This is a genomic window from Streptomyces sp. NPDC046465 (assembly GCF_040646035.1).
GTDB lineage: Bacteria > Actinomycetota > Actinomycetes > Streptomycetales > Streptomycetaceae > Streptomyces.
Map to the genome: position 1 here is coordinate 394,584 of NZ_JBEYZK010000001.1, position 113,149 is coordinate 507,732.

Genomic DNA, 113,149 nt, shown 5'->3' on the forward strand with positions numbered 1-113,149 from the left:
ACAGCGCCCCGAGATCTACCTCTTCGACGACTCGTTCTCCGCGCTCGACTACGCGACCGACGCGGCGCTGCGGGCCGCGCTCGGCCGTGAGACCGCCGAGTCGACCGTCGTCATCGTCGCCCAGCGGGTGTCCACCATCCGGGACGCCGACCGCATCGTGGTCCTCGACGAGGGCCGGGTCGTGGGCACGGGCCGCCATCACGAGCTGATGGAGAGCAATGAGACCTACCGGGAGATCGTCCTCTCCCAGCTGACGGAAGCGGAGGCCGCGTAATGCCCCCTGGCATGGGTGGACCGATGATGGGCCCCGACTCCCGGTCGATGGACTTCAAGGGCTCCGGCAAGCGGCTCCTGGCGCAGTTCAAGCCCGAGCGCAGCACCATCTACGCGCTGCTCCTGGCCACCGTCCTGAGCGTCGCGCTCTCCGTGCTCGGCCCGAAGATCCTCGGCCGCGCCACCGACCTGCTCTTCGCGGGCATCGTCGGCCGCGACATGCCCGAGGGCACGACGAAGGAGCAGGCGCTCGACGGCCTGCGCGCCAGGGGCGAGGGCGGCATGGCCGACATGCTCTCCGGCGTCGACTTCACCCCCGGCAAGGGCATCGACTTCGGTGCGGTGGGTGAGGTCCTGCTGCTCGCGCTCGGCACGTTCCTGGTGGCGGGCCTGCTGATGGCCGTGGCGACGCGCCTTTCGAACCGCGCCATCAACAAGACCGTCTTCCGGATGCGCGGCGACGTGCAGGCGAAGCTGTCGCGGCTCCCGCTGTCGTACTTCGACAAGCGGCAGCGCGGCGAGGTGCTCAGCCGCGCCACCAACGACCTCGACAACATCAACCAAACGCTGACGCAGACGATGGGCCAGCTCATCAACTCGCTGCTGACGATCATCGGCGTGCTCGTGATGATGTTCTGGGTGTCGCCGCTGCTCGCGCTCGTGGCGCTGATCACCGTGCCGCTGTCGTTCTTCGTGGCGACGAAGGTCGGCAAGCGGTCGCAGCCGCAGTTCGTGCAGCAGTGGAAGACCACCGGCGCGCTCAACGCCCACGTCGAGGAGATGTACACCGGGCACACCCTGGTGAAGGTGTTCGGCCGGCAGGAGGAGTCGGCCAAGGCGTTCGCCGAGCAGAACGACCAGCTCTACGAAGCCGGGTTCAAGGCGCAGTTCAACAGCGGTGTCATGCAGCCGCTGATGTTCTTCATCTCGAACCTGAACTACGTCCTTGTCGCCGTGGTGGGCGGCCTGCGGGTGGCCTCCGGGTCGCTGTCCATCGGTGACGTGCAGGCCTTCATCCAGTACTCGCGGCAGTTCTCGATGCCGCTGACGCAGGTCGCCTCGATGGCGAACCTCGTGCAGTCGGGCGTGGCGTCGGCCGAGCGGGTCTTCGAGATCCTCGACGCCGACGAGCAGGAGGCCGACCCGGTCCCCGGCGAGCGGCCCGACCGGCTGCGCGGGCGGGTCGGGATGCAGCACGTCTCCTTCCGCTACGAGGAGGACAAGCCGCTCATCGAGGACCTGTCGCTCGTGGTGGAGCCCGGCCACACGGTCGCCATCGTCGGGCCGACCGGCGCGGGCAAGACGACGCTGGTCAACCTGCTGATGCGGTTCTACGAGGTCACCGGCGGGCGCATCACTCTGGACGGCGTCGACATCGCCGGGATGTCGCGGGACGAGCTGCGCTCCGGGATCGGCATGGTGCTCCAGGACACCTGGCTGTTCGGCGGCACCATCGCGGAGAACATCGCGTACGGCGCGTCGAAGGACGTCACGCGCGAGGAGATCGAGGAGGCGGCGCGCGCCGCCCACGCGGACCGCTTCGTGCGCACGCTCCCGGACGGGTACGACACCGTGATCGACGACGACGGTACGGGGGTGAGCGCGGGCGAGAAGCAGCTCATCACCATCGCGCGGGCGTTCCTCTCCGACCCGGTGATCCTGGTGCTCGACGAGGCGACGAGCTCCGTCGACACGCGTACGGAGGTCCTCATCCAGAAGGCGATGGCCCGCCTGGCGCACGGGCGGACGTCGTTCGTGATCGCGCACCGGCTGTCCACGATCCGGGACGCGGACACGATTCTGGTGATGGAGAACGGAGCGATCGTCGAGCAGGGCACGCATGACGTGCTGCTGGCCGCGGACGGGGCGTACGCGCGGTTGTACGCGGCTCAGTTCGCGCAGGCGGTGGCCGAGGTCGACTAGGACGTTGTCGCGCGGCGGGGGCCTCCCTCAGGGGCGCCCCTCAGTCCAGATAGCCCCGCAGTTGGTCCGCGAAGGCGTGGTCCCGGAGTTTGTTGAGGGTCTTGGACTCGATCTGGCGGATGCGCTCGCGGGTCACCCCGAAGATCCGGCCGATCTCCTCCAGGGTGCGGGGCCTGCCGTCCGCCAGGCCGTAGCGGAGCTGGACGACCTTGCGCTCGCGCTCGCCGAGCGTGGAGAGGACGGCCTCCAGGTGCTCGCGGAGCAGCAGGAACGCCGCCGATTCCACGGGGCTTGTGGCGTCGCCGTCCTCGATGAGGTCGCCGAGCGCGACGTCGTCCTCCTCGCCGACGGGGGCGTGCAGTGAGACGGGCTCCTGCGCCAGGCGCAGCACCTCGCTGACGCGCTCGGGCGGCAGGTCCAGGTGGTCGGCGACCTCCTCGGGCGTGGGCTCGTAACCGCGCTCCTGGAGCATGCGGCGCTGGACGCGTACGACGCGGTTGATGAGCTCCACGACATGCACGGGGACGCGGATCGTGCGGGCCTGGTCCGCGAGGGCGCGGGACATGGCCTGGCGGATCCACCAGGTGGCGTACGTCGAGAACTTGTAGCCGCGGGCGTAGTCGAACTTCTCAACGGCCCGGATCAGCCCGAGGTTCCCCTCCTGGACCAGGTCGAGCATGGTGAGCCCGCGGCCCACGTACCGCTTGGCGACGGAGACGACCAGGCGGAGGTTGGCCTCGATGAGGCGGCGCTTGGCCATCCGGCCCATGACGACCAGCTTGTCGAGGTCCAGGGCGAGTTGGGAGTCCAGGTCGGGGGTGTTGCTCAGCTTCTCCTCGGCGAAGAGGCCCGCCTCGACGGCACGGGCCAGCTCCACCTCCTCCGCCGCGGTGAGCAGCGGGATCCGCCCGATCTCGCGCAGGTACTGGCGGAACAGGTCGGACGAGGGGCCGGCGGCTTCGGTACGGCTGCGGGGGGTGGGCAGGTCGAGGATCTCGGGCTCCAGCGCCTCGACGGCCTCAGGGGTTTCGGTGGCCTCGGGGGCCTTGTGGGTCTCGGGGGCCTTGTGGGTCTTGTGGGTCTCGGGCGCCTTCTGTACGTCCTGTGCCACCTGCGCTTCGGACGCGTCCGGTATGCCCGGTGCGCTCTGCGCCTCGGGGTGCCGGCTGGCCCGGCTCTGCGGCGGAACCGACTCCAGGACGTCCGTTTCCGCGTCCGCGCGATCCGCGCGCGCGGCGGCGTCGGTCTGGGTGAGGGTCTGGGTCTGCACGGGGGCGACCTCCAGGGTGATCGCAGCTGAGGCGTGCGGCAACGGGAGAGGGACGACGGCCTCGCCGCTGTCCGTCCCGGACACGATGTGTGGAACCGCGGGGGTGTCGGACCCGCTGTCTGCGGGTCGGCCGCGCTCCGAGGACTCAGGCACCGGAACCAGTGTGGGGTACGACACATGGCCGCCACGAGGGGCGTGCGGTGACTTTTTGAGTCCGGTCCGTGACCGCGTGGTTACCCGTCGGGTAACCCTTGGGCCCGGGTCGAATCCCGGAGAACCTCAGGGGCTGTCTCAGGGGCTGTCCCAGGGGCTGTCCCAAGGACTGCCCTCAGAGCGCGTCCGCGCCCCGCTCGCGCAGCGCCTGGCCGTACTGCTGGAGGACCCACAACTCGCTCTGCACGGCGGACAGATGCTGTGGGTCGCCGCCCGCGCCGAGCCGGGCGAGGCTGCCCTGGACGTCGCGGATGCGGCGGTCGACGGCGCGCAGCCGGACCTGCACGAGCTGGATGCCCGCGTACATCTCGTCGACGGTCTTGCGCAGGATCGCCTCGACGGCGAGCTCGGTGACCATCGAGCGGACCGCGTCGTCGGGCGCGGCGTCGCGGACCCGTACGAGGTACTCCTGCGGGTCCTGCGCGCCGTACTCCGCGCCGCCCGCCTCCTCGATGGCGCGGCGCACCGCCGCGTAGGGCGGGGCGGTGAACTCGTCGAGGCCGTACGCGTCGAAGGCCGGGGAGACCAGGTGCGGGTACTGCAGGGCGAGTTTGATCAGTTCGCGCTCGGTGCGGTGCGCGGGGCTGCGGAGGTTGAGGGCGGGGCCGCTGAAGCCCTGGGGAGCGTTCTCGTACGCCTGGGAGGAGCGCTGGGGGGCGGGGGCGGGGCCCCGGCCGCCGCGGTCGCGGGCCCAGCGCGCCAGTTGGGCGACGCGCTTGACGACGAACTGCGTGTCGAGGATGCCGAGCATGCCGGCGAGCTGGACGGCGACCTCGTGCTGCGCGCCGCTGTTCTTGATGCGGGCGACCACGGGGGCGGCCTCGTCCAGGGCGGCGGCGCGGCCCGCGGGGGTCTCCAGGTCGTACCGCGAGACGATCTGGCGCAGGGCGAACTCGAAGAGCGGCGTGCGCGGTTCGACCAGGTCGGCGACGGCCGTGTCGCCCTTGGCGAGGCGCAGGTCGCAGGGGTCCATGCCGTCGGGGGCGATGGCGATGTACGTCTCGGCGGCGAACTTCTGGTCGTCCTCGAAGGCGCGCAGGGCGGCCTTCTGACCGGCCGCGTCACCGTCGAAGGTGAAGATCACCCGGGCCGAGCCATTGTCCATCAGGAGGCGCCGGAGGATCTTGATGTGGTCACTGCCGAAGGCGGTGCCGCAGGTCGCGATGGCGGTGGTGATGCCCGCGAGGTGGCAGGCCATCACGTCGGTGTAGCCCTCGACGACGACGGCGCGGCTGGACTTGGCGATGTCCTTCTTGGCGAGGTCGATGCCGTACAGGACCTGGGACTTCTTGTAGATCGCCGTCTCCGGCGTGTTCAGGTACTTCGGGCCGTTGTCGTCGTCGCGGAGCTTGCGGGCGCCAAAGCCGACCACGTCGCCGCCGATGTCGCGGATCGGCCACATCAGGCGGCCGCGGAAGCGGTCGATGGGGCCGCGGCGGCCCTCCTGGGAGATGCCGGAGAGGGTCAGCTCCTTGTCGGTGAAGCCCTTGCCGCGCAGATAGCGGGTGAGGTGGTCCCAGCCCGCGGGGCTGTAGCCCACGCCGAAGTGCGCGGCCGCGGCCTGGTCGAAGCCGCGCTCGGCGAGGAACTTCCGGCCGATCTCGGCCTCGGGGCTCTCCAGCTGGTCCACGTAGAACTGCGCGGCGACCTTGTGGGCCTCGACGAGGCGGATGCGCTCACCGCGCTGGTGCGCGGGGTTGTACCCACCCTCTTCGTAGCGCAGCGTGATGCCCGCCTGGGCGGCGAGGCGCTCGACCACCTCCGAGAACGTGAGGTGGTCGATCTTCATCACGAAGGCGATCGTGTCGCCGCCTTCCTGGCAGCCGAAGCAGTGGAAGAGACCCTTGCTCGGGCTGACCTGGAAGGACGGGGACTTCTCGTCGTGGAAGGGGCACAGGCCCTTGAGGTTTCCGCCCCCCGCGTTGCGCAGCTGGAGATAGTCGGAGACCACGGCGTCGATCGGGACCGCGTCCCGAACCGCCTTCACGTCTTCGTCATTGATCCTGCCTGCCACGTAGGAATACTACGGCTCGCCTGTGACACTCCTGCCCGGCCGGTCACGTCAGGAGCGACGCCAAGGGGGTCGACGGGTCCGCGAGGGCGTCGGGGTCGGGGCGTGTGCCCCGCTGGATCAGCTGCTGAATGGGCTCCGTGACGTCCCACACATTCACGTTCATGCCCGCGAGGACCTGCCCCTCACGCAGCCAGAAGGCGATGAATTCGCGCTTGCCCGTGTCGCCGCGGACCACCACTTGGTCGTACGTGCCCGGAGGCGCCCAGCCCGAGTACTCCAGGCCCACGTCGTACTGGTCGGAGAAGAAGTAGGGCACGCGGTCGAACGTGACGTCCTGGCCGAGCATCGCGCGGGCGGCCGCGGGTCCGCCGTTGAGGGCGTTGGCCCAGTGCTCCACGCGGAGCCTGGTGTCGTAGAGCGCGTGGCGGACGGCGGCCACGTCGCCCGCCGCGTAGATGTCGGGGTCGGAGGTGCGCAGGGACGCGTCGACGGCGATGCCGCCGCCGTCCGCGCGGTCGGCGAGCTCCAGGCCCGCGGACTCGGCCAGGGCCGAACGGGGGGCCGCGCCGATCGCCGCGAGCACGTCGTGCGCCGGGTGCTCCTCGCCGTCGTCCGTGCGGGCGGCGAGGACCATGCCGTCCTGGCCGGTGATCTCGGTGAGCCGCGCGCCGAAGTGGAAGCGGACGCCGTGCTCGGCGTGCAGGTCGGCGAACATCTGGCCGACCTCGGGGCCGAGGACGGCGTGCAGCGGGGTCGGCTCGGGCTCGACGACGGTGACCTCCGCGCCGTACTCCCGGGCGGCCGCCGCGATCTCCAGGCCGATCCAGCCGGCGCCCGCGATCACCAGGTGGCCGTTGTCCCTGCCGAGCGAGGCCAGGACGTGGCGCAGCCGGTCGGCGTGCGCGAGACGGCGCAGGTGGTGGACGCCCGCGAGGTCGGTGCCGGGGACGTCGAGGCGGCGGGGCTCGGCGCCGGTGACGAGCAGGAGCTTGTCGTAGCGGATGGCGGCGCCGTCGCCCAGGCGCACGGCCTTGGCGGCGCGGTCGATGGCGACGACGGTCTGGCCCAGGTGCAGTTCGACGTCGGCCTGCGCGTACCACCCCGGTTCGTGGACGAAGACGCTGTCCCGCTCCTCCTTGCCCAGCAGATAGCCCTTGGACAGCGGCGGGCGCTCGTAGGGGTGGTCGCGCTCGTCGCTGATGAGGATCACCCGGCCGGTGAATCCTTCGGAGCGGAGCGTTTCGGCCGCCTTGGCGCCGGCCAGCCCTCCTCCGACAATGACGAACGTCTGATCCGCGTCGACCACTTGATGCCTCCTTGCCCGGGGTACCGGGGATGTCCCCCGGAAGAACACAGACTTGCCGATCGGCCTTGCCGCCACAGGGAGCGTCCCGCACGGAGCGTGAGGGGGGAAGGGGGCGTGGCCCCAACTGGCCACATTCCGTCACACCCTGTGGTCACTTCATGGTCATTTACCGTCGTTTCACTGGGGTCTCGCCGTCATCCGCGTGTGCAGGGCGCGGGCCGCCGCGTCCGTGAGCGACGCGATCTGGTCCACGACGACGCGCTGGGCGGCCCGGTCGTCCTGCGCCGCGTCGTACAGGGCGCGGAACTGCGGGTCGAGTCCGTCGGGGGCACGGGCGGTGAGCGCCTCCGCGAGCTCGGCGACGATGATGCGCTGGTCCGCGCGGAGCCGCTCCTGGCTGGGGCGCTGCATCACATAGCGGTCGGCGACGGCCTTGAGCACCGCGCATTCGTGGCGTGCCGCGCGCGGGACGACGAGTTCGGCCGCGTACCGCGTGAGGGGCCCCGAGCCGTACTGCGCGCGCGTGGCGGTCTCCGCGGCCTGACAGAAGCGGCCGATGAGCTGGCTGGTGGCGTCCTTCAACCGGGCCTGGCTGACGGCCGATCCGTCGTACCCGTGCGGCCACCACTCCTGGTCGAGGAGGCGGTCGAGCGCCCGGGCGAGCTCTTCGGAGTCGGTGTCCGAAGGGACGTAGCGCCCGATCGCCACGGCGCAGATGTCCTGCCGCTCGGGCTCGGCGTGCAGCGCGTTCGGATCGATGTGACCGGCGTGCAGGCCGTCTTCGAAGTCGTGCACCGAGTACGCGACGTCGTCGGACCAGTCCATGACCTGCGCCTCGAAGCAGGTGCGCTGCCCCGGGGCCTCCTTGCGGACCCAGTCGAAGACGGGCCGGTCGTCTTCGTAGACACCGAATTTGGGAGACGCCGGGTCGGTGGGGTGCCCGCCGCGCGGCCAGGGGTACTTGGTGGCGGCGTCCAGGGCGGCCCGGGTCAGGTTCAGACCGACGCTGACCAGTTCGCCGGTGGCCTCGGAGCGGATGAAGCGCTTCGGTTCGATGCGGGCGAGCAGCCGCAGCGACTGGGCGTTGCCCTCGAAGCCGCCGCAGTCCGCGGCCACTTCGTTGAGCGCCTGCTCGCCGTTGTGCCCGAAGGGCGGGTGGCCCAGGTCGTGGGAGAGGCAGGCCGTCTCCACGAGGTCGGGGTCGCAGCCCAGGGCGGCGCCCAGCTCACGGCCCACCTGGGCGCACTCCAGAGAGTGCGTCAGGCGGGTGCGGGCGCTGGCGTCCCAGGCCTGGCTACGGGTGCCGGGCGTGACGACCTGGGTCTTACCGGCGAGGCGGCGCAGCGCCGAGGAGTGCAGGACGCGCGCGCGGTCGCGCTGGAAGGCCGTGCGCCCCGGCCTCTTGTCGGGCTCGGTGGCCCACCGCTCGACGGCTGCCTCGTCATAGGCGTCGTAGGCGTCGTAGGCCTCGTATCGCGCGTTCGGTGCTGTGCCTTCCATGCACCGACAGTAGACGCAAGCAGTGACAAACAGGGATCTGGCCCCGCCTGATCCGGCCTCCGTCAGACGCTGGTGAGGCGGCGCCGCGGGGCGGGCGCCGGTGCGGTGTGCGCCGGGGCGGTGCGTGCCTGGTCGTAACGGTGCAGGACGAGTCGGGCGAGGGCCGCGTGCGGGCCGAGGGGCGCCGCGGCGAGCCAGGGGGCGGCGGCCGCGCACTGGCTCGCGAAGCGGCCCGGCGCGGTGAAGTACGCGGCGACGGCGGTGCGCGTCCGCCCGGCCCCGGCCAGGGCTTCAAGCGCTTCCGGCACCGTACGGGGGCAGGCCTCGGTGGGCGCGGCGTAGGCGGGCACCACGGGGACGCCGAGGCGTTCGGCGAGCAGTGCGGCGGCGGTCTCCGTGTCGGCGGCCGCCTCCGGGTCGCGGGAGCCCGCGGCGGCGAGGACCACCGCGCGCCGTCGTCGCGCGCTCGCGCCCGGCGCCCGCGCGGGCCAGCCCGCCTCGACGAGCCGGGCGTGCAGCGCCTCGGCGAGCAGCGGGTGCGGGCCGAGCGGGGCGGCGACGCGGGTGCCGAGGGCGGGGACGCGGGCGGCGGCCGCCGGTATGTCGCGCTTGACGTGCTGGCCGCGGCTGAGGAGCAGCGGCACGAGGACGGCCCGGCCGCCGCCGTCGTGCGCGGCGAGCGTGCCGAGGTCGCCGAGGGTGTCGGTGAGCAGCGGTTCGTTCAGCTCGATGTGACCCAGTCGGACGGCGAGGCCGGGCCGTTGCTCGCGGACCCGCTCGGCGAGGGCCGTGACGGTGGCGAGGGCGCGCGGGTCGCGGCTGCCGTGGGCGACGAGAACGAGAGTGGGGCGGAGGTCGGGGCGGGGGTCGGGGCGGGTCGCCGGGCGGCGCCTGCCGTCGGGCGAGACGAGACCGAGCTGGGTGCCGAGCTGGCTGGTGATGCGGTCCATCAGCTGCGCCGTGCTGTCGAGGTGAGTGCTGCCGGACACTGGGTGAAGAGAGTGCGACGGCGTCATGGACCGAGGATGGCGGGGGCGTGTTGCGGGCGCGTTGCGTGGCGGTGACGGCTGTTTTCCCCGTGCTCACGGCGGGCGGTGGGCGGCTGTCAGGGAGGCCCCGGAACCGGGGTTCGGGATGTTTCGGGGTGGTTCTCCGGGTTGTTTAGGGGGCAGGAGTCGCCGACGCTGCCGGCCGGGGCGCTTACGGTTGTGGCAGAGATCGGATCGGGGAGATCCGGCGGGTACGGGGGCTCGGGGGCGGAACGCGTATGGAACGACGTGGAGAAGGGCCGGAGGAAGGGCCGGAGGAAGGGCCGGAGGAAGGGCCGGAGGAAGGGCCGGGGGAACGGTCGGGGTGGGCGCGGCGTTTGCGGCGGCCGGGCTGGCTCCGTCTGCCGCGCACGCGAAAGGAGCAGCGGCGGACCCTGCAGGCGGTGATGGCGCTGTGCGTGCTCGCACTGCTGCCCGCGGCCTGGCTGTTCGTGTCGACGGACGGCAAGGTCGGCACAGTCGCGGACGCGCCGCGCGCCGAGGTCGCCGTCGTCTTCGGTGCCGGCCTGTGGAAGGGCGAACCGTCGCCGTACCTGGCGCACCGGCTCGACGCGGCGGCCGAGTTGTACCGCAAGGGGCGAATAGAGGTCGTGCTCGTCACGGGCGACAACAGCCGCGAGGAGTACGACGAGCCGGACGCGATGCGCGCCTACCTGAAGAAGCACGGCGTGCCGGAGCGGCGGATAGTGAGTGACTACGCCGGCTTCGACACATGGGACTCCTGCGTCCGCGCCAAGGAGATATTCGGCGTGGACCGGGCGGTACTGATCAGCCAGGGCTTCCACATACGCAGGGCGGTCGCGCTGTGCGACGCGGCGGGCGTCTCGTCGTACGGGGTCGGGGTGGACGCCGTGCACGACACGACCTGGTACTACGGCGGCGCCCGCGAGGTCTTCGCGGCAGGCAAGGCAGCCCTCGACGCAACACTCGAACCGAACCCCCACTTCCTGGGCCGACGGGAACCGGGCATAGAGCGAGCACTGTCCGCACCCCGCTGAGGACGGGGGCGCCCGCAGGGGCGCGGGGCCGTGACAGCTGCGGCTCCACCGCAGGGCGCGACCAGCCACGACCAACGGGCGCCGTGAGCGCCCCAAAGGGGCGCGGGCCTATGACATCTGCGGCTCCGCCGCGGGGCGCACCAGGCGCCCCCAAGGGGCGCGGGGAACTGCGCGACCAGCCACGAACAACCCGCACCCGGCATCCACACCAACCAGGCAAACGAACAGCCGCGGCCCAGGGCAACCAACCACCGCCTCACAGCCGGTCACGGCATCCGCTGAGGTCGGCTTACCGCGTGCGTAACGCGACCACGTCGAAGCACGTAACAAGCCCGGCGGACCCTGGACGACATGCACTCCTCGGTAACACCGGCGACACCGACGCCCCCCTCGGCCGCGGCCCCGGCCTCCACAGCCCCGGCCTCCGCAGCCCCGGCCGAGGTGACGGCGACCCACTGCCCGTACTGCGCGCTGCAGTGCGGGATGGGCCTGACGACGCCCCCCGGCGGCGGCGTGGAGGTCGTGGAGCGTGCCGGGTTCCCCGTCAACAGGGGAGCCCTGTGCGGCAAGGGCCGCACGGCGCCCGCGGTGCTCTCCTCGCGGGTGCGTCTGACGGAGCCACTCGTCCGGTCCCGCGCCACCGGCACACTCACACCGGCCACCTGGGAGGAGGCACTGGACCGGATAGCCGAGGAACTGTCCCGTACCCGTAAGGAGCACGGCGCGGACGCGTGCGGTGTGTTCGGCGGGGGCGGCCTGACCAACGAGAAGGCGTACGCGCTGGGCAAGTTCGCGAGGGTGGCGCTCGGCACGTCGCAGATCGACTACAACGGGCGGTTCTGCATGTCGTCGGCCGCGGCCGCCGGGCAGCGGGCGTTCGGCCTTGACCGGGGGCTGCCGTTCCCGCTGGAGGACATCCCGCGCACCGGGTGCGTGATCCTCGTCGGGTCGAACCTCGCCGAGACGATGCCGCCCGCCCTGCGCTACCTCACGGAGCTGCGGGCGAACGGCGGCACGCTGATCGTCATCGACCCCCGCAGGACCCGCACCGCCGAACAGGCCGACCTGCACCTGGCCCCCCGGCCCGGTACGGACCTCGCCCTGGCACTCGGTCTGCTGCACCTGGTCGTGGCGGAGGGCCGGACGGACGACGCGTACATCGAGGAGCGGACGAGCGGATGGGAGGAGGCGCGAGCGGCGGCGATGGCGCACTGGCCCGAGCACGTCGAGCGGATCACCGGCGTGGCCGTGCCCCAACTGCGCGAGGCGGTACGTCTCTTCTGCGACGTCGACGACGCGATGGTGCTCACCGCGCGCGGGCCCGAGCAGCAGGCCAAGGGGACGGACACCGTGGGGGCGTGGATCAACCTGTGCCTCGCCACGGGGCGCGCGGGGCGGCCGTTGTCCGGCTACGGCTGCCTGACGGGTCAGGGCAACGGCCAGGGAGGGCGCGAACACGGCCAGAAGGCCGACCAGTTGCCCGGGTACCGCAAGCTGACCGATCCGGCGGCGCGGGCGCACGTCGCGGGCGTGTGGGGCGTGGACCCCGACTCGCTGCCGGGCCCCGGCAGGTCGGCGTACGAGCTGCTCGACGCGCTGGGCGGGGACATCAAGACGCTGCTCCTGATGGGCTCCAACCCGGTGGTATCGGCGCCGCGGGCCGCGCATGTGGAGGAGCGGCTGCGGTCGTTGGACTTTCTCGCGGTGGCGGACGTGGTGCTGTCCGAGACGGCTCAACTGGCGGACGTGGTGCTGCCGGTGACGCAGTGGGCCGAGGAGACGGGGACGGTGACGAACCTGGAGGGGCGGGTGCTGCTGCGGCGACGGGCCGTGTCCGCGCCGGTGGGGGTGCGCAGCGACCTTGATGTGCTGCACGGGATCGCGGCACGGCTCGGTCACGGGACGGGTTTTCCCACTGAACCGGAGGAGGTCTTCGAGGAGTTGCGCCGGGCGAGCGCGGGCGGCCCCGCGGATTATTCGGGGATCAGCTACGAACGGCTGCGGGAGAACGACGGGGAGGGGGTGTTCTGGCCGTGCCCCGCCGGACCGGCGGCCGAAGGCACGCCGCGCCTGTTCCTGGACCGGTTCGCCACGGAGGACGGGCGGGCTCGGTTCGTGCCCGTGGTGCACCGGGCCGCGGCGGAGGAGCCGGACGCGGAGTATCCCGTACTGCTGACCACGGGGCGGGTGCTCGCGCAGTACCAGTCCGGGGCCCAGACGCGTCGCGTCGACGAGCTCAACTCGGCGGCTCCGGGGCCCTTCGTGGAGCTGCATCCGCGGCTCGCCGCGCGTCTGGGGGTCGGGGAGGACGATCCGGTCGCCGTCGTCTCGCGGCGGGGCCGCGCCGTGGCTCCGGCGAGGGTCACGTCGGCGATCCGCGCCGACACCGTCTTCATGCCGTTCCACTGGCCGGGCGAGGGCCGCGCCAACACCCTGACGCATCCGGCGCTGGACCCCGTGTCGCGCATGCCGGAGTTCAAGGTGTGCGCGGTGCGACTGGAGCGGGTGTAGGCGCGGGGGCGGCGGGCCCGGGCCGGGTGGCCGGGCCCGCCGGTCGGGCGAAGGGGGTGGAGATCAGCAGAGGCGGCCGGTGTACCAGGCGCCGTCCACACCCGAGGCCGAGCCGATCCAGGTCACGCCCGGGCCCACGCACTGCTCGCTGTTGGGGCCCCAGTCGTCGATCTCGATCACGATGTGCGAACCGTCGCTCGTGCAGTGGTTGTAATACGCGTCGCTGGCGGTCTCGAAGAATCCGCAGGGGTCCTTGACGGCCGCCGACTCGGCGGCGGCCGAGGACGCCAGGGACATGCCGAAGCCGAGGGTCAGGGCGCCGATGAGGGCCGGCAGGGAACGGCGAACTCGCATAGGGCGACTCCTCCATGGGACAGGGTGCTCACGCACCGCCTCGCGCACCGACGGGTGCACACGGAGAGCTTTGCGTTGCTCACTGTCGGTAGTGCCGGTAGTCGCGTGAAGTCGCCCGCACGAGTGGTTCGGATCATCAGATCGAGTGCGTAGGTGTTTGAGCTGCGGATCCGCACTTCTGGGGCGGCCGTCGGCCGGTGGGGCGGGAGTCATCTCCCGAGCCGGTGGGGCGGGAGTCATCTCCCGAGCCGGTGGGGCGGGAGTCATCTCCCGAGCCGGTGTGACGCCCAGTCCCCTCCCCCGATGACCGTTCCCGAGGACCGCAGTCCGGCCGCGAGACGCGGGGCCGCGAGGTACACCCAGGCGCGCACCGCCGTCCCGTCCGGGCGGACCACGTCGCGCTCGATCCGCTCGTACAGGCTGCGCGGGTCGCCGGGGACGTACTCCTCCAGAAGGTCAAGGGCGATGAGGAGCCGGTCGTAGGCGGCGGGCAGGGCCGTCACCAGTTCTCCGCGCACCGGGCCCGCGCCGGGGGCGTCGACGGCGTACGGGTAGCCGGGGCCGTCGTAAAGGACCGCGCCCGGGAGCGCGGCCGGTTCCTCCGCCGCGGTCCGGCCGTGCAGGTACGCGGCGTGGTTGTGCCCGCCCGGTCGCAGCGTGCCGTACACGAAGAACGGCAGCGGGGCCGCGCCGCGTTCGTACCCGCGTCGTCGGTCGTCCATACGCCGATTGTGCATGGGCCGAGCGGGTGCACCGGCGGGGGCACCCGCACGCACACCAAGCCCGCACGCACCCGCACGCACACCAAGCCCGCATGCGCCGAGCACGTACACCGCGCCCCGCGGCCCGCGGCCTCGGACACAGCGGCCCCAGAGGCGTGCGCCCATGCCGAAGGTCCCGAATGCTGGGCTTTTGTCGCGGTTTGGCGCAGTTGTTACACAACCTCCCGTTTTCCGTGATGGAGGGTTCCTACCTTCGAGAGCGGTGGCCGGTCCCTCTGCCGAATCCCCGTTGCAGTCCCAGGACCGGCCACCACCAGCGCCCCCACGCCCCACCCCACCCACGTGACGGTCAGCCACTCCATGAAGCCGATTCTCCGCCGCCCGGTCCTCCTGGGCGCCGCCCCCATCGCCGCCCTGGCGGCCCTCGCGCTGACCGGATGCGCGGGGCCGACCGGTCTCGGGCCGGGCGAGAGCGCGCCGTCCGTATCCGTGCAGCCCCACCCCGAGGCGGTCTGGCCCGCCTGGGCGGGCTCGTCCCCGCAGGCGCCCGGCGCCGAGGCCTCCACCAAGCAGCCGCCGCCGCGGCCGCTGAAGGGCCTGCCGAAGGTCGGTTCAAAAGGGCTGGCCTCGCTGGACGTCCACGCGATCCTGCGGGCCGACCCGCGCACGAAGCCGCTGGCAGGACGCGGCATGATCGACCGGCCAGGACAGGCCGGTCTGCGGCCGCCGATGTTCGTCGACCTGACCGGCGACAAGAAGCCCGAGATGCTCGTGGCCGCCGACACGGAGAGCGGCCGGTCCCTCCTGGCCGTCTACACCGAGCACGACGGCAAGGTCTATCCGATCCTGTTCACCTCCGGCAGGAACCTCGGCGTGGAGACGATCGGCCCCGACCTGCTGGTGCGCACGCCGTGTTCGGAGGGCGGCGAGCAGGCCGTGCGCTTCCACTGGGACGGCGCACGGATGTCCACGGTCAGCGACATCAAGAACTACAAGAGGCCGCCCCAGCCGACCTCCACCTCCACCTCCACCTCCACTGATACCGCCACCGATACCGCCTCGTCCGAGCCCTCCGAGGCGACGGGACAGCCCCCCGCGTCGCCCGTCTCCCCGCACCCCTCCCACCCCTCCCACGGAGGCCCTTGATGCCGCGCGGCGCCGAGGCCGGGCACGGAGCCCTGGCCCGCGTCCGTGCCGTGCTCAACAGCCTCGGGCTGCGCTGGAAGATCGCCGCGCTGCTCGCCGCGGGCTGCGCCGTGGTCGCCGTGGCCATCGGCCTGCTCGTCCACCATGCCCGGCTCGACCAGGTCACCACGAGCGCCCGGTCCGGGGCCGTGGCGCAACTCGTCCGCATCCGCCAGCTGTACGAGCTGTCGGGCCAGGTCGACCAGGACCAGGACGACGGCACGGACGCCGTCCTCGACGATCCCCGGCTGCCCGCGCCGTTGCGGGAGGCGGCGCTTGCCGGGCAGCGCACCACCTACCTCGACATGGCGTCGGACGATCCGTGCGTCTGGGCGGCCCGGCCGGTCGGCGACCATCCGCGGCACGTCCTGTCCGTCCGTGAGTCCCTGCGTGAACAGGCCGACGAGATGGCCGAGTTCGACCGTAAGGTGATCGTCTCGGGCGCCGTCGTCGTCGGCCTCGCCGCGCTCGGCGGCGCGGGCCTGTCCAGCAGGCTCAGCCGCGAACTGCGCACCGCGGCGGCCATCGCGCGCCGCATCAGCCAGGGCGACCTCGACGCCCGTATCGACCACCCGCGCCCGTCCCGCGGGCAGCACGGCAGGAACGAGGTCGCCGAGCTGGCCACCGCCGTCGACACGATGGCCGCCTCCCTGCAGCAGCGCCTGGAGGCCGAGCAGCGCTTCACCGCGGATGTCGCGCACGAGCTGCGCACCCCGTTGACCGGGCTGCACACGGCGGCCGAGCTGCTGCCGTCGAGCCGTCCGACCGAGCTCGTCCGCGACCGCGTCTGCGCTCTGCGCACCCTCACCGAGGACCTGCTCGAAGTGGCCCGCCTCGACGCGGAGGTGGAGAAGCCGGACCTGTCGGTGCACCCGTTGGGGCAACTCGTCACGGACATCGCGGAGAAGGCGGACGCCGCGTGCGCGCCGGTGGGCACCGTCGGCGAGACGTTCGTACGGACCGACGCGCGGCGTCTTGAGCGGATCCTCACCAACCTTGTCGCCAACGCCCACAGGCACGGCGGCGCACCGGTCGAGGTGCGGGTCGACGGTGCGGAGGTCACGGTCCGCGACCACGGGCCCGGGTTCCCCGAGCACCTGCTCGCGGACGGCCCCCAGCGCTTCCAGACCGGCGCGCGCGGCCAGGGCACCGGTCTGGGCCTGACCATCGCACTCGGCCAGGCTCAAGTGATCGGCGCCCGGGTGGAGCTCGCCAACGCGGGGGACGGCGGGGCGGTGGCGGTGGTGCAGCTGCCGAAGGCGTGACCGGACGCCCGACCTGTCGCCCCTCGTCCCACCGGACCTCCGGCCTGACGCCCCACCGGGCCCCTGACCGGGCCGTACCGTACGGGAGTTGGGCGGGTTGAATCCTGGTTCAGGTCGGCGTTGGCGGTGACGGCGGTGACTACGCTGGCGGCATGACTCCCCGCCTCGCCCCACAAGCCAAGGAAATCACCATCGGCGAGCTCGCCGAGCGCAGCGGAGTCGCTCCCTCCGCCCTGCGGTTCTACGAAAGCGAAGGGCTCGTCAACTCCCGCCGCACCGCGGGCAATCAGCGCCGCTACCGCCGCGACACCTTGCGTCGCGTCGCCTTCATCCGCACCTCGCAGCAGCTCGGCATGCCGCTGGCCGTGATCCGCGAGGTGCTCGCCCTGCTCCCCGAGGACCGCACGCCGAACCGCGCGGACTGGGCCAGGATCTCCGCGTGCTGGCGCGAGGACCTCGACACCCGCATACGCACCTTGCAGCGGCTGCGCGACAACCTCACGGACTGCATCGGCTGCGGCTGCCTCTCGCTCTCCAGATGCTCGCTGTCCAACACGTGGGACGCGCTGGGGGCGCGCGGCCCGGGTCCGCGCCGTCTGGTGGAGCAGCAGATCCCGTGCAGCACGGGAAGCTGCGGATCCGCCCCGGAGAAGGACGCTGAGAAAGCCCCGGAGAAACAGGAAGAAGACGTCTCGTAGCGTGGCCGCATGACAATGTCCGCATGACAATCTCCGCACTGATCGAGCGCATCGAGATCGACGGCAGTCCCGCCACCGCCGAGGCCCTGCTGTGGCCCGCCCTCGTCCAGACGGGTCACTTCACCGCGATGCAGGTAAGAGGCGGCAAGGTGCGTGGCCTCGACCGTCATCTGGCCCGGCTCGACGCGGCCACTCGGGAGCTCTTCGGGCACGCGCTCGACGGGGACCACGTGCGGGGCCTGGTACGGCACATCCTGCGCGACGACATCACGGAGGCGTCCGTACGGGTCTACGTCCACGCCCCCGAAGGGGAGCCGTCCCTCATGGTCACCGTGCGGCCGCCCATGGAGCTGGCCGCCACGATGGAGGGCCGCGCCCAGTCGCTGCGGTCGGTGCCGTACCAGCGGCCCTTCGCCCACATCAAGCACCTGGGCGGCTTCGGGCAGGCCCGCCACGCCGATCTGGCGCGGCGCGCGGGGTTCGACGAGGCGCTGCTCACCGGCCCGGACGGCGCGGTCAGCGAGGGCGCCGTCACGAACATCGCCTTCTTCGACGGCCGGGAGGTGGTGTGGCCGGACGCACCGCAGCTGCACGGCATCACGATGCAGCTGGTCGAGGCGGCCCTGCCCGCCGTCGGCCTGCCGACCCGGCACGCCCCGGTCACCCTCGCCGACCTGCCCTCGTACGCGGCGGCCTTCGTCACCAACGCCTGGGGGATCCGGCCCGTGCGGCGGATCGACGACGTCGCGTACGGGATCGACGAGCGGCTGATGGCGACGGTGGCCGGGGCCTACGAGACGGTCCCTTGGGACACGGTCTGAGCTCCGGCAGAGCTCCGGTGGGGCTCCGGCCGAGCTCCGGCGGGGCTCGTCCGGCGGACGGGGTCACCCATTCACCGGCGCCGTGCGCACCCTTCGAACACTCACTCCTCATACGCCGGTGACCTGCTGGAACGCACTCTTCACGGCGTCAGGAAGGCCCCGATCACGGCCTTTCTGAAGCCTCATCAGGAGGCGTGCGGCGCCGAGTGGCACTTACCTCGGTAGAGCGGGGTTCGACCGACGCAGCGGCACTTGGGGGTGCCGCGGGCCGTGCTCGCGCGAAGGCCCTCGGAGGAACGAGCACATGCGCAAGTCCCGCCTGCTGACCGGTACCGCTCTCGCCGTGGCGGTGGGCGCCCTGGCCCTCCCCGCCGCCTCCGCCGCCCCCGGCCCGCCCGCCGGGGACCTGCAGATCCAGCCCGCCACCGTCACCCCCGGTTCCCCCGTCACCGTGCACACGACCGCCTGCGGCCCCGGCGGGACCGCGACGGGCGACGCGAGCGCGGTGGGCGCGGGCCGGTTCACGCTGGCGCCCGGCGCGCACGCGGAGAGCGGCGAGGCCACGGCCGGCCGGTTCGAGGTGCCGCCGTCCGCGCAGCCCGGCACGTACGAGATCGTCGCGAAGTGCTCCGGGTCCGGCGGCTCCGGAGCCAAGGACAAGCAGGTCGCGGGCGATCTCATGGTCACCATCACCTCCACGGCGGCCGCCGGTGAACTGCCGCAGCGACATCCGAGGGGACATGTGAAGACGGGGGTCGGCGGCGCACTCGGCCCCGACCCCGTGCAGACCGCGGCGGGAGTGGCGGCCCTGGCCGTCGCCGCCGCGGGCGGTACCTGGCTCCTGCACCGCCGGGCGAGAGGCGACAGGATCTGACGGACACCCTCCGCTGTCCACCGGTACCGCCACCCCTTGCTCCCTCCCGGCCCGTGTCCCCTCTCGGGCCGGGAGGGGGACGAGGGACCGGCCCGTCCGACCCCGAGGGGGACGCCGTATGCGCCGTGCACACCGTGCACCCCAGTCCCGTACGGGAACCCGTACGCGATCCCGTACGGGGACCCGCGCCCGCAGGAGGACCGGCAACGCCGTCATAGGCACCGTCACCGCCGTGGCGCTGTGCGCCGGGGCGTGGCTGCTGAGCAACGGCGCCGCGTCGCACCCGCCGCCGCAGCCCTCCGCCGACCAGGCCGCGTCGGCCGGACCCGGCGTCCGCCACCACCCCTCGCCCGCCCGCGACCTCGGCACCGCCCCCCTCCCGCCGTCCCCGCCCGACCGCGTGCGGATCCCCGCGATCGGCGTCGACACGCCCCTGATGGGGCTCGGCCTGACCCGGCAGGGCAGCCTCGACGTGCCGCCCCTGGACCGGAAGAACCTGGCGGGCTGGTACGAGGCGGGCACCACGCCCGGCGAGCGCGGCACCGCCATCGTGGCCGGGCACGTCGACAACAAGGAGGGCCCCGCCGTCTTCTACGAGCTGGGCGCGCTGCGCAAGGGCCGCACGATCGAGGTCGAGCGCAGGGACGGCAGCGTGGCCGTGTTCACCGTCGACGCGAACGAGGTGTACGACGCCGCGGACTTCCCCGACGAGAAGGTGTACGGCGCCGCGTCCCGGCCGGAGCTGCGGGTCATCACCTGCGGCGGGAAGTACTCGAAGCAGACCGGGTATCAGGGCAACGTGGTGGTCTTCGCGCACCTCACCTCGGTGCGCTGAGCGGCCTCCGGAGCACGCCGAGCCCTCCCCCGCCGATGCCGACGCACGTGCCTCACGCCAGCCACTGCTCGTACGCCATCTTCACCACGAGCGCCAGGACCGTGGTCAGCAGGACGACCCGGACGAAGCCGCTGCCCTTCTTCAGCGCCGTGCGCGCGCCGAACATGCCGCCCGCGAGGTTGAAGACGGCCATGAGCCCGGCCAGCTGCCACAGGACCGCGCCCTGCCAGGCGAACATCGCGAGGGCGCCCGCGTTGGTGCAGCAGTTGACGATCTTCGCGGTGGCGGAGGCGGAGACGAGGTCGAGGTGGAGCACGGCGGTCAGGGCGAGCACGAGGAAGGTGCCGGTGCCGGGCCCGATGAGGCCGTCGTAGAAGCCGATGCCGAGGCCCGCGAGGCCGATCGCGGCGAGGATCCGCTTCGGGGACGCGGGCCCCGTGGCGGGCGCGGTGCCGAAGGCGGGCTTGAGGATCACGAAGGCGGCGACGGCGAGCAGCACCACCATGATCACGGGCTTCAGCACCTCGGTGCTCATGCCCGCCGCGAAGAAGGCGCCGCCCATCGAACCGGCGAGCGCGGCGAGGCCGATCCGTACCGCGGTCGGCACGTCGACGGGGGTCTTCCTGACGTACGTCACGGCGGCGCCCGTCGTCCCGACGATCGCGACGGCCTTGTTCGTGCCGAGGGCGTGCGCGGCCGGGGTGCCGCCGGGCAGGCCGAGCAGCAGCGCGGGGAGCAGCAGCAGACCGCCGCCGCCGACCACCGCGTCGATCCAGCCCGCCGCGAGGGCGGCGAGACAGAGGACGACGACCGTGGTCAGGGATATGTCAGGCATGATCGCGACCTTAGGTTCGGGAAGATCGCGCCGTCCACGAAATCGTGGAGAGTTGAGCGTCTTCTGAGGTCACGGCCCGATCAGGGACCGATCAGGGCGCGGCCTGCGGCGCGGGTACGCCCGCCGGAGGGCGGTCGGGGGCCGGGGGCGCCGCCGGGTCGACGGCGAGGGCGAGCGCCGTGGCGACGAGCGCGCTCGCGCCCGCGAGGCCCGCGGCGAGCCTGCGGCGGGCCTGGAGGGTGGGGCCCGGGGCGGGGGCGGCGGGTTTGCGGTGGCGTCCCATGGACCGGGTGACCAGCTTTCTCGGGCTCGGAGGGGCGGAGGTGGGGGTGGGCGCGCGCGGGAGCGCGCCGGGGGCAGAGGGTTCAGAAGGTGAAGCACTCCGCGTGGACGCGTTCCTCGGGGACGCCCGCGCGCACGAGCGCCACCGTGGCCGCCGCGGACATGCCGGGCGGGCCGCAGAGGTAGACGTCGTGCTCGGCGAGGTCGGGGATCAGATTGCGCAGGGCCTGCGGCGCGAGCGGGTCGAACGCGGCGTCGGAACGGCCGAGCAGGAAGTGCAGCCCGGCCTGTCGGCGCGCCGCGATGGCCTCCAGCTCCTCGCGCAGGACGAGTTGCTCGGCGCTCGCCGCCCGGTAGAGCAGGGTGATGTCGCCGGGCCCGCCGGGCAGCGTCTCGAACAGGGCCCGCATCGGGGTGATGCCGACGCCGCCCGCGAGGAGCACCACCTTGCGCCGCGTGCGCCGGTGCGCGGTGAGCGCGCCGAAGGGGCCGGTGGCCAGGACACGCGTGCCGGGCCGCAGGCGCCGCATCCGGCGGGTGTGGTCACCTGCCGCCTTGACGGTGATGCGCAGCGTGTCGTCGCGGACCGGCGCGGAGAGGGAGAAGGGCAGCGCGGTGTGCCAGAGCCTGCGCTGCAGGAAGCGCCACCGGAAGAACTGGCCGGGTTCGGCGCGCAGCCCGTCGACGCCGATGCCCTGCACGACGACGGAGACGACGCCTGGCCCCTCTCCGCGTACCTCGACGACGCGCAGGCTGTGGCGCAGCGCCTGCCGTACGGGGACGACGAGGCGGTACCAGCCGAGCAGGACGGCGACGGTGGCGTGCGGCAGCGACCAGAACCACAGGGTGAGGCCGCTGCCCGCGACGTCCGGCCCCGCGAGCTGGTGGGCGAAGGCGAGGGCGGCGCCGAGATAGGTGAGCAGGTGTACGGCGCGCCAGGTCTCGTGCGGGATGCGGCGGCGCAGGGCGCGGGCGGAGGTGGCGCCGACGACGGCGAGCAGGGCGGTGCCCGCGGTGGCGGCGGCGAGGCCGGGGTAGCCGAGCAGGTCGAGGGTGGTGTGCAGGAGGTCGGTGCCGGCGTGGGCGGCGTAGCCGCAGAGGGCGAGGAGGGCGTGGGCGGCGCACAGGCTCAGTACGTACCGGCCGCCGAGGGCGTGCCGCCGCGCCAGGAGGTCGGCGCCGACGCCGTGCTCGACGGCGGGGACGCGGGCCATCAGGAAGAGCATGACGAGGATCCCGTACCCGGCGAGCAGCCCCGTGAGGTGCGCCCCGGTGGCGAACAGCACGTCGAGCCGTGCGGACGGCTCCATCTGCACGGCCCACAGCACGGTGACGGCGAGGCCGCCCCCGAGGACGCCGGTGCGCAGGGCGCGGGGCGAGAGGCGGGCCGGGGGAACAACGGTCGGCGGCCGGGTGGCCGGAGGTTGGGTGGCCGGAGGTTGGGTGGCCGGAGGTTGGGTGGCCGGAGGTTGGGTGGCCGGAGGTTGGGTGGTCAGCGGCGGGGTGTTCGGCGGTGGCGGCGCGGGGCGCGTCTGGTGGAGGTACGCGGCCAGTGCGGGGTACGCGTCGAGTCGGGGGTCGGCTGCCTCGGTGGTCACGGCCGCACACTAGGCGCAGGGAAGTGCCGGAAGTTCCTGGTCAGCGGCGTTCCCGCGATCTTTAAGGCGGCCTTGAGGATCGCCTCAACGGGGGTTAAGCAACGGGGGTTGGGCAAGAGGGGTTACGCAAGAGGGGTTGTGCAAGGGGGGTGGGCAACCGGGTCGGGCGACCGGTCCTCACAGCTCGCCCCCACCCCCGCTGAGGGCAGCGTTCCCCCGGGGAAACAGGTCCGATCCTGACGGGTAACACCGGCACCGCAGGCTCCTGTACATGACCTCATCAGCGCAGCCGCTACCCGTCGGCACCGCACCGGCCGACGGTGTGGTGGTGATCGGCGCGGGCCTTGCCGGTGCGCGGGTGGCGCAGCGGCTCGGTGCGGGCACCGTACTGATCGGCGAGGAGGAGCACGCCCCGTACAACCGCGTGCTGCTCGCCGAGGTCCTCGCGGGCCGGTACGGGCCGGACGTGATCGCGCTGCCGAGCGTGCCGGGGACGGTGCTCCGTACCCGCGTGGTCCGCGTCGACCGCGCCGGGCGCCGGGTGCACTGCGCGGACGGCAGCGTCGTCCCGTACGGCACGCTCGTCCTCGCGACGGGCTCGAACCCCGTACTCCCGCCGCTGCGCGGCCTGTTCACGCACGCCGAGGGTGACCTCCCGGGCGGTGTGCACGCCTTCCGCACCATGGACGACTGTCTCGCGCTGTCCGCGGCCGTGTCGCCGGGCGTCCGCGTCGTCGTCATCGGCGGTGGTCTGCTCGGGGTCTCCGCGGCCCGCGCCCTCGCCCGGCGGGGCGCCCAGGTCGTCCTGACCCAGCAGGCCGAGCGCCTGATGGAGCGCCAGCTCGACCCGATGTCGTCGCGGCTGGTGCACCGGCACCTCACGGATCTCGGCGTTGAGGTGCACACCGAGTGCCGGGTACGCGGGGTACGCGTCGTCGACGGCGCCGTGCGCCGCGTCGAGCTCGCCGACGGCTACCTCCTCGACACCGATCTGACCGTCCTCGCCTGCGGCGTGCGCCCCCGCACCGGTCTCGCGCAGGCCGCGGGCCTCGACGTACGCCACGGGATCGTCGTGGACGACCTGCTGCGGACGTCCGATCCGCACATCCGGGCCGTCGGCGACTGCGCGGAGCACGACGGCCGGGTCTACGGCCTGGCGACGCCCGCCGTGGAACAGGCGGACGCCCTCGCCGCGGCCCTGGGCCAGGAACTCGGCCAGGAATCCGGTGAGGAACCCGGCCAGGGACCCGCCGGGGCCTCCCCGCGCCCCTATACCGGCACCCGCACCCTCACCCGTCTCACCCTGCCGGGCCCGAGGCCGCTGGACCTCGCGGCCTTCGGGGACCCGGAGCCGCGCCCCGACGACGACGTCGTCCAGCTCACCGACGCCACCCGCGGCACCTACCGCAAGGTCGTCGTCCGCGGGGGCCGGCTGGTCGGCGGCGTCCTGCTCGGCGAGCTCGGGGCGGTCGGGGCCCTCGCCCGCGCCTGGGAGGCCGACGACCCGCTGCCCGACGACGACAGCCCGCTGCTCCACCTGCTCACCGATCCCCACGCTCGCGACCTCGTTCGAGCCGGGGAGACCCCCATCGGAGGCCGCTGACATGCCGACGCCCACCCAGACCACGAACCCCCGCCCGACCCTCGTACTCGTCGGACACGGCATGGTCGGCCAGCGGTTCCTCGAAGCCGCCGCCGAGCAGGGCCTCACGGCGAGCCACCGGATCGTGGTGCTGTGCGAGGAGCCGCGCCCCGCCTACGACCGCGTGCAGCTCACCTCGTACTTCTCGGGCCGCACGCCCGACGAACTCTCGCTCACCGACCGGGAGTTCCTCGACGAGCACGGCATCGAGCTGTACGTCGGCGACGCGGCGCAGAGCTTCGACCGCGAGGCCAGGACGGTCACGGCACGCTCGGGCGCCGTGTTCGCGTACGACGCGCTCGTGCTCGCCACCGGCTCCTACCCCTTCGTGCCGCCGGTGCCCGGCAAGGACGCGGCGGGCTGCTTCGTCTACCGCACCATCGAGGACCTGCTCGCCATCGAGGAGTATGCGAAGCGGCACGCCACGACCGGCGCGGTCGTCGGGGGCGGGCTGCTCGGCCTGGAGGCGGCGGGCGCCCTGAAGGGGCTCGGACTCGCCACGCACGTCGTGGAGTTCGCGCCGCGCCTGATGCCGGTGCAGGTCGACGAGGGCGGCGGCGCCGCGCTGTTCCGGACCATCACCGGCATGGGCCTGACCGTGCACACCGGTACCGGCACGCAGGAGATCGTGACCGGTGAGGACGGCGCCGTGACGGGCATGAAGCTGTCCGACGGGAGTGAACTCGCCACGGACATCGTGGTGTTCTCCGCCGGTGTGCGGCCGCGTGACCAGCTCGCCCGCGAGCACGGCCTGACGGTCGGCGAGCGCGGCGGCATCACGGTCGACGAGCAGTGCCGTACCAGCGACCCGCACGTGTACGCGATCGGCGAGTGCGCGCTGGCGGCGGACGGCCGCGTCTACGGCCTGGTCGCGCCGGGATACGAGATGGCACAGACGGCGGCCGCCACCATCGCCTCCCAGGAGGCGAGCTTCACCGGCGCCGACCCCTCCACCAAGCTGAAGCTGCTCGGTGTCGACGTGGCGTCGTTCGGCGACGCGCACGGCACGGCGGAGGGCTGCCTCGACGTCGTCTACACCGACTCGCGCTCGGGCACGTACAAGAAGCTGGTGATGGCGCCGGGCGGCGAGCTGCTCGGCGGAATCCTCGTCGGCGACGCGGACGCCTACGGGCTGCTGCGCCCGCTCACCGGGTCCGTACCGCCCATCCCCGCCGAGCAGTTGGTGCTGCCCGCGGGCACGGGCGCCCCCGTCGTGCTCGGCCCGGAGGCGCTGCCCGGCTCCGCCGTGATCTGCAACTGCCACAACGTCACCAAGGACCAGATCTGCGCCTGCTCCTCGCTGCCCGAGGTGAAGAAGTGCACCAAAGCCGGTACGGGCTGCGGCAGTTGCCTTAAGGTGATCGGTCAGCTGCTGCCGAAGAGCGGCGACGACGGGCTGTGCGGCTGCTTCGCGCAGACCCGCCAGGAGCTGTACGAGATCGTGCGCGCCCTGCGCGTCACCTCCTTCCGCGAACTCCTCGACGGACACGGCCGCGAGGAGGCGCGCGGCGGCGAGGGCTGTGACGAGTGCAAGCCCGCGGTCGGCTCGATCATCGCGTCGCTCGCGCCGACCATCGGCGCCGGGGGCTACGTCCTCGACGGCGAACAGGCCGCACTGCAAGACACCAACGACCACTTCCTCGCCAACCTCCAGAAAAACGGCTCCTATTCGGTGGTGCCCCGCATCCCCGGCGGCGAGATCACACCGGAGAAGCTGATCGTCATCGGTGAGGTGGCGCGGGACTTCGGGCTCTACACGAAGATCACCGGCGGGCAGCGCATCGATATGTTCGGCGCGCGCGTCGAGCAACTGCCGGTCATCTGGACGCGCCTGGTGGACGCGGGCTTCGAGTCGGGCCACGCGTACGGCAAGGCGCTGCGCACCGTGAAGTCCTGCGTCGGGCAGACCTGGTGCCGCTACGGCGTGCAGGACTCCGTGCGGATGGCCATCGATTTGGAGCTGCGCTACCGGGGCCTGCGCGCCCCGCACAAGCTGAAGTCGGCGGTCTCCGGCTGTGCCCGCGAGTGCGCCGAGGCCCAGTCCAAGGACTTCGGCGTCATCGCCACGGCGAGCGGCTGGAACCTGTACGTCGGCGGCAACGGCGGCGCCACCCCGCGCCACGCCGACCTGCTCGCGCAGGACCTCGACGACGCCGGACTGGTGCGCCTCATCGACCGGTTCCTGATGTTCTACATCCGCACCGCCGACCGCCTTGAGCGCACCGCGGCCTGGCTCGACCGGATCGACGGCGGCCTCGACCACGTGCGGGACGTCGTCGTCCACGACTCGCTGGGCATCTGCGACGAGCTGGAGTCACTGATGGCCGCGCACGTCACGCACTATCGCGACGAGTGGGCCGAGACCCTGGACGACCCGGAGCGGCTCGCGCGCTTCGTCTCCTTCGTGAACGCCCCGGGCGTGCCCGACCCCACGGTCGGCTTCGTTCCGGAGCGTGACCAGATCAAGCCGGACCTCCCCCTGCTGTCCATCAGCCCCCGCCCCCTGGAAGGAGCCGCACGATGAGCGACTCGACCGCCTCGACCGCTTCACACGCCTCGCACCCCGCCCACGCCTCGCACGCCGCCCACGCCGCCCACGCCGCCCACGTCCAACTGCGTCTGGACGACGACTGGTTCGCGATCTGCGACCGTACGCAGCTGATGCCGGGCCGGGGCCTCGCGGCCCTGCTGCCCGACGGCCGCCAGGCGGCGCTCTTCCTCGACCGCGAGGGCCGTGCGTACGCGATCGACAACCGCGACCCGTTCACGGGCGCCTCGGTGCTCTCCCGCGGGCTGCTCGGAACGGAACGGGGTCGGCCGTTCGTCGCCTCGCCGCTCCTGAAGCAGCGGTTCGACCTGGAGACGGGGCGGTGCCTGGACGACGAGGAGGTGTCGGTCACGGTGCACCCGGTCCGGGTTGCCTGACCGGGTTGCCTGACCGGGCACACCGGAGTTTTGCTTGACCGATCGTTCCAGAATCACGTAGCGTCTTCCTCGTGGCCAGGACCAAGGAATTCGATCCGGACGCCGCGCTACAGTCGGCCCTTGAGCTGTTCTGGCGGCGCGGCTACGAGGCGACGTCGATGGCGGACCTCGTCGAGGCGCTCGGCATCGGGCGCGCCAGCATCTACGCGACCTTCGGCAACAAGCACGAGCTGTACCTGAAGGCGCTGGAGCGGTACGCCGCGCTCCAGGACCCGCGCCTGCTCGCCGAGCTCTCGCAGCCGGGCCCTGCGCTGCCCGCCGTCCGCGCGGTGGTGCGCCGGTTCGGAGCCGAGTCCTCCTCGACCGAAGGGCGCCTGAACGGCTGTTTCATCACCAACACCGCGGCCGAACTGGGCCCGCACGACGCGTCGGCCGCCCGCTGCGTCGAGCGCAGCTGGGAGCACATGGAGACGCTGCTGCACTCCGCGCTCGTCCGCGCGCAGGCACAGGGCGAGCTCCCGGAGGACCGCGACCCCCTGGCGCTCGCGCGTCTGCTCCTGACCCTGATGCAGGGGCTACGCGTGATCGGCAAGGCCTCGAAGGACCCGGCGCGCACCCGGGACGCGACGGAGCAGGCGCTGACCCTGCTCGACTGAGCCACCACCCACCCCCCGGCCGCTCCCTTTCCATGCCCTGATACTGAACCGATCGTTCAAGAAAAGAGCACCGTCATGACCGCAGCACCGCGCACCCGCTTCACCGGCCGCACCGCCCTCGTCACCGGCGGCGGCTCCGGCCTCGGCAGGGCCATAGCGCTCGCCTTCGCCGCCGAGGGCGCGAACGTCGTCGTCGCCGGGCGCACCGAGGGCCCCCTCAAGGAGACGGTGGACCTCATCGAGGGCGCGGGCGGCACCGCCCTCGCCGTCGCCGCCGACGTCTCCCGCTCCGCCGACCTGGCCGCTCTCGTCGCCGCGACCGTCGACCGCTTCGGCTCCCTGGACGTGGCCGTGAACAACGCGGGCGTCCTGCGCGCCGGTCAGCCGGTCGCCGACCTGCCCGAGGAGGACTGGCGCCTGATGCTCGACATCAACGTCACCGGCGTACTGCTCGCCCTGCAGGCCGAGGTCCGGCAGATGCGCACGCAGCCCGCGGGCGGGGCCGTCGTCAACATCGGCTCCACGCTGGGCGCGCACTCCAGCGTCCAGGGCCTCGCGGCGTACGGGGCGACCAAGGCCGCCGTCTCCGCGCTGAGCCGCGCGGCCGCCGCCGAGCACATCCGGGACGGCGTCCGCATCAACACCGTCAGCCCCGGCTCCTCCGACACCACCATGTCGTTCCGCCCCGGCGAGACCGAGGCCGAGCGGGCGGCCCGCATGAAGGAGTCGACGCCGCTGGGCCGCGTGTCGACGACCGGGGAGATCGCCGCGGCCGTGCTGTACCTGGCGTCCGACGAATCCGGCTCGGTGGTCGGCGCGGACCTGGTGGTCGACGGCGGCGCCGCGGCCTGAGGGGCCCCCGCCCGGCAGGGCCCCCTGCCGTAGGCTCCCCCTCCGACTTACTGTTGAGTAAGAAATCGACGGAGAGGGAGCCTTGCCATGGCCGCGTGGACCACGAGCGACATCCCCGACCAGAGCGGCCGTACGGCCGTGATCACCGGCGCCAACAGCGGCATCGGCTACGTCACCGCACGTGAACTGGCCCGCCGCGGCGCCCGCACCATCCTGGCCTGCCGCAGCGAGGAACGCGGGAGCGCGGCGGTGGCCCATCTGCTCACCGAAGTGCCGGGCGCGCACGCCGAGTTCGCCCGGCTCGATCTCGGAGACCTGGCATCCGTAAGGAAGTTCGCGGCGGCGCACGAGGACACCCGCCTGGACCTGCTGATCAACAACGCGGGCGTGATGGCGCTCCCCTTCCACCGCACCGCGGACGGGTTCGAGACGCAGTTCGGCGTCAACCACCTCGGGCACTTCGCCCTCACGGGACTGCTGCTCCCGCGCCTCCTGGAGACCCCCGGAGCGCGGGTCATCAGTGTCTCGTCCGGCCTGCACGCGCTCGGCAACATCGACATCGGCGACCTCAACAGCGAGCGGCGCTACCGGCGCTGGATCGCCTACGGCCGCTCCAAGACGGCCAACCTCCTCTTCATCCACGAGCTGGCGCGCCGCCTCGCCGCCACCGGCGCCGACACCGTCGCGGCCGCCGCCCACCCCGGCTACGCCTCGACCAACCTACAGACCGCGGGACCCCGGATGGAGAACCGCAGGGTCGCCGAACGCATCGTGGAGCTCGGCAACCGGATCGTCGCGCAGTCCGCCGAGGCCGGCGCGCTGCCCACGCTGTACGCGGCGACGGCGCCCGGCGTGCGGCCCGACTGGTTCACCGGCCCCGGCATCCTCGGACTCCGCGGGGCGCCCGCGCCGTCCTGGCGGGCGAAGTGGACGCGGAACGACGTGGCGGGCGAACGGCTCTGGGCGGCGTCGGAAGACCTGACGGGCGTACGGTACGACGCCCTCAAGGGCTGAGCACCTGCCCCTGAACGGCGCCTGTCCCTGAACCCCGCCTGTGCGCCGTCCGCCTCACGCGGCCCTGCGCAGCCGCAGCGCCGCCAACGGCATGAAGCCAGGCCCTTCGCCCTCGGTCGAGGCGTCCCTGCCTTCGAGGCGCCGCAGCATGGCGACCGCGATCCGCTCCCCCTGCGCCTTGGCGCGGTCCGCGTTCGGCCCGCGGTGCAGGCCGTCGACGGCGGCCTGCCACAGCTGCACCCAGCGGCCGAAGTGCGCGGCGGTGAGCGGGCGCGCGGCGTGCAGGGCGGCGTGCGGGGCGAAGGCGTCGCGGCGGTAGTCGGCGGTGCGGAAGAGCGCCCGCTCCCAGAAGTCGGCGATGCGCGGCAGATGGGCGTCGAGGTCCGTACCGGCGATCTCCGTGAAGAAGGGGCCGATCAGCGGGTCGGCGAAGGCGGCCGTGTAGAACCGGCGCAGGAGCACGTCGAGGTCGGCGCGGGAGGCGATGTCCACACGTACGACTGTGACACGGGCGAGGGGTGCGGCGGCGGGGGAACACGGGATGTGCGGGGCGTCCATGCCTCCACGGTCCGCCCCGTGCCCGGCCTCTCCCAGGGCCGAAGGTCCCGCTCAGCGCAGGTCCGAGGCCTCGAAGACGGCCCGTGCCGTCGCGTCGTCGGCGCGGGTGGCCAGCCGCCGCAGCTCGGCGCAGCCGGTCCGCAGCAGCCCGTTCTGCCGCGCGGTGCGGGCGCCGGTGTCGAGGCGGTGCAGGAGCAGCGGGTTGTCCACGAGGATCTGCGGGTCGAGCTCGACGCGGTTGCCGAGCGAGTCGCACAGGACCAGGCGGGCGGCGACGCCTTCGCTGCGCCGCACGGCGGTCAGCAGGCAGGTGCAGACGTGCCTGCGGCGCCCGAGCCCCCGTACCGCGAGCCAGCCGGGCCCCGCGGTGACCCGTACGGGGTGCAGCACCAGGTAGAGCAGCGCGGAGAGCCCGGCCCACAGGCCGGTGCGGGCGGGCGTGAGCGTGTCGTCGGCCCGGTCGATGAGGAGGACGAGCCCGAAGAGCGCGCAGGCGCAGAAGACGGCGGACCGCACACCGGCGCCCCAGCCGCGGTCCGAGACGGTCCCGTACGGAGTCCCCCGCCCGTAGGGCGACCCCGCCACGGCTCGCGCGTCGCCCTGCCTCGTCCTGTTGTGTCCCATGTGCGGCACCGTAGAAGGTCTGCGGGACCGCGTCGTCATCCTTGACGTGGTGCATACACATGTTGGGCTCTCCTTGACGACGCGCTGACGGTTCTGTCGCCGGTTCCGCCGGGTCGACACTCGGCCGCAACACCCCTGTCGTAATCCCTCTGCATGGTTGATCGTTGAGCCGGGCACACAACGCCATGCCACCGACGTTCCGACACCACGCAGGCCGACGCAGTCCGACACCACGCAGGGGGACGACCAGCATGACCATCAGCCGCAGGACACTGCTCGGGACGGGCACGACGGGCGCGGCACTCGGGCTGCTCACCGCGTGCGGGTCCAACACCGGCCGCGACGGCGGCGGTTCGGGCGGCAAGGGACCGCGGCTCGCGCAGTGGTACCACCAGTACGGCGAGCCGGGCACCGAGCAGGCGGTGAAGCGGTACGCCGCCGCGTACAAGAAGGCGGACGTCAGCGTCCAGTGGCGGCCCGGCAACTACGACGAGCAGACCGCGGCGTCCCTGCTCACGGACTCCGGGCCCGACGTCTTCGAGGTCAACGGCCCGTCCCTGGACCAGATCCGGGGCGGCCAGGTCGTCGACCTCACCGACCTGTTCGACGGCGTGAAGGACGACTTCAACCCGGCGGTGCTCGCTCCCAAGACGTACGACGGGAAGATCTGGTCGATCCCGCAGGTCGTCGACATGCACCTGCTCTACTACCGCAAGAGTCTGCTCGACGAGGCGGGCGTGCGGCCGCCGCGCAGCCTGGACGAGCTGGTCGACGCGGCGAAGGCGCTCACCACGAAGGACGTGAAAGGCCTCTTTCTCGGCAACGACGGCGGGGCGGGCGCCCTCGGCATCACGCCCCTGTACGCGGCGGGCCTCTCCTCCGTCACCGAGGGCGGCGAGGTCGGCTTCGACGATCCGGCGGCCGCCCGCACCCTCGGCAAACTGCACCAGCTGTACGCCGACAAGTCGCTGCTGCTCGGCGCGCCCGCCGACTGGTCGGATCCGTCCGCGTTCGTGCAGGAGCTGACCGCCATGCAGTGGTGCGGGCTGTGGGCGCTGCCCGCCGTGAAGAAGGAGCTGGGCGACGACTTCGGCGTGCTGGCGCTGCCCGCCGACGGCGCGGGCGGCAGGCCCGCGCTCCCCGTGGGTTCGTACGGCGCGGCGGTGAGCGCCCGCAGCGGCCACAAGAAGGAGGCGAAGGACTTCCTGAAGTGGCTGTGGATCGACCGGACGGAGTACCAGGAGGACTTCGCGCTGTCGTACGGCTTCCACATCCCCGCCAGACTCTCCCTCGCGAAGAAGGCCGCCAAGCTGAAGGAGGGCCCGGCGGCGGACGCCGTGCGCTACTCCACGGAGTACGGCTATGCCGAGCCGCTGCTGTGGACACCGGCGAGCCGCACCGCCTACCAGGACGCGCTGAGCCGGATCATCAAGTCCGGCGCGAACCCCGAGAGCGAGCTCAAGTCCGTCGTGCGCAAGGTGCGGGTGGAGCTGGACCGCGCCAAGAAGAAGTCGTGAGCGGGCAGCAGTCGGCGCCGGACACCCGGGAGCGAGTCGTGGCGAAGGCCCCCCGCTCCCCCCTCCGAAACCGCCTCCTCGGAACCCAGAACCGCACCCTCTGGTTCTGGGTCTTCGTCGGCCCCTTCGCGCTCGGCCTGGTCCTCTTCACGTACGTGCCGCTCGCCTGGAGCGTGTACCTCAGCTTCTTCGACGCCCACAACACGGTCTCGCCGACCGACTTCATCGGCTTCGACAACTACACGTCGATCCTGCGGAACGACGCGTTCACCGACAGCCTCGTGACCTTCGCGGTGTTCTCCGCCTTCATCGTTCCGACGACCTTCGTCCTGTCGCTCGCCCTCGCCCTGATGGTGAACCGCGTGCGCCGCGCGCAGGCGTTCTTCCGGTCGGTCTTCTTCCTTCCCGCTGCGTGCAGTTACGTCGTGGCGGCGCTGATCTGGAAGCTGTCGATCTTCAACGGGGTGCGGTTCGGGCTCGCCAACACCGTCCTCGGCTGGTTCGGCGCCGACCAGACGGCCTGGCTCTCGACCACCGATCCGCCCTGGTACTGGCTGGTCATCGTCACCGTGCGGCTCTGGCTCCAGGCGGGCTTCTACATGATCCTCTTCCTGGCCGGGCTGCAGCGGATCTCCCCCACGCTCTACGAGGCGGCAGCAGTGGACGGGGCGCGGCCGGGCTGGCAGGTGCTGCGCCACATCACGCTCCCGCAGCTGCGGGCCACCTCGGTCGCCGTGACGCTGCTCCTCGTCATCAACGCCTTCCAGGCCTTCGACGAGTTCTACAACCTGCTCTCGGACTCCCAGGGGTATCCGCCCTACGCCCGGCCACCGCTCGTCTACCTCTACTACACGGCGCTCGGCCAGGAGCAGAACCTTGGCTTCGGCAGCGCGGGCGCGGTGATCCTCGCGCTGATCATCGCGGTGGTGACGATCGGCCAGGCCCGCTGGTTCGGCCTCGGCAGGAAGGAGGACTGAGGACCGTGACCACACCGGTGAAAAGGCCGCTGGAGGACGCTCTCGTCCGCGTGGGCCGCGCGCTGCGCGTCGTCCTCCTGATCGCCCTCGCGCTGCTCTTCCTGATCCCCTTCTACCTCCTCGTCCGCAACGGCCTCGCGTCCGAGGACGACATCACCTCGCCCGACTGGACGTTCTTCCCCTCCACGCTGCACTGGTCGAACCTCTCCGAACTGTTCGACGACCCGACGGTGCCGATGGCGCGCGCCCTGTTCAACTCGACGCTGATCGCGGTCGCGACGACGCTCGGCACGCTCGTCCTCGCCTCGCTCGCCGGGTACGGCCTGGCCCGCATCCCCTACCGGTACGCGAACCAGGTCTTCTACGCGATCCTCGGCACGATGATGGTCCCGGCCGCCGTCACCTTCGTACCGAGCTTCGTGCTGGTCTCCTCGCTCGGCTGGGTCTCCACCTTGCGGGGCCTGATCGTCCCCACCCTGTTCTCCGCCTTCGCCTGCTTCATCTTCCGCCAGTACTTCCTGGGCTTTCCACGGGAGTTGGAGGACGCGGCGCGGGTGGACGGCCTCGGCTACTGGCGCACGTACTGGCGGGTCGTGGTGCCGAACTCCCGCCCCGTCTTCGCCGCCGTCGGCACGATCGTCTTCATCGGCGCCTGGAACTCCTTCCTCTGGCCCCTGGTGATCGGGCAGGACCGCGACGCGTGGACGGTCCAGGTGGCGCTCGCCACGTTCACCACGTCCCAAGTCATCCGCCTGCACGAGCTGTTCGTCGCGGCGGCGGTGTCGATCGTGCCGCTGCTTGTGGTCTTCCTGTTCTTCCAGCGGTGGATCGTGGCGGGGGTGGAGCGGTCGGGGATCGACGACTGAGGCTGACCGGAGGCCGAACGGGGGCTGACCGGAGGCCGAACGGGGGCCGACTGGAACAGGCGTGCGATAGCTTGCCCGGCATGACTGAACTCGCGTCCGTCACCTGGCCGCCCGCCCCGATCAGGACCGAGCGGCTCGTGCTCCGCGCGTCCGAACCCCGGGACCGCGCGGCGTTCATCGACCTGTTCGCCTCACCGGAAGTGGGCACGTACCTCGGTGGCGCCCGCCCCCGGGACGAGCTCGAACGCGCGGTGCCCGAGGTCCCCGGGCAGCGCACCGGCCTCTTCGTGGTCGAGCTCGACGGGGCGATGATCGGCACCGTCGAGCTCCGCCACCGCGACACGGAGGACCGCGATACGGCGGACCGCGATACGGCGGGCGACGAGGCCGAGATCGGCTACCTGCTGCTGCCACGGGCCTGGGGGCACGGGCACGCCGCCGAGGCCTGCGCGGCGGCGCTCGACTGGTTCGTCGACGCGCTCCCCGCCGAGCCGGTGCTGCTCCGCACCCAGTCCGCCAACACCCGCTCGATGCGCCTCGCGGCGAAGCTGGGCTTCACCGAGGTACGGCGGTACGAGGCGTGGGGCGCCGCACAGTGGATGGGCGTGCGGTCACCGGGCACGCCACCGTCCGACTGAGGCGCCCCACGCCCGCGTCACACGGGTTCCGTCATGTCCTCCATGAGCTCGGGGAGCTTGCGCAGCCTGGACAGGGTCTGGGTCAGGAGGCGTACGGCCGTGTCGGCCCGGTGGCGGGCGATGGGCTGCGGCGCCGACTCCGTGCGGCTCCGCTCCGCGAGCGCGAACAGGAGCTCGCCGACCTCGACGGAGGCGACGTGCAGCCCTTGGATGCGCTCTTCGACGCGGGTCACCAGGGCGTCCAGGGGCTCTTCGGCGGCGGGTGCGGATGCGGGTGAGGGCGGGGGTGGGGGCAGGATGGCGCTCGGCGGTCCGGAGGGGAACGGCACGGTCGCGAACGGCAGGGGCCCCTGCGATGCCGACGCTGACGCCGACGCCGACACGGGCACCCTCACGTCCGGCGGCACCGGCACCGAAGGACCCGGCAGGACCGGGGTCATGGACTTGCGCGGCCTCGTACCGGTCTCCTTCGGGAACTCCTTGTCGAACCAGACCGGCGTCATCTCGCGGCCCTCGAGTTCCTTCCCCGAACCGCTCACCCGCCACGGCCTGCGGTCCCCCTCGTCCATCGCCGACGCGAGCGCCCTGAGCACCCCGACGGCCATCGTCCGCCGCTGCACGCGCAGGGCCTGGAGGCAGTTCGAGACGGTCCTGCGGGACCGCCTGATCCGCTCCCCCGCGTCGTTGAACGCCTCCTGGCCGTCGAGCGAACCCCGGTCGGCCTCGACGATGCCGAAGGACGCGAGCCAGTGCGCGGCCCGGTAGGCCACCAGCTCCTCGAAGGCGGGCTCGTCGGTGTCCGCCGCGGCGAGCAGGTCCGGCAGCCTGCGCCCGGAGAGCACGACGCCGCCCCGGACCTTGGTGGAGAAGACCTCGCCCACGCGCGGGTTCCACGGTGTGGAGTAGCTCTCGGAGGTCAACGCGGACCACGTACGGGCCCGTTGGTTGATCTCGCCCGCCTTGAGCTGGGACGGCGGGTGTTCGCTGAGCGCCCGCCGCAGCAGGAGCTGACGGCGCGGGTCCACCGGGAACAGCTCCAGGAGCAGCCGCATGGAGCGCAGGTCGCGGAGCTCGGACACCTTCATGTCCGGTGTGGCGTCCGGGAGTTCGCGGATCGGCGCGAGGCCGGAGAGGACCTCCGCCGTCTTCTCGTCCATGACCCGCTGGGCCACGTACATGCCGAGCACGCTCCGCCCCAGGGCGCGCGACCGGTCGAGGGCGTCGAACTCCAGCGGCGGGTGCACGTGGTCCCTGCGGTTGTTCATCTGCACGATGCGGTAGAGCCGTTGCGGGGTCGGGGTGCCGACCACCAGGTGCGCGTCCACCACGGCGATGGCGGCCGCCCGCCGCGCCCGCGAGCTGCTCGTGGGGTCCATCTCGTCCTCCACCGTCTCCGCGTACTCCCTGTTGAGTACGGCGGAGAATTCGGGGAGCCAGACACGAGGGTCGCAGATGACGCCTTCCTCGACCCGTTCCAGCTTTTCCCGTGGGACGCCGGCGAGGACCTCGCCGGAAGTCAAACGGAAAATCGATTGCCTTTTCTGTGTTCGATTATTCCCTCGAACGGCCATCCATCCCCAATAGGCGTCCGGATACAGTGGATTGCCGTCGGAATCCGTCTCGGAATTCTCCTGGAGGCACACCTGCTGTGGAACATACATTCCGGGGTCCTGCTGCCCGTTGAGAACGAGATCCGCTTCGAGGTCGTACGGACGGACGCGGTCGCGCCTCTCCAGCGCGTCGGCGGCGTCCTCGGTGTTCATCATCAGCGCGTGCCGGTTGGCCACGGAGCTCTGCAGGGCCGCGTAGAACGTCTCGCTCCCCTCGTCGTCGACGCCCACCCAGGGCCGGACCGAGGCCAGCGTCCCCTCGGTCGCCGGGCCGACCGTCGGATCGGCGACGGAGCGCCAGATCGAGCTGATGCGTTCGTTGTGCCCCCACTGCACACCGCCGACGCCGTGCATCCTGACGACGGCGACGACCATGTCCCCGGCATCCGTACGGATACGCCGGACCGCCCCTCCCTTGAGCCTGCGCACCCCCTGCGCATCGGGTTCACCCAGCGTCTCCTCGGGGTCCACCACGAAGGGCGCGATGTTCTCCAACGCCCCCCGAGGCAGGTTGACCCCCTCGGTGGCCAACACGGCCTCGATCCACGCCTCTTGCCGCTCCGGGGAGACCGGGCTGGGGAACGGCCCGTCGATGGTCGCCTCACTCATGCTCTGCCTCGCTCATGCCGTGCCTCGCATCACTAGAGACTTGCTTTTCATAAGCGGGATGCTTGCAGCGCGGCAGGCGGGATAGCCATACTTATCGGATTGGTAGACCAGTTCGAGGTTCCCGTTAGCGCCCGTTAGTAAAAACAAGTCGGCGGCACCTCGGTCAGAGATGCCGCCTTAGGCGACTGACTCGCAATGTCGTCGAGTCCGGCCAACTCGCGCACAATGTTGACTAGTTGGGTTCCGCCTGGTAAGGGCCTACGATCCGCCCACCGCCGTCAGCAACGCCAACGGCGCCGCCGCCGAGCGGGATTCCAGTTCGCACGAGTGCGGGTACGGCACCGGATGCGGGTACGCCGACCTGTCGTAGCCCGCGAGGACCTCCGGGAGGCGCCCGCCGGCGGTGGTCGCGGCGGAGACCAGGGCGCGGGCCACCGTGCGGGCCTCGTCGTGCAGGCCGTAGCGCGCCAGGCCGAGGGCGATGAGCGCGTTGTCGTGCGGCCACACCGAACCCCGGTGATAGGAGAGCGGATGGAACGCGGGCTGCCCGGCCGCGAGCGTCCGTACGCCCCAGCCCGAGAAGAAGTCGGGCTCCAGGAGACGGCGGCCCACCGTCTCGCCGTACTCCTTGTCGAGCAGCCCGGACCACAGCAGATGGCCCGCGTCCGAGGCGAGCGCGTCGACCTGGTGGCCCTCGCCGTCCAGGGCGAGCGCGGGGAAACCCCGGTCCGGCATCCAGAAGTCGCGCTGGAAGCGGTCCCGCAGGTCCACCGCCGTCTGCGTGAGCAGATCCGCGTACACCTTGTCGTCCCAGACGGTCCTGGCGAGCCGGGCGGTGCGGCACAGGGCGTCGTACGCGTAGCCCTGCGCGCCCGCCGCCATGACCGGCCCCGTCGCACCGCTGCCGTCCGCGGAGCAGATCGCGCCGGGCGAGTCCTTCCAGTTCTGGTTGGCGAGGCCGCCCTCGTCCGCGCGGTAGACGAGGTAGCCGCGCGAGGTGAGGCCGCCGTGGTCGAGCATCCAGCCGACGGCGGCCCGCGCGTGCGCCTCCAGGCGGCGGGCGGCCGCGGGGTCCCCGGTCTGTTCCGTGTAGGCGCCGAGCAGCACCAGGAAGAGCGGGGTCGCGTCGACCGAACCGTAGTAGCGCCCGAACGGCACCTGCCCGAAGTGCGCGAGCTCGCCCTGCCGCACCTCGTGGACGATCTTGCCGGGCTGGGCGACCACGCTGCGCACGGCCTCCGTGGCCTGCGACGCGGCGAGCGCGGGCAGCGTCGCGGCGGCCAGGCGCGGCAGGTAGGGCAGCGCGAAGAGGGAGGTCAGCAGGGCGTCGCGGCCGAGCAGCGTGAGGAACCACGGCACACCCGCCCCGGGCACGCTCAGCTCCTCGCCGTCCGGGCCCGTGGCGGGCACCCGCAGGACGGCGAGGTCAGCGAGGCCGCGCGCGCAGGCGTCCGCGAGCTCCGGCCACCGGGTGGGCGGCGCCACGGTCGACACGAACTCCGCCTCGACGGCCGCGAGATGGCGCGCCGCCTCGGCCGGTGAGTGCGGCCGGGGCACCGCGGCGGCCCCGTGCGGATGCGCTACGGCACGCAGTGCCACCCCGACCGTGTCGTACGCGGTGAGGTCCAGCGTCCATACGAGGCGACGCGCCCCGGCCCCGGTCTCCTCGACGGCGTCCGGCGCGGGGTCGGCCATGACGGTCGTACGCGAACACCATTCGCCGCGCCGGTAGGTGAACTCGACCCCGCCGTCGTCGAGCGGCCTGCGCGACCTGACGGCGCCCGGTTTGGCGTACGTGCGGTGGTCGGCGCGCAGCTCGAACTGGTCGGTGAAGTCGGCGTCCACGGTCAGCTCGATCCGCACCCGGGTCGGCACCGGCCGGTTGCTCACGACCCGCAGCGACTCCACGAACGCGCCGTCCGCCACGGCCTGTTCGCGGAAGAGCGTGTACGCGGGCGGCTCCTGGCGGCCACCGCGCGGCACCAGGACGCAGCGCGCCGCGCCGGTCGCCGCGGTCGACGTGTCCACGGGCGTGAGAACCTCGGGGACGGCCCCGTCGGCCGTCAGCTGCCAGCGGCTCAGGTGCCGCGCGTCCCGTACGAACAGGCCGTCCGGGCCCGCGCCGCCGCGTGCCCCGCCGACGCCGCTGATGTCACCGCCCGTGCCGACGGCTGCGAACGTCCGTCCCCGCACCAGCAGCCGATGCCGATCACTCATGCCCACACCTCTCCTTCAGAGAGTCCGCCCCGCGCGTCATGTGCGTCATGTGCGTCACGTCCGTCGCGTCCGTCGCGTCCGTCGCGTCCGTCGCGTCCGTCGCGTCCGTCGTGTCCGTCGCGTCCGTCGTGTCCGTCGTGTCCGTCGTGCAGCAGGTCCAGCGTGAGCGCGGCCGTCCAGCCGAAGCCCCGCGCACCGCGACCGCGGCCCGTGCGGGGGTCCACGTATTCGGCGAAGCCGGACGCGCCCGCCACGTCGAGCATCGACGTGCGCAGCCGGTCCGCCGGCGCGTCCTCGCCGTGCTGCCGCAGCCCCTTCCACAGAAGCCAGTTGACGTTGAACCACGCCGGTCCGCGCCAGTAGCGGTGCGGGTCGAAGGCGGGCCCCGTCAGGTCGTAGCTCGGCACGAGCAGGGCCGCGCCGCCGAGCCCGAAGTGCGGGCCGCACGCGGTGCGCACCAGGGCCGCGGCGATGTCACGCGGCAGCGCGGGCAGCAGCAGCGGGACGAGCCCGGTGGCGCCGCGCTCCGCGATGAGCTGTCCCGCCTGTCCGGCCCGCAGGTCACGGCAGAGGAACAGCTCCTCGCCGGGGTCCCACAGCCGCTCCACGAGCGTTCGCGTCAGCGCCTCTGCGCGGGCCCGCCGCGCCTCCGGGGGCGGCACGGCGGGGCCCGCCGTCTCGGCCTCGATCGCGGCGAGCGCGTACTCCGAGGCGATCAGGAGGGCGTTGAAGGCGGGGTCCTCGACGGAGAAGCCCCCGCGGTCCGCGCCGCCCGTGTCCGCCCCGCCCGTGTCCGCGCCGCCCGTGTCCGCGTACCCGGCGTCGCGGTACTCCGCCGCGAGCCGCACGTACCGCCCGTAGTCCAGGTCCGTCGGCCGGTCCTCCGGCGCCCCGTGGGCCAGGTCCGCGCGGCGGAAGTCGTCCGCCCCCGCGGGCTCGACGCGGCTCAACGGGCCGTCCCAGCAAGGGCTGTTGTCCATGCCCTGCTCCCAGGGGTGCAGTACGGCCGCCAGCCCCGCGCCGCCCGCGTTCCTGGCGTCGAGCAGATAGCGGTGCCAGGCGTCGAGGCGCGGCCGGACGCGGTCGAGGAAGGAGCGGGCCCGCGACAGGCCGGGGTCGGCGCGGTGCACCAGCCAGGCGGCGAGCGCGTGCACGGGCGGCTGCACGATCCCGGAGGTCCGCACGGCGGCGGGCGCCCCGGCCCGGCGGCCCGCCGTGGCCGAGCGCCAGAAGCCGGGGCCGGGGAAGTAGGCATCGGGCGGGACGGCGTCGTTGAACACGATGTGCGGGACGCGGCCGTCCCCCCACTGGGCGGCCAGCAGCGTCTCCAGCTCCACCTGGGCGCGCAGCGGCGAGAGATGGCGCAGGCCGATCGCGATGAACGCGGAGTCCCAGGACCACTGGTGCGGATACAGCGCCCGCGACGGCACGGTCGAGGTCCCCGTCCAGTTGGTCCACAGCACCCGGCCCGCCCGCTGCCGCAGCGTCTGCCGCGCCGGATCGCCGCGGCGGGCGACCGGCCGAGTGGTGGCGGCGCTGCGGTCCACGCGATCTCCGCTCTTCCCGGGCCGCTGGACGGCCGCTGGGTTCCGTGTCATCCAGCTTAGGGTTGCGTCTGGACAACAGGCAAAACCCGCTAGATATCGTGCAGTTGGCACACAGAAGGCGGTCACGAACGGAGCGGGAGGGGCGCCAGGTGAACGGATTCGCGGAGGACCCGGGCAGCACCCCAAGACCCGGAAGAACCCCCGGCGACCTGCTCCACCTCGTCCGCAGCGGGCGCGCCACCACGCGCGGAGCCCTGCAGCAGGCCACCGGGCTTTCCCGGGCCACCGTCGGGCAGCGGCTCGACCGGCTGTTCCGGGCGGGGTGGCTGCGGGAGGGGGCCGGGGGCCCGGTGGACTCGCCGCTCGGCGGGCGGCCCGCACTGCGCCTTGAGTTCGACGACGCCCACGCCGTCGTCCTCGCCGCCGACCTGGAGACCCGGCACGCCCGTACCGCCCTGCTGACCCTCGGCGGCGAGATCGTCGCCGAGCAGGCGGCGCCGGTCTCCGTCGAGGACGGGCCCGACGCGGTCCTGGGCGAGCTGGGCGCCCGCTTCGGCGAGCTGCTGCGCACGGCGGGGCGCCCGGCGGGGTCGGTGTGCGGGATCGGACTCGCGGTGCCGGGCCCCGTCGACAGCGGGACGGGACGCGTCGTGCAGCCGCCGATCATGCCGGGCTGGGACGGTTACGACATCAGGGGACGGCTGCGCGACGCGTTCGCGGAGCGGACGGGTGCGGCCACGGAGGTGCCGGTGCTCGTGGACAACGACGCCAACCTCATGGCGTACGGGGAACAGCGCGCCCACTACCCGCACTGCCGGGCATTCGCGCTGGTCAAGGTCTCGACGGGGATCGGGTCCGGCATCGTCGTCGACGGTGACGTGTACCGGGGCGTCGACGGGGGCGCCGGGGACATCGGCCACATCCGGGTGCCCGAGGGGGCGGACGCGCTCTGCCCGTGCGGTTCGTACGGCTGCCTGGCCGCGGTGGCCGGTGGCCGCGCCGTGGCCCGCCGCCTGACGGAGGCGGGCGTCCCCGCGGCCTCCGGGTCGGACGTGCGGGCGCTCCTGACGGCGGGCCACCCCTTGGCGGTGGGGTTCGCGCGCGAGGCCGGGCGGCACGTCGGTGAGGTCCTCGCGACGGTCGTGACGCTCCTGAACCCGGGCGTTCTGATGATCGCCGGAGATCTGGCCGGAACCCCCTTCCTCACCGGCGTCCGCGAACTGCTCTACCAGCGGGCCCTGCCCCGCTCCACGGCCCACCTCGAAGTGGTCACGGCCCGCCTCGGCGGCCGCGCGGCGCTGATCGGGGCGGGAACGCTCGTGGTGGAGCACCTGTACGCGCCCGACCGGGTGGAGGAGCGGCTCGCCGCCCTTGGCGTGTAGTGCGAGCGGCGCAGTCATCCGGTGCCGGTCCGGTCCGTCGCCAGGGGGTCCGGATACTGACATCCGGCCGCTTCAAACAGCGTGATTCTCGCCACGCCTGATAGAGCTTCCGCTCAGATGAGCGGCTTATGGGCGACTGCACTTCTCCAAGGGGTGGCACTCAGTGCCACTGCTCGATCATTCATGAGGTGAACTCACATTTGAGTTCTACTCGCTCATCTGAGCGTTTTAAGGGGTTGGGAGGCGACTCGCCTTCAATACTTGAACTCAAGACCGCCTCCCCGGCTACCGCTCAGTCACTTTCGATCTAGCGGCGGACGGGTGGTTACGGCCGCATGACGCACAAGTGGACGTACCCAGGTGCCTTCGATCTGGGTATGTTCCTCGCCGTCAGGGCAGCCACCGAGTCCTCGAGGAGTCGAGACCCGTGTCGGAAAACAAAGATCCCCATGTAGCTCACACGAGTGAGGCGACCGAGGGCGTGAAGTTCGTCTACGACTTCACCGAGGGCAACAAGGACCTCAAGGACCTTCTCGGCGGGAAGGGCGCGAACCTCGCCGAGATGACCAACCTCGGGCTGCCGGTCCCTCCGGGCTTCACCATCACCACCGAGGCCTGCAAGACGTACCTCGGCAGTGGCGAGGAGCCCGTCGAGCTGCGCGACGAAGTGAGCGCGCACCTCGACGCCCTCGAGAAGAACATGGGCAAGAAGCTCGGCCAGGCCGACGACCCGCTGCTCGTCTCGGTCCGCTCGGGCGCCAAGTTCTCGATGCCCGGCATGATGGACACCGTCCTCAACATCGGGCTCTCCGACAAGTCCGTGACGGGCCTCGCCAAGCAGTCCGGCGACGACCGCTTCGCCTGGGACTCCTACCGCCGGCTCATCCAGATGTTCGGCAAGACCGTCCTCGGCGTCGACGGCGAACTCTTCGAGGACGCCCTGGAGAAGGCCAAGGAGGCGAAGAAGGTCTCGGTCGACACCGACCTGGAGGCCGCCGACCTCAAGAAGCTGGTCACCAGGTTCAAGAAGATCGTCAAGACGGAGGCCGGGCGGGACTTCCCGCAGGAGCCGCGCGAGCAGATGGACCTCGCGATCCGTTCGGTCTTCGAGTCGTGGAACACCGACCGCGCCAAGCTCTACCGCCGCCAGGAGCGCATCCCCGGCGACCTCGGCACGGCCGTCAACGTCTGCTCGATGGTCTTCGGCAACCTCGGCCCGGACTCCGGCACGGGCGTCGCGTTCACCCGCGACCCGGCCTCGGGACACCAGGGCGTGTACGGCGACTACCTGCAGAACGCGCAGGGCGAGGACGTCGTCGCGGGCATCCGCAACACCGTCCCGCTCGCCGATCTGGAGCAGATCGACAAGAAGTCGTACGACCAGCTCATGCAGATCATGGAGACCCTCGAAACGCACTACAAGGACCTGTGCGACATCGAGTTCACCATCGAGCGCGGCCAGCTGTGGATGCTGCAGACCCGCGTCGGCAAGCGCACCGCCGGTGCCGCCTTCCGCATCGCGACGCAGCTCGTGGACCAGGGCCTGATCGACGAGGCCGAGGCGTTGCAGCGCGTCAACGGCGCGCAGCTCGCCCAGCTGATGTTCCCGCGCTTCGACGAGGGTGCGAAGGTTCAGCAGCTCGGCCGGGGCATCGCCGCGTCGCCGGGCGCGGCGGTCGGCAAGGCGGTCTTCGACTCGTACACCGCGATCAAGTGGTCGCGCTCGGGCGAGAAGGTCATCCTGATCCGCCGCGAGACCAACCCCGATGACCTCGACGGCATGATCGCGGCCGAGGGCATCCTGACCTCGCGCGGCGGCAAGACCTCGCACGCCGCCGTCGTGGCGCGCGGCATGGGCAAGACCTGTGTCTGCGGCGCCGAGGACCTGGAGGTCGACACCAAGCGCCGCCGGATGACGGTGGGCGACACCGTCGTCGAGGAAGGCGACGTCGTCTCCATCGACGGCTCGACGGGCAAGGTCTACCTCGGCGAGGTGCCGGTGGTCCCCTCCCCCGTCGTCGAGTACTTCGAGGGCCGCATGCACGCGGGCGCCGACGACGCCGACGAGCTGGTCGCCGCCGTGCACCGGATCATGGCGTACGCGGACCGGGTGCGGCGCCTGCGGGTGCGCGCCAACGCGGACAACGCAGAGGACGCGCTGCGGGCCCGCCGTTTCGGCGCGCAGGGCATCGGCCTGTGCCGCACCGAGCACATGTTCCTCGGCGAGCGCCGCGAGATGGTCGAGCGGCTGATCCTCGCCGACGCGGACGACGCGCGCGAGGACGCCCTGAAGGAGCTCCTGCCGCTCCAGAAGCAGGACTTCATCGAGCTGTTCGAGGCGATGGACGGCCTGCCGGTCACCGTGCGCCTCCTGGACCCGCCGCTGCACGAGTTCCTGCCCGACATCACCGAGCTCTCCGTCCGGGTGGCCCTCGCCGAGTCCCGCAAGGACCACAACGAGAACGACCTGCGCCTCCTCCAGGCCGTGCACCGCCTGCACGAGCAGAACCCGATGCTGGGCCTGCGCGGCGTACGCCTCGGCCTGGTCATCCCCGGCCTGTTCACCATGCAGGTGCGGGCCATCGCGGAGGCCGCGGCCGAGCGGAAGACCGCCAAGGGCGACCCGCGCGTGGAAATCATGATTCCGCTCGTGGGCACGGTCCAGGAGCTGGAGATCGTCCGCGAGGAGGCCGAGCAGGTCATCGCGGAGGTCATCGAGACGACCGGCGTCGAACTGAAGCTGGCGCTCGGCACGATGATCGAGCTGCCGCGCGCCGCGCTCACCGCGGACCAGATCGCGGAGGCCGCCGAGTTCTTCTCCTTCGGCACGAACGACCTCACGCAGACCGTCTGGGGCTTCTCCCGTGACGACGTGGAGGCGAGCTTCTTCACGGCGTACCTGGAGAAGGGCATCTTCGGTGTCTCGCCCTTCGAGACGATCGACAGGGACGGCGTCGGCCGGCTCGTACGGGATGCCGCGAGGCTGGGCCGCGAGACCCGCCCCGACCTGAAGCTCGGCGTCTGCGGCGAGCACGGCGGCGACCCGGAGTCCGTGCACTTCTTCCACGAGGTGGGCCTGGACTACGTCTCCTGCTCGCCGTTCCGCATCCCGGTGGCCCGCCTTGAGGCCGGCCGCGCCGCCTCCCACTCGGCGGGCAGCGACCACCGGTAGAACTCCGGGGCCGACGCCGTGTCCCCGACCCTCAGTACCGATGCGGCGTCGGCTCCGGTTCGCGAAAGGGGGCAGCATCCTGTGCGGGGGTGCTGCCCCTTTCTCATGGATCATGATCCCGCGGAGCCGGAGGTACGTCAGGTGATTTCCGGCATCGTGGCCAGGGCGTGGCTGGAGGCCTCCACCATGTCCCGCACCATGTCGTCCGGGTGCCTGGGGGCGTGCGGGGCGAGGGAGTTGAGGGTCTTGCCGTCCGGGGCCCTGCGGGTGAGCGTGTCGGCGATGAAGTGGCGCAGTTGGGGGAAGGCCGCACCCCGCTCCGGCGCCGCGTGCTTGGCGAGGGCCGCGGCGACCTCGGCCGCGTCCTGGGGTGCGCCCGTCGCCACGAGGACGGCTTGCGCGGAGGCCGCCTCGACCTCGGCGAGGGTGGCGAGCCGACGCTCAAGTGCGGGGTCCGGCAGGGCCTTTCGGGCCTTCTCGGCCTCGCGCAGATAGCGGTGCAGGAGCAGGTGCAGGGTGGCGCCGGGCGGTGGGGGCGTGGGGTCGAGGGCCTGTAGTACGGAGCTCAGCCAGTCGGTCAGGCCCCGTCCCGCCAGGCCCAGTTCGGGCCAGGTGGTCGCGCGGAGTTGCTCGCCGAGGTAGTGGGCCCGTTCGAAGGCCTTGCGGCCCGGGGTCATGGGGTGCGGGGCGTCGACCGGCCCGTAGGCGCTCTCCAGGGCGGGCGCGTGCTGCTCCGCGAGCGTGCAGAAGAGCGACAGGTGGACGTACACGTGGAAGGCCGCGACCGTCCGGTGCGGGTCCCATTGGTTGGTTCCCGTGAGGCCAGGTGAATTCCACAGGGATTTCACCTTACGGACTTCTTCGGGGAGTCCGTGGTCGCTTTCCACGTCGCGCACGAGCAGGGAATGCGCGTGCCGGAAGTCGTAGAGCTTCTGGTGCAGGGATTCGTGCAACAGGTGCTCGGCCACCCACCACGGGTTCGTGAGCAGTCTGCGGTTCAGGAAGACGATTCCGGCCATTCTGAACTGGGACGTGGACGATTTCCTCGCCCAGGCACCGACGCCCGGTGAAATACCGATCACGTGGGTGTGGTGCAGGGCGCTGCGGGAGGTCTCGGGAAGGATTTCCCGGAGCAGCTCCGCCGCCTTGCGCAGTACGGCGACGTCGGACGGTTCGGGCGGGCAGAGCTGGTCGGTGAACTCTCTGGCGACGAGCAGCCGGAAAGCCTGCCCGAAAGCGTCGTCCGGGCGCAGCGGATCCCAGAACCAGGCAGGGCCCGCCGCCGGGTCGAGGCGGTGCGCGCGAGGGGCGCCCGCCTCCGACGGCCCGTCGGCGGTCCCTGCGTCGAGGTGGCGTGCGGTCGCGTCGAGCACCTCCTCGCAGAGCGCGAGGGGGAGCACGACCTCGCAGCCCGCCGTGGCGCGGGCCAGCGACTGCTGGATGACACAGCGGACCACGGGGTCGCCGAGCGCACGGTACTCGCGGTGCCGGTCGGCCCCGGCGAGCGCGTCGAGAAGGCGCCCGGCCGCGGGCAGCCCGTCGGCGACCTTCTTCAGTCGGTGCAGGTGGGCGCTCCGCATCTGCTCGTGCACATAGGAGCTGTCGCCGAACGGTCGACCCTGCGACAAGACGGCGTCGAACATGGACATCTCTGTCATCTCTGTCATGAGAATCGACCTCTGCCCTGATCGGTGTGCCGGCGGTCAGACCTCTGCGGCGTGGTCGTGGTCGTGGTCGTCCGGTAACTGCGGCTGGACGACGGCGCGCAGCGCGTCGTGCTGCGACTGCATTGCCTGGGCCTCTTCTTCGGAGACCTCACGGCTGAACACGAGGGTCACTGCGGTGAGGGCCTGCGGGGATTCCGAACTCTGCCCCTGGGGGGATTGCGATTCACTCATGACGACGACTCCGTTCATACGGAAAGGTGCTGCGGAGACCGCTCTCCGGGTCTCCTCGTGGGCAACGTACGAGCGGAATTGCGGGAGGTCAACGAGGATCGGCGGCGGGAAATGCGGGCGGCCATCGGAATCAGCCACGGGGCAGTATTGGCCAAAGCTCGTGTTTCCTGCGCCACGAGAGGCCGGTGTGCAGCGTGGTGCCGCTCCGGCGCGCCACCCAACTCTGCACTATGCCGTGAAATCGACACAAAGCGTGCCGCCGCAAGATTCTTTGGGACCGTTCCTCTTCCGTCTGCGGTCGACGATTTACGGCACGTTTGTGAAAGGCGGTCCGCCCGACCGCTGAACTACGGTCCCCATGACCGCGCGGGCACAGGGAACGCGGGCACAGGAAAAGGGGAAAGCGACATCATGACTCAATTCGATTTTCCGCGGAGCCGGGACGAAGGGGCGCACGAAGAGGGGAGCGGACATCCGCGAAAAGCCGTCCGCCCGAGCCGGGTCACCCTGACCTTCGACCACCCCCTCACCCCGGCCGACATGGAGCGGTTGCAGCGGAGCACCGATGCCCGGGCCGCCGTAGGGGTACCGCTCGGCGTGGCCCTGGCCCTCGACCGCGAACACCGCCTCGGGTTCACCAAGTCGTCGGATCCCGAGGTCGGCGCGCTCCTCGCCGCGCTCGCCGCGTCGGTGCCCGCGGGCGGGCGGATCCTGGAGACGGGGACCGGGGCGGGGGTGGGCCTCGCCTGGATCGTGCACGGGCTCGGGAGCCGTACGGACGCCGAGGTCCTGAGCGTGGAGCTCGACGCCGCACGGGCCGCCTCGGTGCGCGCGTCGGGGCTGCCGCCCTGGGCGTCCGTCCTCGCGGGCGACGCGGTCGAACTCATCGGCGCGCAGGGCACGTTCGACCTCGTCTTCGCCGACACTCCCGCCGCCAAGGACGTGGGCCTCGCCGATGTCGTCGCCGCGCTGCGGCCCGGCGGCATGCTGCTCATCGACGACATCGCCGACGCCACGCACCCCGCGACCTACACGCGGATCACCACGCTGCGCGAGCGCCTCCTGGGCGATCCCCGGCTCGTCGTCGCCGAACTCGCCTGCGCGACGGGGATGTTCCTCGCCACGCGGCGCCGAACCGACTGACCGGCGCCTCAGCCGCCCGACGTGTCCAGTTCCGCTTCCTCGCTGATGCCCGCGCAGTCGTAGGGGTCCTTGAGCCAGCCGTCCGGCAGGACGACGCGGTTGTTGCCCGACGTACGGCCGCGCGGGCCGTCGGCGCCCGTCGGCCACGCCTGGTCGAGGTCCAACTCGCCGAGTCCGTCCTCCAGTTCGGCGAGCGAGGAGGTGATCGCGAGGCGCTTGCGCATCTCCGAGCCGACCGCGAAGCCCTTCAGGTACCACGCGACGTGCTTGCGGAAGTCGATGACGCCGCGCGCCTCGTCGCCGATCCACTCGCCGAGGAGGGTCGCGTGGCGGAGCATCACGGCCGAGACCTCGCGCAGGGTCGGCGCCTGCGGGGCGCCCGTGCCCTCGAAGGCGGCCACCAGGTCGCCGAAGAGCCAGGGGCGGCCGAGGCAGCCGCGGCCCACGACGACGCCGTCGCAGCCGGTCTCGTCCATCATGCGGACCGCGTCGGCCGCCGACCAGATGTCGCCGTTGCCGAGCACGGGGATCTCGGGGACGTGCTCCTTCAGGCGGGCGATGGCGTCCCAGTCGGCGGTGCCGCCGTAGTGCTGGGCGGCCGTGCGGCCGTGCAGGGCGATGGCCGTCACGCCCTCCTCGACGGCGATCCGGCCCGCGTCGAGGAAGGTGATGTGCTCGTCGTTGATGCCCTTGCGCATCTTCATGGTGACCGGCAGGTCCCCGGCGCCCGCGACCGCCTCGCGCAGGATCGCGCGGAGCAGGGGGCGCTTGTACGGGAGCGCGGAGCCGCCGCCCTTGCGGGTGACCTTGGGGACGGGGCAGCCGAAGTTCAGGTCGATGTGGTCGGCGAGGTTCTCCTCGGCGATCATGCGGACCGCCTTGCCGACGGTCGCGGGGTCGACGCCGTACAGCTGGATGGACCGGGGCTTCTCGGTCTCGTCGAAGTGGATCAGCTGCATGGTCTTCTCGTTGCGCTCGACCAGGGCGCGCGTGGTGATCATCTCGCTGACGAAGAGGCCCTTGCCTCCACTGAACTCCCGGCACAGCGTCCGGAACGGCGCGTTCGTGATCCCCGCCATGGGGGCGAGCACGACGGGCGGCTGCACGGTGTGCGGGCCGATCGACAGGGGCTGCGGCTGGGACGGCATCGATGATCTCCGGAACGTATGACGGGACCCTTCATTGTCCCTCACTCCGCGGGCGGCCGTCCCACACTCCCCCGGTACCCCTCCAGCACTCCCCCGGGGCCACCCCCGGACAGCTCCGCAAGGCGCTCCAGGCGGTCCTCCGTCACGTCGTCGGCGGGTACGTACGCGATCAAGCGGTACGACTGCACCAGCGGGGCCGTCCACAGCATCCGGTGCTCCAGGCGGAGCAGGCCGACCTGCGGGTGCTGGTACCGCTTGACGTGCGGTGACATGGTCGCCACCTCGTGCCGCTCCCACAGCTCGCGGAACTCGGCGGAGGCCCCGGCCAGCCGGTCCCGCAGCTCTCTCCAGGCCGGTTCGGCGACGCCGTGCTCGGTCATGGAGCCGCGGAACTTGGCGACCAGGTCGCGCAGCATCTCGTCGCGGTCGATGAACGTCTCGCGCCAGCTCTCGCTGGTGGCCAGGAGCCAGAGGCAGTTGCGGTCGCGGGGCGCCATCGCGTCGAAGTCGCCGAAGACGTGCGTCCAGGCGCGGTTGTAGGTGAGGACGTCGTAGCGGCCGTTCTGCACGGTGGCCGGGTAGGGGCCGAGGCGGCGGACCAGGCGCCGGAGCTCCGCGGGGAGGGCGGTGCACTCGGCCTCGGGGCGGGGGTCGACGGCTCCGGCGAGCGCGAAGAGGTGGGCGCGCTCACCGGGGTCCATCAGGAGGGCGCGTGCGATGGCGTCGACGACCTGCGCGGACACCTTGATGGATCGTGCCTGCTCCAGCCACGTGTACCAGGTGACGCCCACACAGGCGAGGTGCGCGACCTCCTCGCGGCGCAGTCCCGGCGTACGGCGGCGGGTGCCGCGGGGCAGGCCCACCTGTTCGGGCGTGACGCGCTCGCGGCGGCTGCGGAGGAAGGCGGCGAGCTCTTGGCGGCGGATGTCGGCACCCGGTCCGGCCGGGACGGCTGTAACGGTCACCACCCAAGGTTGGCGCATACCGCAGCCTGTTTCCAGGTTCGCCCGGTACCAGGATAAGGAGACTCTGGTACCCCTCTGCGGGCCGGAACATCGTCGTATCCGTGACCCGCCCATCGAACACCGAGACCGCCACCGCCACCGCCAGCACCACGGATACGGGCAGCGACACCGCCAGCGACAGGCCCTCCGCGGACGGCGCGCCCCCCGGACCCGCCACCCTGACCCCCCTCGCCCTCCTCACCGTCCTCCTCGGCGCCTCCCTCTCCAGCATCGACTTCTTCGTCGTCAACATCGCGCTGCCCAGCATCGAGCGCGACCTGCACGCCTCCCCCGCCACCCTGGAGATGGTCGTCGCGGGCTACGCGGTGGCGTACGCCGTGCTGCTCGTCCTCGGCGGCCGGCTCGGCGACACGTACGGGCGCCGCAGGCTCTTCCTGTGGGGCGTGGCCGCCTTCGGACTGACCTCGCTGGCCTGCGGGCTCGCGCCCGGCGCGTGGTGGCTGGTGGGGGCGCGGGGGGCGCAGGGCGCCGCGTCCGCGCTGATGCTGCCGCAGGTCCTCGGCACCATCCACGCCACGACGCGCGGCGAGCGGCGGGCACGGACCGTCGCCCTGTACGGCGCCGTGAGCGGCGTCGCGGGCCTGCTCGGCCAGGCGCTCGGCGGCGCCCTGGTCGCCGCGGACCTGGGCGGCACCGGCTGGCGCGCGGTGTTCCTCGTCAATGTGCCGATCGCCGCGGCGGCCGTGGCTGTCGGCGCGCGCACGGTGCCGGACAGCCGTGTCGAGCGGCCCGCGCGCAGCGACGTCCTCGGCACCGTCCTGTTCGCCGGGGCGCTGACCGCGCTCCTGCTGCCCCTGACGGAGGGGCGCGCGACGGGCCGGCCGCTGTGGTCCGTGCTCCTGCTGGTCGCCGCCCCGCTGCTCGGCTGGGCCTTCGGGGCCGTGGAGGGCCGCGCCGAGCGCACCGGCGGCAGTCCGTTGCTGCCCCCTTCGCTGCTCCGCGAGCCCGCGGTACGCAGGAGCCTGGTCCTCGGCGTGCCGATCTGCATCGGGTTCAGCGGCTTCATGTTCGGGTTCGCGATCCTCCTGCAACAGGGGCTGCGCTACGGGGCGTTGCGGGCGGGCCTGACGGTGGTCCCCATGGGTCTCACGCAGATCCCGGCGGCGATGCTCGTGCCGCGTCTGGTGCGCCGGTGGGGCACCCGTGCGATGACCCGGGCCGCGCTGGTGCACGCGGTGGGCCTGACCGTCCTCGGCCTGACGGTGCTGTGGTCGTCGTGGTCCGGGCTCTCCCCGCTCGCCCTCGCGCCGGGCCTGCTGCTGTGCGGCGCCGGGCAGGGCGTCCAGCTCACGCTCTACTACCGGATCGCGCTCGCGGCCGTGCCCGCCGCGCGGGCGGGTGCGGGCAGCGGCCTCGTGGCGACCGTGCAGCAGTCGTGCCTGGCCGTGGGGGTGGCGACGATCGGCTCGCTCTTCCTGGCGCTCGTGCCTGGCCTCGGCATGCGGGACGCGTTCGTGACGGCGCTCGGCGTGCAGCTGGCGGGGCTGCTCTGGCTGGCTCTGCTGAGCCTGCGGCTGCCCCGAATGCTGAAGACATGACAGATGACAGATGACAGATATTGAAATCTGTCATCTGTCATGTCATGGTGGACGCATGCGTACTCTCACCCTCGGAACCACCGGCCCCCGCACCTCCGCCCTCGGCCTCGGCTGCATGGGCATGTCCGCGCTCTACGGAGAAGCGGACCGCGCCGAGTCCATCGCGACGATCCACGCCGCCCTCGAAGCGGGCGTCACCCTCCTGGACACCGGCGACTTCTACGCCATGGGCCACAACGAGATGCTGATCGGCGAGGCCCTGCGCGCCGCCCCCGCAGCCCGCCGCGAACAGGCGCTGACCAGCGTGAAGTTCGGCGCCCTGCGCGACCCGGACGGCGGCTGGTCGGGCTACGACGGCCGTCCGGCCGCGGTGAAGAACTTCGCCGCGTACTCACTGCAGCGCCTCGGCGTCGACCACATCGACGTCTACCGCATCGCCCGCCTCGACCCCGACGTCCCGGTCGAGGAGACAGTGGGCGCCATCGCGGAGCTGGTCGAGAAGGGACACGTGCGGCACATCGGCCTCTCCGAGGTCGGCGCCGACACGATCCGCCGGGCGGCGGCCACGGCCCCCATCTCCGACCTGCAGATCGAGTACTCCCTGATCTCGCGCGGCATCGAGGCGGAAATCCTGCCGACGGCCGCCGAGCTCGGCATCGGCGTCACGGCGTACGGCGTGCTCTCGCGCGGCCTGATCTCCGGCCACTTCACCCGCGACCGGCAGCTGGCCGCCACCGACTTCCGTTCGATGAGCCCCCGCTTCCAGGGCGAGAACCTCGACCGCAACCTGGACCTGGTCGACGCCCTGCGGAAGATCGCCGACCAGAAGGGCGTCAGCGTCGCGCAGACCGCCATCGCCTGGGTGCTCGCGCAGGGCCCCCGCCACGACGCGGCCATCGTGCCGCTGGTCGGGGCGCGCCGCAGGGACCGGCTCGACGAGGCGCTCGGCGCCCTCGACGTGACGCTCGACGACGCGGACCTGGCGGCGATCGAGGCGGCCGTGCCCGCGGACGCGGCGGCCGGTGCGCGCTACCCGGAAGCGCAGATGGCACACCTCGACAGCGAGCACTGAGCCGCCCACGGGTACGGTCTGTGCCATGGCTACCGCGGCTCCCCTGACCCCCGAGCGCATCCTCGAAGCGACCGAGGAGGTGCTGCGCCGCCACGGCGCGGCCAAGGCCACGGTGGTCGACGTGGCCCGCGCCCTCGGCGTGAGCCACGGCACGGTGTACCGCCACTTCCGTACGAAGGCGGAGCTGCGCGGCGCGGTGACGCGGCGCTGGCTCGACCGTACGTCGCGGACGCTTTCGGCGGTCGTCACCGGCGCCGAGCCCCCCGAGGCGAAGCTCCGCGCCTGGCTCGCGGGACTCTTCGAGGCCAAGCAGCACAAGGCGGGGGACGACCCCGAACTCTTCGCCACGTACTCGGTGCTCGTCGACGAGAACAGCGACGTGGTGGACGACCACATCGCCGATCTCACGGGCCAGCTGACGGCCATCGTCCAACAGGGCGTCGACAGCGGGGACTTCGCCTCCGACGCTCCCGCCGTCACGGCCCGCGCCGTCTTCGACGCCACGTCCCGCTTCCACGACCCCGCCTACGCGGCGCACTGGTCCCGCCCCGGCATCGAGGACGCGTTCACGGCGGTGCTGGATCTGACGATCCGAGGACTGCGCTCCTACTCCTAGCTCCCAAGGGGGTCCTAGCCCCCAGGGGGTGCGGCTTCCTATTCCAGGCCGAGGGCCTCGGCGGCCAGCGCGGTTCCCTTCACCCGGGCGTCGATCTTGGCGAAGGCGAGTTCGCGGGAGGTGGAGGTGTCGTCGGCGAACGGCGAGAAGCCGCAGTCGTCGCAGGTGCCCAGCTGGTCGACCGGAATGTGGCGGGCGGCGAGCAGGACCCGGTCGCGTACCTCTTCGGGCGTCTCCACGGTGCTACTGATCGGGTCGATCACGCCGACGAACACCCGGATGCCGGGGCGGAGTTGTTCGGCGATGATCCGCAGCACGCGTTCGGGGTCGGCCTCGCTGGCGAGCTGGACGTAGAAGTTGCCTGCCTTGAGCTGGAAGAACTTGGGCAGCAGAGCCGCGTAGTCGACGTCCAGGCTGTGGGTGGAGTTGTGGTCGCCGCCCGGGCAGGTATGCACGCCGAGCCTGGCCTGCTCGGCCTCGGTGAAGCGGCCGAGCACCTCGTTGTTCAGCGCGATGAAGTCGTCGAGGAGCGCGCCGCTCGGGTCGAGTTTGAGGGAGAGGCGGCCCTCGGTGAAGTCGAGCTGCACCACGTGCGCGCCCGCCTCCAGGCAGCGGCGGATGTCGGCCTCCGCCTCGTCGGCGAGATCCCGCAGGAACGCCTCGCGGGGATACCCCTCGATGGGGTCGGCCGGGTAGAGCAGGCTGAGCGCAGAGGGCGCGATCACCGCCTGCTTGAGCGGACGGTCGGTGTGCCGCCGGGCGTTGCGCAGATAGGCGTCCGCGTGGACCTGGTAGCGGAACGGTCCGGCGGTCAGCGTGGGTAACTGCCGGGTGTGGCCGTCGGCGAACGGGATGACGGCGCCTGCTGGGTCGAGGCTGGTCAGGCCGGTGATCGGGTAGGTGGCGAAGCTGGGCTTGGCCTGCTCGCCGTCGGCAAGGACGGGACAGCCCAGCTCCGCCAGCCTGGCCAGGGTGTCGGCGGTGGCCTGGTCCTGGAGCTCGGCCAGTTCGGCGTCTTTCAGGTGTCCTTGGGCGTGCTCGGCGAGTGCCTCCTGGAGGGCGCTCGGGCGGGGGATGCTGCCGATCGACTCGGTGGGGATACTCATGGCCGCACCATAGGAAGCGCCTTCGGCCCCGGCAAGAGGGCGCGAGACCACCCCTGCCCCCGGGACCCCTGTGGGCCCTAGCGGTCGTAGATCACCATCGAGATCGACCCGCTCCCGGTCTCGACCGGTCCCGTGTAGACGCCGAAGCCCGGGTACTGGGTCGGGTCGGTGGGCGCGTAGGTGAAGCCGAACATCTGCAGCGCCTTGGGGAAGACGTTGGGCGAGCTTCCGTCGACGGCCGCCGTCAGGAACCACCGTTCGTTCTCGGAGTCATCCTCGCTGTACTGGTACGCCATGTTGAAATTGATGATCGAGCTGTCCGCCGTGGCGCCGATCGGGGCCCCGTTGCCGATGCTGAAGTCGAGGTCGATCTTCGCGTCCTTCTCGATCTCCGAGTCGTCGGTGATCGTGACCACGTCGCTCTGTCCGGTGAAGAGCGGGTCGGGGACGTTGCTGATGCCCGGTCCGCCGGTGGCGGTGTAGTTGAAGCAAGTCACCGTGCAGGACGACCTGTTGATGACGTTGATCTGCAGCTCTCCGGGGGTGCTCTTGCCGCTCAGGACCGTCTGGGCGATGCTGTTGCCGAGGTTCGCCGCCGCGATGATGTTCGCCTGGAACTGGGCACCCACCCCGAGCGCGGCGATCAGTACCTGCGGACCGACACCCGGGCGACCGCCCTCATCGGCGGTGCCGCCATTGATCTCGCTGAGGTACTGATAGAAGCCGTACGTGTCCCGACTCACTTGCAGGGCCACGTCGTTCATGTCCGTGAGCCAGGTCACCGCGCCGTGGACCGGAGGGGTGACCGGGTCGTCAGTGGGCAGAGACATGATGCCTCCCATGGTGATGCGCCCAGGAAGCTCTCTACCGACCGCTGAAGCGGCGGGAGGCATTCCGTTTGACGTTCACCGTTCAGCCTAGACCTCCCGCTCCCGCGCCGCCCGGCGAGCACGGGCCCTGGTTAGGCTGGTCCAATGCCTCTCGTCGAGATCACCTACGCGCCCCACGTCCCCGAGGAAACGCTCCGCGAACTCGGTACGGCCCTCCCCCATCTGATCTCCCTCGCGGTGGAGTGCCCCGAGGAGCCGTACGACGGCGATCTCCAGGCGGGCGACGTGGAGTTGCGGTTCAAGGAGCTCGGGCCGTGGGACCGCAGCGGCCTGGACTTCGTGATCGAGGTGCGGTCGAAGTGGTTCGAGAGCAGGGCCGCCGACCGGCAGGCGCGGGTGGACCGGCTGCACGACGACATCCGGACCGCGACCGGCCGCGAGGACTTCGGCATCTATCTGTCCCTGCCGGTGGCCGCGTGGTCCCAGGGCGATTAGGGCCTGTCAGGGCGACGGATGCACCGTCGCCTGATGCTCCTCCGACAGGTGCTCCTCCGCCTTGAGCCACGGCAGGAACTGCGCCTTCCTGCGCCAGCCGCAGGTTTCGCAGCTCAACTCGCGCTGCACACCCGCCTTCTGGACCTGGACGACGTGTTCGCGTCCGTGCTGGTCCCATCGTCTGACCCTGCTCGTGGTCGTTGGAGGCATGCGCCACAGTGTGCACAGAAGCCCCCGGTTCCATAACCCGGAACCGGGGGCTTCTGTGCGGCGTCACGCCGAAAACGTCACCGCGTCAGCAGCCCACGAGGCGCGTGGCGAGGTAGCCCTCGATCTGGTCGAGGGAGACGCGCTCCTGCTTCATCGTGTCGCGCTCGCGCACCGTCACGGCGTTGTCGTCGAGGGTGTCGAAGTCGACGGTCACGCAGTACGGCGTGCCGATCTCGTCCTGGCGGCGGTAGCGGCGGCCGATGGCGCCCGCGTCGTCGAAGTCGATGTTCCAGTTCTGCCGGAGCGCGGTCGCGAGGCCCTTGGCCTTCGGGGACAGCTCCGGGTTCCGGGACAGCGGCAGGACCGCGACCTTCACCGGGGCGATGCGGTGGTCGAAGCGCATGACCGTGCGCTTCTCCATCTTGCCCTTGGCGTTGGGCGCCTCGTCCTCGAAGTACGAGTCGAGCATGAAGGCCAGCATGGTGCGGCCGACACCGGCGGCGGGCTCGATGACGTACGGGGTGTAGCGCTCACCGGCCTCCTGGTCGAAGTACGACAGGTCCTGGCCGGACGCCTTGGAGTGCGCGGTCAGGTCGTAGTCGGTGCGGTTGGCGACGCCCTCGAGCTCGCCCCACTCGCTGCCGCCGAAGCGGAAGCGGTACTCGATGTCAGCGGTGCGCTTGGAGTAGTGGGAGAGCTTCTCCTTCGGGTGCTCGAACCACCGCATGTTCTCCTCGCGCAGGCCCAGGCCGGTGTACCAGTTCCAGCGCTGCTCCATCCAGTATTCCTGCCACTGCTCGTCCTCGCCCGGCTTGACGAAGAACTCCATCTCCATCTGCTCGAACTCGCGGGTCCGGAAGATGAAGTTGCCGGGCGTGATCTCGTTGCGGAAGGACTTGCCCATCTGCGCGATGCCGAAGGGCGGCTTGCGGCGCGAGGTCTGCTGGACCTGGCCGAAGTTGGTGAAGATGCCCTGCGCGGTCTCGGGACGCAGGTAGGCGACGGAGCCGGTGTCCTGGGTCGGGCCGAGGTGCGTGGCGAGCATGCCGGAGAACTGCTTGGGCTCGGTGAACTGGCCCTTGGTGCCGCAGTTGGGGCAGTTGACGTCCGCGAGGCCGTTGGCCGGCGGACGGTTGTGCTTGGCCTCGTAGGCCTCTTCCAGGTGGTCGGCGCGGTGGCGCTTGTGACAGGAGAGGCACTCGGTGAGCGGGTCGGAGAAGGTCGCGACGTGGCCGGAGGCCTGCCAGACCTCGCTGGCCAGGATCACCGACGAGTCGATGCCGACGACGTCCTCGCGCGAGGTGACCATGTAGCGCCACCACTGGCGCTTGAGGTTCTCCTTCAGCTCGACGCCGAGCGGCCCGTAGTCCCAGGCGGCACGCTGACCGCCGTAGATCTCACTGCAGGGAAAAACGAAGCCACGGCGCTTGCTCAGGCTGACGATGGTGTCGATCTTGTCGGCGGCCACGGTGCTCTCTTCATTACGACGGCGGACGAAGCAAGTACTGCCGGGGCAGCGGCTTCGGGAGCGAATGCTTCAGGTTACCGGCGGCCTTACCCCCCTAATCAAATCGGTTCCCCGTACACGGCCCCGCGCACGCTCTCGCGGAGGCCTTGCGGAGGCCCCGCGGAGGCCCCGCGGAGGCCTTGTTGACAATCGTTTCCACTTTTGTTGAAAATGAGTGTCATGAACGTACGACGACGCCTGATACCCACCGCCGCCCTCGCCTCCGCCACGGTCCTCGGCCTCACGGCACTGACCGCCTGCTCGACGACCTCCGCCGCGGACGACAAGGACGGCAAGCTCGACGTGGTGGCGTCGTTCTACCCCATGCAGTACCTGGCGGAGCAGATAGGCGGCGGCCACGTGTCCGTCACCAGCCTCACCGAGCCCGGCCAGGAGCCGCACGACCTGGACGTCTCCGTCCAGCAGCGCGGCCAGCTCGAAGAGTCGGACGTCGCCCTCTACCTCAAGGGCCTACAGCCCGCCGTCGACGACGCGATCGACGAGTCCGGCATCAAGACCAAGGTCGACGCCGCTTCCCTCACCAGCATGGAGAAGCACGGCAACGAGGTCGGCGGGCACGCCGAGGAGCACGAGGAAGAGGGCCACGAGGGGCACGACCACGGCCACTCCCACGAAGGCGCCGACCCCCACATCTGGCTCGACCCCGTGAAGTACGCCGAGGTCGCCGAGGGCGTCGGCAAGGCCCTGGAGAAGGCCGACCCGGACAACGCGGCGACGTACGAGAAGAACACCGCGAAGCTCGTGAAGAAGCTCGGTGGCCTGGACAAGTCCTTCAAGAACGGCCTGAAGGACACCGACTCCAAGGTCTTCATCACCACCCACGCCGCCTTCGGCTACCTCGCCGAGCGCTACGGCCTCACCGAGGAGGCCATCAGCGGCCTCGACCCCGAGGCCGAGCCCAGCGGCAAGCGCGTCAAGGACCTCCAGAAGATGGCGAAGGCCGACGGCGTCACCACCGTCTTCTACGAGACGCTCGTCAGCGACAAGACGGCGCAGACCCTCGCCAAGGACACCGGCCTCAAGACGGACGTGCTCGACCCCATCGAGGGCATCACCGACGACTCCAAGGGCACGGACTACATCCAGGTCATGCAGTCCAACCTCAAGGCCCTCCAGAAGGCCCTGGGCGCCAAGTGACCCCCACCACCGCGGCTACGGAGGCACCAGCCATGAGTGAGCACGCCGAGACCCGCGAAGCCGTCGTCTCCCTGCGCGGCGTGACGGCCGAGCTCGGCTCGCGCCCCGTCCTTCGCGGCATCGACCTCGCCGTGCGCCGCGGCGAGGTCGTCGCCCTCCTCGGCGCCAACGGCTCGGGCAAGTCCACCGCCGTGCGCACCGTCATAGGCCAGGTCCCCGTCACCGGCGGCGACGTCGAGATCTTCGGCACCCCGCGCCGCCGCTTCCGCGACTGGGCCCGCGTCGGGTACGTGCCGCAGCGCACCACCGCCGCGGGCGGCGTGCCCGCGACGATCAGCGAGGTCGTCGCCTCCGGGCGGCTCTCCCGCTCCCGCTTCGGCGTGCTGCGCAAGGCCGACCGCGAGGCCGTCGCCCGCGCCATCGACCTCGTCGGCCTCGCCGACCGCGCCAAGGACTCCGTCAACGCCCTCTCCGGCGGCCAGCACCAGCGGGTCCTCATCGCCCGCGCGCTCGCCTCCGAACCGGAACTCCTGATCATGGACGAGCCGATGGCGGGCGTCGACCTGGCCAGCCAGGAGGTCCTCGCGGCCACCCTGCGCCAGCAGGTCGCGGGCGGCGCCTCCGTCCTGCTCGTCCTGCACGAACTCGGCCCGCTGGAACCGCTGATCGACCGCGCCGTGGTGCTGCGCGACGGCTGCGTCCTGCACGACGGGCCGCCGCCGCGCGCCGTCGGCCAGCACGCGCTGCCCGGCCACGACCACGTCCACCCGCACCCCGCCGACGCGGAGCCGGTCCGTACCGGCCTGCTGACCTGAGGACGAAAGAACGATGGAACTCCTCGACTACGCCTTCATGCAGCGGGCGCTGCTCGCCGCCGTCCTGGTCGGCATCACCGCGCCCGCCGTCGGCATCTACCTCGTCCAGCGCCGCCAGGCCCTGATGGGCGACGGCATCGGCCACGTCGCGATGACCGGCGTCGGCCTCGGCTTCCTGCTCTCGGCGTCTCCCGTGTGGATGGCGACGGCCGTCGCGATCGTCGGCGCCGTGATCATGGAGCTGATCCGCTGGTACGGCAAGACCCGCGGCGACATCGCGCTCGCCATGCTGTTCTACGGGGGCATGGCGGGCGGCGTCATGTTCATCAACCTCGCCCCCGGCGGCTCGAACGCCAACCTCCAGTCGTACCTCTTCGGCTCGCTCTCGACGGTCTCCGAGGACGACGTCACGGCGATCTGTCTGCTCGCCGCGTTTGTGGTCCTGGTCACGGTCGGGCTGCGCCGCCAGCTCTTCGCGGTCAGCCAGGACGAGGAGTTCGCGCGCGTCACCGGCCTGCCGGTGCGGGCCCTGAACCTGCTCATCGCCGTCACCGCGGCGGTCACCGTCACCGTCGCCATGCGGGTCGTGGGCCTGCTCCTGGTCTCCGCGCTGATGGTGGTGCCGGTCGCGGCGGCGCAGCAGCTCACCCGGAGCTTCAAGGTGACCTTCGTGGTCGCGGTGGCGATCGGCGTCGCGGTGACGCTCGGCGGCACCGTCACGTCGTACTACCAGGACGTCCCGCCGGGCGCGACGATCGTGCTGCTCACCATCGGCGTCTTCATCGTCCTCACGGTCCTCGCGACACCGCTGGCCAGGCGCAGAGCGCGGGCCGTGGCCGCCGCGGAGGCGGCCGGTGACCCCGCGGAGTGCTCGGTACCGGCCCAGCCGATGGCCAAGACCTGACCTGGCTCCTGCCCGACCTGGCACAATGGCCCGGCAGGCCCCAGACCAGAGCGCGACGCGAGGAGGCAACCGTGGGAGCCCCGGTTCGAGGCAGGTCGACCCGCCAGCGTGCGGCGGTGGCCGCGGCACTCGACGACGTGGACGAGTTCCGCAGTGCGCAGGAGCTGCACGACATGCTCAAGCACAAGGGCGACTCGGTCGGTCTGACCACGGTCTACCGCACCCTGCAGTCCCTCGCCGACGCCGGCGAGGTCGACGCCCTGCGCACCAACGAGGGCGAGACGGTCTACCGCCGCTGCTCGACCGGCGACCACCACCATCACCTGGTCTGCCGCGTCTGCGGCAAGGCGGTCGAGGTGGAGGGCCCCGCGGTCGAGAAGTGGGCCGAGACGATCGCCACGGAGCACGGCTTCGTGAACGTGGCGCACACGGTGGAGGTCTTCGGCACGTGTGCCGACTGCGCGGCGGCGTGAGCGGAGCCCTCGCGGGCCGGTACTCCCCGCCCACTCACCCTTCTCGGTGTGGGGGTACCCCGTACCCCCACACCCCCTGATCAGCCCCTGATCAACTGTTCGCGATCTGCTCCTCGTTCGGAATCGCGCCGCCGAAGCGGCGGTCCCGCCCCGCGTATTCGAGGCAGGCCCGCCACAGGTCGCGCCGGTCGAAGTCCGGCCACAGGACGTCCTGGAAGACCATCTCGGCGTAGGCGCTCTGCCAGAGCAGGTAGTTGGACGTGCGCTGCTCGCCGCTCGGGCGCAGGAAGAGGTCGACGTCCGGCATGTCCGGGTAGTACAGGTACTTCGCGAAGGTCTTCTCGTTGACCTTGGACGGATTGAGCCTGCCCGCCTTCACGTCCTCGGCGAGGGCCTGCGCCGCGTCCGCGATCTCGGCGCGGCCGCCGTAGTTCATGCAGAAGTTCAGGGTGAGCTTGTCGTTGTCCTTGGTCTGCTCCTGGGAGATCTCCAGCTCCCTGGCGACCGACTTCCACAGCTTGGGCATCCGGCCCACCCAGCGCACCCGCACCCCGAGGTCGTCCAGCTGGTCGCGGGTCTTGCGGATGAAGTCGCGGTTGAAGTTCATCAGGAACTTCACCTCGTCCGGCGACCGCTTCCAGTTCTCGGTGGAGAAGGCGTAGAGCGAGATCGCGCCGACGCCCATCTCGATGCTGCCCTGCAGCACGTCCAGGACGCGCTCCGCGCCGACCTTGTGCCCCTCGGTACGCGGCAGGCCGCGGTCCTTGGCCCAGCGTCCGTTGCCGTCCATGACGATCGCCACGTGCTGCGGGACGAGCTCACCGGGGATCTTCGGCGGCCGCGCGCCCGAGGGGTGAGGCTCGGGCAGCGTGTACTCGCGGCGGGACCGTCCGAGGATTCCGCGTCGTGCCATGGGGGGCTCTCTCCTACCTAGCTGTTTCCTACGTGCTTTTCTCTACGTACCGCAAAGAGCGCAGTCCGCGCTCCAGATGCCAGTGCAGATAGGCGGAAACAAGCCCGCTCCCCTCCCTGGCGTGCCGCGCCTCGCACGCGTCCGCCGTCTCCCAGTCGCCGGTGAGCAGCGCGCCGAGCAGCGTGAGCGTCTCCGCCGACGGGACGACGCTGCCGGGCACCCGGCAGTCGACGCAAATCGATCCGCCCGCCGCCACCGAGAAGAACCGGTTCGGGCCCGGCATACCGCACTTCGCACAGTCGGTGAAGCTCGGCGCGTAGCCGTTCACGGCGAGGGAGCGCAGCAGGAACGCGTCGAGTACGAGGTGGGGCTCGTGCTCGCCGCGGGACAGGACCCGCAGCGCGCCGACGAGCAGCAGATACTGCTGCACCGCCGGTTCACCCTCGTGGTCGGAGAACCGCTCGGCGGTCTCCAGCATGGCCGTCCCGGCCGTGTACCGCGCGTAATCGGTGACGATCCCGCCACCGTACGGAGCGATCGTCTCACTCTGCGTGCAGAGCGGAAGCCCCCGCCCGATCAGCTCGCTCCCCCGCGCGAAGAACTGCACGTCGACATGGGAGAAGGGCTCAAGCCGCGCCCCGAACTTGGACTTGGTCCGCCGCACACCCCGGGCCACGGCCCGTACCCGCCCGTGACTGCGCGTGAGCAACGTAATGATGCGGTCCGCTTCACCCAGCTTCTGGGTGCGCAGCACGATGCCGTCGTCGCGGAACAGACTCATGGGGCCATTCTCGCGTATGCGGGCGGCTCCCCGGGCACGGGTGTCACTCCGGCGCCCGTCAAGGCACCTCGCCCCGGCTGCGGGCGTTCGCGTACGCCGTCGCCGCGCGCAGCCGTTCCGCGGTGGTCGCCGTGCGGACGGCCTCCGGAGTGCAGTCCCATTCGCGGCCCCCTCCGTAGGGGCGCAGCTGGACGTACGGGCCCTCGTGCCCCATGACCCGGCCGACCAGGCCGCTGCGGGTGTCGACCACGTACGCGCCGACGGGAAGGTCGAGGTTCATCCCGTCCTCCTCAGGGCGGCGGCGAGCCGGGCCGCGGTGTCGGCGGAACACCCGCCCAATTCAATGCGCGGACAGGGTGCCTCCCTGGCGAGTGACGCCGGATCGATCCCCAACGACGGCAACGTAATTCCCGCCTGCCCGAGTGCGTCCCGCAATTCCGTCACGGTTTCCTCCGCATGTTCGGTACATGCCTCTGCGTGATGCTTTCCATCCGCCTTCACGTGGCTCCCCTTCGCCTCCGGATTTCACTCTTCGCACCACTACGGTGACGGCTTGTGCCTAGAATCGGCAGGAGTCTGCCCTCTACAACTGCGGGGCAGCGGAAGGCGGTTGGCCATGGCCAATGGTTCACGGCAAGCAGCGTGGGAGTTCTTCGGCGCAGAGCTGAAGCGGAGGCGCGAGGATGCGGGGCTCAGCCAGTCCGTGCTGGGCACGAGGGTCTTTGTCTCCGGTGGATACATCGGCCAGTTCGAACAGGCAATTCGTAAACCGCAGTTGGATGTGGCGGAACGGATCGATGAGGTTCTACAAACCGATGGCTTTTTCGAAAGGTTGTGGCGCAAGCTCATCAAGGATCAGCCCTTTACGGAGTACTTCGCTCACGCGGCGGAGCTGGAGCGGCTGGCGACGAGCATCTGCGAGTTCGCGCCGTCGGTGATGCCGGGGCTCCTACAGACCCCCGAGTACGCGCGAGCGGTCTTCCTGGGCAGCAACCCGTTCGCCACCGACGAGTACATCGAGGAGCTGATCAGGGGTCGAATGGATCGTGCGCTACTTCTCAAAGACGCTGCACGACCCGCGTACTGGGCGATCCTGCACGAAACGGTGCTACTTATCCCCGTCGGAGGGCCCGTCGCGATGGCGCAACAGCTCGATCACGTCGCGGCGATGATGCGTGAACGCATGGTGGTGGTGCAGGTGCTGCCGTTCGCCGCCGGGGCGTACCCGGATATGGGCAAGATGATGAAGCTCATGGAGTTCGAGGATGCCCCGCCAACGGTCTATACAGAAGCGGTGCTTTCGGGGAATCTCCTGGACGACCCGACAGTGGTGAAGCGGACGCAGTCGACTTACGATCTGCTCAGGGCCGTCGCGATGTCGCCGGAGGCGTCCCTGGACCTGATTGAGTCGGTGTCGGAGGACTACAGACGATGCGCGAGTACGACTTGAGCAACGCTCGCTGGCGCAAGAGCAGCTACAGCGGCGGCAACGGCGGGGAGGACTGCGTCGAGGTCGCGTACGACTTCATCGGCGCCGCCCGTTGGCGCAAGAGCAGCTACAGCAGCGGCGACGAAAGCGACAACTGCGTCGAGGTTGCCGACGGCGTACCCGGAATCGTGCCCGTGCGGGACAGTAAGATGGGGGTCCTCGGCCCCACCCTCCTGCTCGGCGCCCCCGCCTGGACCGCCTTCGTGACCGGCGTCCGGCGGCGCGCTACTGGCGACTGATCGACCGCGTCACGCCCGCCGCGATCGTCGTCGCGAGGGTCCAGCCCAGCACGATCAGCGCATACCCGAACCACTGGTACGCCCCCTGCGCGGCATACGCCCGTTCCTGGCCGAAGTCGACGATCGGGAGCAGCAGGTCGAGCGTGTAGAAGAGGGGGTTGAACTCCGGGGACTCCTCGGGCTTCAACGCCGTCGGCTGCCGCACCGCGTACGTGACGGCGCCCACGAGCAGCAGCGAGAGCAGCCAGACCGCCGCCCGCGTGGGCCGGAAGCCGTAGCCGACGGTCACGTCCTGGAGGTGGCCCCAGACCCGCGCGGGCCACGCGAGGGTGGCCCGGTGACGGCGTTCCTTGGCGAGCTGGACGGTACGGGCTGACGCGTCGTCCCCGCTGCGACGGTAAGCGGCGGTCAACTGCTCGTAGGCGTACGGGACGTAGCCGTCGGCGTCACGTTCCAGTGCCTGGAGGCGACGAGGGACCGGCTCGTGGGGGTCGAGGGTGGTGTAGGTCAGGCCGTCCAAGCGGACCTCTTCCGGCCAGGTCTCGGGCGCGATGTGCAGCAGGTCGAGCTGGGCGCGGCGCAGGCTCACGGTGCCCTCGATGGGCGCGGCGCCGCGCAGCCACAGCTCGCCGACGGTGAGACTGCTGGCGCGCAAGGCCACGCCGCCCGGGTTGGAGAGCCGCGCGTAGGCGAAGTTGAGCTGCCCCGGAATGCGGGCCCCCCGTAGGTTCAGCCGCCCGTTCGCCCGCACCCGCATCGCATGGAGGTCCGTCCCCCCGCTCAGATTCGACGCGTGCAGCGCCGTCCCGCCCGGATTGCTGAGCAGCGCGTCGTCGAAGGTGATGTTCCCGGCTATGACCGCGCCCGAGAGGCGGACCAGGCCGTGCGCACGGAAGCCGCCGTCGGCCTGGAAGTCGTCGTCTATGGTCACGCGGTTGAGCGCGAGGACGGGCTCGGAGTACGTCACGCCCTCCACTCCCACGTGGGCCCCGTCGAGGAAGACCGCCCCGGAGATCCGCGCGCCGCCGAGCCGGACGGGCCCGCGCACGCGGCAACCGGTCATGCGCAGCGAGCCGTCGACGCGGAGCGCTATGGCGTGCAGGCCGGGCAGTACGGAGCGGCCCAGGTTCAACTGGCGCAGGTGCGCCCCGTACAGGTCGGGTACTTCGTCGAAGTAGCAGGACCAGAGGTGGACGGGGCCCGCGACGTCCGCGTACTGGAGGTTGAGCTGCCCGGTGATGCGGGCGCCGGTGACCCGGAGCACCGGGACCTCGCCGTTCCGCCGGGGCCCGTCGAGGAGCAGCGCCCGCAGCACCTCGGCCCGTACCGTCCGTTCCGGCCCCCAGTCCGCACCGGCCGTGGGGACACCTTCGCGCGTCGGCCGGAAGTCGACGGTCCGCTGCAGCGGAACCGCCTCCCACACCCGCCGTTCCGCGTCGGTCAGTTCGGAGATCTCCACCGGCGCGACTCTAACCGAGCCGACCGACCCGTAGGCGTACCGACTTTTGACGCAAGACCGCAGCCGGAAGGAGCTTCCGTGCTCATCAGCCGTAGTCGAAGATGTGGGCATGAAGAGTGACCTGTTCTCCAGCGAACACATGGCCCAGCCCGCCCACGCCCCCGGCATGACCCTGCAGAACGCCAAGTCGGTCAGGTATGCGGTGAACGGCGAGATGCTGGCCCGGCAGGGGGCGATGATCGCCTACCGGGGCAACTTGCAGTTCGAGCGCAAGGGGCAGGGCGTGGGCGGCATGCTCAAGCGCGCCATGACCGGGGAGGGGCTGCCGTTGATGGCCGTGCGCGGCCAGGGCGAGGCGTGGTTCGCGCACGAGGCGCAGAACTGCTTCATCGTCGACGTCGAGCCCGGCGACGTCCTCACGGTGAACGGCCGCAACGTCCTCTGTTTCGACGCGACCCTCTCGTACGAGATCAAGACCGTGAAGGGCGCGGGGATGACCGGCGGCGGGCTGTTCAACAGCGTCTTCACGGGTGCGGGGCAGCTCGGCCTCATGTGTGAGGGCAGCCCGCTGGTGATCCCCGTCTCGCCGCAGCAGCCCGTGTTCGTCGACACGGACGCGGTGGTCGGCTGGACCGCCCACCTCAGCACCTCCCTGCACCGTTCGCAGTCCGTCGGGTCGATGATCCGGGGCGGCTCGGGCGAGGCCGTGCAGCTGAAACTGGAGGGCGAGGGGTACGTCATCGTGCGGCCGAGCGAGGCGACTCCGCAGAAGCCGCAGCAGCACTGAGACCGAGTCTCGACTTCAGCCGACTTGCTCGCCCCGTCAGACGTCGCGGAGCCGGCAGACCGTGGCCAGATATTCGTCCAGCACGGCGTCCTCCCGGCGCGCGGTGTTGTGCAGGGAGAGAGCCATGCTCTCCCTGCTGACCAGAAGATGCAGCAGCTCGAAGTCGAGGCCGTACGAGGCGATCTGCTGAGCGCGCTCCACCACCGCGTCGGCGCCGTCGGCCGTACCGGAGATGGTGTGTGGAAGCTGCGACCGATTCTTCCGTGCCGAGGTCGCGGGCGGCGTCGACGAGCGGCACGACGGACTGCGGGAGTGCCTGCGCAGGGTGAGCGAGCGCTTCGGCCCCGTACTCGACACGGCGCGGGGCTCATCGGGGAGCCCCCGCTTGAGCCCTGAGCCCTGAGCCCTGTGCCCCCGCCCGCCCGAGCGGGCGTCTTGGGCGAGCAAGTACCTTTCGTCTCATGGTTGTTGACCAAGGAGCCGAGAGAGCGGCGGAGGACAAGGGGGTCGGCGTGCGGCTGCGGCCGCCGCGCCACCCCCTGGACCGCCGTGCCGTCGCCTGGTGGCGCACCCAACTGCTGCTGACGGCAGCCGCGCCGGTGGCGCTCCTCGGCCTGCTCGGCGCGCTCATCGCTCCGGCCAGGTTCTGGCTCCTGCTGCCCGCCGCAGGAATCGCGGCCGTCGGTCTGCTCGCCGGGGTGCTGCTGCCGCTGTGGTGGTACAAGGTGCACCGCTGGGAGGTCACCGACGACGCGGTGTACGTACGGACCGGCTTCTTCTGGACCGAGGCCCGGATCGCGCCGATGTCGCGGCTGCAGACCGTCGACACCATGCGCGGGCCCGTCCAGCGGATCTTCGGACTCTCCACCGTCACGGTCACCACGGCGTCCGCCAGGGGCGCCCTGAAGGTCAAGGGCCTCGACCACGCGACCGCCGCCGAACTCGCCGAGCGGCTCGCGCTCGTCACCCAGGCGACACCGGGCGACGCGACGTGAACGGGCTCGCGGAGGCCGCCGAGGCCGCCGAGGAGCACGACTGGCGGCGGCTCGACCGGCGTTCGCTGCTCGTCACCGTCCAGATGACGGGCGGCGTGGTGACCGCCGTCGGCCTGCCGGTCACCCTCAGCTTCCAGGGCTGGGTGGCCATGGGGCCCGTGATCGCCTGGGCGGTGGGCCTGAGCCTGCTGCTCATCGCGAGCGGCGTGGGCATCGAGGCGCTGCGACTGCGGCACAGCCGCTACCGCATCGGGCCGGAGCGCGCCGAACTGCGCAGCGGCATCCTCTTCGCCAAACACCGCACCCTCAGCAGGGAGCGCATACGCTCCGTCGACCTCGTCGCCCACCCGCTGCTGCGCGTCCTCGGCCTGGTCGAGGTCCGCATCGGCACCGGCGAGCAGAGCGCGGGCCAGGAGGCCACGCTCGAACTCCGCGCCGTCCGCAGGGCGGAGGGCGAACGGCTGCGGCGCGAACTCCTGCGCCGTGCGGCCCCCGGCGCCGCGTCCGACGCGGAGGGCACCATCGCCGCCCTCGACCTCCGCTGGATCCGCTACGCCCCCCTGTCCTTCGTCACCTCGGCGCTCGCCGCCGCGGCGGGCGGGGCGATCATGCAGGTCAGCGAGTGGTTCGGGGTGCAGGAGGAGGTCATCGAGCGGGTGGGCGACGCCTTTCGCGGGATGTCGGTCGCGGGCATGGTCCTCGCGCTGATCGCGGGGGCGCTGGCGGCCGGGGCGGTGGGGGCGCTCGGGCTCTGGGTCGAGATGTGGTGGGGCTACCGCCTGGAGCGGGAGCCCGGCGGCACGCTGCGGGTGCGGCGCGGGCTCTTCACGACCCGTTCCGTTTCCCTGGAGGAGGCCAGGCTGCGCGGCGTCGACGTGGTCGAGCCGCTCGGCCTGCGGCTCTCCGGGGCGGCCCGGGTGGACGCGGTCGCCACGGGGCTCTCGCGGCGCGACGAGGAGGACCAGGCGGGGCCGAGCACCCTGCTGCCCGCGGCGCCGCGGGCGCTCGCGCGTGAGGTGGCGGCGCGTGCCCTGCGGGAGCCGGTGACGCCCACGTCGGCGCGGCTCACGGCGCATCCGCGGGCGGCGCGGGCGCGGCGGATCCGCTGGGCGTTGTCGGCGGCGCTGGCCCCCGCCCTCGTCCTGGTCCTGCTCGGCGCACTCCTTGGCGTGCCGGTCCTGACCTACCTGGGCGCCGGGACCGCGGCGCTCCTGGCCCCCGTCGCGGTGGCGCTCGCGTACGACGCGTACCGCAGCCTGGGCCACGCGCTCCACGGCGACTATCTCGTGGTGCGCTCCGGGACGCTACGGCGGTCCACGGTGGCCCTGCGACGCGGCGGAGTGATCGGCTGGACCGTCAAGCAGTCCGTACTACAGCGCCGGGCAGGCCTGGTGACCCTGAGCGCGACGACGGCAGCGGGCGCGCAGGCTTACGCGGCCTACGACGTATCCGAAGCGGAGGGCCTCGCCTTCGCGGAACAGGCGGTACCGGGCTTGCTCGCCCCGTTCCTGGAACGGGTCGAGCAGCCCCGCTAGGGGCGCGGGGAACTGCGCGAGCAACCACAACGGACCCGCACAGACCCGGCAGCGCACACCCCACGCTAAGGGGCGCGGGGAACTGCGCGATCAGCCACGACCGACCCGCACGGGTCCCCACGCACCCCCAGCCGGACTCAGCGCGCGGCCCGCACCCCCCGCTCGTACCCCGCGAGGCGAACACACACCGTCAGCCCCGCAATCGCCTGCTCCAGCTCCGCGAGACCCGGGTAGCTCGGCGCGATGCGGATGACGGCGTCACGCGGATCGTCACCGTACGGGTGCGTCGCCCCGGCCGGAGTCAGCACGATCCCCACCGCGGCAGCGAGACGCACGACGTCCGAGGCGCAGCCGTCCGGGACCTGGAGGGTCACGAAGTAGCCGCCCTTGGGCGAGGTCCACGTGGCGAGGCCCGTGCCGCCGAGCTCCGCGTCGAGGATCCGGGCGACCGCCTCGAACTTGGGCTGTAGCAGGGCCCGCTGCCGCTCCATGTGCGCCCGCACACCCTCCGCGTCCTTCAGGAACATCACGTGCCGCAGCTGGTTGATCTTGTCGGGGCCGATCGACCGCTTCTGGTTGTTGGCGAGCAGCCACTTCACGTTGGCCGGGGACGAGCCGAAGAACGCGACGCCCGCACCCGCCGAGGTGATCTTCGAGGTGGAGCCGAAGACGAACGCCCGGTCCTCGTGCCCGGCGGCGGCGCACGCGGCGAGCAGGTCGGCGATCTCGGCGGGCTCGTCGGTGAGGTGGTGAGCGGCGTACGCGTTGTCCCAGAAGATCCGGAAGTCCGGCGCGGCGGTCGGCATCGCGGCGAGCCGCGCCACGGTCTCGTCGCTGTAGACGACGCCGTCGGGGTTGCTGTACTTCGGCACGCACCAGATGCCCTTGACCGCGGGGTCCTCCGCGGCGATCCGCTCGACCTCGGCCATGTCCGGTCCTTCTGCCGTCATCGGCACCGGGATCATGTCGATGCCGAAGCGCTGGCAGAGCGCGAAGTGCCGGTCGTAGCCGGGCACGGGGCACAGGAACGCGATCCGCTCCTGGTCCACCCAGCGGGACTCCGTGCCGGGCAGCACGCCGAGGAGGGCGTGCACGAGGCAGTCGTGCATGAGCTCAAGGCTGGAGTTGCCGAGCGCGAGGAGCTGGGCCGCGGGCACCTGGAGCAGCTCCGCGAAGATCTCGCGGAGCTCGGGCAGGCCCCGCAGTCCGCCGTAGTTGCGCACGTCCGTTCCGTCGACGGCCGTGTGGCGCCCACCGGGCAGGCTCAGCAGGTCCTCGCTGAGGTCGAGCTGCTCGGGCGCGGGCTTGCCCCGGGTCAGGTCGAGGGCGAGGCCACGCCCGGCGAGTTCGTCGTACTCCTTCCTGGCCTGTTCAAGCAGCCCGGCCAGGGCCTGGGTGTCGGGGCTCAGCTCGGTGGTCATGGTGGTGCCTCTCGCAGGTGCCGCTTTCGGTGGATGGCGCCCGCCGACCTTACAAACCCGGCGGAGCCGGGTGCGCGGGTGACCGCTCCGCGAGACCGACGAGGACGGCGCAGGAGAGGACCGCGAGGACGGCGGCCGCGGTGAAGAGGGCCGGGGGGTGCGCCACGCCGGACAGGAGCGATACGGCGTACGGGGCGAGCATGCCCGCGTAGGCGGCCGTCCAGAAGTACGCGGTGAGCCGGGCCAGGCGGTGCGGCGGGGCCAGGGCGGAGATTTCCGTGAGGCCGTACGTCAGGACGAAGCCGTACCCCGCGCCGAGGACCGCGGCGGCGACGAGGCCGAGACCGGGGCTGACCGCCCGCACGGCGAGCGCGGCGGCGCCGAATCCGACGGCGACGACGAGCAGTCCCGCGACGGCGGTGGCGAGCCGGTGGCGGCGGGCCACCCGCCGGGCCAGGGGCTGCACGAGCAGGCCCGTCCCGGGGACGACGGCGGTGGCCACGCCCGCGTAGACGAGGCCGCCGTGCACGAGTCCCGGCAGGGTCGCGAAGCCGATGCTGGGGGCGGCGAAGACCCAGGGGGCCACGGGCAGGATCGCGCGGCGGAACTGGCGCCCGGTGCGGGTCGGGGTTTTGGTGCCGCCGTCGTGACCGCCATGCCCACCGTGCCGCCGCACCGTCTCCGGTGCGCTCAGCGCGGCGAGGCCCGCCCCCGCGGCCAGCAGTACGTGCGGTACGTACGCCATGACCATCGGCGCCGCCGACCAGCGGGCGATCAGTGCCGCCACGAGGCCGCCGGAGGCGAAGCCCGCCGAGACGAAGAGGCCCGCCCGGCGCGACGCCATGGCGCCCCCGGCCGCGTGGGGAGGCGACGACAGTTCCTTGATCCACGCGCTGCCCGCCGCGAGGAGCGCCCCCGCGCTGACCCCCGTCAGGAACCTCCCGGGCCACAGCCACCCCGTGGTGCCCGCCCCCAGCATCAGCACCCCCGTGGACAGGAGGTTCAGCGCGAGGGCCGTCAGTGCGACCGGCCTGCGTCCGGCCCGGTCGGCCAGCGGGCCGCCGATGAGGAGGCCGGGGACGAGCCCGACGACGTACAGGGCGAAGAGCCCGGTGACGGCGGATTCGGAGAGGCCGAGCTCGGAGCGGTAGGCGCCGAGCAGCGCGGAGAACTGGTTGGCGCTCCAGCCGGATGCCGTCATGATCCAGGCCGCCCGCACCCCGTGTCCGGGGCCGCGGAGGGTGGCGGCCGGTCCGGTTCCGGGGCTGCCTGAGGTCTGCGTGGTGATGCTCATGACGGCCAGTTGTAGGCGGTCCACGGGTCCGCGCGCCGCCTGCGTTCAGGATTCGTGAAGACCCCGCGCACGCCCGTGACCTCCGGGTCTACGCTGGAAGGCATGTCTTCCGCGCCGCTCGATCTGCGACTCCTGTCGTCGTTCCTCGCGGTCGTGGAGGAGGGTCACTTCGGCCGGGCGGCGGCCCGGCTCTTCCTCTCGCCGCCCGCCGTCACCCAGCACGTGCGCCGCCTGGAGGCGGATCTCGGCGCCACGCTCGTCGACCGGAGCGCGAGCCCGGTCGTGCCGACCCCCGCGGGCGTGCGCCTGACCGGCCACGCGCGCCTCCTGCTCGCCGCGTCGAACGCCGCCCTCGACGACCTGGCCGAGGCCACCCGCCCGCGGGCCGGTGCGGCGGAGCGGCCGCTGCGGGTCGGCATCATGGGCCACGGTTCGGCGGAGCTGACCCCGGCGGCGATCAACGCCTACCGCCGCGCGCGGCCCGGCGTCCGGGTGGAGATCACCCAGCTGGACTTCACCGAGCACGTGACGGCGCTGACGGAGGACCGGGTGGACGTCGCCTTCGTGCGCCCGGGGCCCGACGACGAGCGGGTGTCGGCGGACGTCCTGACGACGGAGCAGCGCATCGTGGTCGTCGCGGACCGCTCCCCGCTGGCGGCGGCCCGGCTCACCGGCGCGACGGTGGCGGACATCGCGGGCCTGCCGTTCTTCCGCGTCCCCGGCCACACTCCGCGCCCCTTCACCGACTACCTCTACTTCGGCGACGACGCCCGGCGCCGCAGCACGGACTTCGCGGTGACTCCGCAGGAGGTGCTGACCGGCGTGGTCACGGGCCGCGCCGCGGGCTCGGGCCTCAAATCCTTCGCCCGCTACTACGCCTGGCCGGGCGCCACCTTCGTCCCGATCATCGACGCCCCGTGGGAGAGCAGCTACCTCGCGGTGCGGGCGGACGAGGACAACCCGGAGGTACGGATCTTCCGGGCCCTTACGGTGGCTCTGGCGCGGGATCCGGGCCTCGCTGCCCCCTCGGGTCCCGCCGCCGTGGACGGCACGACACACCCGTAGCCGACGAAAAGCCCTGCCGCGCACCCGAGTTGTCCCCGCTCCCCCACCCGGCCCACCGCTCCGGCGAGCCCGTGCCGGGGGCCTTGACCGGCCCTCTCCCCCCTCCTATGGTCGCCACGCCACCCACGACGTAGGACGTGGGACCTCTTAGGCAGGCAAGGGAGACACAGTGACCGATCTGCCCTCTCCGACCGGGCGCCGCGCCGTCCCGCCGGACCGCCGTTCCTTCCTCAGGTACACCGGCGCCCTCGGCGCCGCCGCCGTCGTGACGTCCACGCTCTCCGCCTGCTCCTCCGGGCCCGAGTCCACCAACGAGACCGGGGGCGGCGGGCAGGGCGGCGGCTCTACGCTCACCGCCGTCATCGGGTACGGCAACGACGGCAGCTGGGATCCGACGCAGACCGCCTCCGCCTTCGCGATGGCCGGCAACGAGCACATCTACGAGGGGCTCCTCGGCACCGATCCGATCACCCGTGAGCCGTACGCCGCGCTCGCCACCGAAATCCCCGCCGACCCGAAGGCGACGACGTGGAAGTTCACCCTGCGCCCCGGGGCCACGTGGCACGACGGCAAGCCCGTCACCGCCGATGACGTCGTCTTCGTCTTCGACCGGATCCTCGATCCGAAGACCCAGACCCTCGCCAAGGGCTTCTTCGCGAGCTGGCTCAAGGAGGTCAGGAAGACCGGCGCGACCTCCGTCGAGCTGATCCTGAAGTTCCCCTTCCCCGACGGCGCCGCCCGCCTCTCCCTCGCCAAGATCATGCCGAAGCACGTGTTCGGGAAGCCCGGCGCCTGGGACGACGCGACCAAGGGGAAGGCGGTGGGCTCGGGACCGTACAGGATGGCCTCGCACCACCCGAAGTCGAACACGACGTTCGAGGCCTTCGACGACTACAACGGCCCGCGCAGGGCCGCCTTCAAGAAGATGAACTGGCTGACCATCGTGGACGCCGCACCGCGCGTCGCGAAGATCTCCGGGGGCAGCGCCGACGCGGAGATCGCCGACAACATCCCGTACGCCAACATCGGGCAGCTCAAGAAGGGCGGGATGAGCGTCGAGGGCGGCGCCGGGATGAACAATCTCTTCCTGCTCTTCAACACCGCGCACAAGCCGTTCGACGACGTCCGCGTCCGGCAGGCCCTGCACTACGCCATCGACCGCGACAAGATGATCGAGGCCGCCCTCCGTGGCCACGGCAAGGCGTCGACGTCCTTCCTCAATGAGGCCAACCCCTCCTACCGGCCCGCGAAAACCGTCTACGGGTACGACCTGGCCAAGGCGAAGAAGCTCCTCAAGGAAGCGGGCGTCGGCAAGCTGAGCATCAACCTCATGGCCGTGAACGTCAGTTGGATCGTGGACTGCCTGCCCACCATCCAGGACGGCTGGGAGAAGCTCGGCGTCGACGTCACCCTCGACCCGCAGGAGACCACCGCCGTCTTCACCAAACTGGACCAGAAGAAGGACTTCCAGATCGTCGCGGCCGCCTCCAACCCCAACCAGTTCGGGCTCGACGCCGACCTGATCATGCACTACAACTACGGCCCCCAGAACCTGTGGATGGGCTACGCGCGCTGGGCGGACGACGCCGTCGCGAAGAAGCTCTTCAAGGACATGGACCGGGCCACCCGCGAGCCGGAGGCAGGCCGTAAGAAGGCCATGGTCCAGGAGTACCTCGACGTCATCGCGGAACAAGCCGTGCTCTACCCGGTGGTCCACAACGAACTCATGACCGCCTGGGACCCGAAGAAGATCACCGGAGTCAAGGCCCAGCCCTATCCGGGAATCAACCTGATGCAGGCCAAGTGGGCCTGACTCGGGCACCGTTCACCGGACAGCTCAGGAGTACCGTGCCGTGACCGCAGTCCTCAGCATCCTGGCCCGCCGCGTCGCCCTGCTCGTCCCGCTGCTGCTCGGCATCGTGCTCTTCGTCTTCCTCGTGATGCGCTTCTCGGACGTCGACCCGGCGTCCGCGTTCTTCCAGGGCGCCAACCCGACCCCCGAGCAGCTGCACCAGTTCCGCGAGGAGAACGGGCTCCTCGACCCGCTGCCCGTACGCTACTTCGCCTTTGTCGGCGACCTCCTCCAGGGCGACATGGGCATCAGCGTCCTCAACCGCTCCCCCGTCGTCGACCAGGTCACCACCGCCCTGCCGCTCACCATGCAGCTCACCTTCCTGGGCCTCGGCATCGCCGTCGTGCTCTCCCTCACCCTCGGCGTCACCGCCGCCATCCACCGCGACCGGCTGCCGGACCAGCTGATCCGCGTCGTCTCCCTGACCGGGGTCGCGGCGCCCGGCTTCTGGCTGGCGCTGCTGATGATCCAGTACCTGGCGGTGGACCTCGGCTGGTTCCCGACCGGCGGCTACATCAACCCGGCCGACTCCTTCACCGGCTGGCTCAAGACCATGACGCTGCCCGCTCTCGCGCTCTCCCTGCCGGTGGCGGCGGGCCTCACCCGCATCATCCGCACCGCCGTCGTCGAGGAGCTCGACAAGGACTACGTACGGACCGCGATCGGCTGCGGCCTGCCGCCGGTGGTGGTCGTGGGCCGCAACGTCCTGCGCAACGCCCTCATCAACCCGCTCACCGTGCTCGGCCTGCGCGTCGGCTACCTGCTCGGCGGCGCCGTGGTCATCGAGACCATCTTCTCGCTGCCCGGCATGGGCAAGCTGATGATCGACGCCGTGAAGAACGGCGACCCGGCCGTCGTGCAGGGCGTCGTCATCACGACCGCCGTCGGCTTCGTCGTCGTCAACCTCGTCATCGACATCCTCCATCTCCTGGTCAACCCGCGCCTGAGGGGATCCGTCTGATGCTCGCCCCCCGCAGGAGGCTGACCGAGCGCCTCTCCGTACCCGGCATCCGGCTGCGCTCCTGGCAGAAGCTCCCCGCCCTCTCCCGGGTCGCGGTCTGCGTCGTCGGGCTCGTCGTCCTGGTGGCGCTCCTCGCCCCGCTCCTCGCCCCGCACGACCCGCTCGACCAGCAGCCCCAGGCCGACGGCACGGGCCACCCCTCCGCCGACCACTGGATGGGCCAGGACAGCCTGGGCCGCGACATCCTCAGCAGGCTGATGTACGGGGCGCGCTGGTCGCTCGCGATCGGGCTCGGCGCCACCCTGCTCGCCCTCGTCGTCGGCGCCGTGATCGGCGCGGTCGCGGCGACCTCCCGCAAGGCTGTCGACGAGACGCTGATGCGCTGCCTGGACGTCGTCATGGCCTTCCCCGGGATCGCGCTCGCCGCCGTGCTCGTCGCGGTCTTCGGCGGCGGCATCCTCGTCCTGATCTGCGCCATCGCCTTCCTGTTCACGCCGCCCGTCGCCCGCGTCGTACGGGCCAACGTGCTCGACCAGTACGGCGAGGACTACGTCGTCGCCGAACGCGTCATCGGCGCCCGCACCCCGCACATCCTGATCCGCCACGTCGCCGTGAACTGCGCCGCGCCCATCCTCGTCTTCTGCACGGTGCAGGTCGCCGAGGCCATCGTCTTCGAGGCGTCGCTCTCCTTCATCGGCGCGGGCGTACGGCCGCCCGACCCGTCCTGGGGCAGCGTCATCGCCGACGGCAAGAACATGGTCCTGATCGGCGGCTGGTGGGCGACGGTCTTCCCCGGACTCCTCATGCTGCTCACGGTCCTCGCCCTGAACATCCTCTCCGAGGGCGTGTCGGACGCGTGGGCGGCGCCCTCCACCCGGGACACGGCGGGCGCGGCCCGTACGGAGGAGGACCGGCTCGAAGCCCCCGAGCCCGGCAGCGGCCAGGTACTCGAACTGCCCGGCCTGACCGAGGCCGCCCACCGGCTCCGCTCCCGCGCCCGCCCCCTGCCCACCGGCGACCCGGTCCTCTCCGTCGACCACCTCACCGTCTCCTTCCCCCAGCGGCACGGCGGCGTGGACATCGTCGACGGGATCAGCTTCGACGTGCGGCCCGGTGAAGTCCTCGGCCTCGTCGGCGAGTCGGGCTGCGGCAAGTCGCTGACCGCGCTGACGGTGATGGGCCTCGCCCCCAAGGGAGCCGAGGTCGGCGGGCGCGTCACCTTCGACGGACAGGAACTCGTCGGCCTGCCGATGCGCGCCCGGCGCCGCCTGCTCGGCCACGACATGGCGATGATCTACCAGGACGCCCTGTCGTCGCTGAACCCCGCCATGACGGTCCGCTCCCAGCTGAAGCAGGTCGTACGGAGAGGTGGCCGCCGCACGGCGGTCGAGCTCCTCGAACTGGTCGGCCTCGACCCGGCGCGCACCCTGCGCAGCTACCCGCACGAACTCTCCGGCGGCCAGCGCCAGCGCGTCCTGATCGCGATGGCCCTCTCCCGCGACCCGAAGCTGATCGTCGCCGACGAGCCGACCACCGCGCTCGACGTCACCGTGCAGGCGCAGATCATCCAACTCCTCCTCGGGCTGCGCGAAGAGCTCGGCTTCGCGCTGATCCTCGTCTCGCACGACCTGGCCCTCGTCGCCGACGTCACCGACCGCGTGGTGGTGATGTACGGCGGTCAGATCGTCGAGACGGGCGTGACGGCCGACCTGGTGGAATCCCCCGCGCACCACTACACGCGGGGCCTGCTCGGCTCGGTGCTCTCCCTGGAGTCGGCGGCGCAACGCCTCACGCAGATCAAGGGCGTCGTGCCGTCCCCGGCGGACTTCCCGCAGGGCTGCAGATTCGCGGACCGCTGCCCGCTGGCGGACGAGACGTGTCGGACTACGGCGCCGGAGCTCACGGGCGCACCCGAGCACTCCATCGCGTGCCACCACCCGGCGACGCGCCCCGCAGGGGCGCCGTCAGGGGCGCGGGGAACTGCGCGCCCAGCCACAACGGAGAGCGAGCCGACATGACCACCCCCCTCGTGGAGCTGGCCGACGTGCACGTCGTACACCGGGCCCGCTCCGGAGGCCTCTTCTCCAGGGACCACGTGTACGCCCTCACCGACGCCACCCTCAAGGTCGCCCCCGGCGAAACCGTCGGCATCGTCGGCGAATCCGGCTGCGGCAAGTCCACCCTGGCCAAGGTCCTCGTCGGCGCCCAACGCCCCACCCACGGCACGGTCTCGTTCCGTGGCCGCGACCTCTGGACGATGAAGCCCGCCGAGCGCCGGACCTCCATCGGCACCCACACCGGCATGATCTTCCAGGACCCCTCGACCGCCCTGAACCGCAGGCTCCCGGTCAGCCGGATACTCCGCGACCCCCTGGACGTGCACCGCCGCGGCACACCCGCACAACGGGACGCGCGAGTAAAGGAGTTGATGTCCCTGGTCGGCCTGCCGAAGGCCTTGGCCGACGGCCTGCCGGGGCAGCTCTCCGGAGGCCAGCGCCAGCGCGTCGCCATTGCCCGCGCCCTCGCGCTCGAACCGGACCTGATCGTCGCCGACGAGCCGACCAGCGCCCTCGACGTGTCGGTGCGCGCCCAGATCCTCAACCTCCTCCTCGACCTGAAGGAACGCCTCGGCCTCGCCCTGGTGTTCGTGTCCCACGACATCCAGACCGTACGCAGGATGAGCGACCGCGTCGTCACGATATACCTCGGCCGGATCGTCGAGGAGGCACCGGCCCGGGAGATCCTGGACCGCGCCCGCCACCCGTACACCCGCGCCCTCTTCTCGGCCACCCCCGGGCTGCTCGACCCCATCGACCCGATCCCGCTGGCCGGTCCCGTGCCGTCGGCGACCCGGCCGCCGAGCGGCTGCCCGTTCCGTACCCGCTGCTGGAAGGCGGACGAGATGTGCGCCACCGCGATGCCGGAGGCCCGGCCGGCGGGCGCGGGGCACCTGTTCCGCTGCTTCCATCCCGTGGAGGAGGGACAGTCGACACACGACCTCGTCACCCAGGCCGCCGCCACGGCCCCCACCCCCAGGGAGCAGCCATGCCCGTCCCCACCCCGCTGACCGGTGTCGTCCCGCCCGTCTGCACCCCGCTGACACCGGACCGCGAGGTGGACACGCCCTCGCTCGTCAGGCTCGTCGACCATCTGGTCGCGGGCGGCGTCGACGGCCTGTTCGTGCTCGGCTCGACCTCCGAGGCGGCGTACCTGACGGACCGGCAGCGGGCCGTCGTCGTCGACACGGTCGTCCAGCACGTGGCCGGTCAACTGCCCGTCCTGGCCGGGGCCATCGACATGACCACGCCCCGCGTACTGGACCACGTGCGCGCCCTCACCGGCGCGGGCGTGGACGCGACCGTGGTCACCGCGCCCTTCTACACGCGGACCCATCCGGCCGAGATCGACCGCCACTTCCGGCTGGTCGCGCGGGACTGTCCGGTGCCGGTCCTCGCGTACGACATTCCGGCGTCGGTGCACAGCAAGCTGGGCGCGGAGCTGGTTCTCCGCCTGGCCGAGGACGGCCTGATCGCGGGCCTGAAGGACTCAAGCGGCGACGAGGGCGCCTTCCGCGGTGTCGTCCTCGGCAAGCGGGCGGCGCCGGGGCTGCAAGAGTTCAGCGTGCTCACGGGGTCCGAGGTGACGGCCGACTCGGCGCTCGCGATGGGCGCGGACGGCATCGTGCCGGGCCTCGGCAACGTGGACCCCGAGGGGTACGCGCGCCTCTACCGCGCCTCCCTGGCGGGGGACCGGGCGGGGGCGCGGGCCGAACAGGAGCGGCTGTGCGGCCTGTTCGGGATGGTCACGGCCGGGGACCCGGCGCGGATGGGCGGGAGCTCCTCGGCGCTCGGCGCGTTCAAGGCGGCGCTGCACCTGCGCGGGGTGATCGACTGCCCCGCCACGGCGGAGCCGCAGATCCCGCTCTCCTCCGTGGAGACGGAGCGGGTGGGCAGGCACCTGGCAGCGGCGGGCCTGCTCTGACCCGTCCGCCCGCCCGTCCGCCCCTCCGCCTTCCCCGCCTCGCCCCCTCGTCCACCTCACGCCCGCCTGCTCGCCCTGCCCGTGGTCATGCGCCGCGCCGACCTGTCCCCGCCCCGGCAGAGCACCCACGCCTGAGCCCCCTCAGGAAGCGGCCACCGAACCCGGGGCGACGAGCCCCGACTCGTAGGCCATGATGACCAGTTGGGCCCGGTCCCGGGCGCTCAGCTTTCCCATGATGCGGCTCACGTGGGTCTTCGCGGTCAGCGGACTCAGCCCGAGCGTGTCCGCGATCTCCTGGTTGTTCAGGCCCCGCGCGACGAGCCGCAGGACCTGCCGCTCCCGCTCCGAGAGCCCCTCGGGCCCGCCCGTGACGGGCGCCCCGGTGTCCGGCGCCCGCAGCACCCGGGCGATGAGCCGGGCCGTGGGCCCTGGCGAGAGGAGCGCGTCACCGGCGGCCACCGTGCGGATGGCGTCGAGGAGTTCGGCGGGCCTGGTGTCCTTGACCAGGAAGCCGGACGCACCCGCCCGCAGCGCGTCGACGACATGCTCGTCCGTGTCGTACGTCGTCAGCATCAGGACCTTCACGCCCGCCAGGTCCTCGTCCGCCGCGAGCAGCCGCGTCGCCTCGATGCCGTCGAGGTCGGGCATGCGGATGTCCATCACGACGAGGTCGGCGCGCGCGGAGCGGGCCAGCTCGACCGCGGAGCGCCCCGTGCCCGCCTGCGCCACGACCTCCATGTCGGCCGCCGAGTCGACAAGCATCGCGAACGCCGCACGCACCAGGGTCTGGTCGTCGGCGAGCAGCACCCTGATGGTCATCGCGGCCCTCCCGGGCTCTGAACCGTCATGACAGACCTCCCAGGGACAGGGGTGCGAGGGGCAGCACCGCCGACACCATGAAACCCCCCTCGGGCCGCGGCCCCGCATCCAGGGTCCCGCCGACCGTACGAGCCCGTTCCCGCATCCCGAGGAGCCCGAACCCCTGGGCGTGATCGGCCTCTTGGGGCCTGCCGCCCGTCCCGTCGTCGACGACCCGCACGCACAGCGCCGCGTCCGCCGTGCCGACCGACACCCGTACGGTGATGCCGGGGCCCGCGTGCCGCACGACGTTGGTGAGCGCCTCCTGCACGATGCGGTAGGCCGCCGCGCCCACGGCGGGCGGCGCCTCGCACGGGGCGACCGCGAGCTCCACCCGGGCGCCCGCCGTGCGGGCCGCGTCGGCGAGGTCGGGCAGACTGTCGAGGCCGGGCAGCGGCCCTCGGGCCTCGTTCTCCGTACCGGCCCTCAACACCTGCAACGTGGCCCGGAGTTCACCGCGGGCGCTGCGGCAGGTCTCGGCGACGTCGTCGAGCGCCTTGGCGACGGCCGCGCGGTCGAGCCGGTCCGGATCGGCGGTCAGGACGTGTGCGGCGACGGACGTCTGGACGCCCACCAGGGTGATGCTGTGCGCGAGCAGGTCGTGCAGGTCGCGGGCGACCCGCAGCCGCTCCTCGGCGACGCGGCGGCGCGCCTCCTCCTCGCGGGTGCGCTCGGCGCGCTCGGCCCGCTCCACCACGGACGTGACGTACTGCCGGTGGATGCGCACGTACACGCCGATCAGCAGGAAGGCCACGATCCAGCCGGAGATGCGCAGCGACTCGGCGCCCTGCGCCATGCCCTCGTGGAACTTCAGACCCAGCATGATGCCCATGACCGCGGCGCCGACGAGGACGGTGTTACGGGGGCGGCACCGGGAGGCCACGGTGAACAGCGCGGCCATCGACACCGCCATGGGCGCGGTGTGGTTGGCGTTCAGGGAGTGGTAGGTGAGCAGGATGACCATCAGGGCGGCCATGACGCGCATCGGCGCGCGGCGCCGCCAGACGATGACGACGTGCGCGGCGAGCAGCAGCGCCCAGCCGAGCACGCCGGGCGGTCGGCCGTTGTCCCGTACGACCTGGACGACCACGACGGAGCTGGCCGCCATGGCCACGGCGAACAGGGCGTCGGTGCGCAGCCGTTCGTCGGGGGCCGCGGGGCCGAGGACGCGCTCGACGAGGTTGCGGCGGGCGGCGGCGCCCGAGGCCGTACTCCGGACCGCGACAGGTAGTTCCACCGCTCCATCTTCCGGCACGCTGGCGCCCCTCCGGGAGAGGAAGGGCGCCGCGAAGGGCCGGTGCGGGGGTCGGCCGGGGAGCCGGTTCAAGGCGAGGGGACCCGGATCGGTTCGGCCTCGTGGGCCGGTGGCGTGTCCGTCACGGCGGGCCTGGACAGCGGTCCGGGCCACCACACCTTCCTGCCGAGTGCCACGCTCGCGCTCGTCACCAGGTACGTGCGGACCAGGAAGGTGTCGAGCAGGACGCCGACGCCGATGACGAAGCCCAGTTCGACGAGTTGGACGAGCGGCATGCTGGTGAGCACGGCGAACGTGGCGGCGAGGACGAGTCCCGCCGAGGCGATGACGCCGCCGGTGGTGCGCAGCGCGGTGAGGGCGGCGGCTCCCGGTTCGGCCCCGTTCAGGCACTCCTCGCGCATCCGGTGCATCAGGAAGATCCCGTAGTCCACGCCCAGCGCGACGAGGAAGACGAAGGAGAGCAGCCCGAGCCCGGGATCGGTGCCCTCGAATCCGAAGAGCGGTTCGAGGACGAGGCCCGCGATGCCGAGCGAGGCGCCCCATACCGCGACGACCGCGGCGAGCAGCAGCAGCGGCGCGACGAGGCTGCGCAGCAGGGCGACGAGGACCAGCAGGACGGCGCCGAGGACGAGCGGCACGACGATGCCGCGGTCCCGGGCGTTGGCGTCCTTCAGGTCCAGTCGCTGTGCGGCGGGGCCGCCCACGTACGCGCCGTCGAGCCCGTCGCGCAGCGTCTCGATGGTCCGGGTCTCCCCCGCGGACTCGGGCGCGGACGTGGCGGTCACGGAGATCTCGGTCCATCCTTCGCCGGTACGGCCCCGCGCCGCACTGTCGACGCCCTTGGTGTCCCGTATCTGCGCGAGGGAGGTATCGGCCCGGTCCGCCCGGGTCATGACAGTGATGGGCTGGGTGCCCCGCTCGGGGTAGGCGGCGGCGAGGGTCTGCATGGCGGCCACGGATTCCGGGGTCTTGGTGAAGGAGTCCTCCTGCCTGAGCGCGCCCGGCAGGTTCAGCGCGCCGAGGGCCAGCGCGCCGAGCAGCACGGCCCCGCTCGCGAGCACGGTCAGCGGCCTGCGCCCCGCCGAACTCCCCATCGCGGCGAAGAGGCCGCGCCGCTGGGTGACCGCGCTGCCGAAGGCGGGCACGAGCGGCCAGAACACCCGGCGGCCGAGCAGGACGAGCACGGCGGGCAGCAGCGTCAGCATCGTCGCGAGGGCGCACAGCACACCGACCGTGCCGAGCGGCCCCATGCCCCGGCTGCTGTTGAGGTCGGCGGCGAGCAGGCAGAGCAGTCCGGCGGCGACGGTGCCCGAGGAGGCGAGGACGGCGGGCCCGCAGCCGCGCAGCGCGGCGGCCATCGCGTCGTAGGGCCGCTCGATCCCGCGCAGCTCCTCCCGGTACCGGGAGACGAGGAGCAGTGCGTAGTCGGTGCCCGCGCCGAACACGAGGATGGTCATGATGCCCGAGCTCTGACCGGTGACGGACGTCCCGAAGGCCTGGTGCAGGCCGTACGCGACGCCCATCGCGAGGTAGTCCGCGACGCCCGCGACGGCGAGCGGCACGAGCCACAGGAAGGGGCTGCGGTAGATGACGACGAGCAGCAGCGCGACGACCGCGGCGGTGGTGTAGAGCAGGGGGCCGCCGAGCGAGTCGTAGACCTCACTCGCATCGGTGCCGAGGGCTCCGGAACCGCCGACCTCGACGGTCAGGCCGCCCCCTCCCGATGCGGCTTCGCGCACGTCCTCGACCAGGGCGTCCCGCTCGTCCTCGTCCTGCCCCGGTTCGGTGGTGGCGACCGGGTACATGAGCGTGGTGCCGTCCTTCGAGGGCACGGCCTCGGGTTCGGCGACGAGCCGGTGGTCCCGCGCGATGCCGGTGACCTGCTCACCCGCGGTCCTGCGGTCGGCGGCGGTGAGCCCGCCGTCGCGGTGGTAGACGAGCACCAGCTCGGTGGCCTCGCCGCCCGGCAGCTGTTCCTGGATCTTCGCGACCTCGGTGGACCCCGCGCTCGCCGGCAGGTAGTCGACGGCCCGGTCCTGCCGCACGTCGGCCAGTTGCGCCGCGAAGGGCGAGGCGACCGCGAGCACGACGATCCACAGGCCCAGGAACACCCAGGGCACGCTGCGCCGTCGCCGTGGTGACGCGGGAGTGGTCTGTGCGGCCCCCATGACGGGCCTCCTTCGGCAGGGCTGACGTGTTCTGCGTCAACCCTTCCGGCGGGTGGGGGCGAATCCGTCGGACCCGGGGGCGAGTTGGGAGCTACGGCCCCGGGAGGTCAATGGCCGGAATTACTCCTGCCGGAGTACCGGAGCAGGCGACCGCGTCCTCAGGACGGCGTCCGCGCCGTCACGAGGAGGCGGATCACGTCCTCCGAGCAGATCGTCAGCGCGCAGCCCGCCGTGGTGAGCACGTCGCGTTCGGCGGTCGTGTAGGGGCCGTCGGCGAGGGCGATGCGGGCGCCCTTGAGGAGCAGGGCCTCGCGGCCCGCGGGGGCGAGGTGCGGGGCCAGGGGGCCGAGGGCCTCGTGGAGTTCGATGGCGAGGCCGGGGGCGCAGTCGGGCTCGGTGGCGCGCCCGGCGTCGGTGGCGAGCGCCTCGACGAGGGCGACGAGCTGTTCCTCGGTGCAGTCGTCGTACCCCGCGCCGTGCAGCGCGGCGACGGCCGTGTCCAGGGTGGTGCGCGAGGCGGTGCCGCCGGTGGTGAGGACCGCGAGGACGATGGTGTGCACGGCGTCGCGGAGCATCGCGGAGAGCCGGGTGGTGGTGGGGTGGTCGAGGACGTCGGGGTCGAACAGGTCCTGGCAGGCGGCGCACTGGATGACGGGGCCGCGCGAGCCGCGCGGCACGACGGGCAGGCCGAGCAGGACGAAGCGGCGTCGGCCGGTGAGCCGCTGGTAGTTGCGGTCGCCGCCGCAGGCCGGACAGAAGAACTCGCCGTCACCGACCGTGTTCCAGGCGGTGTGCATGCCGATCATGCGTCTGCACAGCGCTCGCCCGCGCGAGACGGGTTTGGCGGGGATGCGGGCATTCCGGCTGTTCTGTCCCTGAGCTGGCAGCACCACGCACCTCCGTAACTCCCCGGCTGCATTGCCGTGTTGCGTGATGTTAGCCACATCGGTGATGCGACGTCAGCACCTGGTGCGGGAGAGCGGGCCCGACATGGCCGGGAGACGACGCGGCCCCGCCCGCCGAAGAGGCGGACGGGGCCGGTCGGAACCGTTCGGGGGACTAGCGCGCCGCGCGGTTGACGGCGGAGACGGCGGCCTTCAGTGAGGCGCGCGTGGTGTTCGCGTCGATGCCGATGCCCCACAGCACCTTGTCGCCGATCGCGCACTCGATGTACGAGGCGGCCTGCGCGGACGCACCCTCGCTCATCGTGTGCTCCTGGTAGTCCAGGAGGCGTACGTCGATGCCGATGCCCTGCAGCGCGTCGAAGAACGCGGAGATCGGTCCGTTGCCCGTACCGGTCAGGACGGTGTCCTCGCCGTCCAGGGTGGCGTCGACGGTGAGGGTGTCGACGCCGTCGGTGTCGGTCGTCGTCTGGCCGTTCTTGACCTGAATACGACCCCAGGGGTTTTCGGGGTTGGGCAGGTACTCGTCCTGGAAGACGCTCCAGATCGCGCCGGGCGTGACCTCGCCGCCCTCGGCGTCGGTCTTCATCTGGATGATCTTCGAGAACTCGATCTGCATGCGGCGCGGCAGGTCCAGCTTGTGGTCGTTCTGCAGGACGTAGGCGATGCCGCCCTTGCCGGACTGCGAGTTGACGCGGATGACGGCCTCGTAGGACCGGCCGACGTCCTTGGGGTCGATCGGCAGGTACGGGACGGCCCACTCGACGTCGTCGATGGTCTTGCCCGCGGCCGCCGCCCGGGACTCCAGCGCGTCGAAGCCCTTCTTGATGGCGTCCTGGTGGGAGCCGGAGAAGGCGGTGTAGACCAGGTCGCCCGCGTACGGGTGGCGGGGGTGGACCTCCATCTGCGTGCAGTACTCGTACACGCGGCGGACCTCGTCGATGTCCGAGAAGTCGATCTGCGGGTCGACGCCCTGGCTGAACAGGTTCATGCCCAGGGTGACCAGGTCGACGTTGCCGGTCCGCTCGCCCTGCCCGAACAGGCAGCCCTCGACGCGGTCGCCGCCGGCCATGACGGCCAGCTCGGCGGCGGCGACGGCGGTGCCGCGGTCGTTGTGCGGGTGGATGGAGAGGCAGACGAACTCGCGCCGGGACAGGTTCCGGGACATCCACTCGAAGCGGTCCGCGTGGGTCGAGGGCGTCGAACGCTCCACCGTGGCGGGCAGGTTGAGGATGATCTCGCGCTCGGCGTCGGGCTGCCAGACGTCCATGACGCCCTCGCAGACCTCCAGGGCGAAGTCCAGCTCGGTGTCGGTGAAGATCTCCGGGCTGTACTGGTAGCCGAAGGTGGTCCGGTCGTCGAGCAGCTTGTCGGCGTACTCCGCGACCAGGCGCGTGCCGTCGACAGCGATCTGCTTCACGGCGTCGCGCGAGCCGCGGAAAACGACATCGCGCCAGACGGGGGCGGTCGCGTTGTACAGGTGCACGGTGGCGCGGCGGGCGCCCTTCAGGGACTCCACGGTGCGCTCGATGAGCTCTTCGCGGGCCTGGGTCAGGACGGAGATCGTCACGTCCTCGGGGATCGCGTCCTCGTCCTCGATGATCGAGCGCACGAAATCGAAGTCGGTCTGGCCCGAGGAGGGGAAGCCGACCTCGATCTCCTTGTAGCCCATGCGTACCAGGAGGTCGAACATGGCGCGCTTGCGGGCCGGGGACATCGGGTCGATCAGCGCCTGGTTGCCGTCACGCAGGTCGGTGGAGAGCCAGCGGGGGGCGACCGTGATCCGGTTGTCGGGCCAGGTGCGGTCGGGGATGGCGACCTGCTCGTACTGGCCGTACTTGTGGATCGGCATGGAGGTGGGGCGCTGGAAGTTCGGCATGATGCGTGGGCTCCTCGGGAGGGTGTCCGCTGGATCCTCGCCGGAAGGAACTGGTTCTCCGGCAGAGGGACGGCCGACGGTCTGAGCGCAACACCGAACTCCGCGGGGAGGGGGTCGGCCTCGTCTACAGGCCCTCGCCGCGGCAGCTAAGAAGGAGCAGCCCGAATCGCATGATGTGCCGCAGCCTAGCCGAGACGCCCGTGGCGCGCGGGCCCGTATCAGTATGCGGGATCACCGACAGGTAACGGGTATGGCGTGATCAATACCTCTATTTCACTAATCCTGGTTGCAGGTAGTGACAGCGGCATGACCCAGTGCCACATTGCACGCCATGACCGCGAACCCAGCAGGCTTCGAGCCTGTCTTCTGCACCATCGTGCCGCCCCACGTCCTGGACACTCTGGCCCAGAGCCAGGACCCCTCGCTCGCCGCGCCCGCCCGCCGCACCCTGCAGCGCGACGCGTTCGAGCGCACCCAGCGCCGTCTGACGACCGTCGTCGGCGCCCCGTCCGTCGCCGCGCCCAAGGAAGCCGCGGAGGGCAAGCCGCACCGCACGATCCACGACGCCAAGCACCGCACGGAGCTCCCGGGCCGCAAGGTCCGCGGCGAGGGCGACAAGCCCGGCAAGGACGCGACCGTCAACCGCGCGTACGCGGGCCTCGGCGCGACCTTCGAGCTCTACCAGAAGTCGTACGACCGCAACTCCATCGACGGCAGCGGCCTGCCGCTGACCGCGACCGTGCACTACTCCGAGGAGTACAACAACGCCTTCTGGAACGGCGAGCAGATGGTGTTCGGCGACGGTGACGGAGAGATCTTCCTCGACTTCACCATCCCCGTGGACGTCATCGGTCACGAGCTCACCCACGGCGTCACGCAGTACACGGCGAACCTCACCTACTTCGGCCAGCCGGGCGCCCTGAACGAGTCCCTGTCGGACGTCTTCGGCTCGATGATCAAGCAGTACACGCTCGGCCAGACCTCCGCCGACGCCGACTGGCTGATCGGCGCGGGCCTGCTCGCCCCGCGCGTCACCGGCAAGGCGCTGCGCTCCATGAAGGAGCCCGGCACGGCGTACGACGACGACGTGCTCGGCAAGGACCCGCAGCCCGCCGACATGGACCACTTCGTCAGGACGGGCCGCGACAACGGCGGCGTGCACATCAACTCCGGCATCCCCAACCGCGCGTTCTACCTGGTCGCCGACGCGCTCGGCGGGCACTCGTGGGAGCGGGCCGGAGAGATCTGGTACGCCGTCCTGACCGGCGGCGAGCTGGCGCAGGACGCGTCCTTCGCCGACTTCGCGAAGCTGACGGTCGCCGCCGCGCGCACCAAGTACGGCGACGGCGACGAGCTGAAGGCCGTCATCGACGCGTGGTCCACGGTGAAGGTGCCGGCCACCGACGGCTGACACCGCGCTACCGGCCGCCCATCCGGTGCAGTAGACAGGACCCATGCGTATCCAGGTGAAGCGGACCGGAGGATTCGCGGGCATCGACCGGCATGCCGAGGTGGACACCTCGCAGCTGGCCGATGCCCCGGACTGGCAGGCCCTGGCCGAACAGGCCCTGGCCGAGGGGCGGGATACCCCGCCCATAGGGGTGCCCGACGGCTTCAACTACCAGCTGACGGTGGACGGGCGGACCGTGTACTGCTCGGACCCGCGGCTGACGGAGCCGCAGCGGAAGCTGATCTCGCGGGTGCTGAAGGAGGGCGCGTAGCGAGGACGCGTAGCGCGGCAGCCGAGGACGCGTACCGCCGCAGCCGAGGGCGCGTACCGCCGCAGCGGGCCCGCCCGGGGAAAACCTGAGCCTTGTTCATCTTTCTCCCGCACGCCCATTGACTTCCGTACTCGCCGGTACGGAGGATCCCGCCCATGGCAGCGAGCGCGGCGACACCGGCGAGATCACCGTTCCCCCAGTTCCCCCACGGCTTCCTGTGGGGCGTCTCCACATCGGCCCACCAGATCGAGGGCGCCGCAGACCAGCGCGGCCCCTCGGTCTGGGACGCGTTCACGGCCGTGCCGGGGAACGTGAAGGACGGCTCGACGGCCGCCGTCGCCTGCGACCACTACCACCGCTACCGCGAGGACGTCGCGCTCGTCCGTGAGCTCGGCGTGGACGCCTACCGCTTCTCGGTCTCCTGGCCGCGCGTCCAGCCCACCGGCACTGGCCCCCTGAACCCCGCGGGCCTCGACTTCTACGACCGCCTCGTCGACGAGCTGTGCACGGCGGGCGTGCGCCCCGTCGCCACCCTCTTCCACTGGGACACCCCGCTGGCCCTCCAGGAGGCGGGCGGCTGGCTTGAGCGGTGCACCGCCGAGCGGTTCGCCGAGTACGCGGCCTCGGTGGCGGCCCGCATCGGCGACCGCGTCACGAAGTGGATCACCCTCAACGAACCCGCGGAACACACCCTGCTCGGCCACGCCCTCGGCCAGCACGCCCCCGGCGAGCGGCTCCTCTTCGACGCCCTGCCCGTCGCCCACCACCAGCTCCTCGCCCATGGCCTGGCCGTACGGGCGCTGCGCGCGGCCGGTGCCCGCGACATCGGCATCGCCAACTCGCACGGCCCGACCTGGCCCGCCTCCGCCGCCCAGGAGGACACGGCGGCGGCGGACTTCTACGACCTGCTCCTCAACCGCCTCTTCGCCGACCCGCTCCTCCTCGGCCGCTACCCGGAAGGCATCGGCGAACTGATGCCGTCGGACGACCTGGCAGCCGATCTTGCGGTCATCGCGGAGCCGCTCGACTGGTACGGGATCAACTTCTACCAGCCGACGAAGGTGGGCGCCCCGCCCCCGGAGGGAACCGCCGCCGAGTTCTCCGGCGTCACGCTCCCGCCCGAACTCCCCTTCTCTCCCCGGGAGATCGAGGGCTACCCGGTCACCGACTTCGGCTGGCCGGTCGTCCCCGAATCCCTCACCGAACTGCTCACCGCCTTCCACGACCGCTACGGCGACCGGCTGCCGCCCCTCGTGATCACCGAGAACGGCTGCTCCTACGAAGGCCTCGACGACCAGGAGCGGATCACCTATCTGGACGGCCATCTGCGGGCGCTGCACCGGGCCCTGGAGGCCGGGGTCGACGTGCGCGGCTACTTCGTCTGGTCCCTGATCGACAACTTCGAATGGGCCGAGGGCTACCGCCAGCGGTTCGGCCTCGTACACGTCGACCACACCACCCAGGAGCGCACCCCGAAGGCGTCGTACCACTGGCTGCGCGAGGCCCTGCGGGCGCAGCGCCCATGACCACCACCGCGCTGCGGGAGCCGGTCGAGCGGGTCGGCCGCGGCTGGACGGCCGGTCTTTCGGTCGCCAACGGCGCGATCTGGGTGGGCTGGTACGGCCCGCTGCAGATCCTGCTCGCCGTGCAGGCGGAGGACCTGGCCCCCGCGGGCACCTCCAAGGAGACGGTGCTCGCCTGGGTGACGGGCGTCGGCGCCGTCGTCTCCCTCGCCGCCAACCCGCTCTTCGGCGCCCTCTCCGACCGCACCACGTCCCGGTGGGGCCGGCGCACCCCGTGGATCGTGGCGGGCACGGCGGGCGGCGCCGCCTCGCTGCTGCTGCTCTCCGCGGCGGGCTCGGTGTGGTGGATGGCGGCGGGCTGGTGCCTGGTCCAGCTCACCCTGAACGCCGCCTTCGCCGCCGTCACGGCCGCCGTGCCGGACCGGGTGCCGCGGTCCCAGCGCGGCTCGGTGGGCGGCTGGCTCGGGGCGGCGCAACTGCTCGGCGTAGTCGTCGGAACGGGGCTCGCGACGGTGGCGGGCGGCACGGTCGCGGGGTACGCGGCCTGCGCGCTCTTCACCGTGGTGGGCGTGGTCCCCTACGTCGTACGCCACCGCGACCTGCGCCTGACGGCCACCGAACGGCCGCCGTGGAACCCGCGCGAGTTCCTGGCCGGTTTCTGGCTGAGCCCGCGCCGCCACCCCGACCTGGCCTGGGCCTGGCTGACCCGGTTCCTGATCAACGTCAGCAACTCGGTGGTCCTGCTCTACCTGCTCTACTTCCTCCGCGACCGCCTGGAGTACGCCGACCCGGACGAGGGCGTGCTGATCCTGACGGCGGTGAACGGCGTGACGATGCTCGCCACGGTCGTGGTGGGCGGCGCCTGGTCGGACCGGACCGGCCGCCGCAAGCCCTTCGTGATCTGGTCGGGGGTGCTGATGGCGGTGGCGACCGGGCTGCTCGCCGCCTGGCAGACCTGGCCGGGCGCGATCGTCGCGGCGGCGGTGCTCGGCATCGGCTTCGGCGTCTTCACGTCGGTGGACTTCGCCCTGATGACGGACGTCCTGCCCACGGCCATGGACCGCGGCAAGGACCTCGGCGTCATCAACATCGCCAACTCCCTCCCCCAGGTGGCGGCCCCGGCCCTCGCGGCCCCGATCGTGACGTACCTGGGCGGCTACCGGGTGCTGTATCTGACGGCGGCGGTGGTGGGTCTTGCGGGGGCGGTGCTTGTGACGCGGATCAGGGGGGTGAGGTAATCACCCCCGCAACGCCTTAGAACCCGAGCTTGCGAAGCTGACGGGGGTCCCTCTGCCAGTCCTTCGCCACCTTGACGTGCAGGTCGAGATAGACCGGCGTACCCAGCAGCGCCTCGATCTGCTTACGGGACTTGATGCCGACGTCCTTCAGCCGCTTGCCCTTGGGGCCGATGATGATCCCCTTCTGGCTGGGCCGCTCGATGTAGACGAACGCGTGGATGTCGAGCAGCGGCTTGTCCGCGGGCCGGTCCTCACGCGGCAGCATCTCCTCGACGACCACGGCGATGGAGTGCGGCAGCTCGTCCCGCACCCCCTCGAGCGCGGCCTCGCGGATCAGCTCGGCGACCATGACCTGCTCGGGCTCGTCGGTGAGGTCGCCCTCGGGGTAGAGCGCGGGGCCCTCGGGCAGCAGCGGCACGATCAGATCGGCGAGCAGGTCCACCTGCTGGGCGCCGACCGCAGAGACCGGCACGATCTCGGCCCACTCGAAGCCGAGCTCCTTGCCGAGCTGGTCGATGGCGATGAGCTGCTCGGCGAGGGTCTTGCTGTCGACGAGGTCGGTCTTGGTGACGATCGCGATCTTCGGCGTCTTCTTGATGGAGGCGAGCTCCTTGGCGATGAACCGGTCGCCGGGCCCGAGCTTCTCGTTCGCGGGCAGACAGAAACCGATCACGTCGACCTCGGCCCACGTCGTCCGCACGATGTCGTTGAGCCGCTCGCCGAGGAGCGTGCGCGGCTTGTGCAGCCCCGGGGTGTCCACCAGGATCAGCTGCGCGTCGGCCCGGTGCACGATGCCGCGCACCGTGTGCCGGGTCGTCTGCGGCTGGTCGGCGGTGATCGCCACCTTCTTGCCGACCAGAGCGTTCGTAAGGGTGGACTTGCCCGCGTTGGGGCGGCCGACGAAGCAGGCGAAGCCGGCGCGGTGGACGGCCTCGGACGGCTCGGCTGATGACGGGGTACGAACGCTCATGGCGCCCATTGTCCCTGATCCCTGGAGCCCCGCCGCACCGCCCGGCCCGTGGGAGCCCGGCATACGGTGCGCGGGCCCGCGCGGTGAGCCCCCGCGAACGCCACGCACACGCCACCGCACACGCCACCGCGACACGAAACACGGCCGAAACCCGCGGGTGCCCGTTACGAAACGCGGGCCCGGGACGCTCTGCCCCCATGACGACCTATGCCGCCCCCCACCTCGACACGGGCGACACCGCCTGGCTGCTCGCGGCCACCGCGCTCGTCCTCCTGATGACGCCGGGCCTCGCCCTCTTCTACGGCGGCATGGTCCGCACGAAGAGCGTCCTGAACATGCTGCTCATGTCCTTCGTGGCGATCGCCCTGGTGACCGTCGTGTGGCTGCTCGCGGGCTACTCGCTGGCCTTCGGCGACGACGCGTTCGCGGGCCTGATCGGCGGCGTCGACCATCTCGGCATGGCGGGCATCGGCCCGGACAGCCTCACCGGCACGGTTCCGACCCTCCTCTTCACCACCTTCCAGCTCACCTTCGCGGTCATCACGGCGGCGCTGATCAGCGGCGCGATCGCGGACCGCACCAAGTTCGCGGCCTGGCTGGTCTTCGTGCCGGTCTGGACCCTCGCCGTATACGTTCCCGTGGCGCACTGGGTGTGGGGCCCCGACGGCTGGATCGCCGACTCGCTCGGCGCCCTCGACTTCGCGGGCGGCCTCGTCGTGGAGATCGCGTCGGGCGCCTCGGGCCTGGCGCTCTGCCTGGTCCTCGGCCCGCGCATCGGTTTCCGCAAGGAGGCGATGCGCCCGCACAACCTCCCCATGGTCCTGATGGGCGCGGGCCTGCTCTGGTTCGGCTGGCTCGGCTTCAACGGCGGCTCGGCCCTCGGCGCGAACGGCCTCGCCGCGGCGTCCCTCCTCAACACCCTGGTCGCCGGATGTACGGGACTGCTCGGCTGGCTCCTCGTGGAACAGCGGCGCGACGGCCACCCCACCACGTTCGGCGCGGCGTCCGGCGCGGTCGCGGGCCTGGTCGCGATCACTCCGTCGTGCGGCGTGGTGGACATCCTGGGCGCGGCGGTGATCGGTCTCGCGGCGGGCGTCGTCTGCTCGTACGCGGTCGCGTGGAAGTTCCGCCTCGGCTACGACGACTCGCTCGACGTCGTCGGCGTGCACCTGGTGGGCGGTGTGATCGGCACGCTCCTCATCGGCCTGTTCGCGACGGCCACGATGACGGACGGCGCGGAGGGCCTGTTCCACGGCGGCGGCGTGGCTCAGCTGGGCCGGCAGACGGTGGCGGTCGTGGCGGTGGCGGCGTACACGTTCTCCGTCACCTACGGCATCGGGAAGGCCGTCGACAGGCTGATGGGCTTCCGGGCGTCCGCCGAGGACGAGGTGACGGGCCTGGACCAGACACAGCACGCGGAGAGCGCCTACGATCACGGCGTCCTGGCGAGCCCCGTGGGTTCCGCCTCGGTCAAGAAGGGGAGCCACGTCGCATGAAGCTGATCACCGCGGTCATCAAGCCGTTCCGCCTGGACGAGGTGAAGTCGGCGCTCCAGGAACTCGGCGTCCACGGTCTGACGGTCACCGAGGCCAGCGGATACGGCCGCCAGCGCGGCCACACCGAGGTCTACCGGGGCGCGGAGTACCAGGTCGACCTGGTCCCCAAGGTCCGGGTGGAAGTGGTCGTCGACGACCTCGACGCGGACCCGGTCATCGACGCGATCGTGCGGGCCGCCCACACGGGCAAGATCGGCGACGGCAAGGTCTGGGCAGTCCCGGTGGAATCGGTGATCCGGGTCCGAACGGGAGAACGCGGCCCCGACGCGGTGTGACCGACGATTGCAGCCCCTCCGGCGTTTGAGGAGCGGGGTCCGGGGCGGAGCCCCGGGGGTGGGCCTCAGACCGCCGCCACCCGCTCGCGGACCTCCCCGTCCACCCCCGCCAGAAACACCGGCGTCCCGGCCCCGCCGAGATCCCGCACCGCCGCCAGATCCTCCGCGCCGACCCGCACCCCGTCGGAGACGACCGCCGCCGCCTCCAGCGACTCCGCCCCGGACGCCACGGCCATCGCCACCGCGGTCCGCAGCGCGGAGAGCTGGAGCGAGTCGAGGGCAACGGTCCCCGCCACATACGTACGACCCGTCTCGTCCCGCACGGCCGCCCCCTCGGGCACACCGTTGCGGGCCCGTGCGGAACGGGCCAGGGTGACGATCTTGCGGTCCTCGGGGTCCAGCGCGGCGCTCTCAGTCATGGTCCGAGCATACGGAGCACGCCCCGCTACATCGCCACCGGATACATCGATCCCCGGCGCCCCTCGGGCGAGGCGAGCCACGCCAGCTTCCCCGCCGTGTCCACCTCGGCATCCGGCAGCGGCGTGTGCAGCACGATCGTGAGGTCGGGCCTGGCCGGCACCTTCAGCTGCGTCGACTCCAGGAACAGCGCCCCCACGACCGGGTGCTCGATCTCCTTGGCGACCTGCCCGCCGGGCAGGATGTCCCGCCGCTCCCACAGCTCCCCGAACTCCGGACTCACCGCCTTCGCCGCGGCGATCACCGCGGCGAAGCCGTCGTCGTCGGGGTGCTCCGAGCACGCGGCCCGGTACATCGCCACGATCTGCGGGGCGTTGGCCCCCCAACTCGTCGCGCGGGCACGGTAGATGGTGTCGGTGAAGAAGGTGAGCAGACAGTTGTCGGCGGTCTCCGAGCGCATGCCGAGCACGGACGCGGCCGCGTCGTTGTACATGACGCAGTTCCAGTACGCGTCCATGATGTGCGCCGGATACGGCATCCACGTGTCGATGAGCCGGTTCAGCCCCTCGCACATGCCCCAGTCGGTCTGCGCGACCTCGGGCGCGGGCGGGTTGAGCCCGGACAGCACGTACAGATGGCGCCGCTCCGCGCTGCTCAGCTTCAGGACCCGCGCCACGGAGTCCAGGACCTGCGGCGACACGGAGATGTCGCGCCCCTGCTCCAGCCACTGGTACCAGGACGCCCCGACCCCGGCGAGCACGGCGACCTCTTCGCGGCGCAGCCCCGGCGTGCGACGGCGGGCCCCGCCGTCCGGTAGCCCGGCCTCCGAGGGGCTGACCCGTGCGCGGCGGCTCATCAGGAACTCCCTGAGCTCCCCGAGGCGACGCGCCTTGGAGGAGCCCGTGTCCGACTCCGTAACCGCTGCCGTGCCCGACGCTGCCGCTGCCGCTGCCATGTGGCGCTCCCCCAAGCCCTGACTGGTGTTCCGACCACCAGCATAAGTTCCCGCTCCCCACGTCTATTCCGGCCGACGCAAGCTCTTGACCATGGCGATCGACACCACCACTGCCCCGTCCCCCCAGGCCGCCCCACCGGCGCCCCGACAGCAGGACCCCAAGCTCTCCACCCGCGACAAGCTCGTCCTGTTCGTGCTCTGCGCCGCGCAGTTCATGGTCGCGCTGGACTTCTCCGTACTGAACGTGGCACTGCCCGCGCTCGGCCCCGACCTCGGCATGAGCCACTCCGCACTGCAATGGGCGGTGACCGCCTTCGCGCTGCCGTCGGGGGGCTTCCTGCTCCTCTTCGGCAGGACCGGCGACCTCTTCGGGCGCCGCAAGCTGTTCCTCGCGGGCCTCGCGCTCTTCGGCCTGGCCTCGCTGCTCGCCACCTTCGCGTGGGACCCGGTGTCGTTCCTGACCGGGCGCGCGCTGCAGGGCATGGGCGCGGCGGCGATCGTGCCGACCGGCATGTCACTCCTGACGACCACGTTCCCCGAGGGCCCGCAGCGCGACCGGGCGCTCGGCATCTCCGGCACGCTGCTCTCGCTCGGCTTCACGGTCGGCATGGTGCTCGGCGGCGTACTGACCGACACCCTCGGCTGGCGCTCCACCATGGGCCTGCTGACCCTCTTCGCGCTGATCGTGCTGCCGCTCGCGCCCGGACTGCTGCCCGAGTCGCGCACCCCGGACCGCCCGCGCCTGGACATCCCGGGTGCCGTGACGGTCACCGGCGGCCTGCTCGCCCTGATCTACGCCCTCTCCACGGCGGCCCAGCGCGGCTTCGGCGGCACGGACGTCATCGGCACGCTGGCGGCGGGCGTGCTCCTGCTCGCGGCCTTCGGATACGTCGAGTCGCGCGCCGCATCGCCGCTCGTCTCGCTGCCCATGCTGCGCCGCCGCACGGTGGCGTGGGGCAATCTCGGCGGCCTGGTCACGTTCTCGATGATGTCGACGGTCGTCTTCGTCCTCACCCTCTACTTCCAGGAGGTCCTGCGCCTCTCGGCCTTCGAGACCGGTCTGGTCTTCGGCGTGCAGGGCGTCCTCTCGGTGGTCGCCGGGGTGTACGCGCCCCGGGTCATCGGCCGCTTCGGCGCCCGCCGAACGCTGGTCGGCTCGCTGGCGGGTCAGGGCCTGCTCGGGGCGGTGCTGCTCGGCATCGGCGAGGGCGGCTGGTCGGTGTGGCTCGCCACGGCCGCGGTGTCGGTGGCGAGCATGTTCCACCTGGGCTCGATCGTCTCGTACGGCGTGACGGTCACCTCGGGCGTGCCCGACGAGGAGCAGGGCCTGGCCACCGGCCTGGTCACCTCCACCCAGCAGGTGGGCCTCACCATCGGCATCCCGGTGCTCGGTGTCCTCGCGACGACGGGCCAGGACCTTCTGACGGGCACGCGGACGGTTCTCGCGATCGACGCGGCGGTGGTCCTCGCGGCGGCGGCCGCGGTGGCGGTGGGGCTCGGCGGACGCAAGCGCGCGTGAGCCCGGCGAACCGGTGCGGGTCGGCCCGGCCCCGTCAGGGCCGGGCCGCCGTCACGTCACGCGCCGCGGGGCGGACGACCGAGGAGAGGAAGACGCCCCAGGTGTCCGGGCCCACCGCGACCACCGCGCCCCGGGGGCGCGCGGAGTCGCGGATCAGGACCGTCTCACCGGTCCAGGCGATCTCCACACAGTCGTCGTTGGGAGCCCCGCTCGCGCTGCTCTTGCGCCATCCCCATGTGCTGACCACGCTTCTCCTCCACCCCGGGTGCGGAAGGCCAGCCGGCCCAGCACGGCTGGTGCAGAGGGACGTAGCACCTCTTCCAGGATAACGGCGCGTCATCCATATCTGAACGACCGGAATCGCGCCAAGGTCCTGTGGTACAGGCGTGATTGACGGGGCGTCAAGCCGCTTCGGCGGGCGCCAGGAGCCTCATCAGGTCGTCGCTCCCTTCTTCGGCCCTCGCCGCCAGCGCCTTGAGGATGTCCACGGTGCGCTCCTTGATGGCGAGGTCCTCCAGCTCCCAGAACCTCTCCAGGTAACGCCCGCTCTCCTCGGGCGCGCTGGTGCTGTACGAATCGCCGCGTGGGTTCTCCAGATAGAGCGAGTCCGGCATCTCGTCCGCCTCGAACTCGAAGAGCGTGAAAGGCCCCTGGACACCGGGGTGACCGCCGACGCTGAACGGCAGGATCTGGATGGTGAACTTCGGCAGGGCCGCCAGCTCCGCGAGCCGCTCCAACTGGGCGCGCATGACGCCGCGTCCGCCGACCTGGCGGCGCAGGACCGCCTCGTCGAGGATGTAGAACACCTCGCGTTCGCCCGACGTCAGCATGTCCTGGCGGGAGAGGCGCACCTCGACGGCGCGCTCGATCACCTCGTCGGCGACCCCCTTGTCGTACGCCCGCATGATGGCGCGTCCGTACTCCTCGGTCTGCAAAGGACCCGGAACCTGGAGGGAGTTGTACACGCGGACGATCGACGCCGACGACTCCAGGGCGAGGAACTGCAGGAACTCCTTGCTGTACAGGTCGCGGTACTCGGTGTACGGCATCTTCCTGCTGCCCCGGGCGAGGTCGAGGAGCTCCTCGATCTTGCGGCGGTCCCGGATCCCGTACGCATCCAGGAGGGGCCGCAGATCGTTGACCGAGACGCCGACCTCACCGGCCTCGATCCGGATCAGCTTGGAGGGGCTCCACTCCATTTTCGCGGCGACCTGCCGCTGTGTGAGGCGCGCGACGGTCCGCGCCTTTCGGAGCTCTGCGCGCAGCCGCAGCCGCTGCAGTGCCGCACTTGGCGCGCTCATGATGGCTTCACCTCCGACCGGACGGTGCGAGGTGCAACATAGCAGACTAGCAGCTTACTCATCGAGACCTTTCGGGACGACAGTTCACGCCACTGTCAGGAGACCCCGAGCCCCATGGGCACGCAACCGGAGCGACGGCCCGAGGTCGACAGTTGCCGGATAGCTATATCGCACTTGGCGAGCCCTCGATGAGCGACGTGCCCGTCGGCACTACCCATGTCGCATCCTCCAGGCTACGATATAGCAGAGGGTTGCCTGCTCAACTGACCACCGCCGCAAGGAGGTTGAGAACGGAACCGGTACGGCACGGACCCACACCATCGAGTGCCGTCCACCGTCAGTTCCCCCTTCCTGGCGCCACCCGTTCGTGGCTCGCCGCGGTATCCACGACTCGCGTGGAACCAGGAAGGAGTACAGCCCGATGGCCGAGAAGCCTGACGGGCGCCGCACCACCCGCACGTGGGCCGACCGGGTCGCTCTGGCGGCCCCGTGGGTGAGCCTCCTGGCGCTGGTCCAGGAGATCATCGACAAGTGGGTCCTGCCCCACGTGTAAAAGGAAACTGGCCCCGGCCTGAGGCCGGGACCAGCTGCGGCGGACGCCATCGCACGACGTTTCCACTCCGAGTTCCCTTGGCCGGCAGCCCGGAGTGGGAGCGTTTCGGATCCGCCTGTCACCCCATTCTGCCCGCCCCACCACCCCGATGGCGAGGGGCTGTTGGGACACTCTGCGGGGTGCACCCCGGACCGCGCACGCTCTCAGGGCCGATCGAGCCGCAGCCGCTCCGCCCGCGGCAGGCCCGCGACCACCAAGTCGTACGAGTCCTCGATGAGCTCCCTGACCTGCCGGTCGGCGAGTCCCGCGTCGACCGTGACCGTGTTCCAGTGGCGCTTGTTCATGTGCCAGCCCGGCACGATCTCCGGGTGCGCGGCCCGCAGCCGGTCGGCGATGTCCGGCTCACACTTGAGGTTGACGGTGAGGGGACGTCCGTCGAGGGCCGTGAGCGCGAACATCTTCCCGGCCACCTTGAAGACCGAGGTCTCCGGGGTGAACGGGAACTCCTCCACCACACCGTTGAAGGAGAGGCAGAAGGCACGCAGCCGTTCGGGCGTCACGCGGACTCCCGGGCCTTCGCCTCGTCGCCGTCGGCCGCGACGGGCTCCACGAGCACCGTCATGATGCGGTTGCGGCGGCCCGCCGCGGACTCCGCGGTGAGCTTCAGCTCCCGCTCGTCGGGCAGCGGCACGACCGCTGAGGCGCCCGCGATCGGCACGCGCCCCAGCTGCTTGGCGAGCAGACCGCCCACGGTCTCCACGTCCTCGTCGTCGAACTCGTCGAACCCGAAGAGCTCGCCCAGGTCGCCGATGTCGAGCCGTGCCGTCACGCGGTAGCAGCCGTCGGCCAGCTCCTCGACGGGCGGCAGCTCGCGGTCGTACTCGTCGGTGATCTCGCCGACGATCTCCTCCAGGATGTCCTCGATGGTGACGATGCCCGCCGTACCGCCGTACTCGTCGATCACGACGGCCACGTGATTGCGCTCCTGCTGCATCTCGCGCAGCAGGTCACCGGCGTTCTTCGTGTCGGGCACGAAGGTCGCGGGGCGCATCGCCGTCGACACCAGGTCGGACTCGCTGTCGCGGTTGATGTGCGTCTTGCGGGCCAGGTCCTTCAGGTACACCATGCCGACGACGTCGTCCTCGCTCTCCCCCGTCACGGGGATGCGCGAGAAGCCGGAGCGCAGCGCGAGGGTGAGCGCCTGGCGGATGGTCTTGAAGCGCTCGATGGCGATCAAGTCGGTGCGGGGCACCATGACTTCGCGTACGAGCGTGTCGCCGAGCTCGAAGACGGAGTGGACCATGCGCCGCTCCTCGTCCTCGATGAGCGACTCCTTCTCGGCGAGGTCCACCATCGCGCGCAGCTCGGCCTCGGAGGCGAACGGGCCGCGCCGGAAGCCCTTGCCGGGCGTGAGCGCGTTGCCGATGAGGATCAGCAGGGGCGGGATCGGGCCCATGACGCGGGCCAGCGGCAGCAGGATGTACGCCGCGGCGGTGGCCGTGTTCAGCGGATGCTGGCGGCCGATGGTCCGCGGGGAGACCCCCACGGCGACATAGCTGACCAGGACCATCACACCGATGGCGACCGCGAGCGCCTGCCAGGTCTCGTCGAACTCCTGTAGGCACGCGTACGTCACCAGGGCCGCCGCGGCCATCTCGCACACCACCCGCACGAGCAGCGCCACATTGAGATAGCGGGTCGGGTCCGCGGCGACCTGCGCGAGCTTCGCGCTGCCGCGGCGCCCGGAGCGGGCGGCCTCCTCCGCGCGGAAGCTGGAGACCCGGGCGATGCCCGCCTCGGCGCACGCGGCGAGCCAGGCCACGACCACGAGGGCCACGGCACCGGCGATCATCTGAGGGCTCATGGCGCTACGAGACCGTGGGCGCCGGGGACTCCCCGGTCAGGCCCTGCTCCGCGCGCCAGCCGTCGACGATCGCGGCCTGCAGACCGAACATCTCGGCCTTCTCGTCGGGCTCCTCGTGGTCGTACCCGAGCAGGTGCAGCACTCCGTGGACGGTCAGGAGCTGGAGCTCCTCGTCCATGGAGTGCTGCGTCGGGGCGTCCTTGCCCTGCTGGGTGGCGACCTCGGGGCAGAGCACGATGTCCCCGAGGAGGCCCTGCGGGGGCTCGTCGTCCTTCATGGGCGGCCGCAGCTCGTCCATCGGGAAGGACATGACGTCCGTCGGGCCCGGCAGGTCCATCCACTGGATGTGCAGCTGCTCCATGGCGTCGGCGTCCACGACGATCACCGAGAGCTCGGAGAGCGGGTGGATGCGCATCCGCGCGAGGGCGTAGCGGGCGATGTCGAGGATCGCCTGCTCGTCGACCGCGGTCCCGGATTCGTTGTTGACGTCGATCGACATGGTGGTGCTTGTCTACTTCCCGTCGCGGCTGTCGTGCTTCTCGTACGCGTCGACGATACGGCCGACCAGCTTGTGCCGGACCACATCGTGCGACGTGAGCCGCGAGAAGTGGATGTCCTCCACGCCGTCCAGGATGCGCTGCACCTCGCGCAGGCCGCTCTTCGTGCCGCCCGGCAGGTCGACCTGGGTGACGTCACCGGTGATGACGATCTTCGACTCGAAGCCGAGGCGGGTGAGGAACATCTTCATCTGCTCGGCGCTGGTGTTCTGCGCCTCGTCGAGGATGATGAACGCGTCGTTCAGCGTCCTGCCGCGCATGTACGCGAGCGGGGCGACCTCGATCGTCCCTGCCGCCATGAGGCGCGGGATGGAGTCCGGGTCAAGCATGTCGTGCAGGGCGTCGTAGAGCGGGCGCAGGTACGGGTCGATCTTCTCGTAGAGCGTCCCGGGCAGGAAGCCGAGCCGCTCGCCCGCCTCGACCGCGGGCCGGGTCAGGATGATGCGGTTGACCTGCTTGGACTGCAACGCCTGCACGGCCTTGGCCATGGCGAGGTACGTCTTGCCCGTACCGGCGGGGCCGATCCCGAAGACGATGGTGTGCTTGTCGATCGCGTCGACGTACCGCTTCTGGTTGAGGGTCTTGGGGCGGATGGTCCGGCCGCGGGACGAGAGGATGTTCTGCGTGAGGACCTCGGCGGGGGTCTCCTCCGCGCCGTTGCCGTTCTCGTCCGCCCTCAGCATGGCGATCGAGCGTTCCACTGCGTCCTCCGTCATCGGCTGCCCGGTGCGGAGCACGAGCATCATCTCGTCGAACAGGCGTTGGATGAGAGCGACTTCGTGGGCGTCGCCCACGGCGCTGATCTCATTTCCCCGGACATGGATGTCGGCCGCCGGGAAGGCCTTCTCGATCACCCGCAGCAGGGCGTCGCCGGAGCCGAGCACCGTCACCATCGGATGGCTGGCGGGAACGGTGAAGTGGGCTCGGGCCTGCTTCTGCGCGTCGGTGTGAGTCGTGGGTGTCTGAGTCATGGGCCGGCTCTGAAGGCCTGCTCATCCTCCTCGTGCGGGGCTTGGTGGCCGCGTGACAGCCTTGCTGCCTCAAGAGTACGACGGGCCACCCTGTCGCCCGTAGGACTTTTCGCGGCGGACCCGCCCGCACGCCCCTCCCCCGCCGCCCACGGCCACGCCCACCGCTACGCCGACCTGAACCCGATGGTGGGCACCGCCCGCCGCAGCGGCCACGGGCGGGTCGCCGACGGAAGCAGGCCGTCCAGGAAGGCGTACCTGCGCAGGGCCAGCGGATCCTGGTCCTCGACCTCCCGCACCCGGCGCCACCAGGCCCCCACCTCCGCCCACCCGGGCGCCGAGAGGGACCCGCCGAACTCCTGGACGGAGAGCGCCGCCGTCAGGCCCGCGAAGGCGAGCCGGTCCGCAAGCGGCCACTCCGCGAGCGTCCCCATGACGAAGCCCGCGACGAAGACGTCGCCCGCCCCGGTCGGGTCGAGCGCCTCGACCGCGATGGCCGGGACCTCGGCGGTCTCGCCGGTCCGCCCGTCCACCGCGTACGCGCCCTCCGCGCCCAGCGTCACCACGGCCAGCGGCACGTGCTCGGTGAGCGCGCGCGCCGCGGCCCGCGGGCACGAGGTGCGCGTGTAGCGCATCGCCTCCTCCGCGTTCGGCAGGAACGCCTCGCAGTGCGCCAGGTCGGCGAGGCCCGCGAGGTCCCACCGCCCGGTGTCGTCCCACCCGACGTCGGCGAAGATCCGCGTGCCGCTCCGGGCGGCCTGCGCGATCCAGGGGGCCTGGGTGCCGGGCGTCAGCGAGGCGACGGCGGCACGCGCGCGTGGCGGGCAGGACGGGGCGCCCCCGTCCGGCGCGCCGGCGTCCGGCGGCGGCTCGTGGCCGTGGCTGACCATGGTGCGTTCGCCCTCGTACGCCATGGAGACCGTCACCGGCGAGTGCCAGCCGGGCACGGTCCGCGACGGCGTGAGGTCGATGCCCTCGCCCTGTTCGAGGGCGTCCCAGCAGTACTCCCCGTAGTGGTCGTCCCCGAAGGCGGCGGCGAGCGACGTGTGCAGGCCGAGCCGGGCGAGCGCGGTCGCCATGTTGGCGACGCCTCCTGGGCTCGACCCCATGCCGCGCGCCCAGGACTCGGTCCCGCGCACGGGCGCGGAGTCGAGCCCGGTGAAGATGATGTCGAGGAAGACCGTGCCGGTGAGGTAGACGTCGCAGTCCGGATCACCGGCTCTGCGGGCCGCCTTCAGCGGGTCGATGGTGGGCTTTACGGGTACGACCATGCAGGCAACGTAACGGACGGGCCCTACCAGCGCGGCACGGACGGGGTCTCCCACGCGGGGTCGGCCACCCGCATCGCCGCCGCGTCGTCCCGCTCCCGCAGCGCGCGGAAGTCGTCGTCGAGCCAGCGCGCGTGCAGCGCCGCGAGCGCCACCCGGTCGAGCTCGACGCCGAGGCCGGGGGCGTCGGTGACGGCTACCTTGCCGTCCACGAACCGCAGCCGCGAGGTCAGCACGTCCTCGGCCTGCCACGGGTAGTGCGCGTCGCAGGCGTGGTCGAGTCCTGGCACGGTGGCCGCCACGTGCGTCATCGCGGCCAGGCTGATCCCCAGGTGTGTGTTGGAGTGCATCGACACGCTCACGCCGAACGTCCGGCACACCGCGGCCAGTTCACGGGTGCGCCGCAGCCCGCCCCAGTAGTGGTGGTCGCAGAGCACCACCTGGACCGCCTTCTTCGCGAAGGCCTCCGGTATCTCCTCGAAGGTCGTCACGCACATGTTGGTGGCGAGCGGCACGCGCGTGCCCGCGGCGACCGCCGCCATCGCGGGCGTGCCGAGCGCCGGGTCCTCCAGGTACTCAAGGACGTCGCCGAGGTCGGCAGCGACCTTCAGCGACGTCTCCACGGACCAGGCGCCGTTGGGGTCGAGACGCAGCGGCAGTCCGGGGAACGCCTCGGCCAGGGCGCGGATCGCGGCGACCTCCTCGTCCGGCGGGAAGACGCCGCCCTTGAGCTTGAAGGAGGTGAAGCCGTGGCGCTCGGTGAAGAGCCGGGCCTGGGCGACGATCCCGGCGGGATCCAGGGCCTCCCCCCAGGAGTCGGCGCCCTCGGCACCGGGGTGGGCGGCCCACTTGTAGAACAGGTACGCGCTGTACTCGACGGCGTCGCGCACCTTGCCGCCGAGCAGCGCGTGCACAGGCAGCCCGAGCGACTTGCCGAGCGCGTCCAGGCACGCGACCTCGAACCCGGAGACGACGGAGAGCCGCAGCTTGTCGGCGGTCTGCACGCCGCGCAGGCCGCCGACGTCCACGGATGCGTCGATCCGTGCGGCGTCGACGGCCACGTCGTCCGCAAGTGTGAACAGCCCGTTCAGATCGGACACGTCGTGCCCGACGAGCCGCCCGGCGAACGGCCGGGCGAGCTCCAGGTACTTCGAGTCCCCGTACGTCTCCCCTATGCCGGTCACCCCACCCGCGGTGACCACCTCAATGATCAGGCGGGGCGTATAGGGCTGGTGAACGCCCTGGGTGTTGAGAAGCGGCGGATCGGCGACGAGGACGGGCGTGAGACGAACATCAGTGATGACGAGGCTGCCGGAGCGCTGTCCATACATGAGAACGGAGACTAAATACGCGAACGAGCGCCGTCAATGGGACGGTTCCCCGAGCCCCATAAGGGGCTCGGGGAACCGCGAAAGGGGCGCGGGGAACGGCGCGACCAGCCACAGCGGCCCCGCAGCCGCATCACCGCCCCCGTCAGCGCACCGTCAGAGTTCCGCCTCGATCAGATCCGCCGCCCGCCGCGCACCGCCCGCCGCACGCGCCTCCGCCTTCAACTCGGCGGACCTGCGCGCCACCTCGGGGTCCGAGGTCAGCGCCAGCAGCGCGTCCCGCAGGACGTCCGCCGTGGCGGCCCCCGTGTCGACGCGCCGCGCGACGCCGAGCTCCACCAGCCGGTCCGCGTTCATCGGCTGCTCCGCGCCCTGCGGCACCGCGATCATCGGGACACCGCAGAAGAGCCCCTCGGAGCTGCTCCCCATGCCCGCATGGGTGACGAACGCGTCGGCCTGCTCCAGGATCGCCAACTGCGGCGCCCAGGAGCAGACTTCGACGTTCGCCGGGAGGTCGGCACCGAGCTCCGCGGGATCCACGTGCTTGCCGATCTGCAGCACGACGTGCCAGCCGGGAAGGTCACCGAACGCGGCCACGCAACTCCGGTAGAACTCCGGCTGCACGGTGTACGCCGAGCCGAGCGAGACCAGGAGCACTTTCTCGGCGCCCTCGGGCCGCGCCCAGCTCTCCTTCCGCGCACGGTCGCCGAAGCAGGGCCCGACGAAGTCGACCCGGTCGGCGTCGACGGTGTCGGCGTGCGGCTGCATGGCCCGCGGGATGGTGGCGAGGGCCCGCGGCGGCACGCCGGAGAATTCCCCGACGTCCAGCGTGGTGGCCCCGCTCCCGGCGAGCCACTCCTTGAAGCGGGCCTCAAGGACGTCGGCGCCCGGCAGTTGGGCCACGGCCGCGCCGACGTCCTCCTGGTAGCTGCCCCAGGCGACGAAGGTCGGCGACAGCTGGACGAGCGGCCTGCCCTGCGCCTCGGCGAGCGCACGGGCGACGTACGCGCCGATGTCGTACAGGTACAGGTCGGCGGGGTCGCCGTCGTACGCCGCGTGGAGCCGCGGAAGCAGCGCCACCGCTTCGTCGAGGAAGAGCGCGCTGGCCTCGATCGGGTCCTCGGGCCAGATGTTGTCGCGGAACGGGAGCGTCGAGTCGTACGGGACGAGTTCGGCGCCCGTGGGTTCGATCAGCCCCGCGGTGGCCGGGTCGTTGGCGTACGTCACGCGATGGCCGCGCGCCACCAGTTCACGGATGACCTCAAGAGTGGGCAGCACATGGCTGACCATCGGGACGCCGATCATGGCGATGTGGGCGCGGCGACGGGAGAGACGTCGGGATGACATGAGAGTTCCTTCGCGTACAGAAAGCTACGGGTGTGGACACGACGGCCCGCCGCCACGGCCCCGGAAAGGGGCGGGCGGGGGCCAGAGGGCCGTGTCAGCCGTAGATCTGCGCGATGGTGTCCATGGACGGGACCGTAACCCGTCACCCGGCCGTCAGTCGAACGAATAAGCCTCGACCTCGGCGAGGTACCGCGCCCGCAGCGCCTCGTCCGCCGCGTCCCGGTCCAGGAAGGACGCCTCGAAGGAGTTCCGCGCGAGCGTGCGGAGGCGCTCCTGGTCGAGCCCGAGGGCCTCGCGCACCGCGTGGAAGGTGTCGTCGACGTACCCGCCGAAGTAGGCCGGGTCGTCGGAGTTGACCGTGCACATCAGACCGGCGTCGAGCATCCGGGCCAGCGGGTGGTCCTCCAGCACGTCGATGGCGCGCAGCCGCACGTTCGACAGCGGGCAGAGCGTGAGCGGCACGCGGTCGCGGACCAGGCGCTCCACCAGCTGCGGGTCCTCCATGCAGCGCAGCCCGTGGTCGATGCGCTCGACGCGCAGGACGTCAAGGGCCTCCGTGATGTACGCGGGCGGGCCCTCCTCACCCGCGTGGGCGACGAGCCGCAGGCCGCGGGCGGCGGCCGCCTCGTACACCTTTTGGAACTTGGCGGGCGGGTGGCCGACCTCGGCCGAGTCGAGGCCGATGCCGATGATGCGGTGGAGGTGGGGCTCGGCGGCCGTCAGGGTCTCCAGGGCGGAGTCGGCGGACTGGTCGCGCAGGAAGCACATGATGAGCCGCGTGGAGATGCCGTGCCGCTCCTCGCTGCGGTCGAGCGCGCGGCAGAGGCCCTCGACGACGGTGCCGATGGGGATGCCGCGCGCCGTGTGCGCCTGCGGGTCGAAGAAGATCTCCGCGTGCCGTACGCCCTGTTCGGCGGCGCGGGCGAGGTAGGCGTCCGCGAGCTCCTCGAAGTCGGCCTCGGTGCGCAGCACGGCCATCAGGCGGTAGTAGAGGTTCAGGAAGGTCTGGAGGTCGTCGAAGAGGTAGGCCTTGCGGAGCTCTTCGGTGTCGGCGTAGGGCAGTTCGACGCCGTTGCGCTCGGCGAGCGCGAAGGCGAGCTCGGGTTCGAGGGTGCCTTCGATGTGGAGGTGGAGTTCGGCCTTGGGGATCGGCATGGTGCGGTCTCGCTCAGTTCGGGGGGGGGAGAGTGGTTCAGTTCCGCTGGGGCGTTCAGTTCCGCTTGGGCGTTCAGTTCCGCTTGGGCAGGGGGACGCGGGTCAGGTCGCGGGCGATGGTGAGTTCGCCGTCGAAACCGGCGGCGCGGGCCTGCCGCTCGTAGGCGGACGGGTCGGGGTAGCGCTGGCTGAAGTGGGTCAGCACGAGGTGGCGCACGCCGGCGCCGGTCGCCACGCGGGCGGCCTGGCCCGCGGTCAAGTGGCCGTGGTCGGTGGCGAGTTGTTCGTCCTCGTCGAGGAAGGTCGACTCGATGACGAGCATGTCGCAGCCCTCGGCGAGCGCGTACACGCCGTCGCAGAGCCGGGTGTCCATCACGAAGGCGAAGCGCTGCCCGCGCCGCACCTCGCTGACCTCGTCGAGCGTCACGCCACCGAGGCCGCCCTCCTTCTGGAGCCGCCCGACGTCGGGGCCCGCGATGCCGTGCTCGGCGAGCAGGCGCGGCAGCATCCGGCGACCGTCGGGCTCGGTGACGCGGTAGCCGTAGGACTCCACCGGGTGGGAGAGCTTCCGCGCGTCGAGGGTGTACGAGGGGGTGACGGCAAGCGGCCCGTCCGCGGCGACCGGCGCCTGCGTGAGGCGCACCGTCTCGCGGTAGGCCGTCGCGTACCGCAGGCGCTCGAAGAAGTGCTCGCCCGAGGCCGGGTAGTGGGCGGTGACGGGGTGCGGGACGCGGTCGAGGTTGATGCGCTGGATCACCCCGGCGAGGCCCAGGCTGTGGTCGCCGTGGAAGTGCGTGACGCAGAGGCGGTGCAGGTCGTGGGCGGCGACCCCGGCGCGCAGCATCTGTCGCTGCGTGCCCTCGCCGGGGTCGAACATGATGCCCTGGCCGTCCCAGAGCAGGACGTAGCCGTTGTGGTTGCGGTGCCGGGTCGGGACCTGGCTGGCGGTGCCGAGCACCACCAGTTCTCGTACGGACAAGAGGGGTCGGCTCCGCTATCCGGGGGGCCACTGGAGGCCGCGGCCGCCCAGGACGTGCGCGTGCGCGTGGAAGACGGTCTGGCCCGCGCCGGTGCCGGTGTTGAAGACGATGCGGTAGCTGTCGGCCTTCTCCTGAGCGGCGACCTCGCCCGCCTCCCGCAGCACGTCCGCGGCGATCCGCGGCTCGGCGGCGGCCAGCGACGCGGCGTCCGGGTGGTGGACCTTGGGGATCACCAGGACGTGGGTCGGCGCCTGCGGGTTGATGTCGCGGAAGGCCACGGTCGTCTCGGTCTCCCGCACGACGGTCGCCGGTACGTCGCCCGCGACGATCTTGCAGAACAGGCAGTCGCTTTGCGCTTCGCCCGCCATGGGCCGCCTCCTAGAACGGAACCATCAGTACGTTCGGCATGCTATCGGCCCCGTGCCGAGGAGCCGGGACTAGGGCCTCGCGCCCGGCAGGTCCGGCGCCGCCTTCGCCGGGTGCTCCGCGAGCGCGGCGAGGGCAAGGCGGATCGCCTCGTCCAACTGCGGGTCGCGGCCCGCCGCGTAGTCGTCCGGAGTGGTGACGACCTCCACGTCGGGATCGACGCCGTGGTTCTCGACGCGCCACTCCTCGCCCTCCAGCCAGAACGCGTACTTCGGCTGCGTCACCAGCGTCCCGTCGACGAGGTGGAAGCGGCTGTCGATGCCGACCACGCCGCCCCACGTGCGCGTGCCCACCACGGGCCCGATGCCGAGCGCCCTGATCGCCGCGTTGACGATGTCGCCGTCGGATCCGGAGAACTCGTTGGCGACGGCGACGACGGGGCCGCGCGGCGCGTCCGCGGGGTAGCTGAGGGGTCGCGAGCCCCGGGGCAGGTCCCAGCCGACGACGCGGCGCGCCAGCTTCTCCACGACGAGCTGCGAGGTGTGCCCGCCGCGGTTCTCCCTGACGTCCACGACCAGCCCCTCGCGGGCCACCTCGACGCGCAGGTCGCGGTGGATCTGCGCCCAGCCGGGGGCCTGCATGTCGGGCACGTGGAGGTAGCCGAGGCGGCCGCCCGAGCGTTCATGGACGTACGCCCGCCGGTCGGCGACCCAGGCGTGGTAGCGCAGCGGCTCCTCGTCGTCGACGGGGATCACCACGGCGTGCCGCGCGTCGCCGCCGCCGGCCGGCGAGATCGTCAGCTCGACGGGCTTGTCCGCGGTGCCCACGAGCAGCGGTCCCGGGCCTGTGACCGGGTCGACGGTCCTGCCGCCCACCTCGACGACCGCGTCACCGGGACGGACCGCGACGCCGGGCGCGGCGAGCGGCGACTGCGCGGACGGGTCGGAGGTCTCCGAGGGGAGAATCCGGTCGATGCGCCACAGGCCGTCCGCGCCGCGCGAGAGGTCCGCGCCGAGGAGCCCCTGCCGGTGGGCGGTGCCCGAGGCGCCGGGGACGACGTAGGCGTGCGAGGTGCCGAGCTCGCCGTGCACCTCCCACAGCAGGTCGACGAGGTCGTCGTGGGTGGCGACGCGGGCGAGGACGGGGCGGTAGCGCTCCAGGACGGCGTCCCAGTCGACGCCGCCCATGTCGGGCCGCCAGAAGTTGTCCCGCATGAGGCGGCCCGTCTCGTCGTACATCTGGCGCCACTCGGCGGCCGGGTCGACGGTGTGCCGGACGCGGGAGAGGTCGACGGTGATGTTCGAGTCGCTGTCCTCGTCGCCGGAGGCGCGCCGGTCGCCGGGGACGACCTTCAGCTTGCCGTCGGTCCACAGCAGGACCCGCTTGCCGTCGCCGGTGACGGCGAAGTGGTCGGCGTCCGCGGCCAGTTCCTCGACGCGGTGCTGGGCGAAGTCGTACCGCTCCAGTTCGGTCTTCGGGTCGGGGTCGTGCGGGGTGGCCCGGGAGGCGCCGAGCACGCCGCGCACCGGGTGGCGCAGCCAGAGCAGGCCGTCCTTGGCGGCGCGCAGCGTGCTGTAGCGGGCGGCCTCGACGGGGAACGGGACGATGCGGTCGGCGAGTCCGTCGAAGTCGATGCGGGTGACGGGCGCGCCCTCGCTGTCCGGCGTCTCGGCGCCCGCGCCGTCCTGCGCCTCGAAGGGCCTGCCGTGCCGCTGCGGGCCGAAGGGCGAGGGCGTGGTCGCGGCGAGCGTGATCAGGTACGGCCGGGAGCCGCCGACGAAGGCGAGGTCGAAGACGTGCGCGTCGTAGACCGGGTCGAAGGCGCGCGCGGAGAGGAAGGCGAGGTGCTTGCCGTCGAGGGTGAACGCGGGCGCGTAGTCGCGGAAGCGCAGCGGGGTCGCCTCGGACACCGACAGGTCGGCGGTGTTGGCGAGCTTGAGCTGGCGCAGCGGCCGGGGGCCGGGGTGCGACCAGGCGAGCCAGGCGGAGTCGGGCGAGAAGACGAGCCCGGTGGCGTCGCCGTCGTCGCTGCGGTCGACCTCGCGGACCTCGCCGCTCTCCCGCTCGACGAGCAGGACCCGGCCGTCGTGCGAGGCGACGGCGGCGCGGGAGCCGTCGGGGGACATGGCGAGCGCGAGGACCCGGCCGAGCTGTCCCGCGGCGAGGCGGCGGGGCGTGGCGCCGGGCGCGGGCCCGGTGGCGGGCGCGAACTCCAGGGCCTCGTCGCCCTCCGCGTCCGTGACCCACACGACGTGTTCCTCGCCCGCCACGCGGAAGGTGCGGGGCAGCCGGGCGCGCACCCCGTGCTCGGCGGCGAGCGCGCGGGACGGTCCTTCGCGGTGCGTGATCCAGTGCACGGAGCCGCGCACGGAGACGGCGCTGCCGCGTCCGGTGTGGTCGGGCGCGGCGGCGCCGAACCAGCGGGCCGCGGCGACGGGATGCGGCTGCAGATCGGTGCGCTGGCCGCCCAGGCGGATGTCCAGGCGGCGCGGCTCGGCCTCCGCCAGGTCGTCGAGGAGCCAGAGTTCACCGGCCGACGCGTAGACGACGCGGGTGCCGTCGGTGGCAGCGTGGCGCGCGTAGAACCCGTCGACCGGGGTGTGTCCGCGCAGGTCGGAGCCGTCGGGCAGCGAGGAGTAGAGGGCGCCCACCCCCTCGTGGTCACTGAGGAAGGCGATGCGGCCGTCCACCCAGAGCGGGTACTCGATGTTCCCGTCCAGCTCTTCGTGGACGCGTACGAAGGGTGTCACTTCGTCCCCGTCCGGCCGCCGGATCCACAGCTTCCCCGCGGTGCCGCCCCGGTACCGCTTCCACCGGGCGGCCTCGCGGCCCATCGGGGCCGAGAGCAGCAGGACCTGCCCGTCGGGCCCGTGCGCCACGTCGCCGACGATGCCGTACGGCAGGGTGGCCGCGGGGCCGCCGTCGAGCGGCACGGCCCGCGCCCAGGAGCGGCGCAGCGAGGCCTGTCCCTCCGTGCTGACCGCGAGGACCTGGCCCTCCGGCGTCCAGCCGCGCACGGCGGTCTGCCAACTCCCCCAGTAGGTGAGGCGCTTGGAAGGACCGCCGTCCAGAGGCGCGACGTGTACCTCTGGGGCTCCGTCGCGGGTGGAGGTCCAGGCGACGGTCGTGCCGTCCGGGGATATCCGTGGGTGGTTGACGGGCATGTTGTCGGCGCTGACCCGCCAGGCCCGCCCCCCGTCGAGGGGTGCGACCCAGACGTCGTCCTCGGCCGTGAAGGTGGTCAACTCGCCGTGGATGTGCGGGAACCGGAGATATGCGGTGTGCGCTGCCTCTGTCACGACGTCCACCCTAGGCAGCCGCCGAGCCGGCCGACAGCGGTTTGGATCACTTGCCGGGCAGGCAGTTGCAGGTCGGTCCGGGCGGTGGGTCCGCGGTGACGGTCACGGTGACGGTGGTGGTGGGTCCGGGGCGGGGCTGTTCGTGGGAGGGCGGCGGCCGGTGCGAGGAGGCCGGATCCGACGGCTTGCCGCCCCCTCCCCCATCCCCATCGCCGTCGTCCCCATTGCCGTCGTCCGCGTCGCAGTTGCCCAGCACGTCGACGCGGAACCACTGCTTGCCGCCCACCCGCGCGGTGAGGCTGCCGCGGACGCAGTTCCCGTCGACCACGGAGCGGACCCTGCCCTTGATGGTGATGTCCTTGCCGCCGTCGGTCTCGCCCTGGCAGTCCACCTCGGCCACCGCGTCGGACGACGCGGACCTGCCGCGCGGTGTCACCCTGTCGCCGAAACTGGCGGTACAGCTGAGCCACGCCACGTCGGCGTGCTGCCGCTCCAGCTCTTTCGTCCCCATCTCGTCGGTGGTGAGCGCGACCGCGGAGGTGTTCATCTCCCCGTCCACGGGGTCGCACGCGGTGACGCCGAGCGCGGCGGCGCCGACGAGTGCGACGGCGTACAACGAAGTCGTACGCCGTGTCGCCACGGACCGGCCGCGTACCCGTCTCAATGCCCCCATAGGCGGCAGAGTGCCACCGCACACCCCGGTGCGGTAGACCGCTTGCGGCCATCCGCGACGCGCCGGGTCGGTCCGCCCCGGTCCGGGGCCGCCGTCAGGCGCGCAGCAGCAGCCACTCCTGAAGCTCCACCAGGTTCCCCTCGGGGTCCTTGAGATGGGCCACCCGCATGCGGTCCGTCAGCGGCGCGGGGCCGTGGGTGAGCTCGGCGCCC

Annotated in this window: 104 protein-coding genes (2 of these 104 only partly in view); 50 read left to right on the plus strand and 54 right to left on the minus strand. The window is 71.8% G+C overall.

Annotated elements, in window-relative coordinates; translation table 11 throughout:
* Positions 1-274 carry the 3' end of an ABC transporter ATP-binding protein gene (locus ABZ953_RS01795; protein ID WP_361714973.1) on the plus strand. 1,460 nt of this gene lie to the left of the window's left edge, so the window shows 274 of its 1,734 coding nt (coding positions 1,461-1,734); its start codon lies beyond the left edge, outside the window; it ends in the stop codon at positions 272-274.
* 23 nt (positions 275-297) lie between these two features.
* Complete coding sequence (locus tag ABZ953_RS01800; protein WP_361715652.1) at positions 298-2,196, plus strand: ABC transporter ATP-binding protein; 1,899 nt, start codon at positions 298-300, stop codon at positions 2,194-2,196.
* A gap of 40 nt (positions 2,197-2,236) precedes the next feature.
* On the opposite strand, the gene ABZ953_RS01805 is transcribed toward ABZ953_RS01800, so the two are convergent.
* The 5 genes from ABZ953_RS01805 to ABZ953_RS01825 all read right to left on the minus strand — a co-directional run bounded on the left by ABZ953_RS01805 (position 2,237) and on the right by ABZ953_RS01825 (position 9,515).
* A complete protein-coding gene (locus ABZ953_RS01805; RefSeq protein WP_361714976.1) occupies positions 2,237-3,619 on the minus strand; it encodes a sigma-70 family RNA polymerase sigma factor in 1,383 nt (460 codons plus the stop codon).
* Positions 3,620-3,794: 175 nt separating this feature from the next.
* The gene (gene dnaG / locus ABZ953_RS01810) at positions 3,795-5,693 is read right to left on the minus strand and encodes a DNA primase (RefSeq protein WP_361714979.1); all 1,899 of its coding nucleotides are present in this window, start codon (positions 5,691-5,693) and stop codon (positions 3,795-3,797) included.
* 43 nt (positions 5,694-5,736) lie between these two features.
* Positions 5,737-6,999: an FAD-dependent oxidoreductase gene (locus ABZ953_RS01815; RefSeq protein ID WP_361714982.1), complete on the minus strand. Its 1,263-nt coding sequence runs from the start codon at positions 6,997-6,999 to the stop codon at positions 5,737-5,739.
* A gap of 177 nt (positions 7,000-7,176) precedes the next feature.
* Positions 7,177-8,499 (minus strand): deoxyguanosinetriphosphate triphosphohydrolase, encoded by a 1,323-nt coding sequence (locus ABZ953_RS01820; protein WP_361714985.1) that lies wholly within the window; start codon positions 8,497-8,499, stop codon positions 7,177-7,179.
* 62 nt (positions 8,500-8,561) lie between these two features.
* Positions 8,562-9,515 carry a CbiX/SirB N-terminal domain-containing protein gene (locus tag ABZ953_RS01825; protein WP_361714988.1) on the minus strand — a complete coding sequence of 318 codons (954 nt, stop codon included), beginning with the start codon at positions 9,513-9,515 and terminating at the stop codon, positions 8,562-8,564.
* Between the two features lie 251 nt (positions 9,516-9,766).
* Here ABZ953_RS01825 and ABZ953_RS01830 point away from each other — a divergent pair, with 251 nt between their 5' ends.
* The gene (locus tag ABZ953_RS01830; protein WP_361714991.1) at positions 9,767-10,546 is read left to right on the plus strand and encodes an ElyC/SanA/YdcF family protein; all 780 of its coding nucleotides are present in this window, start codon (positions 9,767-9,769) and stop codon (positions 10,544-10,546) included.
* A gap of 483 nt (positions 10,547-11,029) precedes the next feature.
* Positions 11,030-13,057 carry a molybdopterin oxidoreductase family protein gene (locus ABZ953_RS01835; RefSeq protein WP_361715655.1) on the plus strand — a complete coding sequence of 676 codons (2,028 nt, stop codon included), beginning with the start codon at positions 11,030-11,032 and terminating at the stop codon, positions 13,055-13,057.
* A gap of 63 nt (positions 13,058-13,120) precedes the next feature.
* Here the strand turns inward: ABZ953_RS01835 and ABZ953_RS01840 are convergent, their stop codons facing one another.
* The gene (locus tag ABZ953_RS01840; RefSeq protein WP_361714994.1) at positions 13,121-13,411 is read right to left on the minus strand and encodes a DUF6355 family natural product biosynthesis protein; all 291 of its coding nucleotides are present in this window, start codon (positions 13,409-13,411) and stop codon (positions 13,121-13,123) included.
* A gap of 263 nt (positions 13,412-13,674) precedes the next feature.
* Entirely contained in the window at positions 13,675-14,133 is a 459-nt protein-coding gene (locus ABZ953_RS01845; protein WP_361714997.1) for a gamma-glutamylcyclotransferase family protein, read from the minus strand.
* Positions 14,134-14,493: 360 nt separating this feature from the next.
* On the opposite strand from ABZ953_RS01845, the gene ABZ953_RS01850 reads away from it, so the two are divergent.
* The 6 genes from ABZ953_RS01850 (at position 14,494) to ABZ953_RS01875 (ending at position 19,811) form a co-directional block, all read left to right on the plus strand.
* The gene (locus ABZ953_RS01850) at positions 14,494-15,279 is read left to right on the plus strand and encodes a hypothetical protein (RefSeq protein WP_361715000.1); all 786 of its coding nucleotides are present in this window, start codon (positions 14,494-14,496) and stop codon (positions 15,277-15,279) included.
* Complete coding sequence (locus tag ABZ953_RS01855) at positions 15,279-16,583, plus strand: HAMP domain-containing sensor histidine kinase (RefSeq protein WP_361715003.1); 1,305 nt, start codon at positions 15,279-15,281, stop codon at positions 16,581-16,583. Before ABZ953_RS01850 ends, ABZ953_RS01855 begins: the two co-directional genes overlap by 1 nt.
* 152 nt (positions 16,584-16,735) lie before the next feature.
* Entirely contained in the window at positions 16,736-17,281 is a 546-nt protein-coding gene (gene soxR / locus ABZ953_RS01860; protein ID WP_361715006.1) for a redox-sensitive transcriptional activator SoxR, read from the plus strand.
* A gap of 23 nt (positions 17,282-17,304) precedes the next feature.
* Entirely contained in the window at positions 17,305-18,102 is a 798-nt protein-coding gene (locus tag ABZ953_RS01865) for an aminotransferase class IV (protein WP_361715009.1), read from the plus strand.
* Positions 18,103-18,406: 304 nt separating this feature from the next.
* Positions 18,407-18,976 (plus strand): hypothetical protein, encoded by a 570-nt coding sequence (locus ABZ953_RS01870; protein ID WP_361715012.1) that lies wholly within the window; start codon positions 18,407-18,409, stop codon positions 18,974-18,976.
* A gap of 118 nt (positions 18,977-19,094) precedes the next feature.
* The gene (locus tag ABZ953_RS01875; protein WP_361715015.1) at positions 19,095-19,811 is read left to right on the plus strand and encodes a class F sortase; all 717 of its coding nucleotides are present in this window, start codon (positions 19,095-19,097) and stop codon (positions 19,809-19,811) included.
* A gap of 52 nt (positions 19,812-19,863) precedes the next feature.
* Here the strand turns inward: ABZ953_RS01875 and ABZ953_RS01880 are convergent, their stop codons facing one another.
* From ABZ953_RS01880 to ABZ953_RS01890, 3 genes are all read right to left on the minus strand, one after another.
* On the minus strand, positions 19,864-20,646 hold the full coding sequence (locus ABZ953_RS01880) for a TSUP family transporter (RefSeq protein ID WP_361715018.1): 783 nt from the start codon (positions 20,644-20,646) through the stop codon (positions 19,864-19,866).
* Positions 20,647-20,737: 91 nt separating this feature from the next.
* Entirely contained in the window at positions 20,738-20,929 is a 192-nt protein-coding gene (locus ABZ953_RS01885; protein ID WP_361715021.1) for a hypothetical protein, read from the minus strand.
* An 82-nt stretch (positions 20,930-21,011) separates the two neighbouring features.
* A complete protein-coding gene (locus ABZ953_RS01890; protein ID WP_361715024.1) occupies positions 21,012-22,526 on the minus strand; it encodes a ferric reductase-like transmembrane domain-containing protein in 1,515 nt (504 codons plus the stop codon).
* 271 nt (positions 22,527-22,797) lie between these two features.
* Between ABZ953_RS01890 and ABZ953_RS01895 the strand changes: the two genes are divergently transcribed.
* From ABZ953_RS01895 to ABZ953_RS01920, 6 genes are all read left to right on the plus strand, one after another.
* A complete protein-coding gene (locus tag ABZ953_RS01895; RefSeq protein ID WP_361715027.1) occupies positions 22,798-24,129 on the plus strand; it encodes an FAD-dependent oxidoreductase in 1,332 nt (443 codons plus the stop codon).
* Position 24,130: 1 nt separating this feature from the next.
* Positions 24,131-26,692 (plus strand): nitrite reductase large subunit NirB, encoded by a 2,562-nt coding sequence (gene nirB, locus ABZ953_RS01900; RefSeq protein WP_361715030.1) that lies wholly within the window; start codon positions 24,131-24,133, stop codon positions 26,690-26,692.
* A complete protein-coding gene (nirD, locus tag ABZ953_RS01905) occupies positions 26,689-27,093 on the plus strand; it encodes a nitrite reductase small subunit NirD (RefSeq protein ID WP_361715033.1) in 405 nt (134 codons plus the stop codon). Before nirB ends, nirD begins: the two co-directional genes overlap by 4 nt.
* A gap of 71 nt (positions 27,094-27,164) precedes the next feature.
* Entirely contained in the window at positions 27,165-27,749 is a 585-nt protein-coding gene (locus ABZ953_RS01910; RefSeq protein ID WP_361715037.1) for a helix-turn-helix domain-containing protein, read from the plus strand.
* A gap of 75 nt (positions 27,750-27,824) precedes the next feature.
* Positions 27,825-28,601 carry an SDR family oxidoreductase gene (locus tag ABZ953_RS01915; RefSeq protein ID WP_361715040.1) on the plus strand — a complete coding sequence of 259 codons (777 nt, stop codon included), beginning with the start codon at positions 27,825-27,827 and terminating at the stop codon, positions 28,599-28,601.
* 87 nt (positions 28,602-28,688) lie between these two features.
* Positions 28,689-29,615 carry an oxidoreductase gene (locus ABZ953_RS01920; RefSeq protein ID WP_361715043.1) on the plus strand — a complete coding sequence of 309 codons (927 nt, stop codon included), beginning with the start codon at positions 28,689-28,691 and terminating at the stop codon, positions 29,613-29,615.
* Between the two features lie 54 nt (positions 29,616-29,669).
* On the opposite strand, the gene ABZ953_RS01925 is transcribed toward ABZ953_RS01920, so the two are convergent.
* Together ABZ953_RS01925 and ABZ953_RS01930 are read right to left on the minus strand one after the other, a co-directional pair.
* The gene (locus tag ABZ953_RS01925; protein WP_361715046.1) at positions 29,670-30,173 is read right to left on the minus strand and encodes a group III truncated hemoglobin; all 504 of its coding nucleotides are present in this window, start codon (positions 30,171-30,173) and stop codon (positions 29,670-29,672) included.
* A 51-nt stretch (positions 30,174-30,224) separates the two neighbouring features.
* Positions 30,225-30,797, minus strand: a complete 573-nt coding sequence (locus tag ABZ953_RS01930) for a hypothetical protein (RefSeq protein ID WP_361715049.1) — start codon at positions 30,795-30,797, stop codon at positions 30,225-30,227.
* A gap of 251 nt (positions 30,798-31,048) precedes the next feature.
* Here ABZ953_RS01930 and ABZ953_RS01935 point away from each other — a divergent pair, with 251 nt between their 5' ends.
* The 4 genes from ABZ953_RS01935 (at position 31,049) to ABZ953_RS01950 (ending at position 34,795) form a co-directional block, all read left to right on the plus strand.
* Positions 31,049-32,314 carry a sugar ABC transporter substrate-binding protein gene (locus tag ABZ953_RS01935; RefSeq protein WP_361715052.1) on the plus strand — a complete coding sequence of 422 codons (1,266 nt, stop codon included), beginning with the start codon at positions 31,049-31,051 and terminating at the stop codon, positions 32,312-32,314.
* 38 nt (positions 32,315-32,352) lie between these two features.
* Positions 32,353-33,291 (plus strand): sugar ABC transporter permease, encoded by a 939-nt coding sequence (locus ABZ953_RS01940; protein ID WP_361715658.1) that lies wholly within the window; start codon positions 32,353-32,355, stop codon positions 33,289-33,291.
* A gap of 29 nt (positions 33,292-33,320) precedes the next feature.
* The gene (locus ABZ953_RS01945; protein WP_361715661.1) at positions 33,321-34,157 is read left to right on the plus strand and encodes a carbohydrate ABC transporter permease; all 837 of its coding nucleotides are present in this window, start codon (positions 33,321-33,323) and stop codon (positions 34,155-34,157) included.
* Positions 34,158-34,237: 80 nt separating this feature from the next.
* Entirely contained in the window at positions 34,238-34,795 is a 558-nt protein-coding gene (locus ABZ953_RS01950; protein ID WP_361715054.1) for a GNAT family N-acetyltransferase, read from the plus strand.
* A 17-nt stretch (positions 34,796-34,812) separates the two neighbouring features.
* Here the strand turns inward: ABZ953_RS01950 and ABZ953_RS01955 are convergent, their stop codons facing one another.
* The 3 genes from ABZ953_RS01955 to ABZ953_RS01965 all read right to left on the minus strand — a co-directional run bounded on the left by ABZ953_RS01955 (position 34,813) and on the right by ABZ953_RS01965 (position 40,829).
* Positions 34,813-37,014, minus strand: a complete 2,202-nt coding sequence (locus ABZ953_RS01955) for a hypothetical protein (RefSeq protein WP_361715057.1) — start codon at positions 37,012-37,014, stop codon at positions 34,813-34,815.
* 258 nt (positions 37,015-37,272) lie between these two features.
* On the minus strand, positions 37,273-39,231 hold the full coding sequence (locus ABZ953_RS01960; RefSeq protein ID WP_361715060.1) for a glycogen debranching N-terminal domain-containing protein: 1,959 nt from the start codon (positions 39,229-39,231) through the stop codon (positions 37,273-37,275).
* Entirely contained in the window at positions 39,228-40,829 is a 1,602-nt protein-coding gene (locus ABZ953_RS01965; RefSeq protein WP_361715063.1) for a hypothetical protein, read from the minus strand. Before ABZ953_RS01965 ends, ABZ953_RS01960 begins: the two co-directional genes overlap by 4 nt.
* A 98-nt stretch (positions 40,830-40,927) precedes the next feature.
* On the opposite strand from ABZ953_RS01965, the gene ABZ953_RS01970 reads away from it, so the two are divergent.
* Both ABZ953_RS01970 and ppdK read left to right on the plus strand, forming a co-directional pair.
* Positions 40,928-42,160, plus strand: a complete 1,233-nt coding sequence (locus tag ABZ953_RS01970; protein ID WP_361715066.1) for an ROK family protein — start codon at positions 40,928-40,930, stop codon at positions 42,158-42,160.
* 427 nt (positions 42,161-42,587) lie between these two features.
* Positions 42,588-45,332: a pyruvate, phosphate dikinase gene (gene ppdK, locus ABZ953_RS01975; RefSeq protein ID WP_361715069.1), complete on the plus strand. Its 2,745-nt coding sequence runs from the start codon at positions 42,588-42,590 to the stop codon at positions 45,330-45,332.
* 137 nt (positions 45,333-45,469) lie between these two features.
* Here the strand turns inward: ppdK and ABZ953_RS01980 are convergent, their stop codons facing one another.
* Together ABZ953_RS01980 and ABZ953_RS01985 are read right to left on the minus strand one after the other, a co-directional pair.
* A complete protein-coding gene (locus tag ABZ953_RS01980; RefSeq protein WP_361715072.1) occupies positions 45,470-46,999 on the minus strand; it encodes a hypothetical protein in 1,530 nt (509 codons plus the stop codon).
* A 36-nt stretch (positions 47,000-47,035) separates the two neighbouring features.
* Positions 47,036-47,230: a hypothetical protein gene (locus ABZ953_RS01985; protein WP_361715075.1), complete on the minus strand. Its 195-nt coding sequence runs from the start codon at positions 47,228-47,230 to the stop codon at positions 47,036-47,038.
* A 411-nt stretch (positions 47,231-47,641) separates the two neighbouring features.
* On the opposite strand from ABZ953_RS01985, the gene ABZ953_RS01990 reads away from it, so the two are divergent.
* The gene (locus ABZ953_RS01990; protein WP_361715078.1) at positions 47,642-48,373 is read left to right on the plus strand and encodes a class I SAM-dependent methyltransferase; all 732 of its coding nucleotides are present in this window, start codon (positions 47,642-47,644) and stop codon (positions 48,371-48,373) included.
* 8 nt (positions 48,374-48,381) lie between these two features.
* On the opposite strand, the gene dusB is transcribed toward ABZ953_RS01990, so the two are convergent.
* Both dusB and ABZ953_RS02000 read right to left on the minus strand, forming a co-directional pair.
* Complete coding sequence (dusB, locus tag ABZ953_RS01995; protein WP_361715081.1) at positions 48,382-49,521, minus strand: tRNA dihydrouridine synthase DusB; 1,140 nt, start codon at positions 49,519-49,521, stop codon at positions 48,382-48,384.
* A 41-nt stretch (positions 49,522-49,562) separates the two neighbouring features.
* Positions 49,563-50,486, minus strand: coding sequence for a helix-turn-helix transcriptional regulator (locus ABZ953_RS02000; RefSeq protein WP_361715084.1), 924 nt, complete (start codon positions 50,484-50,486; stop codon positions 49,563-49,565).
* Between the two features lie 101 nt (positions 50,487-50,587).
* Between ABZ953_RS02000 and ABZ953_RS02005 the strand changes: the two genes are divergently transcribed.
* The 3 genes from ABZ953_RS02005 to ABZ953_RS02015 are packed head-to-tail and all read left to right on the plus strand — an operon-like array spanning position 50,588 to position 53,772.
* A complete protein-coding gene (locus tag ABZ953_RS02005; RefSeq protein ID WP_361715087.1) occupies positions 50,588-52,084 on the plus strand; it encodes an MFS transporter in 1,497 nt (498 codons plus the stop codon).
* A gap of 55 nt (positions 52,085-52,139) precedes the next feature.
* A complete protein-coding gene (locus ABZ953_RS02010) occupies positions 52,140-53,156 on the plus strand; it encodes an aldo/keto reductase (RefSeq protein ID WP_361715090.1) in 1,017 nt (338 codons plus the stop codon).
* Between the two features lie 25 nt (positions 53,157-53,181).
* Positions 53,182-53,772 carry a TetR family transcriptional regulator gene (locus ABZ953_RS02015; protein ID WP_361715093.1) on the plus strand — a complete coding sequence of 197 codons (591 nt, stop codon included), beginning with the start codon at positions 53,182-53,184 and terminating at the stop codon, positions 53,770-53,772.
* Between the two features lie 38 nt (positions 53,773-53,810).
* Here the strand turns inward: ABZ953_RS02015 and ABZ953_RS02020 are convergent, their stop codons facing one another.
* Together ABZ953_RS02020 and ABZ953_RS02025 are read right to left on the minus strand one after the other, a co-directional pair.
* Positions 53,811-54,878 carry a cobalamin-independent methionine synthase II family protein gene (locus ABZ953_RS02020; protein WP_361715096.1) on the minus strand — a complete coding sequence of 356 codons (1,068 nt, stop codon included), beginning with the start codon at positions 54,876-54,878 and terminating at the stop codon, positions 53,811-53,813.
* 77 nt (positions 54,879-54,955) lie between these two features.
* Positions 54,956-55,708, minus strand: coding sequence for a hypothetical protein (locus ABZ953_RS02025; RefSeq protein ID WP_361715099.1), 753 nt, complete (start codon positions 55,706-55,708; stop codon positions 54,956-54,958).
* 144 nt (positions 55,709-55,852) lie between these two features.
* On the opposite strand from ABZ953_RS02025, the gene ABZ953_RS02030 reads away from it, so the two are divergent.
* Positions 55,853-56,203, plus strand: coding sequence for a hypothetical protein (locus ABZ953_RS02030; protein ID WP_361715102.1), 351 nt, complete (start codon positions 55,853-55,855; stop codon positions 56,201-56,203).
* A 6-nt stretch (positions 56,204-56,209) separates the two neighbouring features.
* Here ABZ953_RS02030 and ABZ953_RS02035 read toward each other — a convergent pair whose 3' ends face one another.
* Together ABZ953_RS02035 and ABZ953_RS02040 are read right to left on the minus strand one after the other, a co-directional pair.
* Positions 56,210-56,413: a hypothetical protein gene (locus ABZ953_RS02035; protein WP_361715105.1), complete on the minus strand. Its 204-nt coding sequence runs from the start codon at positions 56,411-56,413 to the stop codon at positions 56,210-56,212.
* Between the two features lie 85 nt (positions 56,414-56,498).
* Positions 56,499-57,881, minus strand: coding sequence for a glycine--tRNA ligase (locus ABZ953_RS02040; protein WP_361715108.1), 1,383 nt, complete (start codon positions 57,879-57,881; stop codon positions 56,499-56,501).
* A gap of 219 nt (positions 57,882-58,100) precedes the next feature.
* Between ABZ953_RS02040 and ABZ953_RS02045 the strand changes: the two genes are divergently transcribed.
* The 4 genes from ABZ953_RS02045 (at position 58,101) to ABZ953_RS02060 (ending at position 61,270) form a co-directional block, all read left to right on the plus strand.
* The gene (locus ABZ953_RS02045; RefSeq protein ID WP_361715111.1) at positions 58,101-59,078 is read left to right on the plus strand and encodes a metal ABC transporter substrate-binding protein; all 978 of its coding nucleotides are present in this window, start codon (positions 58,101-58,103) and stop codon (positions 59,076-59,078) included.
* Between the two features lie 32 nt (positions 59,079-59,110).
* Positions 59,111-59,893 (plus strand): metal ABC transporter ATP-binding protein, encoded by a 783-nt coding sequence (locus tag ABZ953_RS02050; RefSeq protein WP_361715114.1) that lies wholly within the window; start codon positions 59,111-59,113, stop codon positions 59,891-59,893.
* Between the two features lie 13 nt (positions 59,894-59,906).
* Positions 59,907-60,797: a metal ABC transporter permease gene (locus tag ABZ953_RS02055; protein WP_361715117.1), complete on the plus strand. Its 891-nt coding sequence runs from the start codon at positions 59,907-59,909 to the stop codon at positions 60,795-60,797.
* A gap of 71 nt (positions 60,798-60,868) precedes the next feature.
* Positions 60,869-61,270: a transcriptional repressor gene (locus ABZ953_RS02060; protein WP_361715120.1), complete on the plus strand. Its 402-nt coding sequence runs from the start codon at positions 60,869-60,871 to the stop codon at positions 61,268-61,270.
* 91 nt (positions 61,271-61,361) lie between these two features.
* On the opposite strand, the gene ABZ953_RS02065 is transcribed toward ABZ953_RS02060, so the two are convergent.
* Genes ABZ953_RS02065 through ABZ953_RS02080 form a run of 4 tightly spaced genes read right to left on the minus strand, consistent with a single transcriptional unit; the run spans position 61,362 to position 63,465 of the window.
* Positions 61,362-62,183: an isoprenyl transferase gene (locus ABZ953_RS02065; RefSeq protein WP_361715123.1), complete on the minus strand. Its 822-nt coding sequence runs from the start codon at positions 62,181-62,183 to the stop codon at positions 61,362-61,364.
* Between the two features lie 28 nt (positions 62,184-62,211).
* Positions 62,212-62,964, minus strand: a complete 753-nt coding sequence (gene recO, locus ABZ953_RS02070) for a DNA repair protein RecO (protein WP_361715126.1) — start codon at positions 62,962-62,964, stop codon at positions 62,212-62,214.
* A gap of 58 nt (positions 62,965-63,022) precedes the next feature.
* Entirely contained in the window at positions 63,023-63,244 is a 222-nt protein-coding gene (locus ABZ953_RS02075) for a hypothetical protein (protein WP_361715129.1), read from the minus strand.
* Positions 63,241-63,465: a hypothetical protein gene (locus ABZ953_RS02080; protein WP_361715132.1), complete on the minus strand. Its 225-nt coding sequence runs from the start codon at positions 63,463-63,465 to the stop codon at positions 63,241-63,243. The genes ABZ953_RS02075 and ABZ953_RS02080 overlap by 4 nt, the downstream gene beginning before the upstream one ends.
* Before the next feature lie 115 nt (positions 63,466-63,580).
* Here ABZ953_RS02080 and ABZ953_RS02085 point away from each other — a divergent pair, with 115 nt between their 5' ends.
* Both ABZ953_RS02085 and ABZ953_RS02090 read left to right on the plus strand, forming a co-directional pair.
* A complete protein-coding gene (locus ABZ953_RS02085) occupies positions 63,581-64,414 on the plus strand; it encodes a helix-turn-helix transcriptional regulator (protein WP_361715135.1) in 834 nt (277 codons plus the stop codon).
* A complete protein-coding gene (locus ABZ953_RS02090) occupies positions 64,396-64,692 on the plus strand; it encodes a DUF397 domain-containing protein (protein WP_361715138.1) in 297 nt (98 codons plus the stop codon). Before ABZ953_RS02085 ends, ABZ953_RS02090 begins: the two co-directional genes overlap by 19 nt.
* Here the strand turns inward: ABZ953_RS02090 and ABZ953_RS02095 are convergent.
* Positions 64,679-66,151 (minus strand): membrane-associated oxidoreductase, encoded by a 1,473-nt coding sequence (locus ABZ953_RS02095; protein ID WP_361715141.1) that lies wholly within the window; start codon positions 66,149-66,151, stop codon positions 64,679-64,681. The two genes, ABZ953_RS02090 and ABZ953_RS02095, sit on opposite strands and share 14 nt — an antisense overlap.
* 109 nt (positions 66,152-66,260) lie before the next feature.
* Here ABZ953_RS02095 and ABZ953_RS02100 point away from each other — a divergent pair, with 109 nt between their 5' ends.
* Entirely contained in the window at positions 66,261-66,938 is a 678-nt protein-coding gene (locus ABZ953_RS02100; protein WP_361715144.1) for an AIM24 family protein, read from the plus strand.
* Between the two features lie 36 nt (positions 66,939-66,974).
* On the opposite strand, the gene ABZ953_RS02105 is transcribed toward ABZ953_RS02100, so the two are convergent.
* The gene (locus tag ABZ953_RS02105; protein ID WP_361715147.1) at positions 66,975-67,295 is read right to left on the minus strand and encodes a hypothetical protein; all 321 of its coding nucleotides are present in this window, start codon (positions 67,293-67,295) and stop codon (positions 66,975-66,977) included.
* A 104-nt stretch (positions 67,296-67,399) separates the two neighbouring features.
* Between ABZ953_RS02105 and ABZ953_RS02110 the strand changes: the two genes are divergently transcribed.
* Both ABZ953_RS02110 and ABZ953_RS02115 read left to right on the plus strand, forming a co-directional pair.
* Positions 67,400-67,933 carry a PH domain-containing protein gene (locus ABZ953_RS02110; protein ID WP_361715150.1) on the plus strand — a complete coding sequence of 178 codons (534 nt, stop codon included), beginning with the start codon at positions 67,400-67,402 and terminating at the stop codon, positions 67,931-67,933.
* Positions 67,930-69,468, plus strand: a complete 1,539-nt coding sequence (locus ABZ953_RS02115) for a PH domain-containing protein (protein WP_361715153.1) — start codon at positions 67,930-67,932, stop codon at positions 69,466-69,468. Before ABZ953_RS02110 ends, ABZ953_RS02115 begins: the two co-directional genes overlap by 4 nt.
* Before the next feature lie 137 nt (positions 69,469-69,605).
* Here the strand turns inward: ABZ953_RS02115 and ABZ953_RS02120 are convergent, their stop codons facing one another.
* Positions 69,606-70,889, minus strand: coding sequence for an aminotransferase class I/II-fold pyridoxal phosphate-dependent enzyme (locus ABZ953_RS02120; protein WP_361715156.1), 1,284 nt, complete (start codon positions 70,887-70,889; stop codon positions 69,606-69,608).
* Between the two features lie 49 nt (positions 70,890-70,938).
* The gene (locus tag ABZ953_RS02125; RefSeq protein ID WP_361715159.1) at positions 70,939-72,183 is read right to left on the minus strand and encodes an MFS transporter; all 1,245 of its coding nucleotides are present in this window, start codon (positions 72,181-72,183) and stop codon (positions 70,939-70,941) included.
* 102 nt (positions 72,184-72,285) lie between these two features.
* On the opposite strand from ABZ953_RS02125, the gene ABZ953_RS02130 reads away from it, so the two are divergent.
* The 6 genes from ABZ953_RS02130 (at position 72,286) to ABZ953_RS02155 (ending at position 80,042) form a co-directional block, all read left to right on the plus strand.
* Positions 72,286-73,248, plus strand: a complete 963-nt coding sequence (locus ABZ953_RS02130) for a LysR family transcriptional regulator (RefSeq protein WP_361715162.1) — start codon at positions 72,286-72,288, stop codon at positions 73,246-73,248.
* 169 nt (positions 73,249-73,417) lie between these two features.
* Entirely contained in the window at positions 73,418-75,061 is a 1,644-nt protein-coding gene (locus tag ABZ953_RS02135) for an ABC transporter substrate-binding protein (RefSeq protein ID WP_361715165.1), read from the plus strand.
* Positions 75,062-75,101: 40 nt separating this feature from the next.
* Positions 75,102-76,061, plus strand: a complete 960-nt coding sequence (locus tag ABZ953_RS02140; RefSeq protein ID WP_361715168.1) for an ABC transporter permease — start codon at positions 75,102-75,104, stop codon at positions 76,059-76,061.
* Positions 76,061-78,079 carry a dipeptide/oligopeptide/nickel ABC transporter permease/ATP-binding protein gene (locus ABZ953_RS02145; protein ID WP_361715171.1) on the plus strand — a complete coding sequence of 673 codons (2,019 nt, stop codon included), beginning with the start codon at positions 76,061-76,063 and terminating at the stop codon, positions 78,077-78,079. The genes ABZ953_RS02140 and ABZ953_RS02145 overlap by 1 nt, the downstream gene beginning before the upstream one ends.
* A complete protein-coding gene (locus tag ABZ953_RS02150; RefSeq protein WP_361715174.1) occupies positions 78,076-79,128 on the plus strand; it encodes an ABC transporter ATP-binding protein in 1,053 nt (350 codons plus the stop codon). The genes ABZ953_RS02145 and ABZ953_RS02150 overlap by 4 nt, the downstream gene beginning before the upstream one ends.
* Complete coding sequence (locus tag ABZ953_RS02155; protein ID WP_361715177.1) at positions 79,107-80,042, plus strand: dihydrodipicolinate synthase family protein; 936 nt, start codon at positions 79,107-79,109, stop codon at positions 80,040-80,042. Before ABZ953_RS02150 ends, ABZ953_RS02155 begins: the two co-directional genes overlap by 22 nt.
* 141 nt (positions 80,043-80,183) lie before the next feature.
* On the opposite strand, the gene ABZ953_RS02160 is transcribed toward ABZ953_RS02155, so the two are convergent.
* From ABZ953_RS02160 to leuA, 5 genes are all read right to left on the minus strand, one after another.
* A complete protein-coding gene (locus ABZ953_RS02160; protein ID WP_361715180.1) occupies positions 80,184-80,861 on the minus strand; it encodes a response regulator transcription factor in 678 nt (225 codons plus the stop codon).
* Between the two features lie 25 nt (positions 80,862-80,886).
* A complete protein-coding gene (locus ABZ953_RS02165) occupies positions 80,887-82,023 on the minus strand; it encodes a histidine kinase (protein WP_361715664.1) in 1,137 nt (378 codons plus the stop codon).
* A gap of 200 nt (positions 82,024-82,223) precedes the next feature.
* Complete coding sequence (locus tag ABZ953_RS02170) at positions 82,224-84,323, minus strand: MMPL family transporter (RefSeq protein WP_361715183.1); 2,100 nt, start codon at positions 84,321-84,323, stop codon at positions 82,224-82,226.
* Between the two features lie 158 nt (positions 84,324-84,481).
* Positions 84,482-85,213 carry a TerB family tellurite resistance protein gene (locus ABZ953_RS02175; RefSeq protein WP_361715186.1) on the minus strand — a complete coding sequence of 244 codons (732 nt, stop codon included), beginning with the start codon at positions 85,211-85,213 and terminating at the stop codon, positions 84,482-84,484.
* A gap of 169 nt (positions 85,214-85,382) precedes the next feature.
* Complete coding sequence (leuA, locus tag ABZ953_RS02180) at positions 85,383-87,104, minus strand: 2-isopropylmalate synthase (RefSeq protein ID WP_361715189.1); 1,722 nt, start codon at positions 87,102-87,104, stop codon at positions 85,383-85,385.
* A 331-nt stretch (positions 87,105-87,435) separates the two neighbouring features.
* Here leuA and ABZ953_RS02185 point away from each other — a divergent pair, with 331 nt between their 5' ends.
* The 4 genes from ABZ953_RS02185 (at position 87,436) to ABZ953_RS02200 (ending at position 91,586) form a co-directional block, all read left to right on the plus strand.
* Positions 87,436-88,515, plus strand: coding sequence for a M4 family metallopeptidase (locus ABZ953_RS02185; protein ID WP_361715192.1), 1,080 nt, complete (start codon positions 87,436-87,438; stop codon positions 88,513-88,515).
* 43 nt (positions 88,516-88,558) lie between these two features.
* On the plus strand, positions 88,559-88,825 hold the full coding sequence (locus ABZ953_RS02190) for a protealysin inhibitor emfourin (protein WP_361715195.1): 267 nt from the start codon (positions 88,559-88,561) through the stop codon (positions 88,823-88,825).
* A 155-nt stretch (positions 88,826-88,980) separates the two neighbouring features.
* Entirely contained in the window at positions 88,981-90,351 is a 1,371-nt protein-coding gene (locus ABZ953_RS02195) for a GH1 family beta-glucosidase (RefSeq protein WP_361715198.1), read from the plus strand.
* Positions 90,348-91,586, plus strand: a complete 1,239-nt coding sequence (locus ABZ953_RS02200; protein ID WP_361715201.1) for an MFS transporter — start codon at positions 90,348-90,350, stop codon at positions 91,584-91,586. The genes ABZ953_RS02195 and ABZ953_RS02200 overlap by 4 nt, the downstream gene beginning before the upstream one ends.
* A gap of 16 nt (positions 91,587-91,602) precedes the next feature.
* On the opposite strand, the gene era is transcribed toward ABZ953_RS02200, so the two are convergent.
* Positions 91,603-92,556 carry a GTPase Era gene (era, locus tag ABZ953_RS02205; RefSeq protein ID WP_361715204.1) on the minus strand — a complete coding sequence of 318 codons (954 nt, stop codon included), beginning with the start codon at positions 92,554-92,556 and terminating at the stop codon, positions 91,603-91,605.
* A 197-nt stretch (positions 92,557-92,753) separates the two neighbouring features.
* On the opposite strand from era, the gene ABZ953_RS02210 reads away from it, so the two are divergent.
* Both ABZ953_RS02210 and ABZ953_RS02215 read left to right on the plus strand, forming a co-directional pair.
* A complete protein-coding gene (locus ABZ953_RS02210) occupies positions 92,754-94,052 on the plus strand; it encodes an ammonium transporter (RefSeq protein ID WP_361715207.1) in 1,299 nt (432 codons plus the stop codon).
* Positions 94,049-94,387, plus strand: coding sequence for a P-II family nitrogen regulator (locus ABZ953_RS02215; protein ID WP_361715210.1), 339 nt, complete (start codon positions 94,049-94,051; stop codon positions 94,385-94,387). Before ABZ953_RS02210 ends, ABZ953_RS02215 begins: the two co-directional genes overlap by 4 nt.
* 65 nt (positions 94,388-94,452) lie before the next feature.
* Here ABZ953_RS02215 and ABZ953_RS02220 read toward each other — a convergent pair whose 3' ends face one another.
* Positions 94,453-94,806 carry a cytidine deaminase gene (locus tag ABZ953_RS02220; protein ID WP_361715213.1) on the minus strand — a complete coding sequence of 118 codons (354 nt, stop codon included), beginning with the start codon at positions 94,804-94,806 and terminating at the stop codon, positions 94,453-94,455.
* Positions 94,807-94,832: 26 nt separating this feature from the next.
* Positions 94,833-95,660 carry a helix-turn-helix transcriptional regulator gene (locus tag ABZ953_RS02225; RefSeq protein ID WP_361715667.1) on the minus strand — a complete coding sequence of 276 codons (828 nt, stop codon included), beginning with the start codon at positions 95,658-95,660 and terminating at the stop codon, positions 94,833-94,835.
* A 190-nt stretch (positions 95,661-95,850) separates the two neighbouring features.
* On the opposite strand from ABZ953_RS02225, the gene ABZ953_RS02230 reads away from it, so the two are divergent.
* Positions 95,851-97,278 carry an MFS transporter gene (locus tag ABZ953_RS02230; RefSeq protein ID WP_361715216.1) on the plus strand — a complete coding sequence of 476 codons (1,428 nt, stop codon included), beginning with the start codon at positions 95,851-95,853 and terminating at the stop codon, positions 97,276-97,278.
* 34 nt (positions 97,279-97,312) lie between these two features.
* Here the strand turns inward: ABZ953_RS02230 and ABZ953_RS02235 are convergent, their stop codons facing one another.
* Positions 97,313-97,525, minus strand: coding sequence for a DUF397 domain-containing protein (locus tag ABZ953_RS02235; protein WP_361715219.1), 213 nt, complete (start codon positions 97,523-97,525; stop codon positions 97,313-97,315).
* A 154-nt stretch (positions 97,526-97,679) separates the two neighbouring features.
* Entirely contained in the window at positions 97,680-98,579 is a 900-nt protein-coding gene (locus ABZ953_RS02240) for a helix-turn-helix transcriptional regulator (protein WP_361715222.1), read from the minus strand.
* Positions 98,580-99,000: 421 nt separating this feature from the next.
* On the opposite strand from ABZ953_RS02240, the gene ABZ953_RS02245 reads away from it, so the two are divergent.
* Positions 99,001-99,132: a hypothetical protein gene (locus ABZ953_RS02245; RefSeq protein ID WP_361715225.1), complete on the plus strand. Its 132-nt coding sequence runs from the start codon at positions 99,001-99,003 to the stop codon at positions 99,130-99,132.
* A 203-nt stretch (positions 99,133-99,335) separates the two neighbouring features.
* On the opposite strand, the gene ABZ953_RS02250 is transcribed toward ABZ953_RS02245, so the two are convergent.
* The 13 genes from ABZ953_RS02250 to ABZ953_RS02310 form a co-directional block, all read right to left on the minus strand.
* Positions 99,336-99,692 carry an MmcQ/YjbR family DNA-binding protein gene (locus ABZ953_RS02250; protein WP_361715228.1) on the minus strand — a complete coding sequence of 119 codons (357 nt, stop codon included), beginning with the start codon at positions 99,690-99,692 and terminating at the stop codon, positions 99,336-99,338.
* Entirely contained in the window at positions 99,689-100,996 is a 1,308-nt protein-coding gene (locus tag ABZ953_RS02255; protein WP_361715231.1) for a hemolysin family protein, read from the minus strand. The genes ABZ953_RS02250 and ABZ953_RS02255 overlap by 4 nt, the downstream gene beginning before the upstream one ends.
* 4 nt (positions 100,997-101,000) lie before the next feature.
* A complete protein-coding gene (gene ybeY, locus ABZ953_RS02260; protein WP_361715234.1) occupies positions 101,001-101,495 on the minus strand; it encodes an rRNA maturation RNase YbeY in 495 nt (164 codons plus the stop codon).
* A 12-nt stretch (positions 101,496-101,507) separates the two neighbouring features.
* A complete protein-coding gene (locus ABZ953_RS02265; RefSeq protein WP_361715237.1) occupies positions 101,508-102,524 on the minus strand; it encodes a PhoH family protein in 1,017 nt (338 codons plus the stop codon).
* A 164-nt stretch (positions 102,525-102,688) separates the two neighbouring features.
* The gene (locus ABZ953_RS02270) at positions 102,689-103,792 is read right to left on the minus strand and encodes a PfkB family carbohydrate kinase (RefSeq protein WP_361715240.1); all 1,104 of its coding nucleotides are present in this window, start codon (positions 103,790-103,792) and stop codon (positions 102,689-102,691) included.
* Between the two features lie 23 nt (positions 103,793-103,815).
* Entirely contained in the window at positions 103,816-105,120 is a 1,305-nt protein-coding gene (locus tag ABZ953_RS02275; protein WP_361715243.1) for a glucarate dehydratase family protein, read from the minus strand.
* A 153-nt stretch (positions 105,121-105,273) separates the two neighbouring features.
* Positions 105,274-106,464 carry a macrolide family glycosyltransferase gene (locus tag ABZ953_RS02280; RefSeq protein ID WP_361715246.1) on the minus strand — a complete coding sequence of 397 codons (1,191 nt, stop codon included), beginning with the start codon at positions 106,462-106,464 and terminating at the stop codon, positions 105,274-105,276.
* Positions 106,465-106,617: 153 nt separating this feature from the next.
* Positions 106,618-107,619: an adenosine deaminase gene (locus ABZ953_RS02285; RefSeq protein ID WP_361715249.1), complete on the minus strand. Its 1,002-nt coding sequence runs from the start codon at positions 107,617-107,619 to the stop codon at positions 106,618-106,620.
* Positions 107,620-107,692: 73 nt separating this feature from the next.
* Entirely contained in the window at positions 107,693-108,598 is a 906-nt protein-coding gene (locus ABZ953_RS02290; RefSeq protein WP_361715252.1) for a ribonuclease Z, read from the minus strand.
* 15 nt (positions 108,599-108,613) lie between these two features.
* Complete coding sequence (locus tag ABZ953_RS02295) at positions 108,614-108,967, minus strand: histidine triad nucleotide-binding protein (protein WP_361715255.1); 354 nt, start codon at positions 108,965-108,967, stop codon at positions 108,614-108,616.
* Positions 108,968-109,036: 69 nt separating this feature from the next.
* Positions 109,037-112,264, minus strand: coding sequence for a S41 family peptidase (locus tag ABZ953_RS02300; protein ID WP_361715258.1), 3,228 nt, complete (start codon positions 112,262-112,264; stop codon positions 109,037-109,039).
* Between the two features lie 46 nt (positions 112,265-112,310).
* A complete protein-coding gene (locus ABZ953_RS02305; protein WP_361715261.1) occupies positions 112,311-112,904 on the minus strand; it encodes a hypothetical protein in 594 nt (197 codons plus the stop codon).
* 127 nt (positions 112,905-113,031) lie between these two features.
* Positions 113,032-113,149: the 3' end of a VOC family protein gene (locus ABZ953_RS02310; RefSeq protein ID WP_361715264.1), read on the minus strand. The gene runs 275 nt beyond the window's last position; the window shows 118 of its 393 coding nt (coding positions 276-393); the start codon falls outside the window, past its right edge — the gene reads right to left on this strand; its stop codon occupies positions 113,032-113,034.

Bases quoted from the DNA above. Each gene is read 5' to 3' on its own strand.
- ABZ953_RS01800 (WP_361715652.1), top strand. From the start codon at position 298: ATGATGGGCCCCGACTCCCGGTCGATGGACTTCAAGGGCTCCGGCAAG.
- ABZ953_RS01820 (WP_361714985.1), bottom strand. From the start codon at position 8,499: ATGGAAGGCACAGCACCGAACGCGCGATACGAGGCCTACGACGCCTAC.
- ABZ953_RS01825 (WP_361714988.1), bottom strand. From the start codon at position 9,515: ATGACGCCGTCGCACTCTCTTCACCCAGTGTCCGGCAGCACTCACCTC.
- ABZ953_RS01830 (WP_361714991.1), top strand. From the start codon at position 9,767: ATGGAACGACGTGGAGAAGGGCCGGAGGAAGGGCCGGAGGAAGGGCCG.
- ABZ953_RS01835 (WP_361715655.1), top strand. From the start codon at position 11,030: ATGGGCCTGACGACGCCCCCCGGCGGCGGCGTGGAGGTCGTGGAGCGT.
- ABZ953_RS01840 (WP_361714994.1), bottom strand. From the start codon at position 13,411: ATGCGAGTTCGCCGTTCCCTGCCGGCCCTCATCGGCGCCCTGACCCTC.
- ABZ953_RS01845 (WP_361714997.1), bottom strand. From the start codon at position 14,133: ATGGACGACCGACGACGCGGGTACGAACGCGGCGCGGCCCCGCTGCCG.
- ABZ953_RS01850 (WP_361715000.1), top strand. From the start codon at position 14,494: ATGAAGCCGATTCTCCGCCGCCCGGTCCTCCTGGGCGCCGCCCCCATC.
- ABZ953_RS01855 (WP_361715003.1), top strand. From the start codon at position 15,279: ATGCCGCGCGGCGCCGAGGCCGGGCACGGAGCCCTGGCCCGCGTCCGT.
- soxR (WP_361715006.1), top strand. From the start codon at position 16,736: ATGACTCCCCGCCTCGCCCCACAAGCCAAGGAAATCACCATCGGCGAG.
- ABZ953_RS01865 (WP_361715009.1), top strand. From the start codon at position 17,305: ATGACAATCTCCGCACTGATCGAGCGCATCGAGATCGACGGCAGTCCC.
- ABZ953_RS01870 (WP_361715012.1), top strand. From the start codon at position 18,407: ATGCGCAAGTCCCGCCTGCTGACCGGTACCGCTCTCGCCGTGGCGGTG.
- ABZ953_RS01875 (WP_361715015.1), top strand. From the start codon at position 19,095: ATGCGCCGTGCACACCGTGCACCCCAGTCCCGTACGGGAACCCGTACG.
- ABZ953_RS01880 (WP_361715018.1), bottom strand. From the start codon at position 20,646: ATGCCTGACATATCCCTGACCACGGTCGTCGTCCTCTGTCTCGCCGCC.
- ABZ953_RS01885 (WP_361715021.1), bottom strand. From the start codon at position 20,929: ATGGGACGCCACCGCAAACCCGCCGCCCCCGCCCCGGGCCCCACCCTC.
- ABZ953_RS01895 (WP_361715027.1), top strand. From the start codon at position 22,798: ATGACCTCATCAGCGCAGCCGCTACCCGTCGGCACCGCACCGGCCGAC.
- nirB (WP_361715030.1), top strand. From the start codon at position 24,131: ATGCCGACGCCCACCCAGACCACGAACCCCCGCCCGACCCTCGTACTC.
- nirD (WP_361715033.1), top strand. From the start codon at position 26,689: ATGAGCGACTCGACCGCCTCGACCGCTTCACACGCCTCGCACCCCGCC.
- ABZ953_RS01915 (WP_361715040.1), top strand. From the start codon at position 27,825: ATGACCGCAGCACCGCGCACCCGCTTCACCGGCCGCACCGCCCTCGTC.
- ABZ953_RS01920 (WP_361715043.1), top strand. From the start codon at position 28,689: ATGGCCGCGTGGACCACGAGCGACATCCCCGACCAGAGCGGCCGTACG.
- ABZ953_RS01925 (WP_361715046.1), bottom strand. From the start codon at position 30,173: ATGGACGCCCCGCACATCCCGTGTTCCCCCGCCGCCGCACCCCTCGCC.
- ABZ953_RS01930 (WP_361715049.1), bottom strand. From the start codon at position 30,797: ATGGGACACAACAGGACGAGGCAGGGCGACGCGCGAGCCGTGGCGGGG.
- ABZ953_RS01935 (WP_361715052.1), top strand. From the start codon at position 31,049: ATGACCATCAGCCGCAGGACACTGCTCGGGACGGGCACGACGGGCGCG.
- ABZ953_RS01950 (WP_361715054.1), top strand. From the start codon at position 34,238: ATGACTGAACTCGCGTCCGTCACCTGGCCGCCCGCCCCGATCAGGACC.
- ABZ953_RS01955 (WP_361715057.1), bottom strand. From the start codon at position 37,014: ATGAGTGAGGCGACCATCGACGGGCCGTTCCCCAGCCCGGTCTCCCCG.
- ABZ953_RS01960 (WP_361715060.1), bottom strand. From the start codon at position 39,231: ATGAGTGATCGGCATCGGCTGCTGGTGCGGGGACGGACGTTCGCAGCC.
- ABZ953_RS01965 (WP_361715063.1), bottom strand. From the start codon at position 40,829: ATGACACGGAACCCAGCGGCCGTCCAGCGGCCCGGGAAGAGCGGAGAT.
- ABZ953_RS01980 (WP_361715072.1), bottom strand. From the start codon at position 46,999: ATGACAGAGATGACAGAGATGTCCATGTTCGACGCCGTCTTGTCGCAG.
- ABZ953_RS01985 (WP_361715075.1), bottom strand. From the start codon at position 47,230: ATGAGTGAATCGCAATCCCCCCAGGGGCAGAGTTCGGAATCCCCGCAG.
- ABZ953_RS01990 (WP_361715078.1), top strand. From the start codon at position 47,642: ATGACTCAATTCGATTTTCCGCGGAGCCGGGACGAAGGGGCGCACGAA.
- dusB (WP_361715081.1), bottom strand. From the start codon at position 49,521: ATGCCGTCCCAGCCGCAGCCCCTGTCGATCGGCCCGCACACCGTGCAG.
- ABZ953_RS02010 (WP_361715090.1), top strand. From the start codon at position 52,140: ATGCGTACTCTCACCCTCGGAACCACCGGCCCCCGCACCTCCGCCCTC.
- ABZ953_RS02015 (WP_361715093.1), top strand. From the start codon at position 53,182: ATGGCTACCGCGGCTCCCCTGACCCCCGAGCGCATCCTCGAAGCGACC.
- ABZ953_RS02020 (WP_361715096.1), bottom strand. From the start codon at position 54,878: ATGAGTATCCCCACCGAGTCGATCGGCAGCATCCCCCGCCCGAGCGCC.
- ABZ953_RS02025 (WP_361715099.1), bottom strand. From the start codon at position 55,708: ATGTCTCTGCCCACTGACGACCCGGTCACCCCTCCGGTCCACGGCGCG.
- ABZ953_RS02030 (WP_361715102.1), top strand. From the start codon at position 55,853: ATGCCTCTCGTCGAGATCACCTACGCGCCCCACGTCCCCGAGGAAACG.
- ABZ953_RS02035 (WP_361715105.1), bottom strand. From the start codon at position 56,413: ATGCCTCCAACGACCACGAGCAGGGTCAGACGATGGGACCAGCACGGA.
- ABZ953_RS02045 (WP_361715111.1), top strand. From the start codon at position 58,101: ATGAACGTACGACGACGCCTGATACCCACCGCCGCCCTCGCCTCCGCC.
- ABZ953_RS02050 (WP_361715114.1), top strand. From the start codon at position 59,111: ATGAGTGAGCACGCCGAGACCCGCGAAGCCGTCGTCTCCCTGCGCGGC.
- ABZ953_RS02055 (WP_361715117.1), top strand. From the start codon at position 59,907: ATGGAACTCCTCGACTACGCCTTCATGCAGCGGGCGCTGCTCGCCGCC.
- ABZ953_RS02065 (WP_361715123.1), bottom strand. From the start codon at position 62,183: ATGGCACGACGCGGAATCCTCGGACGGTCCCGCCGCGAGTACACGCTG.
- recO (WP_361715126.1), bottom strand. From the start codon at position 62,964: ATGAGTCTGTTCCGCGACGACGGCATCGTGCTGCGCACCCAGAAGCTG.
- ABZ953_RS02075 (WP_361715129.1), bottom strand. From the start codon at position 63,244: ATGAACCTCGACCTTCCCGTCGGCGCGTACGTGGTCGACACCCGCAGC.
- ABZ953_RS02085 (WP_361715135.1), top strand. From the start codon at position 63,581: ATGGCCAATGGTTCACGGCAAGCAGCGTGGGAGTTCTTCGGCGCAGAG.
- ABZ953_RS02090 (WP_361715138.1), top strand. From the start codon at position 64,396: ATGCGCGAGTACGACTTGAGCAACGCTCGCTGGCGCAAGAGCAGCTAC.
- ABZ953_RS02100 (WP_361715144.1), top strand. From the start codon at position 66,261: ATGAAGAGTGACCTGTTCTCCAGCGAACACATGGCCCAGCCCGCCCAC.
- ABZ953_RS02110 (WP_361715150.1), top strand. From the start codon at position 67,400: ATGGTTGTTGACCAAGGAGCCGAGAGAGCGGCGGAGGACAAGGGGGTC.
- ABZ953_RS02120 (WP_361715156.1), bottom strand. From the start codon at position 70,889: ATGACCACCGAGCTGAGCCCCGACACCCAGGCCCTGGCCGGGCTGCTT.
- ABZ953_RS02125 (WP_361715159.1), bottom strand. From the start codon at position 72,183: ATGAGCATCACCACGCAGACCTCAGGCAGCCCCGGAACCGGACCGGCC.
- ABZ953_RS02130 (WP_361715162.1), top strand. From the start codon at position 72,286: ATGTCTTCCGCGCCGCTCGATCTGCGACTCCTGTCGTCGTTCCTCGCG.
- ABZ953_RS02145 (WP_361715171.1), top strand. From the start codon at position 76,061: ATGCTCGCCCCCCGCAGGAGGCTGACCGAGCGCCTCTCCGTACCCGGC.
- ABZ953_RS02150 (WP_361715174.1), top strand. From the start codon at position 78,076: ATGACCACCCCCCTCGTGGAGCTGGCCGACGTGCACGTCGTACACCGG.
- ABZ953_RS02155 (WP_361715177.1), top strand. From the start codon at position 79,107: ATGCCCGTCCCCACCCCGCTGACCGGTGTCGTCCCGCCCGTCTGCACC.
- ABZ953_RS02160 (WP_361715180.1), bottom strand. From the start codon at position 80,861: ATGACCATCAGGGTGCTGCTCGCCGACGACCAGACCCTGGTGCGTGCG.
- ABZ953_RS02170 (WP_361715183.1), bottom strand. From the start codon at position 84,323: ATGGGGGCCGCACAGACCACTCCCGCGTCACCACGGCGACGGCGCAGC.
- leuA (WP_361715189.1), bottom strand. From the start codon at position 87,104: ATGCCGAACTTCCAGCGCCCCACCTCCATGCCGATCCACAAGTACGGC.
- ABZ953_RS02185 (WP_361715192.1), top strand. From the start codon at position 87,436: ATGACCGCGAACCCAGCAGGCTTCGAGCCTGTCTTCTGCACCATCGTG.
- ABZ953_RS02190 (WP_361715195.1), top strand. From the start codon at position 88,559: ATGCGTATCCAGGTGAAGCGGACCGGAGGATTCGCGGGCATCGACCGG.
- ABZ953_RS02195 (WP_361715198.1), top strand. From the start codon at position 88,981: ATGGCAGCGAGCGCGGCGACACCGGCGAGATCACCGTTCCCCCAGTTC.
- ABZ953_RS02200 (WP_361715201.1), top strand. From the start codon at position 90,348: ATGACCACCACCGCGCTGCGGGAGCCGGTCGAGCGGGTCGGCCGCGGC.
- era (WP_361715204.1), bottom strand. From the start codon at position 92,556: ATGAGCGTTCGTACCCCGTCATCAGCCGAGCCGTCCGAGGCCGTCCAC.
- ABZ953_RS02210 (WP_361715207.1), top strand. From the start codon at position 92,754: ATGACGACCTATGCCGCCCCCCACCTCGACACGGGCGACACCGCCTGG.
- ABZ953_RS02215 (WP_361715210.1), top strand. From the start codon at position 94,049: ATGAAGCTGATCACCGCGGTCATCAAGCCGTTCCGCCTGGACGAGGTG.
- ABZ953_RS02220 (WP_361715213.1), bottom strand. From the start codon at position 94,806: ATGACTGAGAGCGCCGCGCTGGACCCCGAGGACCGCAAGATCGTCACC.
- ABZ953_RS02225 (WP_361715667.1), bottom strand. From the start codon at position 95,660: ATGAGCCGCCGCGCACGGGTCAGCCCCTCGGAGGCCGGGCTACCGGAC.
- ABZ953_RS02230 (WP_361715216.1), top strand. From the start codon at position 95,851: ATGGCGATCGACACCACCACTGCCCCGTCCCCCCAGGCCGCCCCACCG.
- ABZ953_RS02240 (WP_361715222.1), bottom strand. From the start codon at position 98,579: ATGAGCGCGCCAAGTGCGGCACTGCAGCGGCTGCGGCTGCGCGCAGAG.
- ABZ953_RS02245 (WP_361715225.1), top strand. From the start codon at position 99,001: ATGGCCGAGAAGCCTGACGGGCGCCGCACCACCCGCACGTGGGCCGAC.
- ABZ953_RS02255 (WP_361715231.1), bottom strand. From the start codon at position 100,996: ATGAGCCCTCAGATGATCGCCGGTGCCGTGGCCCTCGTGGTCGTGGCC.
- ybeY (WP_361715234.1), bottom strand. From the start codon at position 101,495: ATGTCGATCGACGTCAACAACGAATCCGGGACCGCGGTCGACGAGCAG.
- ABZ953_RS02265 (WP_361715237.1), bottom strand. From the start codon at position 102,524: ATGACTCAGACACCCACGACTCACACCGACGCGCAGAAGCAGGCCCGA.
- ABZ953_RS02270 (WP_361715240.1), bottom strand. From the start codon at position 103,792: ATGGTCGTACCCGTAAAGCCCACCATCGACCCGCTGAAGGCGGCCCGC.
- ABZ953_RS02275 (WP_361715243.1), bottom strand. From the start codon at position 105,120: ATGTATGGACAGCGCTCCGGCAGCCTCGTCATCACTGATGTTCGTCTC.
- ABZ953_RS02280 (WP_361715246.1), bottom strand. From the start codon at position 106,464: ATGTCATCCCGACGTCTCTCCCGTCGCCGCGCCCACATCGCCATGATC.
- ABZ953_RS02285 (WP_361715249.1), bottom strand. From the start codon at position 107,619: ATGCCGATCCCCAAGGCCGAACTCCACCTCCACATCGAAGGCACCCTC.
- ABZ953_RS02295 (WP_361715255.1), bottom strand. From the start codon at position 108,967: ATGGCGGGCGAAGCGCAAAGCGACTGCCTGTTCTGCAAGATCGTCGCG.